General features: G+C 65.2%; 97 protein-coding genes. 43 read left to right on the forward strand and 54 right to left on the reverse strand.

Annotated elements, in window-relative coordinates:
* Positions 1 to 45: 45 nt before the first annotated feature.
* Positions 46 to 2,214: a primosomal protein N' gene (locus tag QBJ92_RS10225; RefSeq protein ID WP_277969680.1), complete on the forward strand. Its 2,169-nt coding sequence runs from the start codon at positions 46 to 48 to the stop codon at positions 2,212 to 2,214.
* Between the two features lie 91 nt (positions 2,215 to 2,305).
* Here QBJ92_RS10225 and QBJ92_RS10230 read toward each other — a convergent pair whose 3' ends face one another.
* The 3 genes from QBJ92_RS10230 to QBJ92_RS10240 form a co-directional block, all read right to left on the reverse strand.
* The gene (locus QBJ92_RS10230; protein ID WP_277969593.1) at positions 2,306 to 2,563 is read right to left on the reverse strand and encodes a hypothetical protein; all 258 of its coding nucleotides are present in this window, start codon (positions 2,561 to 2,563) and stop codon (positions 2,306 to 2,308) included.
* On the reverse strand, positions 2,560 to 3,777 hold the full coding sequence (locus QBJ92_RS10235; RefSeq protein ID WP_277969594.1) for a PepSY-associated TM helix domain-containing protein: 1,218 nt from the start codon (positions 3,775 to 3,777) through the stop codon (positions 2,560 to 2,562). The genes QBJ92_RS10230 and QBJ92_RS10235 overlap by 4 nt, the downstream gene beginning before the upstream one ends.
* 117 nt (positions 3,778 to 3,894) lie before the next feature.
* A complete protein-coding gene (locus tag QBJ92_RS10240) occupies positions 3,895 to 5,388 on the reverse strand; it encodes a DUF389 domain-containing protein (protein ID WP_277969595.1) in 1,494 nt (497 codons plus the stop codon).
* Between the two features lie 185 nt (positions 5,389 to 5,573).
* On the opposite strand from QBJ92_RS10240, the gene QBJ92_RS10245 reads away from it, so the two are divergent.
* Positions 5,574 to 7,160: a S1C family serine protease gene (locus tag QBJ92_RS10245; RefSeq protein ID WP_277969596.1), complete on the forward strand. Its 1,587-nt coding sequence runs from the start codon at positions 5,574 to 5,576 to the stop codon at positions 7,158 to 7,160.
* Here QBJ92_RS10245 and QBJ92_RS10250 read toward each other — a convergent pair.
* The 4 genes from QBJ92_RS10250 to QBJ92_RS10265 all read right to left on the reverse strand — a co-directional run bounded on the left by QBJ92_RS10250 (position 7,149) and on the right by QBJ92_RS10265 (position 11,719).
* Positions 7,149 to 8,036, reverse strand: a complete 888-nt coding sequence (locus tag QBJ92_RS10250) for a CPBP family intramembrane glutamic endopeptidase (protein ID WP_277969681.1) — start codon at positions 8,034 to 8,036, stop codon at positions 7,149 to 7,151. The two genes, QBJ92_RS10245 and QBJ92_RS10250, sit on opposite strands and share 12 nt — an antisense overlap.
* Before the next feature lie 61 nt (positions 8,037 to 8,097).
* Positions 8,098 to 9,135: a bifunctional DNA-binding transcriptional regulator/O6-methylguanine-DNA methyltransferase Ada gene (ada, locus tag QBJ92_RS10255; protein ID WP_277969597.1), complete on the reverse strand. Its 1,038-nt coding sequence runs from the start codon at positions 9,133 to 9,135 to the stop codon at positions 8,098 to 8,100.
* 59 nt (positions 9,136 to 9,194) lie between these two features.
* Positions 9,195 to 9,869 (reverse strand): dienelactone hydrolase family protein, encoded by a 675-nt coding sequence (locus QBJ92_RS10260; RefSeq protein ID WP_277969598.1) that lies wholly within the window; start codon positions 9,867 to 9,869, stop codon positions 9,195 to 9,197.
* A 68-nt stretch (positions 9,870 to 9,937) separates the two neighbouring features.
* Complete coding sequence (locus tag QBJ92_RS10265; RefSeq protein ID WP_277969599.1) at positions 9,938 to 11,719, reverse strand: methyl-accepting chemotaxis protein; 1,782 nt, start codon at positions 11,717 to 11,719, stop codon at positions 9,938 to 9,940.
* 220 nt (positions 11,720 to 11,939) lie between these two features.
* Here QBJ92_RS10265 and QBJ92_RS10270 point away from each other — a divergent pair, with 220 nt between their 5' ends.
* From QBJ92_RS10270 to QBJ92_RS10295, 6 genes are all read left to right on the forward strand, one after another.
* Positions 11,940 to 12,494 carry a F0F1 ATP synthase subunit delta gene (locus tag QBJ92_RS10270; RefSeq protein ID WP_277969600.1) on the forward strand — a complete coding sequence of 185 codons (555 nt, stop codon included), beginning with the start codon at positions 11,940 to 11,942 and terminating at the stop codon, positions 12,492 to 12,494.
* A gap of 7 nt (positions 12,495 to 12,501) precedes the next feature.
* Complete coding sequence (gene atpA / locus QBJ92_RS10275) at positions 12,502 to 14,031, forward strand: F0F1 ATP synthase subunit alpha (protein WP_277969601.1); 1,530 nt, start codon at positions 12,502 to 12,504, stop codon at positions 14,029 to 14,031.
* 145 nt (positions 14,032 to 14,176) lie between these two features.
* A complete protein-coding gene (locus QBJ92_RS10280) occupies positions 14,177 to 15,055 on the forward strand; it encodes a F0F1 ATP synthase subunit gamma (RefSeq protein ID WP_277969602.1) in 879 nt (292 codons plus the stop codon).
* A gap of 41 nt (positions 15,056 to 15,096) precedes the next feature.
* Positions 15,097 to 16,557, forward strand: a complete 1,461-nt coding sequence (atpD, locus tag QBJ92_RS10285; RefSeq protein ID WP_277969682.1) for a F0F1 ATP synthase subunit beta — start codon at positions 15,097 to 15,099, stop codon at positions 16,555 to 16,557.
* Positions 16,558 to 16,682: 125 nt separating this feature from the next.
* Positions 16,683 to 16,934 carry an ATP synthase F1 subunit epsilon gene (locus tag QBJ92_RS10290; RefSeq protein WP_277969603.1) on the forward strand — a complete coding sequence of 84 codons (252 nt, stop codon included), beginning with the start codon at positions 16,683 to 16,685 and terminating at the stop codon, positions 16,932 to 16,934.
* Positions 16,935 to 17,017: 83 nt separating this feature from the next.
* Positions 17,018 to 18,547 (forward strand): CpaF family protein, encoded by a 1,530-nt coding sequence (locus tag QBJ92_RS10295; RefSeq protein WP_277969604.1) that lies wholly within the window; start codon positions 17,018 to 17,020, stop codon positions 18,545 to 18,547.
* Positions 18,548 to 18,682: 135 nt separating this feature from the next.
* Here the strand turns inward: QBJ92_RS10295 and QBJ92_RS10300 are convergent, their stop codons facing one another.
* Positions 18,683 to 19,435: an NF038120 family PEP-CTERM protein gene (locus QBJ92_RS10300; protein ID WP_277969605.1), complete on the reverse strand. Its 753-nt coding sequence runs from the start codon at positions 19,433 to 19,435 to the stop codon at positions 18,683 to 18,685.
* 363 nt (positions 19,436 to 19,798) lie between these two features.
* On the opposite strand from QBJ92_RS10300, the gene QBJ92_RS10305 reads away from it, so the two are divergent.
* Entirely contained in the window at positions 19,799 to 20,290 is a 492-nt protein-coding gene (locus QBJ92_RS10305) for a cupin domain-containing protein (RefSeq protein WP_277969606.1), read from the forward strand.
* 33 nt (positions 20,291 to 20,323) lie between these two features.
* Here the strand turns inward: QBJ92_RS10305 and QBJ92_RS10310 are convergent, their stop codons facing one another.
* Together QBJ92_RS10310 and phaR are read right to left on the reverse strand one after the other, a co-directional pair.
* A complete protein-coding gene (locus QBJ92_RS10310; RefSeq protein WP_277969607.1) occupies positions 20,324 to 20,500 on the reverse strand; it encodes a hypothetical protein in 177 nt (58 codons plus the stop codon).
* A 12-nt stretch (positions 20,501 to 20,512) separates the two neighbouring features.
* Positions 20,513 to 21,085, reverse strand: a complete 573-nt coding sequence (gene phaR / locus QBJ92_RS10315) for a polyhydroxyalkanoate synthesis repressor PhaR (protein ID WP_277969608.1) — start codon at positions 21,083 to 21,085, stop codon at positions 20,513 to 20,515.
* 20 nt (positions 21,086 to 21,105) lie between these two features.
* Between phaR and QBJ92_RS10320 the strand changes: the two genes are divergently transcribed.
* Positions 21,106 to 22,206, forward strand: a complete 1,101-nt coding sequence (locus QBJ92_RS10320) for an alpha/beta fold hydrolase (protein ID WP_277969609.1) — start codon at positions 21,106 to 21,108, stop codon at positions 22,204 to 22,206.
* A gap of 58 nt (positions 22,207 to 22,264) precedes the next feature.
* Positions 22,265 to 23,437, forward strand: coding sequence for an acetyl-CoA C-acetyltransferase (locus QBJ92_RS10325; protein ID WP_277969610.1), 1,173 nt, complete (start codon positions 22,265 to 22,267; stop codon positions 23,435 to 23,437).
* A gap of 122 nt (positions 23,438 to 23,559) precedes the next feature.
* Here the strand turns inward: QBJ92_RS10325 and QBJ92_RS10330 are convergent, their stop codons facing one another.
* Together QBJ92_RS10330 and QBJ92_RS10335 are read right to left on the reverse strand one after the other, a co-directional pair.
* Positions 23,560 to 24,600, reverse strand: a complete 1,041-nt coding sequence (locus QBJ92_RS10330) for an alanine racemase (RefSeq protein ID WP_277969611.1) — start codon at positions 24,598 to 24,600, stop codon at positions 23,560 to 23,562.
* Positions 24,601 to 24,633: 33 nt separating this feature from the next.
* A complete protein-coding gene (locus tag QBJ92_RS10335) occupies positions 24,634 to 26,262 on the reverse strand; it encodes an MFS transporter (RefSeq protein WP_277969612.1) in 1,629 nt (542 codons plus the stop codon).
* A gap of 875 nt (positions 26,263 to 27,137) precedes the next feature.
* Here QBJ92_RS10335 and QBJ92_RS10340 point away from each other — a divergent pair.
* The 4 genes from QBJ92_RS10340 (at position 27,138) to QBJ92_RS10355 (ending at position 29,649) form a co-directional block, all read left to right on the forward strand.
* Entirely contained in the window at positions 27,138 to 27,281 is a 144-nt protein-coding gene (locus QBJ92_RS10340; RefSeq protein WP_277969613.1) for a hypothetical protein, read from the forward strand.
* A gap of 95 nt (positions 27,282 to 27,376) precedes the next feature.
* The gene (locus QBJ92_RS10345) at positions 27,377 to 27,835 is read left to right on the forward strand and encodes a hypothetical protein (RefSeq protein WP_277969614.1); all 459 of its coding nucleotides are present in this window, start codon (positions 27,377 to 27,379) and stop codon (positions 27,833 to 27,835) included.
* A 99-nt stretch (positions 27,836 to 27,934) separates the two neighbouring features.
* On the forward strand, positions 27,935 to 29,422 hold the full coding sequence (locus QBJ92_RS10350; RefSeq protein ID WP_277969615.1) for a DEAD/DEAH box helicase: 1,488 nt from the start codon (positions 27,935 to 27,937) through the stop codon (positions 29,420 to 29,422).
* An 11-nt stretch (positions 29,423 to 29,433) separates the two neighbouring features.
* The gene (locus QBJ92_RS10355) at positions 29,434 to 29,649 is read left to right on the forward strand and encodes a DUF1289 domain-containing protein (RefSeq protein WP_277969616.1); all 216 of its coding nucleotides are present in this window, start codon (positions 29,434 to 29,436) and stop codon (positions 29,647 to 29,649) included.
* Positions 29,650 to 29,662: 13 nt separating this feature from the next.
* On the opposite strand, the gene QBJ92_RS10360 is transcribed toward QBJ92_RS10355, so the two are convergent.
* From QBJ92_RS10360 to QBJ92_RS10400, 9 genes are all read right to left on the reverse strand, one after another.
* Positions 29,663 to 30,283, reverse strand: coding sequence for a glutathione S-transferase family protein (locus QBJ92_RS10360; protein WP_277969617.1), 621 nt, complete (start codon positions 30,281 to 30,283; stop codon positions 29,663 to 29,665).
* A gap of 67 nt (positions 30,284 to 30,350) precedes the next feature.
* A complete protein-coding gene (locus QBJ92_RS10365) occupies positions 30,351 to 31,223 on the reverse strand; it encodes a dienelactone hydrolase family protein (RefSeq protein WP_277969618.1) in 873 nt (290 codons plus the stop codon).
* Between the two features lie 49 nt (positions 31,224 to 31,272).
* Entirely contained in the window at positions 31,273 to 32,364 is a 1,092-nt protein-coding gene (locus QBJ92_RS10370; protein ID WP_277969619.1) for an MBL fold metallo-hydrolase, read from the reverse strand.
* 57 nt (positions 32,365 to 32,421) lie between these two features.
* A complete protein-coding gene (locus QBJ92_RS10375; RefSeq protein WP_277969620.1) occupies positions 32,422 to 32,916 on the reverse strand; it encodes an EF-hand domain-containing protein in 495 nt (164 codons plus the stop codon).
* Positions 32,917 to 32,918: 2 nt separating this feature from the next.
* Positions 32,919 to 33,953, reverse strand: coding sequence for a tRNA preQ1(34) S-adenosylmethionine ribosyltransferase-isomerase QueA (gene queA / locus QBJ92_RS10380; RefSeq protein WP_277969621.1), 1,035 nt, complete (start codon positions 33,951 to 33,953; stop codon positions 32,919 to 32,921).
* 34 nt (positions 33,954 to 33,987) lie between these two features.
* On the reverse strand, positions 33,988 to 34,746 hold the full coding sequence (locus QBJ92_RS10385; RefSeq protein WP_277969622.1) for a peptidylprolyl isomerase: 759 nt from the start codon (positions 34,744 to 34,746) through the stop codon (positions 33,988 to 33,990).
* 131 nt (positions 34,747 to 34,877) lie between these two features.
* Entirely contained in the window at positions 34,878 to 35,396 is a 519-nt protein-coding gene (coaD, locus tag QBJ92_RS10390) for a pantetheine-phosphate adenylyltransferase (RefSeq protein WP_277969683.1), read from the reverse strand.
* 2 nt (positions 35,397 to 35,398) lie between these two features.
* On the reverse strand, positions 35,399 to 36,292 hold the full coding sequence (locus QBJ92_RS10395) for a polyprenyl synthetase family protein (RefSeq protein WP_431358388.1): 894 nt from the start codon (positions 36,290 to 36,292) through the stop codon (positions 35,399 to 35,401).
* Positions 36,293 to 36,302: 10 nt separating this feature from the next.
* A complete protein-coding gene (locus QBJ92_RS10400; protein WP_277969624.1) occupies positions 36,303 to 36,542 on the reverse strand; it encodes an exodeoxyribonuclease VII small subunit in 240 nt (79 codons plus the stop codon).
* A 111-nt stretch (positions 36,543 to 36,653) separates the two neighbouring features.
* Between QBJ92_RS10400 and QBJ92_RS10405 the strand changes: the two genes are divergently transcribed.
* Positions 36,654 to 38,000 (forward strand): NAD-dependent succinate-semialdehyde dehydrogenase, encoded by a 1,347-nt coding sequence (locus QBJ92_RS10405; protein WP_277969625.1) that lies wholly within the window; start codon positions 36,654 to 36,656, stop codon positions 37,998 to 38,000.
* A gap of 117 nt (positions 38,001 to 38,117) precedes the next feature.
* Here QBJ92_RS10405 and leuB read toward each other — a convergent pair whose 3' ends face one another.
* The 5 genes from leuB to QBJ92_RS10430 all read right to left on the reverse strand — a co-directional run bounded on the left by leuB (position 38,118) and on the right by QBJ92_RS10430 (position 43,595).
* Entirely contained in the window at positions 38,118 to 39,170 is a 1,053-nt protein-coding gene (gene leuB, locus QBJ92_RS10410) for a 3-isopropylmalate dehydrogenase (RefSeq protein ID WP_277969626.1), read from the reverse strand.
* Between the two features lie 52 nt (positions 39,171 to 39,222).
* The gene (gene recO, locus QBJ92_RS10415; RefSeq protein ID WP_277969627.1) at positions 39,223 to 39,849 is read right to left on the reverse strand and encodes a DNA repair protein RecO; all 627 of its coding nucleotides are present in this window, start codon (positions 39,847 to 39,849) and stop codon (positions 39,223 to 39,225) included.
* A gap of 108 nt (positions 39,850 to 39,957) precedes the next feature.
* The gene (locus tag QBJ92_RS10420; RefSeq protein ID WP_277969628.1) at positions 39,958 to 40,914 is read right to left on the reverse strand and encodes a polysaccharide deacetylase family protein; all 957 of its coding nucleotides are present in this window, start codon (positions 40,912 to 40,914) and stop codon (positions 39,958 to 39,960) included.
* 73 nt (positions 40,915 to 40,987) lie between these two features.
* Entirely contained in the window at positions 40,988 to 42,391 is a 1,404-nt protein-coding gene (locus QBJ92_RS10425; RefSeq protein ID WP_277969629.1) for an NAD(P)H-dependent flavin oxidoreductase, read from the reverse strand.
* A gap of 67 nt (positions 42,392 to 42,458) precedes the next feature.
* Positions 42,459 to 43,595: a glycosyltransferase gene (locus QBJ92_RS10430; protein ID WP_277969630.1), complete on the reverse strand. Its 1,137-nt coding sequence runs from the start codon at positions 43,593 to 43,595 to the stop codon at positions 42,459 to 42,461.
* A gap of 291 nt (positions 43,596 to 43,886) precedes the next feature.
* On the opposite strand from QBJ92_RS10430, the gene QBJ92_RS10435 reads away from it, so the two are divergent.
* Positions 43,887 to 44,717 (forward strand): GGDEF domain-containing protein, encoded by an 831-nt coding sequence (locus QBJ92_RS10435; RefSeq protein WP_277969631.1) that lies wholly within the window; start codon positions 43,887 to 43,889, stop codon positions 44,715 to 44,717.
* 240 nt (positions 44,718 to 44,957) lie between these two features.
* Here QBJ92_RS10435 and QBJ92_RS10440 read toward each other — a convergent pair whose 3' ends face one another.
* The 4 genes from QBJ92_RS10440 to QBJ92_RS10455 form a co-directional block, all read right to left on the reverse strand.
* Entirely contained in the window at positions 44,958 to 46,094 is a 1,137-nt protein-coding gene (locus tag QBJ92_RS10440) for a hypothetical protein (protein ID WP_277969632.1), read from the reverse strand.
* Positions 46,095 to 46,274: 180 nt separating this feature from the next.
* On the reverse strand, positions 46,275 to 47,402 hold the full coding sequence (locus QBJ92_RS10445; RefSeq protein ID WP_277969633.1) for a glycosidase: 1,128 nt from the start codon (positions 47,400 to 47,402) through the stop codon (positions 46,275 to 46,277).
* Positions 47,399 to 48,157 (reverse strand): SDR family oxidoreductase, encoded by a 759-nt coding sequence (locus tag QBJ92_RS10450; protein ID WP_277969634.1) that lies wholly within the window; start codon positions 48,155 to 48,157, stop codon positions 47,399 to 47,401. Before QBJ92_RS10450 ends, QBJ92_RS10445 begins: the two co-directional genes overlap by 4 nt.
* 36 nt (positions 48,158 to 48,193) lie before the next feature.
* On the reverse strand, positions 48,194 to 49,069 hold the full coding sequence (locus QBJ92_RS10455; RefSeq protein WP_277969635.1) for an alpha/beta fold hydrolase: 876 nt from the start codon (positions 49,067 to 49,069) through the stop codon (positions 48,194 to 48,196).
* Between the two features lie 37 nt (positions 49,070 to 49,106).
* Between QBJ92_RS10455 and QBJ92_RS10460 the strand changes: the two genes are divergently transcribed.
* Both QBJ92_RS10460 and astD read left to right on the forward strand, forming a co-directional pair.
* Positions 49,107 to 50,468 (forward strand): protein adenylyltransferase SelO, encoded by a 1,362-nt coding sequence (locus QBJ92_RS10460; protein ID WP_277969636.1) that lies wholly within the window; start codon positions 49,107 to 49,109, stop codon positions 50,466 to 50,468.
* 51 nt (positions 50,469 to 50,519) lie between these two features.
* Entirely contained in the window at positions 50,520 to 51,932 is a 1,413-nt protein-coding gene (gene astD / locus QBJ92_RS10465) for a succinylglutamate-semialdehyde dehydrogenase (RefSeq protein ID WP_277969637.1), read from the forward strand.
* A gap of 44 nt (positions 51,933 to 51,976) precedes the next feature.
* On the opposite strand, the gene QBJ92_RS10470 is transcribed toward astD, so the two are convergent.
* The 6 genes from QBJ92_RS10470 to QBJ92_RS10495 form a co-directional block, all read right to left on the reverse strand.
* Positions 51,977 to 52,294, reverse strand: a complete 318-nt coding sequence (locus QBJ92_RS10470; protein WP_277969638.1) for a hypothetical protein — start codon at positions 52,292 to 52,294, stop codon at positions 51,977 to 51,979.
* Positions 52,295 to 52,399: 105 nt separating this feature from the next.
* Entirely contained in the window at positions 52,400 to 52,954 is a 555-nt protein-coding gene (locus QBJ92_RS10475) for a hypothetical protein (RefSeq protein ID WP_277969639.1), read from the reverse strand.
* Positions 52,947 to 53,441 (reverse strand): ATPase, encoded by a 495-nt coding sequence (locus tag QBJ92_RS10480; protein ID WP_277969640.1) that lies wholly within the window; start codon positions 53,439 to 53,441, stop codon positions 52,947 to 52,949. Before QBJ92_RS10480 ends, QBJ92_RS10475 begins: the two co-directional genes overlap by 8 nt.
* Positions 53,442 to 53,460: 19 nt before the next feature.
* Positions 53,461 to 53,673: a F0F1 ATP synthase subunit C gene (locus QBJ92_RS10485; RefSeq protein ID WP_010164404.1), complete on the reverse strand. Its 213-nt coding sequence runs from the start codon at positions 53,671 to 53,673 to the stop codon at positions 53,461 to 53,463.
* 61 nt (positions 53,674 to 53,734) lie between these two features.
* Positions 53,735 to 54,493 (reverse strand): F0F1 ATP synthase subunit A, encoded by a 759-nt coding sequence (locus QBJ92_RS10490; RefSeq protein WP_277969684.1) that lies wholly within the window; start codon positions 54,491 to 54,493, stop codon positions 53,735 to 53,737.
* 20 nt (positions 54,494 to 54,513) lie between these two features.
* Positions 54,514 to 54,798, reverse strand: a complete 285-nt coding sequence (locus QBJ92_RS10495) for an AtpZ/AtpI family protein (protein ID WP_277969641.1) — start codon at positions 54,796 to 54,798, stop codon at positions 54,514 to 54,516.
* 218 nt (positions 54,799 to 55,016) lie between these two features.
* On the opposite strand from QBJ92_RS10495, the gene radC reads away from it, so the two are divergent.
* From radC to arsH, 4 genes are all read left to right on the forward strand, one after another.
* A complete protein-coding gene (radC, locus tag QBJ92_RS10500; protein WP_277969642.1) occupies positions 55,017 to 55,709 on the forward strand; it encodes a RadC family protein in 693 nt (230 codons plus the stop codon).
* 44 nt (positions 55,710 to 55,753) lie between these two features.
* Positions 55,754 to 56,086, forward strand: a complete 333-nt coding sequence (locus QBJ92_RS10505; RefSeq protein WP_277969643.1) for an ArsR/SmtB family transcription factor — start codon at positions 55,754 to 55,756, stop codon at positions 56,084 to 56,086.
* A 13-nt stretch (positions 56,087 to 56,099) separates the two neighbouring features.
* Positions 56,100 to 56,540, forward strand: coding sequence for an arsenate reductase (glutaredoxin) (gene arsC / locus QBJ92_RS10510; RefSeq protein ID WP_277969644.1), 441 nt, complete (start codon positions 56,100 to 56,102; stop codon positions 56,538 to 56,540).
* A 63-nt stretch (positions 56,541 to 56,603) separates the two neighbouring features.
* Positions 56,604 to 57,341, forward strand: a complete 738-nt coding sequence (gene arsH / locus QBJ92_RS10515) for an arsenical resistance protein ArsH (protein WP_277969645.1) — start codon at positions 56,604 to 56,606, stop codon at positions 57,339 to 57,341.
* A gap of 233 nt (positions 57,342 to 57,574) precedes the next feature.
* On the opposite strand, the gene QBJ92_RS10520 is transcribed toward arsH, so the two are convergent.
* A complete protein-coding gene (locus QBJ92_RS10520; RefSeq protein ID WP_277969646.1) occupies positions 57,575 to 58,027 on the reverse strand; it encodes an EF-hand domain-containing protein in 453 nt (150 codons plus the stop codon).
* A 237-nt stretch (positions 58,028 to 58,264) separates the two neighbouring features.
* Here QBJ92_RS10520 and purB point away from each other — a divergent pair, with 237 nt between their 5' ends.
* A complete protein-coding gene (gene purB, locus QBJ92_RS10525; protein ID WP_277969647.1) occupies positions 58,265 to 59,584 on the forward strand; it encodes an adenylosuccinate lyase in 1,320 nt (439 codons plus the stop codon).
* Between the two features lie 348 nt (positions 59,585 to 59,932).
* On the opposite strand, the gene dnaJ is transcribed toward purB, so the two are convergent.
* Positions 59,933 to 61,057 (reverse strand): molecular chaperone DnaJ, encoded by a 1,125-nt coding sequence (gene dnaJ / locus QBJ92_RS10530; RefSeq protein WP_277969648.1) that lies wholly within the window; start codon positions 61,055 to 61,057, stop codon positions 59,933 to 59,935.
* 121 nt (positions 61,058 to 61,178) lie between these two features.
* A complete protein-coding gene (gene dnaK / locus QBJ92_RS10535) occupies positions 61,179 to 63,080 on the reverse strand; it encodes a molecular chaperone DnaK (RefSeq protein ID WP_277969649.1) in 1,902 nt (633 codons plus the stop codon).
* A gap of 162 nt (positions 63,081 to 63,242) precedes the next feature.
* On the opposite strand from dnaK, the gene QBJ92_RS10540 reads away from it, so the two are divergent.
* Positions 63,243 to 63,689: a copper chaperone PCu(A)C gene (locus tag QBJ92_RS10540; protein WP_277969650.1), complete on the forward strand. Its 447-nt coding sequence runs from the start codon at positions 63,243 to 63,245 to the stop codon at positions 63,687 to 63,689.
* A gap of 9 nt (positions 63,690 to 63,698) precedes the next feature.
* A complete protein-coding gene (locus QBJ92_RS10545) occupies positions 63,699 to 64,166 on the forward strand; it encodes a vgr related protein (protein ID WP_277969651.1) in 468 nt (155 codons plus the stop codon).
* Between the two features lie 74 nt (positions 64,167 to 64,240).
* Here QBJ92_RS10545 and QBJ92_RS10550 read toward each other — a convergent pair whose 3' ends face one another.
* From QBJ92_RS10550 to glmU, 3 genes are all read right to left on the reverse strand, one after another.
* Entirely contained in the window at positions 64,241 to 65,149 is a 909-nt protein-coding gene (locus QBJ92_RS10550) for an ROK family protein (RefSeq protein ID WP_277969652.1), read from the reverse strand.
* Positions 65,146 to 66,969, reverse strand: coding sequence for a glutamine--fructose-6-phosphate transaminase (isomerizing) (glmS, locus tag QBJ92_RS10555; RefSeq protein WP_277969653.1), 1,824 nt, complete (start codon positions 66,967 to 66,969; stop codon positions 65,146 to 65,148). Before glmS ends, QBJ92_RS10550 begins: the two co-directional genes overlap by 4 nt.
* Positions 66,970 to 67,040: 71 nt before the next feature.
* Entirely contained in the window at positions 67,041 to 68,390 is a 1,350-nt protein-coding gene (gene glmU / locus QBJ92_RS10560; RefSeq protein WP_277969654.1) for a bifunctional UDP-N-acetylglucosamine diphosphorylase/glucosamine-1-phosphate N-acetyltransferase GlmU, read from the reverse strand.
* 62 nt (positions 68,391 to 68,452) lie between these two features.
* Here glmU and QBJ92_RS10565 point away from each other — a divergent pair, with 62 nt between their 5' ends.
* Positions 68,453 to 69,127: an HAD family hydrolase gene (locus tag QBJ92_RS10565; RefSeq protein WP_277969655.1), complete on the forward strand. Its 675-nt coding sequence runs from the start codon at positions 68,453 to 68,455 to the stop codon at positions 69,125 to 69,127.
* Here the strand turns inward: QBJ92_RS10565 and QBJ92_RS10570 are convergent.
* Genes QBJ92_RS10570 through QBJ92_RS10585 form a run of 4 tightly spaced genes read right to left on the reverse strand, consistent with a single transcriptional unit; the run spans position 69,119 to position 71,674 of the window.
* Positions 69,119 to 70,129, reverse strand: coding sequence for a nucleotidyltransferase domain-containing protein (locus tag QBJ92_RS10570; protein ID WP_277969656.1), 1,011 nt, complete (start codon positions 70,127 to 70,129; stop codon positions 69,119 to 69,121). The genes QBJ92_RS10565 and QBJ92_RS10570 overlap by 9 nt on opposite strands.
* Entirely contained in the window at positions 70,114 to 71,010 is an 897-nt protein-coding gene (locus QBJ92_RS10575) for an HprK-related kinase A (protein ID WP_277969657.1), read from the reverse strand. The genes QBJ92_RS10570 and QBJ92_RS10575 overlap by 16 nt, the downstream gene beginning before the upstream one ends.
* Positions 70,977 to 71,273, reverse strand: a complete 297-nt coding sequence (locus QBJ92_RS10580) for an HPr-rel-A system PqqD family peptide chaperone (RefSeq protein WP_277969658.1) — start codon at positions 71,271 to 71,273, stop codon at positions 70,977 to 70,979. The genes QBJ92_RS10575 and QBJ92_RS10580 overlap by 34 nt, the downstream gene beginning before the upstream one ends.
* 8 nt (positions 71,274 to 71,281) lie before the next feature.
* On the reverse strand, positions 71,282 to 71,674 hold the full coding sequence (locus QBJ92_RS10585; RefSeq protein ID WP_277969659.1) for a hypothetical protein: 393 nt from the start codon (positions 71,672 to 71,674) through the stop codon (positions 71,282 to 71,284).
* A gap of 156 nt (positions 71,675 to 71,830) precedes the next feature.
* Between QBJ92_RS10585 and QBJ92_RS10590 the strand changes: the two genes are divergently transcribed.
* The 9 genes from QBJ92_RS10590 (at position 71,831) to QBJ92_RS10630 (ending at position 80,716) form a co-directional block, all read left to right on the forward strand.
* The gene (locus QBJ92_RS10590; protein ID WP_277969660.1) at positions 71,831 to 73,099 is read left to right on the forward strand and encodes an ATP-binding protein; all 1,269 of its coding nucleotides are present in this window, start codon (positions 71,831 to 71,833) and stop codon (positions 73,097 to 73,099) included.
* A gap of 92 nt (positions 73,100 to 73,191) precedes the next feature.
* The gene (locus QBJ92_RS10595) at positions 73,192 to 74,268 is read left to right on the forward strand and encodes a substrate-binding domain-containing protein (RefSeq protein WP_277969661.1); all 1,077 of its coding nucleotides are present in this window, start codon (positions 73,192 to 73,194) and stop codon (positions 74,266 to 74,268) included.
* Between the two features lie 32 nt (positions 74,269 to 74,300).
* Positions 74,301 to 75,677: a phosphate ABC transporter permease subunit PstC gene (gene pstC, locus QBJ92_RS10600; protein ID WP_277969662.1), complete on the forward strand. Its 1,377-nt coding sequence runs from the start codon at positions 74,301 to 74,303 to the stop codon at positions 75,675 to 75,677.
* Entirely contained in the window at positions 75,670 to 76,968 is a 1,299-nt protein-coding gene (gene pstA / locus QBJ92_RS10605) for a phosphate ABC transporter permease PstA (protein WP_277969663.1), read from the forward strand. The genes pstC and pstA overlap by 8 nt, the downstream gene beginning before the upstream one ends.
* Entirely contained in the window at positions 76,965 to 77,735 is a 771-nt protein-coding gene (pstB, locus tag QBJ92_RS10610) for a phosphate ABC transporter ATP-binding protein PstB (RefSeq protein ID WP_277969664.1), read from the forward strand. Before pstA ends, pstB begins: the two co-directional genes overlap by 4 nt.
* 11 nt (positions 77,736 to 77,746) lie before the next feature.
* On the forward strand, positions 77,747 to 78,451 hold the full coding sequence (gene phoU, locus QBJ92_RS10615) for a phosphate signaling complex protein PhoU (RefSeq protein ID WP_277969665.1): 705 nt from the start codon (positions 77,747 to 77,749) through the stop codon (positions 78,449 to 78,451).
* A gap of 13 nt (positions 78,452 to 78,464) precedes the next feature.
* Positions 78,465 to 79,157, forward strand: coding sequence for a phosphate regulon transcriptional regulator PhoB (gene phoB / locus QBJ92_RS10620; RefSeq protein WP_010187105.1), 693 nt, complete (start codon positions 78,465 to 78,467; stop codon positions 79,155 to 79,157).
* Positions 79,158 to 79,241: 84 nt separating this feature from the next.
* A complete protein-coding gene (locus QBJ92_RS10625) occupies positions 79,242 to 79,631 on the forward strand; it encodes a hypothetical protein (RefSeq protein ID WP_277969666.1) in 390 nt (129 codons plus the stop codon).
* Between the two features lie 185 nt (positions 79,632 to 79,816).
* A complete protein-coding gene (locus QBJ92_RS10630; RefSeq protein WP_277969667.1) occupies positions 79,817 to 80,716 on the forward strand; it encodes an SDR family NAD(P)-dependent oxidoreductase in 900 nt (299 codons plus the stop codon).
* A gap of 123 nt (positions 80,717 to 80,839) precedes the next feature.
* On the opposite strand, the gene QBJ92_RS10635 is transcribed toward QBJ92_RS10630, so the two are convergent.
* Positions 80,840 to 81,184, reverse strand: coding sequence for a DUF2794 domain-containing protein (locus QBJ92_RS10635; RefSeq protein ID WP_277969668.1), 345 nt, complete (start codon positions 81,182 to 81,184; stop codon positions 80,840 to 80,842).
* Positions 81,184 to 81,864 (reverse strand): serine O-acetyltransferase EpsC, encoded by a 681-nt coding sequence (gene epsC, locus QBJ92_RS10640; RefSeq protein WP_277969669.1) that lies wholly within the window; start codon positions 81,862 to 81,864, stop codon positions 81,184 to 81,186. Before epsC ends, QBJ92_RS10635 begins: the two co-directional genes overlap by 1 nt.
* Before the next feature lie 159 nt (positions 81,865 to 82,023).
* Between epsC and QBJ92_RS10645 the strand changes: the two genes are divergently transcribed.
* Entirely contained in the window at positions 82,024 to 82,803 is a 780-nt protein-coding gene (locus QBJ92_RS10645; RefSeq protein ID WP_277969670.1) for a sulfite exporter TauE/SafE family protein, read from the forward strand.
* A gap of 65 nt (positions 82,804 to 82,868) precedes the next feature.
* Here the strand turns inward: QBJ92_RS10645 and QBJ92_RS10650 are convergent, their stop codons facing one another.
* Both QBJ92_RS10650 and QBJ92_RS10655 read right to left on the reverse strand, forming a co-directional pair.
* A complete protein-coding gene (locus QBJ92_RS10650; protein ID WP_277969671.1) occupies positions 82,869 to 83,390 on the reverse strand; it encodes a carboxymuconolactone decarboxylase family protein in 522 nt (173 codons plus the stop codon).
* Between the two features lie 129 nt (positions 83,391 to 83,519).
* Positions 83,520 to 84,062 (reverse strand): peroxiredoxin, encoded by a 543-nt coding sequence (locus QBJ92_RS10655; protein ID WP_242137481.1) that lies wholly within the window; start codon positions 84,060 to 84,062, stop codon positions 83,520 to 83,522.
* A gap of 151 nt (positions 84,063 to 84,213) precedes the next feature.
* Between QBJ92_RS10655 and QBJ92_RS10660 the strand changes: the two genes are divergently transcribed.
* Together QBJ92_RS10660 and QBJ92_RS10665 are read left to right on the forward strand one after the other, a co-directional pair.
* A complete protein-coding gene (locus QBJ92_RS10660; protein WP_277969672.1) occupies positions 84,214 to 85,113 on the forward strand; it encodes a hydrogen peroxide-inducible genes activator in 900 nt (299 codons plus the stop codon).
* 76 nt (positions 85,114 to 85,189) lie between these two features.
* Complete coding sequence (locus tag QBJ92_RS10665) at positions 85,190 to 85,873, forward strand: fasciclin domain-containing protein (protein WP_277969673.1); 684 nt, start codon at positions 85,190 to 85,192, stop codon at positions 85,871 to 85,873.
* Here QBJ92_RS10665 and QBJ92_RS10670 read toward each other — a convergent pair.
* The 3 genes from QBJ92_RS10670 to pgsA are packed head-to-tail and all read right to left on the reverse strand — an operon-like array spanning position 85,870 to position 87,134.
* Positions 85,870 to 86,310 (reverse strand): molybdenum cofactor biosynthesis protein MoaE, encoded by a 441-nt coding sequence (locus tag QBJ92_RS10670; RefSeq protein WP_277969674.1) that lies wholly within the window; start codon positions 86,308 to 86,310, stop codon positions 85,870 to 85,872. The genes QBJ92_RS10665 and QBJ92_RS10670 overlap by 4 nt on opposite strands.
* The gene (gene moaD, locus QBJ92_RS10675) at positions 86,307 to 86,564 is read right to left on the reverse strand and encodes a molybdopterin converting factor subunit 1 (RefSeq protein ID WP_277969675.1); all 258 of its coding nucleotides are present in this window, start codon (positions 86,562 to 86,564) and stop codon (positions 86,307 to 86,309) included. The genes QBJ92_RS10670 and moaD overlap by 4 nt, the downstream gene beginning before the upstream one ends.
* A gap of 3 nt (positions 86,565 to 86,567) precedes the next feature.
* Complete coding sequence (gene pgsA / locus QBJ92_RS10680; RefSeq protein ID WP_277969676.1) at positions 86,568 to 87,134, reverse strand: CDP-diacylglycerol--glycerol-3-phosphate 3-phosphatidyltransferase; 567 nt, start codon at positions 87,132 to 87,134, stop codon at positions 86,568 to 86,570.
* 152 nt (positions 87,135 to 87,286) lie between these two features.
* Here pgsA and QBJ92_RS10685 point away from each other — a divergent pair, with 152 nt between their 5' ends.
* Positions 87,287 to 88,576 (forward strand): MFS transporter, encoded by a 1,290-nt coding sequence (locus QBJ92_RS10685; RefSeq protein ID WP_277969677.1) that lies wholly within the window; start codon positions 87,287 to 87,289, stop codon positions 88,574 to 88,576.
* A gap of 31 nt (positions 88,577 to 88,607) precedes the next feature.
* On the opposite strand, the gene QBJ92_RS10690 is transcribed toward QBJ92_RS10685, so the two are convergent.
* Positions 88,608 to 88,775 (reverse strand): hypothetical protein, encoded by a 168-nt coding sequence (locus QBJ92_RS10690; protein ID WP_277969678.1) that lies wholly within the window; start codon positions 88,773 to 88,775, stop codon positions 88,608 to 88,610.
* Between the two features lie 182 nt (positions 88,776 to 88,957).
* Between QBJ92_RS10690 and QBJ92_RS10695 the strand changes: the two genes are divergently transcribed.
* The 3 genes from QBJ92_RS10695 to QBJ92_RS10705 all read left to right on the forward strand — a co-directional run.
* Positions 88,958 to 90,742 carry a sensor domain-containing diguanylate cyclase gene (locus tag QBJ92_RS10695; RefSeq protein WP_277969679.1) on the forward strand — a complete coding sequence of 595 codons (1,785 nt, stop codon included), beginning with the start codon at positions 88,958 to 88,960 and terminating at the stop codon, positions 90,740 to 90,742.
* Between the two features lie 40 nt (positions 90,743 to 90,782).
* Positions 90,783 to 92,474, forward strand: coding sequence for a M28 family metallopeptidase (locus QBJ92_RS10700; protein ID WP_431358387.1), 1,692 nt, complete (start codon positions 90,783 to 90,785; stop codon positions 92,472 to 92,474).
* A 258-nt stretch (positions 92,475 to 92,732) separates the two neighbouring features.
* A partial coding sequence (locus QBJ92_RS10705) for an alpha/beta fold hydrolase (RefSeq protein ID WP_347342791.1) occupies positions 92,733 to 93,097 on the forward strand: 365 nt, incomplete at its 3' end.

Genomic DNA, 93,097 nt, shown 5'->3' on the forward strand with positions numbered 1-93,097 from the left:
CAGCTCCCCTTTGCACCCGCCCCCGCAACCCGCCATATGCCCCCTATGTCCCGCGCCCGCGTCATTCTCCTTAACGCCGCCCTCGGGCCGCTGGACTACCGCGTCCCGCACGGCATGAGCGTCGAACCCGGCTCGATCGTCGTCGCCCCGCTCGGGCCCAGACAATTGCTCGGCGTGGTGTGGGAAAGCGAGCACATGCCCTCCGACGCCGAGGTCGGCGACAATCGCCTGCGCAACCTCGTCAGCGTCCTCCCCGTCCCCCCGCTCGCCGCGCCGCTCCGGCGACTGGTCGAATGGACCGCCGATTATTACCTTGCCTCCCCCGCCTCGGTCGTGCGGATGGCGCTCGCCTCCACCTCCGCGCTGGAAGGCGCGAAGACGATCGTCGAATATCGCGCGACCGGCACGCTCCCCGATCGCCTCACCCCCCAACGCCAACAGGCGCTCGAACGGATCGGCACGACGCAAGGGTTGATCCGCGAACTCGCCGCGATCGCCGAAGTCTCCGACGCGGTGATCCGCGGGCTCGTCAAGGTCGGCGCACTCGAAGCGGTCGAGGTCGACATCGACAGCCCCTTCCCGCGACCCGACCCGGCCTTCGCCGCCCCCGCGCTTTCCGCCGACCAGCGCGCCGCCTCGGGCGTCCTCGTCGCGGACGTCGCCGCAAAGGCGTTCAAGCCGACGCTGCTCGACGGCGTCACCGGATCGGGCAAGACCGAAGTCTATTTCGAGGCGGTCGCCGAGGCGATCCGCGAAAACCGCCAGTCGCTCGTCCTGCTCCCCGAGATCGCGCTGACCGAACCGTTCCTCAAGCGCTTCGCCGCGCGCTTCGGGGTGCAGCCGGTCGCGTGGCACTCCGGCCTGCGCTCGTCGCAACGCCGCCGCGCGTGGCGCGCGATCGCGAGCGGTCAGGCGCTCGTCACGGTCGGCGCGCGCTCGGCGCTGTTTCTGCCCTACGCCAATCTCGGGCTGATCGTCGTCGACGAGGCGCACGAGACAAGCTTCAAGCAGGAGGAAGGCGTCCATTATCACGCGCGCGACGTCGCGGTGATGCGTGGCAAGTTCGAGCAGATCCCGGTCGTGCTCGCCTCCGCCACCCCCGCGATCGAGACGCGCCAGCAAGTCGCGAGCGGCCGCTATGCCGAGGTCAAGCTCCCCGGCCGCTGGGGGGCCGCCGAGATGCCGTCGATCCAGGCGCTCGACCTGATTGCAGACCCGCCCGAGCGCGGGCGCTGGATCGCGCCCAAGCTCGTCACCGCAATCGGCGAGACGCTCGCGCGGCGCGAACAGGTGCTGCTGTTCCTCAACCGGCGCGGCTACGCCCCGCTGACCTTGTGCCGGACGTGCGGGCATCGCTTCCAGTGCCCCAATTGCACCGCGTGGATGGTCGAGCATCGGCTCGTGCGTCGTCTCGCCTGCCACCATTGCGGCCATACCGAGCCGGTCCCGCGCGTCTGCCCCGAATGCCAGAACGAGGATACGCTCGCGGCAGTCGGCCCCGGGGTCGAGCGGATCGCGGACGAAGTGGCGGCGATGTTCCCCGATGCGAAGACTGCGGTCGTCACCTCGGACACCATGTGGTCCCCCGCCAAGGCCGCCGAATTCGTCGCGCGGATGGAAGCGCATGACATCGACATCGTGGTCGGCACGCAATTGGTGACCAAGGGCTATCACTTCCCCAATCTGACGCTGGTGGGGGTGATCGACGCCGATCTCGGGCTCGACGGCGGCGATCTGCGCGCGAGCGAGCGGACCTTCCAGCAGATCATGCAGGTAGCGGGCCGCGCCGGGCGCGGCGCGAAGCCGGGGCATGTCTTCATCCAGACGCACAGCCCCGATGCGAGAGTGATGCGCGCGTTGGTGTCGGGCGATGCCGAGGCGTTCTACACCGCCGAGACCGAGCATCGCCGCGAGGCGGGCGCGCCGCCGTTCGGACGGTTCGCGGGGATCGTCATCTCGAGCGAGGATCAGGGCGCGGCTTTGGAGACCGCGCGGGCGATCGGGCGTTCGGCGCCGGTGCATGAGGCGATGGAAGTCTATGGCCCCGCGCCTGCGCCATTGGCGATGCTGCGCGGGCGACATCGCTACCGGTTGCTGGTCCACGCGCGACGTGCGTTCGATGTGCAGGACATGCTGCGGGCGTGGCTCGGCGGGGTGGACTGGCCGTCGAAAGTGCGGGTCGTGGTGGACGTGGACCCGTACAGCTTCGTGTAAGCCCCCGTCAGGAACGAATTCTTGACCACGCCTACTTAGCGAAGGCCGAACCCAAGCAAAACGGCGAAGCGAGCGAGGGTGACGGGCAGGCTTACTCCGCAGGCACCTGTTTTCGCGGCATGGCCGCGAACGATGATATGACACCAGCACGCGCGACCGATCGAACGGGTCGCGGCGCACGCGAGGCGTGGCCGGTCCTCGCCATCGCCCATCCCACCGCAACCACCGGGATCGCCAGCGCGGTCCACGCCGCGGCGTCGCGCCAACCTTCACCGGTCAATGCCGTTACCAGCCCGAACACGGTTGCCAGCGCAATCAGCGTCGGCACGGCAAAGGTTGATCGGATCATCGTGAAATACCCTTCGATGCGATGGTCTGTGCGGAGACTGGCAGTCTCGGGACCGAGGTCGCCGACACGGAATGATCCTCGCGCCGCCCCATCGGATCGCGGAGACCCTTCCGACGTGCGATCCAAAGATAGACGCCGGACCCGAGCACGACGATCGTGAACAGATCCAGCACCGCCCACAACAGCTTGAGCGGCAGCCCGCCGTAATCCCCGAAATGCAATGGCCGCGACAGTGACAGCGCCTTGAAATACCACGGCATCGGCCGTGCATCGGTCAGCTGGCCGGTTTCCGCATCGACCAGCGCGGTCGTCAGCAAATTCTCGGTCAGCGGCGTCGCGCCTTGGAAGAAGACCGCGTAGTGATGCCCGCTGCTATACGATCCGCCCGGGAAGGCGATGAACTGCGGGTTCATGCCGGGGATCGCGCGGCGCGCAGTCGCCATCGCCACGTCGATCGACCCGTAGCGCGACGGCGGCAGCGCTGGCCGGCCCGCGTACCCCCGCGTCATATCCGCGAGTTCGTTCGCCTGCCACAGCGTGGTGATTGGCGTGACGAACGCGTTGATGACCCCGGTCAGCCCGACGACGGTCATCCACGCAAGCGCGACGATGCCGACAAGGTTGTGATAGTCGAGCCACTTGACCCGACGGCTCCGCGCCGTTCGCAAGGTTCCGAAATCAAGCTTTCGCATGAACGGCGCGTACAGAACGACGCCGGAAACGATGGCGACGAAGAAGATCAGCCCCATCACGCCCAGGAACAGTTCGCCCTTCAGGCCAAGGAACATGTCGATGTGGAGCTGCAGCAGGAATTCGGTAACCATCCGCCCGCCCGCCTTGCCGTCCGCGACGATCTCGCCGGTCAGCCGGTTGATTTGCTGTATCTTCATACCGCTCACCGGGACGTCAGGGCGTGCGCCGGTGGTGACCGTCATCAGCGGGCGATCGTCATAGAACGCCATGTACAAGGGGACTTCGCCCGGTCGCGCCGCGAGCGCCGTTGCTAGAATCGAATCGAGCGATCGCAGTTCCGGAGCGTCGCGCGAAGCAGGAATCCCTTTGATCTGCGATGCAGGGTCGCCGCCGATTCCGTTGATTTCGTCATGGAAAATCAGCGGTAGCCCAGTGATGCACAACATCAGAAGGAACAGCGTACAGACCAGGCTCGTCCACTTGTGCACCTGCGCCCAGACACGGACCGTTGGGGCGGTCACCTTGGGCAGCCAATGTGAGTATTGCGACGCATTCTCAGCAACTACCGCGATCGCTTGTTGCGAGCAAGTCGCAATCTACCCGTGACACGGTTTGGATCTGAGCCCCGGCCTCTCCCGTCAATCGGTACGCGCGATTACAGTGGGTTCGTCCCAACGGAGTCGCAACCGGCCACCGGGTACCCCCGTTCGTGCCGCCCCGCCCCGACTCGCAATCCCCTCCGCAACCGCGCGGCGTTGCGCGAACGTACCGCCATCGACCAGCAACGGTCGTTTCAGCCGGTCGGAAGCCCAAGCGGCGGTATCGAGCATTCCGCCATCGACGACGCCTTCCACGACCGCCACCGCGGGCAGCGGCGCATTCGCCGGGGGTGCCAACGTCACGCTCCATTTCGCCGTCGCGCGTGCCGCACGCGTTTCCAAGGCACGATAGCCCGCGAGAGGTAGTCCCGGAAGCGGTGCCGCGGTCGCGCTGAGGCGCTGGTTGACGGAGTCGATCGTCACCGCGGCCTGATCGACCCCCGCGATCAGCGCGAGATCCGCGACCGCATGCTGCTGTCGCTCGGAATCCGTGGGTCCGGTCGCTCGGCTGGCTTGCGCGATCTGTGCGGCCTCGACACTGCCCCCGTCGGGCGAAACGCGCACCTGATCGACGTGGACGTCGATCGGTCGTGCAAGCCGCTTGCGCAGATCGGCAGCGAGGATCGCATCCGCCTTCGCATCGAGCGTTGGCGTCAGGACGACGGCGCGAATCCGGATCGGATCAGTGCTGTAATCGATTTCGAGCTGGCTGAGCCGGGACGGATTGGCGAACCGTTCACTAATCGTCTCGCGCACTTGCCGTCGTGCGACCGATTCGAACGCGATCTGGCGCAAGGCGGACCCGAGCGGCAGCGACAGCAACCCGACCGCGACGATGAACAACACCAATTGCCACCCGGTGTGCTGCGGCGAAAGATGGCTGCCGAAACCATAAACGCGCGCGACCATCGCCGCGGTCAGCGCGATCGTGATCGCGTTGGTCAAGAACAGCAGAAGCGCGCCCGCAAACACCGTCCAGTTGAGCGTCGCAATCCCGAACCCGACGACCACCAGCGGCGGCATCAAGGCGATCGCGATCGCCACGCCCACGACCGTGCCCCCACGGCCGCGGATCAGCGCATAGGCGCCCGCAACCGCCGACAGCAGCGCGACGAGCAGATCGAACAGCGTCGGGCGTGTTCGCCCGGCGATTTCACTCGTGATCGTCTGGATCGGCGAAAGCGACACAAACAGGACCGATAACGCAACTGCGATGACCGATCCGGCGACCAAAGCAGTCGCGGATCGACGCATTTCGCGCGGATCGACGGTCGCGATTCCGAACCCGAGCCCGATGATCGGCATCATCAGCGGCGACAGCAGCATCGCGCCGATCAGCACCGCAACCGACGGCATCAACAGCCCGAGAAGCGAAATCGCGGCCGAAATCACGATCAGGAACGCATATCGCCCGGACCATCCGGAATCCTCGGTGATGTGGCGCAGGACCGCGTCATGATCCACGCCGCGGATGAACCAGGCATTCCACCGCTGTTGTAAACTCACGAGGTAACGTGCTGTCGCTACGGCCATTTCTGTATTCCTCCGCCGTCCAAGGAGGCTTTCGCTAGGGCAATTTTCGTCGAGATGCGACCTTCAAGCGCCCGGCCAGAGCGCTCGGCTGATGCCGTCCCTGCGTACCACACGCCCGCCCGGCGCCCCGTTTCCTCGATTTCCCCTGTCTTCCACGGCAGCTTCCTGCCAGAATCGCGAGCATCATGGCTTTCGCATCTTTCTACTGCCCAACCCCCTTCCAGCCGCGCGCCAAGGTGTTGCTCGCCGCGCTGGTGCTGATGCTAGCGACGCTGTTCGCTGGCGCCCCGGCCCGCGCCGACGATATCTCGGCCACTGCGCGCAGCGTCGTCCGCGTCGTCACCATCGCGATCGTCGATGACGAGGTCGTCGGTTTCGGCCACGGCAGCGGCTTTGCGGTCGCGCCCAACCGGATCGTCACCAACGCGCATGTTGTTGAACTCGCGGCGCGTTACCCCGGCAACGTGGTCATCGGCGTCGTGCCGTCGGAAGGAACGAAGGGCTTCGAAGGCAAGGTTATCGCGATCGATACGGTCCACGATCTCGCGCTGATCGAATTCACCGGCGCGCGTCTGCCGACGGTCGCGCTCTATACCGGCCCCGTCGATGAGGGCAGCGCCGTCACGGCATTGGGCTACCCAGGCAACGTCGATCTCGCGACCGCACGATCAGCCGCCGATTACATCCATCCCCTGGCGCCGATCCGAACCGGAGGCGTCTTCTCCGGACGGCGACAGATGGAGGGGACCGCGGTGATGCTGCACACAGCGGGCATCGCGCGCGGCAATTCCGGCGGCCCGCTGCTCGACCCGTGCGGGCGCGTGGTCGGAGTCAATTCTGCGATCACGCAAGGGGAAGAAGGCGACGCCAATTTCGGCTTCGCGATCGCGAACAGCGAATTGGCGGCCTTCCTTGCGCGTGCCAAACAGCCTTACGCCGCGGTCGGCACGCAGTGCACCAGCATCGCGGACATCGACAAGGCGGATCGCGACGCAGACGCACAAGCGCTGGGTCTCGCAGAGGTAACCAGACGCGACGCCGCGGCGCGTGCCGCTCTGGCGCAGGAAGAGGCATTTGCCGCCGCGCGGATGACTGCAGACCGCCACCGCGAGAACATCATGGCGATCGCCACGCTGCTGCTGGTGCTCGGCGCGATGGGAATTGGCGCCGGAACGCTGTTCGAAATGCAAGGCAAGCGCAGCGCCGCAATTTGGGGCTGGAGCGGTGGCAGTGCGTTGATGCTCGGCGCGATCATCGTTTTCGTGCTCCGCCCGACCGGCGAAACGCTGCTGCCCAAAGGCACCTCGGCGCCATCCCCGAGCGTTTCGATCACGCCTGTGTCGTCGACCAAGGCGCTCGGCAAGCTGGTGTGCCGGTTCGTCCCGGATCGCAGCCGCGTAATTTCCTCGCAGACCACCGATGTCCCACTCGACTGGGGCACGGCGGGATGCATGAACGGGCGCACGCAATACGCAGAGAACGGCAGCAAGTGGGACCGAATCCTGGTTCCGGATCAGGACCAGACCGTGTCGCTGATGCAATTCGACCCCGCCACCCGGCAATACGTCACGCGGCGGTATTTCCTGTCGGCGGAGCAAATGGACACGATCCGCAAGATCCGGTCGCAAGTGACGCTGAAAGCCTGCTCGCCCGATGAGGCGGGACGCGCCAACCTGGCAACGCAACAGGCCGCGATCCGGACCGCGCTACCGCCGCAACCTAATGAGAAGATCGTCTACACTTGTGCGGCCGACAGCGGGTCAGGCGGCTAAGCGCCCGCGCTTCCACACCGGCGCAACGAATCGCCCGCGTCGGTGCGCCGCGACCAGCAAGGCTACCCCGAACGCGGTGTCGATCAGCACCGCCGGCACCGACGCTTCCGCACCGAAACTGCCCCCGGTCAGCCACGCGGGCCCCTGCACCGAAGGCACGAGCAAGCCCGTCTGCTTGAAGCCCGACACCGCAATTCCGTAAAGACCGCCCTGCGCGAAGTTCCAAGCCGCATGGAGGCCGATCGCCGCCCACAGCCGCCGTGTCAGCATGTACACCGCGGCGAGCATGACGCCCGCTTCCAGCGCGATCGCGCAAGCCGCCAAAGGCGTCGCGCCGGGGTTCCCAAGGTGGAGCGCACCAAACAACGCCGCAGACAGCGCAAGCGCGATCCAGCTGCCCAGCAGCCGTTCTAGCAACCGAAAGAACAACCCGCGGAGGACGATTTCCTCGATCACCCCGGACAGGATTGCCATTGCCGCCGCCGGGTACAGCGCCGCAAATGCACCCATCCCTACGACGCGGTACCCCCCAAACGCCGCGATGACGCCGATCACCGCACTGAACAGCAGCAACCCAGCAACCAACCCGGCCCCCAGTTCGCGAGCCCAGCCGCTCCGCCCGAACTCGACCACCGGTCGCCGTTCGATCAGCCGCACGAACGCGACATAGGCGCCCGCAATCAGCGCTGCGAAGGCGGCGGCTTGCAGGATGCTGACCGGTGTCCCCTTCAACGGGGGCGACAGCTTCGCAAACATGCTCGCGACGATCTGCCCGCCGAAGACGAAGACGAACCCGATGAACAACAGCACCAGCGGAAAGTGGATGACGCGCCAGATCCGACTGTTCGGCGGCGTGTTCGGCTCGGTCGGCAACATGGTCACTGGTTCCCCCATTGAAGAGCCACGCTATCAAGCATGACCTTCCACAGGGCAACGCTCAGTCAGGTCGCTCGCGCTCTTGCAAGACGATCTTGCGGTCGACGCCGTACGCGTATCCGCCAGGCGTCCCGTCGCCGCGCTGAACGCGGTGACAAGGCACGACGATCGCGACCGGGTTAGCGCCACATGCCGTCCCCGCCGCACGGACTGCCGCCGGGTTGCCGACCATCGCGGCAAGATCCGCGTAGCTGCGCGTCTCGCCCCGCGGGATAGCCCGAAGCGCTTGCCAGATCGCTTCCTGAAACGCCGTGCCCCGCACGTCGAGCGGCAAGTCCTGATCGCGTTCGGGCGATTCTACGCTCGCGACGACTTGGGCAGCCAAGGTCGCCAGCGCGGCACCGCCTTCGACGATCTCCGCATTGGGAAACCGACTGCGGAGCGCGGCGACGTCCTCGTCGAACGAAACGCGGCACAGTCCCTTGTCGGTTGCCGCGACGAGCATCTTCCCAAGGCTGGTGTCCGCGATCGTCCAGCGGATCGTCACCCCCGCCCCGCCGCGCCGCCACGCGCTGGGGCTCATCCCCAACCGCTTCGCGCCATCCTCGTAAAAACGGCTGGGCGCGGAATAGCCGGCGTCGTAGATCGCAGCGGTGACGCTCGCCTCCTGCGTCAGTGCGATCGCGGCACGACGCGCGCGCAGGGCACGCGCATAGGCCGCGGGAGTCACCCCCGTGGCGCGCTTGAACAGGCGGTGGAAATGGTGCGGCGCATATCCGACCTGCAATGCGAGTTCATCGAGACCGAGCATGTCCTCCGCCGCCTCCAGCAAGGCCACGGCGCGCGCAATCGCAATCCGGTCGCGCCCGACTTCGTCGGGTTTGCAACGCAGGCATGCTCGATAGCCTGCCGCGCGCGCCGCGGCAGGATCGCGGTAGAAGCTGACATGTTCCCGCTTGGGATGACGCGCCGGGCAGCTCGGCTTGCAGTAGATGCCGGTGGTCCGCACCGCGCCGACGAAACGTCCGTCGCTTTGCCGATCACGCGCTTCGAACGCGGCCCAGGCGATATCAGGATCGAGAAGAAAGGTCTGCGTCATGCAGACGGCTATACGCTTCGGCGGAATGCCAGGACATCCCGCCGTTTGCGTTCAAAGCGTCAACCGCCGTTCGCGGCGAACAGATCGAGCGTGCGCTGCCTGGCGAGCTTTGCGCTCTCGGCATCATAATCATCGCGGCGATCGGAATTGAAGCCGTGTCCGGCGTCGTACAAATACACCGTCGCGTTGGGCCAATCCTTCGCGATGACCTTCTCAACGCCCGCCAAAGGGATGTGATCGTCCTTCTTGCCGAAGTGCAGGATCGTCGGAACCTTGGGCTCCTCATCCGCCGCATCCGGAATCATGCTACCGTAGTAACCGGAGACGGCCGCAACATTGCGAAGCTGTGTCGCCGCCATCCAGGCGACCGAACCGCCGTAGCAATAGCCAACGACGAACACCGGCCCCTTGTCTGCCAGCGCGTCGATGCACGTCTGCACATCGGCAAGCGTCAAATCGAACGGATGCAGTTTGCTGGCAAGCTCGACCCCACGCGCGAACCCGTCGCCCGAATATTCGGCTTCGAACCCAGGGTGCTCGCGGTCGAACACTGCGGGCGAAAGCACTTCGAAGCCATCCGCGGCATAGCCGTCGCACAGGCTGCGGATATGATCGGTGACGCCGAAAATCTCCTGGACGAGCACCAGGCCACCACGGCGGTGGCCAGTGGGTTCCGCATGATAGACGGCAATCTCGGCACCGTCGGACATCGGCATTCTGATCATGGCGGGCATATGCAACTCCTTTACAAGGCGGTGTCCATAGCGCGTCGACGACGCCACGCTAAACCTTTTCCCGCGGTTTACGCAGCGCGCACGTCGGCGATCAGTCCGTTGATCTGGCCCCGCAAGGCCTCCACCCCGCCGGCAACATCCGCCGCAGTGCGAGTCACTGCGTCGGCGCTGTGGCGCGACAGTTCGGCGCGGTCGCGCAGCGTTTGCATGTTCGCGGCGGCGTCAGCGGTGCCATCCTCGACTTCCGCAATGGCGCTTACGATCGCCTCCGTCATTCCGCGCTGCTCGTCTACGGCGCGGGCAACATTTGCGGAGGAGCGGCCGAGGTCTGCCACCAACCCGTCGACCGATTCGATCGTCGCCAGAACGGTGTCGCTCGCGACCCGTACCGCCCTTAGATTGCCATCGATCCGACCCGCCGCGAGTTGCGTCTGGCGCGCTAGGCTCTTCACCTCGTCGGCAACGACCGCGAACCCCCGCCCGGCATCCCCCGCGCGCGCCGCCTCGATCGTGGCGTTGAGCGCAAGCAGGTTTGTCTGCCCCGCCACGGCTGCGATCATGTCGAGCACGAGCGAGATCTCGCCAACCAAAGTGCCAAGGGACTCCGCATGTTCGTGTCCCTCGAGTGTCCGAGTACGCGCGGTCGCGGCGCTCGTCCGCGATTCGTTCGCTTCGCGGCTGATCTGCTCGATCGCCCCTGCCAGCGCCGAGGCCGAATGCGCGATCGACCGAGCGCTGCCCGCGCTTTGCTCGGTCAGCGCCGCGGTCGCCAGCGCCTGCTGCTGCGTGGCCCCCGCTTCGTCCGCCAATGCAGCGGCCATCTGACGCAAGGCCGGTCCTGCCGAGGCTAGCGTCTGGACCGATCCCCGCGCCTCCTGTTCGAACGCCTGAAACAACGCTTCCAGATGCGTGGTCCTCCGGGACCGAGCGGCAACGTCTCGCCGTTCCCGGTCGTTCAGAGCGTCCGCGGTGCGTCGCGCTTCCTCGCCCGACTTGCGGGCCGCGATCGACCGGTCTCGTGCGAACGCGAGCGCGCGCGCTATTGCCCCGATCTCGTCCGTCCGGTCGAGCGCAGGAATGACAACGTCGGCGCGGTCGAGCGTGATATCACGCGTCACCGCAGCAATCTCAGCGAGCGGTCGTTCGACCCGCCGCGACACCATCCGCATCCCCCACCACGAAACGGCCATCGCGCCCAAGGTGATAATCGACATGAACAGGTACACGGTGCGAAAACCCTGATCCAACGCAGTACGCTCCTGCAGCGCATCGTCCCGCAACGCCGCGATCAGTGTTGCGCTCGCCCCCGTGAGAGGATCGATCGCAGCATATAGGGCGCCGCTGAGGAAGAAATCGAGCTGATCGACACGGCCTGACCGCAACAGAAGCAGCAGTTTGTCGAGCGCAGCATCGGCATCGCCCCGAGCGCTGGCAACCTCTGCAACGGCCGCGTCGCGGCGGGGATCGCGCTTGTGTCGGGCGAAAGCGTGCCAATTGGTGTCGATCTGACTGCGAGTTTGTTTAATCAATTCGATGGCGCCGACCGCACTCATATTGCCGCTACGGACTTTGTTCGCCGTCAGCAACGCCGTGGTGTAGCCCGCCGTGACGGACTGCAATTCGCCGATGGGATACAGTCGATCCTGCACCAGGACCGAGACGCGATGGCTGGTGGCCAGCGTGGTACCAAAGAGAGTGACGGCAAACAGCACTTGCAGCGCGAGCAAAACCCCGACGACACGCCGCAGTTGCGCGCGAATGTTGCGTTCCCCCTCCCCCCATTGGATGAGCAAACGTCGCCATTGCTGGCGCAGGTGGCGGGTCAACGGCAAGGATGATGCGCTGGTCATGGCGCCGCTATTGCGCACTCAAGCGCTGACAGATCGTTAACGGAATATTACAGTTAGATGAAACTCGGAACGGCATCGTACCGTTTCGGACACATTTCAGCGCACGGCTTGCATCCCCGGCGACCCGATGCTAGCGAACCGGCAACCCATCTGGAGGCGCGTTTCGTCGCCTTCATTCCCCGTGGGGCCACCTAATGACGTCCAAGAGGATCCCAATCGCGTGGAGACATCCGGCGGTATTCAAGCAAGCTTAAGCGGACGTTATGCCACCGCATTGTTCGAGCTTGCCCGAGACACTCGTAGCATCGACGCGGTCGAGGCGAGTCTTGGTCGTGTGCGTGAAGCACTGGCCCAGTCAGACGAGTTCGCAGCGCTGGTCGCCAACCCGGTGATCTCGCGCGCGGCCGCCGCCAAGGCAGTCGCTGCGGCCGCCGAGATGATCGACGTGGACGACACGACGAACAAGTTCCTCGGCGTCCTCGCCGACAACCGTCGCCTTGCACAATTGCCCGCCATCATCCGCGCGTTTCGCGATCTGGCAGCACGCCACCGCGGCGAGACGACCGCAGAAGTCACGTCGGCGCATCCGCTTTCGGACGATCAGGTCGACGCGCTCAAGCAGCAGCTGCGCACCCGCATCGGCACCGACGTTTCGGTCGACCTGTCGGTCGACCCCGCACTTTTGGGAGGGCTGGTCGTGAAGATTGGCTCGCAGATGATCGATTCGTCGATCCGCACCCGTCTCAACACCCTCGCGCACGCGATGAAAGGCTGAAGTCGTAATGGATATCCGCGCCGCAGAAATCTCGAAGGTCATCAAGGACCAGATCGCATCGTTCGGCACCGAGGCGCAGGTCTCGGAAACCGGCCAGGTGCTCAGCGTCGGTGATGGCATCGCGCGCATCCACGGGCTCGACAACGTCCAGGCGGGCGAAATGGTCGAGTTCTCGAACGGCGTGCAGGGCATGGCGCTCAACCTCGAGGCCGACAATGTCGGCGTCGTGATCTTCGGCTCGGACAGCCAGATCAAGGAAGGCGACGTCGTCAAGCGGACCGGCACGATCGTCGACGTCCCCGTCGGCAAGGGCCTGCTCGGGCGCGTCGTCGACGGCCTCGGCAACCCGATCGACGGCAAGGGTCCGATCGTCTCGGACCAGCGCAGCCGCGTCGAAGTCAAGGCTCCGGGCATCATCCCGCGCCAGTCGGTCAGCGAGCCGGTGCAGACCGGACTCAAGGCAATCGACGCGCTCGTTCCCGTCGGCCGCGGCCAGCGCGAGCTGATCATCGGCGATCGTCAGACCGGCAAGTCGGCGGTCGCGATTGATACCTTCATCAACCAGAAGGCGGCGCATCAGGGCGACGACGAGTCGAAGAAGCTCTATTGCATCTACGTCGCTGTCGGCCAGAAGCGTTCGACCGTCGCACAGCTCGTCCGCACGCTGACCGAGCAGGGCGCGATGGATTACTCGATCGTCATCGCGGCGACCGCATCCGACCCTGCCCCGCTTCAGTTCCTCGCACCCTACACCGGTTGCGCGATGGGCGAGTATTTCCGCGACAACGGCATGCACGCGGTCATCGTCTATGACGATCTCTCCAAGCAGGCCGTTGCGTACCGTCAGATGTCGCTGCTGCTGCGCCGTCCGCCGGGCCGCGAAGCCTATCCGGGCGATGTCTTCTATCTTCACTCGCGTCTGCTCGAGCGTGCGGCGAAGATGAACGACAAGGAAGGCGGCGGCTCGCTGACCGCACTCCCGATCATCGAGACGCAGGCAGGCGACGTGTCGGCCTACATCCCGACCAACGTGATTTCGATCACCGACGGCCAGATCTTCCTCGAGACCGACCTGTTCTTCGCGGGCGTCCGTCCCGCCATCAACGTCGGCCTGTCGGTGTCGCGTGTCGGCTCCGCCGCGCAGACCAAGGCGATGAAGAAGGTGTCGGGTTCGATCAAGCTCGAGCTCGCGCAGTATCGCGAAATGGCAGCGTTCGCGCAGTTCGGTTCGGATCTCGATGCGTCGACGCAGCGCCTGCTCAACCGCGGTGCGCGTCTGACCGAGCTGCTCAAGCAGGCGCAGTTCCAGCCGATGCCGTTCGAAGAGCAGACCGTGTCGATCTTCGCGGGCACCAACGGCTTCCTCGATACGGTCCCGGTCAACGCCGTCGTCCGCTACGAGCAGGCGATGCTGTCGACGATGCGCAGCGATCACGCCGATCTCCTCAAGGACATTCGCGACAAGCGCGACCTGTCCAAGGAGACGACCGAAGCGCTGAAGACCGCGCTGGGTGCGTTTTCGAAGACGTTTGCGTAAAGGGAAGCTGACGGCGGACACCCTCCGCCGTCACCCTGAACTTGTTTCAGGGTCCACCGCGAAACGGCCCCAGGGCGCGCAAGCGGAGGAGTGGATGCTGAAACGAGTTCAGCATGACGGCAGGTTGGGAATGGTGACGAACTAAATGGCATCCTTGAAAGCCCTCAAGATCCGCATCGGCTCGGTGAAGTCGACGCAGAAGATCACCAAGGCGATGAAGATGGTCGCCGCTGCCAAGCTGCGTCGCGCGCAGGAAGCGGCCGTCGCCGGTCGCCCTTATGCCGAGCGGCTCGAGCAGGTGATGGCGAGCCTCGCGTCGAAGGTTTCGGTCAGCGAATCGAGCCCCAAACTGCTCGCGGGCACCGGCAGGGACCAGGTCCATCTGCTGATCATCGCGACCAGCGAGCGTGGCCTCGCGGGCGCGTTCAACTCGAACATCGTCCGCGCCGCGCGCCGCAAGGCCGAGGAACTCGAAGCCGCAGGCAAGACCGTGAAGTTCTACGTCGCAGGCAAGAAGGGCCGGGTTATCCGCCGCTTCTTCCCGACGCAGATCGCTGCCGATCACGAAATGAGCCACATCAAGACGGTGTCGTTCACGGATGCCCGCGCGATCGCCGATGACGTCATCGCGCGCTTCGAAGCGGGCGAGTTCGACGTGGCACACCTGTTCTACGCGAAATTCCAGTCGGCGCTGGTGCAGACCCCGGTCGGCAACCAGATCATCCCCGTCGCGATCGACACCAATGCAGCGCCCGTCTCCGATGGCGGCGCAGCGGTCGAATATGAGCCCGACGAGGAAACGATCCTCGCCGATCTGCTCCCGCGCAACGTCGCGATCCAGGTTTTCCGCGCGCTGCTCGAGAATGCGGCATCGGAGCAGGGTTCGCGCATGACCGCGATGGACAATGCGACCCGCAACGCGGGCGACATGATCAAGCGTCTCAGCATCCAGTACAACCGCGCACGTCAGGCCGCGATCACGACCGAGCTGGTCGAAATCATCTCGGGCGCCGAAGCGCTCTAAGCAGTCGATACGAGGAAAGAACCATGGCAACCGCCCCCGAAATGACCACGCCTCCCAAGGCTACCACCAACAGCGTCGGCCGCATCAGCCAGGTCATCGGCGCCGTCGTCGACGTGACGTTCGAGCAGGATCGCCTCCCCGCGATTCTCAATGCGCTCGAGACGTCGAACAACGGCAACCGCCTCGTGCTCGAAGTCGCGCAGCATCTTGGTGAGAACACCGTCCGCACGATCGCGATGGACTCGACCGAAGGTCTCACCCGCGGCCAGGAAGTCACCGACACCGGCTCGCAGATCCGCGTTCCCGTCGGCCCGCAGACGCTCGGTCGCATTCTCAACGTCATCGGCGAGCCGATCGACGAGCGCGGCCCGGTCGGCCACACCGAGACGATGCCGATCCACGCACCCGCGCCGCTCTTCGTCGACCAGTCGACCGAGAGCGCGATTCTAGTGACCGGCATCAAGGTCATCGATCTGCTCGCGCCGTACGCAAAGGGCGGCAAGATCGGCCTGTTCGGCGGCGCCGGCGTCGGCAAGACCGTGCTTATTCAGGAACTGATCAACAACATTGCCAAGGGCCATGGCGGCACCTCGGTGTTCGCGGGCGTCGGCGAGCGTACCCGTGAGGGTAACGATCTGTATCACGAGTTCCTCGACGCAGGCGTCATCGCCAAGGATGCCGACGGCAACCCGACGCCCCAAGGCTCGAAGGTCGCGCTCGTGTTCGGCCAGATGAACGAGCCGCCAGGCGCACGCGCACGCGTCGCGCTCTCGGGCCTGACGATCGCAGAGTATTTCCGCGACGTCGAAGGCCAGGACGTGCTGTTCTTCGTCGACAACATCTTCCGCTTTACCCAGGCGGGTTCGGAAGTGTCCGCACTGCTCGGTCGTATTCCGTCGGCAGTGGGCTATCAGCCGACGCTGTCGACCGACATGGGCGCGCTGCAGGAGCGCATCACGTCGACCAACAAGGGCTCGATCACCTCGGTACAGGCGATTTACGTTCCCGCAGACGATCTTACCGATCCGGCGCCTGCAACCTCGTTCGCGCATTTGGACGCGACCACCAACCTCAACCGCGCGATTTCGGAGCTGGGCATCTATCCGGCGGTCGATCCGCTCGACTCGACGTCGCGTGTGCTCACCCCGGCGATCGTCGGCCAGGAGCATTACGACACCGCCCGCCGCGTCCAGGAGACGCTGCAGCGTTACAAGTCGCTCCAGGACATCATCGCGATTCTGGGTATGGACGAGCTGTCGGAAGAAGATAAGTCGACCGTGTCGCGCGCGCGCAAGATCCAGAAGTTCCTCAGCCAGCCGTTCCACGTCGCAGAGGTCTTCACCGGCATCAGCGGCAAGTTCGTTCAGGTCGAAGACACGGTCCGCTCGTTCAAGGCGGTCGTCGACGGCGACTATGATCACCTGCCCGAGAGTGCTTTCTACATGGTCGGCGGCATCGACGAAGTCGTTGCCAAGGCCGAGAAGCTCGCCAAGGAAGCCTGATTCATCAAAGCCCCTCCCCCTCGGGGGAGGGGTTGGGGTGGGGCAGTCCAGCAGTGCTGACGCTCGGTAAGACACACCCCACCCCAACCCCTCCCCTGAAGGAGAGGGGCTAAGAGAGAAGAACGATGCTGCACTTCGAACTCGTCACGCCGGAAAAGCTGGTCCGCTCTGAAGCGGTCCATATGGTCGTCGTCCCCGGCACCGAGGGTGACTTCGGCGTGCTCGAAGGCCATGCGCCCGTGATGTCGACGATCCGTGACGGTGCCCTGTCGGTGTATCGCACGCCCGACAGCGCTCCCGAGACGATCACGATCGAAGGCGGATTCGCCGAAGTAAGTGCCCGTGGCCTGACCGTTCTGGCGGAACGCGTCGCCTGATCCAACCCCGCCTGACAGACGTAGTTAGGCAAATATCAACCGTTCGCTCTTAACCCTGATCGCATCATGGGAAAGACAACGGCATGAGCGCATTCGGACGGCGACCAGGCATCGCAGGCGCGGGTGCCCGCCCCGCATTCGGTGTTGCGCGCCCGATGCAGGGTAGCCCAGCCCCACGACAGACGGAAACGGAGCCTGGCGGTGATCAATTCCCGCCGCTCCCCATTCCCCCTTTCCCCGGCGAACTCGATCCTTTCAATACCGTCCCTCCCCTCCAGCAGGACGCGATGCAGCGGCTGGCTGACCGTCAGGCGTCGTCTGGCGAAGCGGGGAACTCCAAGGTCGAAGGCTTCGAAAGCTCGATCCACAAGATCAAGGAGCAGGTGCTGCCGCGCCTGCTGGAGCGAGTCGATCCCGAAGCCGCGGCAACGCTGAACAAGGACGAACTCGCCGAGGAATTTCGTCCGATCATCGGCGAAGTGCTCGCCGAACTGAAGCTGACGCTCAACCGCCGCGAGCAGTTCGCGCTTGAGAAGGTGCTGGTCGACGAATTGCTCGGGCTCGGGCCGCTCGAGGAATTGCTCGCCGACCCGAACATCACCGACATCATGGTCAACGGTCCCGACCAGACCTATGTCGAGCGCAAGGGCAAGCTTGAGCTCGCCCAGATCCAGTTCCGCGACGAGGAGCATCTGTTCCAGATCGCGCAGCGCATCTGCAACTCGGTCGGCCGTCGTGTCGACCAGACCACGCCACTCGCCGACGCTCGCCTGAAGGACGGCAGCCGCGTCAACGTCATCGTACCCCCGCTGTCGCTGCGGGGCACCGCGATCTCGATTCGTAAGTTCTCCGCCAAGCCGATCACGCTCGACATGATGGCGGGGTTCGGGTCGATGAGCCCCAAAATGGCGACTGCGCTGAAGATTGCGGGCGCGTGCCGGTTCAACGTGGTCATTTCGGGCGGTACAGGCTCGGGCAAGACGACGATGCTCAACGCGCTGTCCAAGCTGATCGACCCTGGCGAACGCGTGCTGACGATCGAGGACGCGGCCGAACTCCGGTTGCAACAGCCGCACTGGCTTCCACTCGAAACCCGCCCCGCCAACCTCGAAGGCCAGGGTGAGATCAGCATTCGGGATCTCGTCAAGAACGCGCTGCGTATGCGCCCCGATCGCATCATCCTCGGCGAAATCCGTGGCAGCGAGTGCTTCGACATGCTCGCGGCAATGAACACCGGCCACGACGGCTCGATGTGCACGCTCCACGCCAACTCCCCGCGCGAGGCGCTCGCGCGTATGGAAAACATGGTGATGATGTCGGACATCAAGGTGCCCAAGGAAGCGATCAGCCGCCAGATCGCGGACTCGGTCGAGATGATCATCCAGGTGAAGCGTCTGCGCGACGGCTCGCGCCGCGTGACGAACGTGACCGAGGTGATCGGCATGGAAGGCCCCGTGATCGTCACGCAGGAGCTGTTCAAGTTCGAGTATCTCGACGAATCGGCCGATGGTAAGATCATCGGCGAATATCGCTCGATGGGCTTGCGCCCCTACACGCTCGAAAAAGCGCGGACCTTCGGGTTCGACCAAGCCTATCTCGAGGCATGCCTGTAGCCACCCGATGCCGTTCCGCGCGCGGAAATCGATCAAACCCCAACACCGTCTTGCAACACGTTGATCGACGCCCGCGCGGACCTCTCAGCGGCTTACCCTGCGCTCCACAATACGATTAGTGGGTGGAACCAGGCCCTACGAGAAAGAAACCAGGGGCTTGATGCTCCGACGGCGCACTGCGAAACCGACCATGCCGAAGCCGACCAGCATCATTGCCCATGTCCCAGATTCCGGGACCGTTCCGACTGACGCATCGGCAAAGCGGAGGTTATCGAGCGCAAACTGGCCTTCGTTGGTCTGGAACGCCGAGCACGCCCCCGTAGCATCGCAGCGGAAGGCATAAGCGAAATAACTGATCGCAGCAGGCGCACTGGCACCCTGATACGTGTGGAACGCCGTCGTCCCGCCCGCACCAATGGCACCGAAATTGTAATAAGCGCTCGAAAAGCTACCGTCCGCGAAATTCGTTTGAATTCCCAACAGGCCCGGCACGTTCATCGGAGTGGCGTCGGGCGATGCCAAAAACGCCGCGTCGAAGCTCAACAGGCTGGTGTTGCTCCCGTCCACTTTGCCAAATTCGATGATACCATCGTTCAGTGCGGCAATATACTTTGTAGCGTTACCCGCTGGGCATTGGTCACTAAGGCACGTGCCAGGGTCTGCTCCGTTGATGAGCGCGCCCACCAGCGACCCGGATGTGCGGTTCAGGTCGAGGCCCCGGAAATAGTACCCGCCCTGTGTCACATAATCGCCGTCCGCGATGAGCCCTCCAAGCGGGGCGTGGGTGGTATCGACAGTCTCGAGATCAATCACGGCAGCCTGCGCATCGTCTGCGCCAATATTTACGAAAATCGCAGCTATAGCAGCTAGATATATTCCGATTTTCATAGTTCCCCCCGTACCCGCCAACACGCAACTTTTCGTCACGATACTATACGTTAACAAGGCATTGATCTCATGTCACGGATACAAGCCGATGACATGATTCCTTTCTTCCAGATCGCAACAGCCAGGCCGATTTTTCTCTGGTTACATCTTGATAGCATGCTTCCCACCCGCCCAAACGATACAGGACTAGTGCAAAGCCTTGGCACTGGTACGACGCTGCGCAGCACTCGCCATCCATGCCGCGCGGTCTTTCCGAGACTCGAGAAACCTTATCGCTGGCGCTGATCAGGCCATGTCGGCATGATCGCGATCGAAGGTGGCGCGTGCAGTGCGGGACGTCACCACGTCTGAGGGAGGATCGAGATGGCTCTCACGAGGCATGACGGTGGACGCGGCGTTATCCTTGCGGCCTTTGCGCTATGCAGCATGGCCAATGCGGCGCCCGCGGACCCGACCGGCTTCGCCTCCCCCGCCGACGTCGCGTCCCAAGTCGCGGCGATGGACCGCGACATGAAGCCAGGCCAAGGCTTCGCCTGGAAGCCTCTGTTAAAAGACGGCGACACCATTGCGGCGCTGGAAATCTGGAAGAAACCCGGGCGCCCGGCAGTCCACCCAGATCAGGCGGAATATGCGACCGTCATTGCGGGGAACGGCACGCTGATTTCAGGCGGCACGCTCGAGCAGCCGAGCGCAACCAAGCCCGATCTGACCGAGGGGTCGCGCATTGTCGGCGGCACGACGCGGGCGTTGAAGACCGGAGATGTCGTGCTCATTCCCGCAGGCGTACCGCACTGGTTCGGGATCACCGGAGAACGGCTGGTACTGCTGGGGACGAAAATTTCCGTCAAGCGCTGACCGGGCGAATAGGAATTCAACGCTTCCCCAGCATCATCCGTGCTGCGCAACGATCACGCACAATGCTGCGCCGACCAGCGCGGCCATCTGGACAGTACGCCAATCGACGAGGCCGAAGCGGTCGAGGTCCTCGCGCCGAGTGCGCCGCCAGTCAGCCACCCCCGCGAGCACCGCCACGCCAACCGCAATTGCCGCTCCGCCCCACCACATCTTCGCCGTCCGTCAGCTTCCGAGCTTCTCTACCTTGTCGTTGAGACGACCTAGCTCGGCCTTGAGCGCAGCGATCTCTTCGTCCTTGCTCAATCCGGCCGCAGGCGTCGCAGCGGCTTCCCCCGGCGTTCCTGGAACCGTACCCGGTTTGAACGCGGCGGTCGCGGCTTCGAACATCGCCATGTTCTGCTTCGCAAGTTCCGCGAATGGAGAATTCGCGAACGCACCCTCGACCGCGGACTTGAACTGCTGCTGGTTGCGGCGGAAGCTGTCCATCGATGCTTCGAGATAGCCCGGGACCATTGCCTGCATCGAGTCGCCATACATGGAGATGAGCTGTCGCAGGAACGGCACCGGAAGCATCGTCTGCCCACGCTGCTCCTCTTCCATGATGATCTGCGTCAGGATGTTGTGCGTGATGTCCTCCTCGGACTTCGCATCAATCACCTTGAAATCACGCCCCTCGCGCGTCATCGCCGCAAGGTGTTCCAATGTTATGTAAGACGACGTCTCGGTATTATAGAGGCGGCGGTTTGCATATTTCTTGATCGTCACCGGGCCGTCGCCCGGAATGGTCTTCTTCATTGAGAAGGGCTCCCCGCCTTATGGTCTCGGCGACCCTACCACCTTTTATTGCCGCGCTGCAACACGGGGAACCGGTGGAAATCCCGGTTGGGCCGCGACCACTTCCCTTATTTCTCGATATGTTACACGCCGAGACCGCATCGTCGCCGGAACGCCGCGCCGCAGCACTCGCCGGACTCCGGGCCTATCAGCAGGCGCCCAGAGGGGGGGGCCGCAAGCATGCGCCCGCCCGGTTCCGCAAGGGCACGGCGCGAGTCCGTGACTATGCGCACCGTGGTGCGACGGGGCGTCCCGTTTTGGTCGTGCCATCGCTGATCAACCCGCCGCACGTTCTCGATCTTCTTCCCGACCGTTCGCTGCTGCGGTGGCTTACAGAGCAGGGGCACCGGCCGTTCCTGCTCGACTGGGGAACCCCGCGTCCTGACAAGACGCTCGATATCGATGCGCATGTCGAACGGATCCTGCTTCCCCTGATCGCCAAATTTTCCCAACCGCCGGTGCTCGTCGGCTATTGCCTCGGCGGAACCATGGCGCTTGCTGCAGCTGCGCTGACGAAAGTGGCCGGCCTTGCGATGGTGGCGGCGCCATGGCGGTTCACAGGTCTGCGCGCGGCAGCGCGCACCGATATCGCGCAGTTGTGGAACAGCGCGCGACCTTTTTGCGAACGGATCGGGCTGGTTCCGATGGAAGTCTTGCAAAGCGGGTTCTGGCGGCTCGACCCCGCGCGGACGATTTCGAAGTACGAAGATTTCGCCCGGGTCGAGCCCGGCTCGGCGGCGTTCCACCTGTTCGTCGCGATGGAAGATTGGGCCAATGCGGGCGCGCCCCTGCCCTTCGCCGCGGGAAAACAGCTGTTCGAAGACTTCATTGCACGGGATTGCCCGGGAACGGGCGCCTGGTCCCTTTCGGGTCGGAACATTTCCCCGACCGCGCTTGATTGCCCCGCGATTGACTTCGTCTCGCGCAATGACCGCATCGTGCCCGCCGCAACCGCCGCCAACCTAGCCGATCGCCGCGATCTCGGGGCCGGCCACGTCGGCATGATTGTCGGCAGCAATGCACAAACGCAATTGTGGAAGCCATTGTCGGACTGGCTAAACGCGTTGCCGGAACCTAGATAGATCTTCTCTTTTGTCGCCCGCCGTTTCCTTAGCGACGTTTTCGAACCAGGAGCCCGCCATGCAGGACATCGTCATTACCGCCGCCAAGCGCACCCCCGTGGGCAGCTTCCTCGGCGCGTTTGCCACCATCCCGGCGCATGAGCTTGGACGCATCGCGATCGAAGCCGCGCTGGCGCAGGCGGGCGTCGCAGGCGAAGACGTATCGGAAGTGATCCTCGGGCAGGTACTGACTGCGGCGCAGGGCCAGAACCCGGCACGCCAGGCGTCGATGGCGGCGGGCATCCCGAAGGAAGTCCCGGCCTGGGGGGTCAATCAGGTTTGCGGATCCGGCCTTCGTACGGTTGCGCTGGCGGCGCAGGCGATTGCATGCGGCGACGCCACGATCGTGGTCGCCGGTGGCCAGGAATCGATGTCGATGAGTGCGCACGCCCAGTCGATTCGCGGCGGGCAGAAGATGGGCGACCTCAGCCTGATCGACACGATGGTCAAGGACGGCCTGACCGACGTCTTCAACGGCTATCACATGGGGATCACGGCGGAAAACCTCGCCGAACAATATCAGATCACTCGTGGCGCGCAGGACGAGTTCTCGGTCCGCTCGCAGAACCTCGCCGAAGCAGCGCGCGCGGCGGGCCGCTTCCGCGACGAGATCGCCCCCGTGACGATCAAGGGACGCAAGGGCGACACGATCGTGTCCGATGACGAGTACATCCGCGCTGGCGCCACGCTCGACAGCGTTTCGGGGGTCCGCCCGGCGTTTAAGAAGGACGGCACGGTCACGGCAGCGAACGCATCCGGGCTCAATGACGGCGCTGCTGCGCTGGTGCTGATGACCCGCGCCGAAGCCGAGCGCCGCGGGTCGCCGATTCTGGGGCGGATCGCGAGCTGGGCGTCGGCGGGGGTGGATCCGTCGGTGATGGGCATCGGCCCCGTTCCGGCATCGCGCCGCGCGCTGGAGAAGGCCGGCTGGACGATCGGCGATCTCGACCTGATCGAAGCGAACGAGGCGTTTGCGGCGCAGGCGCTGTCAGTCGGCAAGGAACTCGGCTGGGACGCGGAGCGTGTCAACGTCAACGGCGGCGCAATCGCGATCGGCCATCCGATCGGCGCATCGGGCGCCCGCGTACTGACGACGCTGCTGTACGAGATGGCGAAGCGGGATGCCCACAAGGGCTTGGCCACGCTTTGCATCGGCGGTGGCATGGGGATCGCCATGTGCATCGAACGGTAACGGGACAGACAGGACGGGGCCCGCGCCCCGTCCGGACGCGGGACCAGTAATACGGCTACGCCCCGGACCTTTCTCAAGGTTCCGGGGCGTTTTCGTCAGAACCGAACCGTTTTGGCGATCCGTTACATCCAAATCCGGTTGAACCGGGATCCGAGCCCGGTCAGCAACTCATATTGCGACATCCCCGATAGCGCGGACGCTTCGGGCAAGGCGAAGTCGAGCGTCACCCAGTCGCCTTCCGCTAGCGTCGCCAGCGCATCGACCGAAATCGCGGTCAAATCCATCGATACGCGCCCGAGCACCGGCAGGACCGCATCCCCCGAACGCGCCCGCCCCGCGTTGGTGAAACCGCGCCAATATCCGTCGGCGTACCCGATATTGAGGATCGCAACCTCGACCGGCGCCGTGGCGGTGTAACGCGCGTTATAGCCGATCGAATCCCCCGCAGCGAGCACGCGGCGTTGCAGGATCTGCGCCTGCGGCGTCACGACTTGCTGCAACACCGGCGCCAGTTCCCCGCGCGGTACGCCGCCATACAACGCCAGGCCGGGACGCGTCAGGTCGTACGCATAGTCCGGCCCCAACGCGATACCCGCCGAATTGGCCAGACTCATGCGCCGTGCCTGGGTGACCCCGCGCAGCGCATCCATCCGGCTGCGTTGCTGCGCATTGGCTGCGCAATCTTCATCCGCACAGGCCAGGTGGCTCATCAGCGTGTCGATCGTGAGACCTTGCAATAGCCCATCCGCTACGTCCTGCGGCGAGACGCCCAACCGGTTCATCCCGGTATCGACCATGACGTCGCACGCTCCGCCGCCCGCAGCACGCCATCGCTGGACCTGTTCGATCGTATTGAGGACCGGCCTGGCAAACCCCTGCCCTCCAAGCGCCATGTCCTCGGCACGCACGCCGTGCAGCACGCTCAACCCGATCGACGCCTCCCCGACCAGATTGACGATTGCGGCGGCTTCGTTCCAGCTCGCCACGAAGAAGTCCCGTGCGCCAGCCTGAATCAACCGCTCGACGACGCCGCGCGCGCCCAAACCATAGCCGTCTGCCTTGACCGCCGCGCCACACGCCGCGCTGCCACTCAGACGATCAAGCGCCTGCCAGTTGGCGACGAGAGCAGCGGTATCGAGCGAGAGACGGAGCGGCGCATTCATGCGACCGCGGGTAGCGGCCCGAATGGCGTTCGGCTAGCCTGCGTTCGACCGGGCGGGGCGTACGTCCTCCAGCCAGAGCGTTGTGACGACCAACGCCATCGCCACCACCGCGAACGTGTACCACAAGCCGGCGTAGGGATTGCCGGTTCGGGCGACGATGAACTGGCTGATAAACGGCAGGAAACCTCCGAAATAGCCGGTCCCGACATGATACGGGATCGACATCGAGCTGTACCGGATCCGCGGCGGGAACATTTCCGCCAGCAGCGCCGCGACCGGCCCGTAGGTGATTCCCGACAGCGCGCTGAGCACGAGAATCGCGGCGAGGATCAGCGCGATGCTTCCCGGTCCGGGCACGACCGGATCGAGATTATATCCAGCCGCGACCAGCGCCGCGTCGAGCCCTGCACTGCTCCGGTCGGTCACCGGGGTACCGCCGATGATGACGAGCGTCATCGGGGTATGCGCCTTCTGGTACGGCACTCCCTTGCGGGACAACGTATCCAGCAATTGCCCGCAGGCATCCGCCTGCTTCGCGGCGAACGGATTATAGGCGCAGGACGGACCCGAGACGACCACTGGAGCGTGCCGGGCGGCCTCGGCAAGCCGTGGATTGGCTGCGCTGCCGATGACCCAGAACACTGGGAACAGTAGCGCAAGCGTAAGGAAATAGCCGATGATAATCGGGTTCTTGCGGCCATACCGATCCGACAAACGCCCGAATAGAACGAAGAAACCCAACCCGCCCAGCGCGCCTGCCCCGACGATCAACTGCGCGGTGGTTTCGTCCACGCGCATCGGCCCTTCCAGAAAAGACAGGACGGTAAACATCGCGGTATACCAGATCACCGTGAGCCCCGCCGCGATCCCAAACAACGCAACTGCCAATCTCTTCAGGTTCCCCGGGAACGTGAAGCTCTCGACGAACGGATTGCGGGCGGTGGTGCCCGCTGCTTTCATTTGCTGGAACACCGGGCTTTCGGCCAGCTTCAGCCGCATGAACAGCGACACGGCCAGCAACACCAAGGAAAAGACGAAGGGGATGCGCCAGCCCCATGCGGTCCAGGCTGCCGATCCCAACAGACCGCGGGTGACCAGCACGACCACGAGGCTGAGAATGAAACCGCCTGCAACGCTCGCCTGAATGAAACTGGTATAATATCCGCTCTTGCCGGGAGGCGAATGCTCCGCGACATAAATCGCGGCACCGCCATATTCACCGCCAAGCGCGAGCCCCTGCAGGATACGCAAGCTGAGGACGATAAAAGGCGCCGCGAGCCCGATCACCGCTGCCGATGGCACCAGCCCGACTGCCGCTGTGGCGAGGCCCATCATCGAGATCGTGACGAGGAACGTATATTTCCGTCCGAGGCGATCGCCGAGAAATCCGAACAGAATTGCTCCGAGCGGTCGGAAGCCGAAACCCACCGCGAACCCGGCCCAGGCATAGAGCGTCTGCAGCAGTTCGCTTTGCGCGGGGAAGAACGTCCGCCCGATCACCCCGGAAGCCGCGAGCGTCCCGTAGATGAAGAAGTCATACCACTCAAAGATCGTACCGAGCGACGAGGCGGTAATGATCAATTGGATATCGCGGCGGCTCGGCTGCGGTACCGCGTCGGGCGGAACGTCCGCCGTCCTGCCGCGCACCAAATTTGTCGCCATCGTCCACCCCGCATTGTCACCGTTTCCGGCATGGGCGCGACGATAAGCCGTTTTCGAGTTGCGGCAAGCATCCGCGGACGGCCGCGAATCACGCCGTCGGCATGCCCTTGTACGACAGTGAGCCAGAACGGCGCAGCTACGAGCTGCATTTCGCCCCTTAGTCCCACGCCAAGGGAGAATTTATTTTCATGCTTCCGTGCCGCGGTTGCGAAGGAGAAAATAGGGTACGAAGCCGCGTCGAACGGCTGGCCTTCAGATCAGTAATAGACGCACTGCGAACCGGGCCCAACTTTACCCCTTCCGAAATCGCCCCGAGCGTTCGGGTCGCAGCGAGGGAATGCCGCCGCGATGCATCCTGCAAACGGTTGCGCAAAACGTACTACCCCACGAGAACGACCGTGCGCCGAAAGGCTTGCGCCGGTTCGCGGCCGAGCGCGACAGCCCTCTATCGGTGAAACAGGGTTTCACCTCTAAAAAGCACGGAAAAAGGGGAGTATCGCATGCGCCGTGCAGGAGCCGCGTCGGAATTTCGGGCGTTCCGAATGACCGCACGCCCGCAGATCACCGAGTAGCAGCTTTCGCCGGAGGGACAGCGCCGGATTACCTTCGCAAGCGACTTGAAGGGTCAAGTGTTCGTTCGCACCTCACCAACGCGGCATAAATCGCGGTGGTTGTGCGACACTGTCGCTGCTTCTGCGGGAACCGTCCTCATTCCTTACGCCAGCCCATACCGCTGCGATCTATGTTGCGACGCAGCAACGATCCTGGTCCGTCGCGCGGCAATGACCGTGAACCAACGCTTGCATCGCCCGTTAACCTTATTCACCAGTGCGGGGTGGACCCCAAGTAGAGGGCTTCGCGTAGGAGCGATTATGATGCGTATCGAGTGGACGGATCACGGGCGGTTGACGACAAGTTCCGGCGGACGACCACTGTCGGCGACCACTGGCTTCATCATCGCAAGCTTGATTTCGCTGCTGATGTGGGCAGTAATCGTGGGAGTCGCGATCGTCCTTTGATCGCCGTCCAGAGCGATCTTGCAAGGGTGCGATCCATTGTGAATGACGATCAGTTCAGCAACGGTTCAAACCCATAGGGTAACCCAACGTTACCCATGGCCAACGTCGTCCTACCTTTCATCCTCATGCTTGCCCTTGCGCCGTCGGCGCCGGCGGACCCTTTTGCGTTCGATGGCGTCGAGATCGCACAGCTGTCGATCCGGCAGAGGATCATCATAAGAATCCCACGGGTGCTTGGCGGGCATCCCATGCCGGAAGCGATGCCAAACCGGTCCTTGCGATGGAATGAGAAGCGCGGCCCCCGCTGTGTCTCCGCTGATCTGCTAGAAGGCGCCGTGATCACAGGGGCCGACAGCGTCGACCTTATTGTGGCGGATGGCAGCCGTTTGCGGGCAGAACTCGACGATCATTGTCCCGCGCTGGATTTCTATTCGGGCCTGTATCTGAAGCAGACCAGCGACGGGCTGGTTTGCGCTGACCGCGACTCCATTCGCGCTCGATCGGGCAGCATCTGCAAAATCGATCGATTCAAGCGTCTCGAAGCGAGACGCTAGCGCGAAAGTTGCCGTTTATCTTGACAATTGCCGCCCAATCCGCAAGCGCTTGACACCGTTTACGGGCGCTTTCGCCCGGACGATCATTCCGGACACCGCATGACATTTGCCGATCTCGGCCTCTCCGACGAACTCCAGCGCGCCGTCAATGAGTCCGGCTATACGGAGCCGACTCCGATCCAGGCGAGCGCGATCCCGTCGATCCTGATGGGGAAAGACCTCGTGGCCGTTGCGCAGACCGGGACCGGCAAGACTGCCGCTTTCGTCCTGCCGATGATCGACATCCTCGGCGAAGGTCGTAGCCGTGCGCGGATGCCGCGAACGCTCATTCTCGAACCGACACGCGAGCTCGCCGCGCAGGTCGCGGAAAATTTCGAGAAGTACGGAAAGTATCACAAGCTATCGATGGCGTTGCTGATTGGCGGCGTATCGATGGGCGATCAGACTGCTGCGCTCGAAAAGGGCGTCGATGTCCTGATTGCGACGCCGGGACGGTTGATGGACCTGTTCGGGCGCGGCAAGATCCTGCTGACGGGCTGTTCGATGCTGGTGATCGACGAGGCGGACCGGATGCTCGACATGGGGTTCATTCCCGACATCGAGGAAATCTGCACCAAGCTGCCCAAGACGCGGCAGACGTTGCTCTTCTCGGCGACGATGCCGCCGCCGATCAAGAAGCTGGCGGACAAGTTTCTCGCCAACCCAAAGACGATCGAGGTTGCCCGCCCCGCGACGGCCAACGTCAACATCAAGCAGTGGCTGGTCAACGTCACCGCAGCAAAGAAGCGCGACGTGCTGATGAAGCTGCTTCGCTCCGAAGAGGTCAAGACCGGGATCATCTTCTCGAACCGGAAGACGACCGTACGCGAGCTCAACAAAGCGCTTCAGCGCGCCGGCTTCGCGTCGAGCGAGATTCACGGCGACATGGAACAGTCGCAACGGATTGCCGAGCTTGACCGGTTCAAGAAGGGTGAGGTCAACATGTTGGTCGCATCCGACGTCGCCGCACGCGGGATCGACATCAAGGGCGTCAGCCACGTCTTTAATTTCGACGCGCCGTGGCATCCGGACGACTACGTCCACCGGATCGGGCGCACCGGACGCGCAGGCGCTACCGGTGTCGCCTTCACCTTCGCCACGCCGGACGATGCCGAAAACATCCAGAACATCGAGAAGCTGACGGGCCTCAAGATCGAACGCTACGCGCCGACCGAGGCGGCCGCTGTTCCGGAAGAAGCGCCCGTTGCCGACGACAGCGCGGCACCCGCGCCGAAGAAGCGCCGCAGCCGTTCCAAGGCCAAGTCCGAGACGACTCCGGCAACCGCCAGCACGCAGGACGCCGTGGACGAAGCCACACCGGTCGTGGACGCCGCTCCGCCAGTACCGGTCGAGGATCCTGAAGCCGAGCGTGCGCCCGTGCCCGAACGCGCCCGACGCGAACGCGAGCCGCGTCGTGGTCGTTCGCAGGATCGCGCAGTACCGGTTGCGCAGCCGATTCAGCCGACTGAGCCAGACGAGCCTTCGTTTGCCGACAGCGACTGGAACGGCCCGGTTCCGAACTTCCTGCTCGCACGGTTGACCTACTGATCGGACGGAACGTGGCGGCGGCGCTCCTTACTACCGAGCCGCCAATCGCGAGCCCATGCATATCGTCGTGTCGGATCGATCCGGCCGATGCCGTTTGCACGGGGTGCGGACGGACGCTGGACGAGATCGCGGCTTGGTCCGCCGCGACCCCCGAGTGGCGCGCCGATGTAATGAAAGCGCTCCCCGACCGCCGCGCCGCTTATCGCGAGCGCAATCCAGCGGCTTAGCCTCGGCGTCCGCTCACCCCGCCGCGGCCGACGCCGCGATGAGCGCATCGTCGATCTCCGCCGCCCGACCATATGCGGCACGGCTGGTGACCCGGCCGGCGTAATCCTCGAACACGGCGTTCTTGGGGATCGATCCGAACTGCATTCCCCAAAGAATTTGCGAACCGGCATATACGTCGACGGCGCTGAACGATTGTCCGGCAAAATACGGGTTCACCGTCAGCGCCTTGGTCAAGGTCTCGATCGTCAGGTCGAACGTTCCGTATCCGGCCATGCGCTGCTGCTTTGTGTCAGGCGTCACACCCAACGCCTTGTTGGTGACCGCCTGTTCGACCGGCCCTGCCGCAAAGAACAGCCACCGGTAATAATCCGCACGATCGGCAAGCGATGGTGCCAGCCCGGCTTCGGGGAAAGCGTCTGCCAGATATGCACAGATTGCGGCACATTCGGTCACGATATGCCCATCGTGAACGATTGCCGGGACCTTCCCCATCGGGTTGATCCCGAGATACGGTTCCTCTTTCATCGTCGAAGCATAGTCGAGCACGACCGCCTCATACGGCGCGCCGACTTCCTCGAGCATCCATCGCGCCATTCGCCCGCGCGACATCGGATTGGTGTAGAATTTCAGCATCGTCGTTGCGCCCCCGGCTCAACCTGGAACAGGAGTAGAACGTATCTGCCGACCAGGTCAATTCCCCTCAGAGCGTCCGACCAAACAGCGCAAGCATCCGCTCCCACGCCCGGTCCGCCTGCTTCGCATCATAGATCCGGCTGTCAGGCGGGCACCAACCATGCTTCGTCCCGGTGTACACCTCGATTTCCGCCGGAAGCTTGGCGGCAACGAAGGCCGCCTTGAGCGTATCCTTGTCGGTCGGCGCCCGCTGATCGTCATTCTCCGCGATCGCGATGAGGTACGCCGCTTTCATTTGCGGGATCAGCTTGTCCGGTGCGTCGGCGTCGGTGCCGACCAGCCCACCACCGTGGAAGGTCGCCCCCGCCTTGATTCGGCCCGGCACGGCTGCCGCCGTCCGCATCACCATTGGCCCGCCCATGCAATACCCGGTCGATGCCATCCCGCGCTTGCGGTCGACCTCCGGCTGCGCGTCGAGGAAGGTGGTGAACGCCACCGCGTCCTTCACCGTTCCAGCCGGGCTCAGCGCCTTGGTAAACGGCATGATCTTCGCCCGAACCTCGGGCTGGTCGAAGGATTCTCCAGGTGCCAGGAACGGCGATTTGGTCGACCGGTAGAACTGATTGACGACGAGGACGGCATAACCCGATTGCGCCAGTCGATCCGCCATCTGCCGGAAGGCGGGGCGCAGCCCCATGATGTCGGGCCAGATCAGGACGGCCGGATGCTTCCCCGTCGCTGGCGCAACGAAATAGGCGTCCGCGGTGCCGTCCGGGGTCTTTACCGCGACGTCACGCCCCTTGATCGCTGCGGCATTGGCCGGTGCCGGAAGCAGCATCGCCAGGCCGGCCGCACCGCTCATCGCGCCAAACTGGCGGCGCGAAATCGACCCTGTGCCGACGAACGCGTCGTTATCGGCTGCGGTATGCTCGTCGCACATGGCACTCTCCTGCTGATTCGCCTCTGGGCGTTTGACGCAGGCTAGCCGGTCAGAGCGCGCGATACCACCAGACGCCGTCGATGGTTTCGCGCACCGCACGCCCTTCGACTTCGAGCCGTCGCAGATGCGCGAGCGCTTCCCCGGTCGCCATGCCGAGCATGTCCGGGCCAATCGCGCGGCGGAACAGGCGGCCGAAGCAATCCACGGACCGCCGCGGTTCGGCGAGAAAGACCGCAAGTTCGTCCAGCCGCTCGCGATGCTCGCGATCCATCGCATCGAGGCGGCGATGAAGCCCGGTGAACGGGTCGCCATGCCCCGGCAGGACAAGCACGTCGTCGGGCACCTGCTTCAACCGGGCGATCGACGCGAACCATTCGCCCAGCGGGTCCGCTTCCGGCTCGGTCACGCCGAGCGATATGTTCGGGCTGATCCGCGGCAACACCTGATCCCCCGCGATCAGCACCGCGCCGACTGGATCATACAGGCACGCATGTTCCGGACTGTGCCCGGAGCCGACGATGACCTGCCATGCCACATCCCCGATCGTCAGCGTGTCGCCGTGCACGATCCTGCTGTACCCGAGCGGTAACGGCGTGACGATCTTCCTGAAGCCCGCCCAGCCGCGTGCCTCGGCATGCGCGATCTGCGCATCGTCCCACCCTGCCCCACGCCAGAACGCGATCATCTCGGACGGCACCGCATCGCGCGCATCCGCGACCAGCATGCGCGCGGTCAGCCATTCGCCGCGCGTCATCACCAACGGTGCTGCATGCCGATCACACATCCAACCGGCCAGACCGATGTGATCGGGATGGAAATGCGTCCCGATCATGCGCGTCACCCGAACACCGGCCAACGGGCCGCGCCACAGCGTCTTCCAAGTATCGCGGGCGGAGTCCGTGTTCATGCCCGTGTCGATCAGCGCAACGCCGTCGCCACGGGCGTCGGTATCGTCAAGCAACCAGCAATTGACGTGCCGCAACGGTCCCGGGATGTGCAACCGGACCCACTGGATCCCCGGCCGGACGGACATGGTCTCCCCCGGTGCGGGCTCCTGCCCGCCGAACGGATAGATCAATCCCTTGTGCGTGGTGGGTGCGAAATCCTGCGTCGGCAGGCGGACAGCGGGCGCGATAGACATCAGTTGCAAATAGCAACGCGGCGCGCGCCAAGTCACGCGCTATGTGACACCGCGCCCTCAGCGACGCTTACGCTTGCCGCTATCGACCGGGAGGAGCCCGCTGCGGATCGACAGCACTTCGGCGCGCGTCACCACGCCGTCCCGGTCGCGGTCGTAGCGGTCGAACAGTCGCGTGAACTCCGCCTGCAGTTCATCCGGCGTGATGCGATTGTCCTGATTGGCATCGACCCCGAACGGGCTCGGCAGCGCGTTGCGATCGCCGAGCCACAGCAGCGCCCAATCGGCGTACCCGATATAGCCGAGCGACCCGCTGTTGCCGGTGTCGATCCGCGCGAAACTGCGGGTCACGCATGCGGTCAGCTCGGCGCGCGTGGTGCGCCCGTCCGCATCCTGGTCGCACGCGGCGATGAACACCGCCGCGGGCTCCGCAACGATCGTCGCGGTCGGCTGCGAGGGCGCGGGCGGGGTCGCAACCACGGCCGGCGGCGTCTGCGCCGACGCGTTGCCAGCAACTGAAACCAACGCGAGCACTCCGGCCAGAACAGCGCGCATCTTTACCCTCTCGATGGAAGCAACAGGCTCGCATCGCCATAGCTGTAGAAACGATAGCCGTCGCGGATCGCATGGTCGTACGCCTGCTGCATCCGGTCGGTGCCCATCAGCGCGGACACGAGCATGAACAGCGTCGAGCGCGGCAAATGGAAGTTGGTCATCAGGCCATCGATCCCACGGAACCGATACCCCGGGGTGATGAAGATCGCGGTATCCCCCTCGAACGGGCGAATGACGCCCGCTTCGTCGGTCGCGCTTTCAATCAGACGCAGGCTGGTCGTGCCCACCGCGATCACGCGCCCGCCCCGCTGACGCACGGCGTTCAACAGGTCCGCGGTCGCCGCATCGATCCTACCCCATTCCGCATGCATCTTGTGCTCGGTGGTGTCGTCCGCCTTGACCGGCAAGAATGTCCCCGCGCCGACGTGGAGCGTCAGCGTGGCATACTCCACCCCGGCATCGGCGAGCCGTGCCAGTAGCTCGGGCGTGAAGTGCAGGGCCGCAGTCGGCGCTGCCACCGCGCCCTTTTCCGCTGCGAACATTGTCTGGTAATCGTCCGCGTCCTGCGCATCCGCCGGGCGGCGTGCCGCGATGTACGGCGGCAGTGGCATCCGGCCTGCGCGTTCGAGCAGCAGTTCGACGGGTTCGTCGCCTTCGAACTCGAGCGCGAAACTGCCGTCCTCGCCCCGGTCGCATGCGCGCGCGATCACGCCTGCACCGAAGTCGATCGCGTCATCCTGCTTCAGCCGCCGCGCATTGCGGACGAAAGCGCGCCACCGTCGCGGCCCCTCGCGCTTGTGGAGCGTCGCGCCGATCTTCGAATCGCCGCGTCGCCCTTCCAGTTGCGCCGGGATAACCCGCGTATCGTTGAACACGAGCAAATCGCCCGCGCGCAATTCGCCGGGCAGATCACCGACCGACCGGTCGCGCGTCACGCCTGCGTCGAGCACCAGCATCCGGGCAGAATCGCGCGGCGCAGCCGGACGGAGCGCGATGCGCTCCGGCGGCAACGCGAAATCGAACAGATCGACTTTCATGACGGACCTCTCCCGTGCCGAAACGGCCGGTGGATTACGCCGCCTTCTTGCGCGGTACGGCAGTCGTCGCTAGCTTTGCCTTCGGCGCCAGCTTGATGACGCCGGCCGGCGCCGGGAGCGCGACGGGCGCCGGCGGCGCAGGAACGTACGCCGGCGGGTTGTCCGTACCTAGATACGCATGCAGGATCCGCGACGGTGCCGTCGGCGGCTCGCCACGCGCGATCGTGTCGACATATTCCATGCCGGAGATGACACGACCGAACACGGTGTATTTCTTGTCGAGCTTCATTGTGGGATTGAAGACGATGAAGAACTGGCTGTTCGCGCTGTTCTCGGCCTTGGTGACCGCTTCGACGGTCGCGCCTTCCGGAGCGCCCTCACGCGCCGCCGACACCGCGCCGCGCACGTGCGGCAGCCAGTTGAATTCCGCAGGAACGTTCGGCAACGTCGAGCCGCCGGTGCCATCACCCTTGGGATCACCGGTCTGCGCCATGAATCCTTCGATCACGCGGTGGAATAGCAGGCCGTCATAGAAATGCTGGCTTGTCAGCAGCTTGACGCGCTCAACCATTTTGGGCGCAGCATCCGGGCGCAACCAGATCACCACGCGGCCACCGGTCGAAAGATCGAGATACCAGAGGTTGGCCGGGTCGGTGACGGACGGAACCGGAGGCCGGTTGTCGGTGACGACCTTGGCGTCCTTGACCTCGATCTTCTCCTTCTTCTTGTCGGCAAAAGCAGGGCCGGAAACCAGCGCCAGAATGAAAGCAAGAAGGGTGGCTACGAAACGCATCAGGTCCCCGCGAAAATCTCGGTGAATGGTCGCTTAGACCAACTCGTCGCTTGCGCCAACGTGAACGTCACCGCCAGCGTGTTTGCGGCAGATGCCGTGCGAAAGCGACCAGAATAGGGCCGTGGCTGAAATCAGGGCCGCTGCCGATGCGCCTCGCCCTTGCGGCCGATGCGATCGACTCGCTCAGCGACCTCCGCGGCGACCGTGGCGGTCACGAACCGATCGATCGGGCCGCCGTACAGCGCGATTTCCTTGACCAGTCGGCTCGCGATCGGCTGCAGCGAGACGTCCGCCATCAGGAAGACGGTCTCGACCCGCGGATTGATCTGCTGGTTCATCCCCGCCATCTGATATTCATATTCGAAATCGGCGACTGCGCGCAGACCGCGAACGATGATCTTCGCGCCTTCCCGCTCGGCGAAGTCCATCAGCAGCGAATCGAAGCTGACGACATGGATTTCGCCCGCGACGCCCTCGACCTCACGCTGGACCATCGCCATCCGCTCCTCGATCGTGAACATCGGGGACTTGGACGGGTTGGTCGTCACGCCGATCACCAGCCGGTCGACCAGCTTGGCGCCGCGCCGGATGATGTCCATGTGCCCCAGCGTGACCGGATCGAAGGTGCCGGGATAGACCCCCGTGCGGATCGTCACCGATCTCTTTCGAGCGTGAACCGGGCGATCTCGCGGAGCAGGTCTGCTTCAGGACCGTAATGCTTGAGATGATCGATCGCCTGATCGACCAGCATCCGCGCCTGTTCGCGCGCGCGCGGCAGACCGAGCAGCGACAGGAAGGTCTCCTTGCCCGCGCCGGCATCCTTGTGGAGCTTCTTGCCGACCGCCGCTTCGTCCCCCTCGACGTCGAGGATGTCGTCGGCGATTTGGAACGCGAGGCCAAGGTCTCGGGCGTAGCCACGCAGGCCGGTGCGCCCTTCCGGCGGCAGCTTGCCGAGGATCGCGCCAGCCTCGACCGAACAGGCGATCAGCGCGCCGGTCTTCATCGCCTGCAACCGTGTCACGGTCGGCAGGTCGAAGGTGGTCTTCTCCGCTTCCAGGTCCATCGCCTGTCCGCCCGCCATTCCGGCGGGCCCAGCGGCACGCGCCAGATCGAGCACCAGTTCGCTCCGTACGAACGGATCGGCATGGGTTGCGGGGTCGGACAGGATCTCGAACGCCAGCGCATGCAGGCAATCGCCCGCCAGGATCGCGGTCGCTTCGTCGAACGCCTTGTGCACGGTCGGCTTGCCGCGCCGCATGTCGTCATTGTCCATCGCGGGCAGATCGTCGTGGATCAGCGAATAGACGTGGACGCATTCGATCGCCATCCCGGCGCGCCCGACGCAATCGCGGTCGACCGCGAACAACCGCGCGGTCGCCATCACCAGCAACGGGCGAAGCCGCTTGCCGCCGCCGATCGCGGCGTGGCGCATCGCGCGGTACAGCGGCGCACGTGCGTCGTCAGGCACGGCGATCAGCGAATCGAGCCGACGGTCGATATCCACGCCGACCTCGGTCAGCGCCTCGGCGAGCGACAATGGCGCCATGTTCACGGGGTCAAGCTGCCGCAAAGGGCTGCGTGCCGATGGCCCGCCCCTCGCTGTCGGTGCGGATCGCCTCGATCCGCGCCTGTGCCGCGTTCAGACGATCGTCGCAGCGTCGGCGCAACTTGTCGCCACGCTCGTACAGCGCGATCGCCTGATCCAGCGGCGCGTCCCCACTTTCCAGTCTCGACACGATCCCCTCCAGTTCCTTCAGCGCCGCTTCGAACGTCAGCTCTTCGATCGGTATATCCATTTCCAACCTATGCGGCAGGCAAGCGACGGGGGTCAAGGATACCTCGGCAAGACTTTGCGTTTGTCCCTGCATATTCCCGCATCCACTGTAAAATTCCGGAGCCTTCCCGCCATGTTCACCAGCATCAACCCCGCAACCGGCGCACCTGGCGAGAGCTTTGCCGAGCTGACCAGGGACGAGATCGAAAGCAAGGTCGCCCGCGCGCACGCTACTTACCGCGAATGGCGGCTGACCCCGCTCGCCGAGCGGGCCGCGCTGCTGGAGCGGATTGCGGAGCAATTCGATGCCAACAGCCACCGACTGGCGGAGATCGCGACGCGCGAAATGGGCAAGACGCTCAAATCGGCGATCGCCGAAGTCGAAAAATGCGCCGCCGCGTTCCGCCATTACGCGCAGCAGGGCCCCGCGATGCTCGAACCCCGCGCCTTCGCCGGGGCGACCGCGACGTGGCACCCGATGGGGCCGGTTCTGGCGGTGATGCCGTGGAATTTCCCGTACTGGCAGGTCGTCCGCTTCATGGCGCCGACGATTCTGGCGGGCAACGTCGGACTGCTCAAACATGCCTCGAACGTCCAGGGCTGCGGCGCCGCGCTGGAGGAAATGGTGATCGCGGCGGGCGGTCCAGCCGGGCTGTTCCAGAACCTCGCGATCAAGTCGGACAAGGTCGCCGCGCTGATCGCGGACGACCGGATCGTCGCGGTGACGCTGACCGGCAGTGAGGGCGCAGGCATGAAAGTCGCCGAAGCCGCCGGTCGCGCGCTCAAGAAGGTTGTGCTCGAGCTTGGCGGGTCGGACCCGTTCATCGTGATGCCGTCCGCCGATCTTGACGAAGCGGTCAAGCAAGCCGTCACCGCGCGGGTCCAGAACACCGGACAATCCTGCATCTGCGCAAAGCGCATGATCGTGCATTCGGAGATTTACGACGCGTTCCTTGAAAAGTTCTCGGCCGCGATGAAGGCGGTCGTGGCAGGCGACCCATTCGACGCGGACAGCACGATGGGGCCGCTATCGAGCGAGGAACAGCGCGAGACAGTTCTCGGGCAACTCAAGCTGTTCGAACAGGCGGGGGCAAAGCTGCTGTTCGGCGGGGAGGCGCTGCCCGGCAAGGGCGCCTTCATGTCGGCGGGAATCATCGTCGACGTCCCACTGGATCATGCCGTTGCCGAGGAAGAACTGTTCGGGCCGATCGCGATGCTGTTCCGCGCGGACGACATCGATTCGGCGATTGCGCTCGCCAATGCGGTGCCGTTCGGGCTCGGGTCGTCGGTCTGGACCAACGATGCCGACGAACGCGCGCGGTTCGAGCGCGACATCGAAGCCGGGATGATCGCGGTGAACGCGATGCTGTCGTCGTCGCCAGAAGCGCCGTTCGGCGGGATCAAGCGCTCGGGTCATGGCCGGGAACTCGGGCCGTACGGGCTGCACGAGTTCATGAATTTGAAGACCGTATTCGGCTAACGTCCTTAGCCCCTCCCCTTCAGGGGAGGGGTTGGGGTGGGGAAGTCCAGCAGAACGAACCTCTCTGCCAGGCACCGCCCCACCCCCAACCCCTCCCCTGAAGGGGAGGGGCTTAAATCACTTCAGCGCCGCGAGCACTGCATCGCCCATCTGCGCCGTGGTCAGCTTGCCCCCCAGATCGACTGTCCGCGCCCCATCGGCAATCGCGGCGCGAACCGCCTGCTCGACCCGAACCGCGGAAGCCTCGTCCGACAGCGAGTGCCGCAGCAACAACGCCGCCGACAGGATCGCCGCGCAGGGATTGGCCTTGCCCTGCCCCGCAATATCGGGTGCAGACCCGTGGATCGGCTCGTACAACCCGCAACTGCCCTGCCAATCGTTGAGCGACGCGGACGGCAGCATCCCGATCGACCCGACGCACATGCTCGCCTGGTCGGACAGGATGTCGCCGAACAGGTTGCTGGTCACGATCACGTCGAACGCGCCCGGGTTGCGGACCAGCTGCATCGCGGCGTTGTCGACATACATGTGGCTCAGCTTGACCTCGGCATAGTCGCGCGCGATCTCGTTTACGATCTCGCGCCACAGCTGCGACGTCTCGAGCACGTTCGCCTTGTCGACCGAGGTCAGCATGCGGTTGCGCCGTGCCGCCATCTCGAACCCGACCCGCACGATCCGCGCGATCTCGACCTCGTCATACCGCATCATGTCATGCGCCTCGCGCAGGCCGGTATGCGAGAAGCCACGGCTCTTTTCACCGAAATAGACGTCGCCGGTCAGCTCGCGGACGATGACCATGTCGATCGCGCGCGCGATTTCGGGGCGGAGCGCGGACGCGTCCTCCAGGCCCGGCATCATCGTCGCGGGGCGCAGGTTGGCGAACAGGCCGAGTTCCTTGCGCAAGCCCAGGATCGCCTGCTCCGGACGCACCGAGCGTTCGAGCCCGTCCATGTCGGGGTCGCCGACCGCGCCGAACAGGATCGCATCGGCGCGGTGCGCCAGCGCGAGCGTCTCGGGCGGGAGCGGATGACTGGTCTTGCGATAGGCCGCACCGCCGACAAGGCCAGGCTCGAACGTAAGGTCGAGCCCGAGCGCCTCGAGCACGCGGCGAGCCTCGTGCGTCACTTCGGGGCCAATGCCGTCTCCAGCGAGGATTGCGATCAGTGCCATGGTCCGTACCGCTCCGTGATTTGAAGGCGCGGCCATGCCGACCCTTGGCGCATCACGCAACCGCCCTTTTGAGCCGATCTGTCAAACGAGCCCGCGATTCGAGAGTTACGGCCCGCCGATCGACCAGAATTTGCGCCCCGAGTGCCTCCCCCAGTACGGAAAGGGCCGCGAACACGGCGTGCCAGTCGTCAGCGGCAGGGTCCGTCAGCGCGGCGGGCAAGGCCTCCGCGTCGAGCCCATAGCCAAGTTCCGCCAGCAGCAATTGCTCGTACCGCGCGATCGACAAGATCCAGCGCCGCGCGGCGGGTGCCAGCGCGATCGCCTCGATCACGGCATCCAGCGCCAGGTACAACCGCGGGTACGGCAGCGCCTCGGGAAGTGCCGCCGCCGTCAATGCCGTTACCCAATCGAGCGCGAGCGCCGGTAACGGTTCGGCGTACAGCGGCGCGCGGCTGGTGACGAGTTCGACCGTCAGGCTCGCGAGTTGATCGTCGGTCCGCGCGCGCCATTCACCCGCGACCCGGTTGGCGGGTTGCAGGATCGGCCGAATTCGGCTCGATCGCCCCCCGCGCACATAGCCCGCCTGCAGACCGTCGTCGGGGGTGAGCGCCCGCACAATCGCGCCATGCTCACCGTGATGGCGGACGCCGAGGATCAGGGCTTGGGTGCGCAAATGCATAAGCGCGTGTAGCGCGCCCGTGGCGGTGTGGGAACGATAAGGGGTGGGATACTGCGTGGCCGTAGTCGTCTCGGTAGTTCTCCCGGTCTACGCCGGGGTCGCGCAACCCTATGCCGCGCGTTCCGCTACCAGGTTCGACCACAATTGCTCCGCCTGGCGCCAGCGCGTCCGCAGCGGATCGGGTGACAAGGGCGTATCGGCGTGGCCGGTTCGCAGCGCCGGGAGACCCGCAAAATGCTGCGTCGGCATCGCGTCCGCCCTCGCCGCGAGCAGCGCACACAACGCCTCGAACCGGCGGACATGGACGGCATTGGGGCGCGTGCCCGTCCGGTTGGCGAGTTCGAACCCGTGCGTCACGATCGTCACCGCGGCATGCTCCTGCGCAACCGCATGATCGAGCGCGGCGCGCATCTCGCCAAGCGACAGCGCGCACACCTGAAAATTGCGCAAGTGCCCCGGACGTTCCTCGATCAACGTGACCGGCACCTCGACGATTCCCAATCGCTCGACCGGTGCGATCTGGCGAACCGGCAGGTCGATCTGGCTCGGCCACGGATGTTCGCTGCCGTTGTGGCTGCTGTCATAGGCGATTCCGTTGCGCACCAGCGCGCGCAGCGTATCGTCGTTCGCGCTGTACGACCCCGCCCGAAACGCGACCGGGCGCGGCGCACCCGCAGCCACCAGCAGGTCAATTCCCCCTGCGATCAGGTCGCTCTGGTCGTCGCGCGAGTATTCCACCATTTGGAACCGGCTGTAGCTCGCGCCGCCATCGTCCGCCGCGGCGCCCGACCAATTGGGGTGCAAGTGCAATTGCACCTCCTGCCCCGCCTGCAGGATCGCTTCGACCACACGACGGATCGGGTCGAGGCCAAAGACCAGCGCCGGCATCGGATCGACGAAGAAACACGCCTTCAACCCGGTCCGCGCCAAGGTGGCCAGCATGTGCGCGATACCGACTCCGGCGGGCTCGAACGAGCGGGCGAACAGCTCATCGACGGAAAGACGCGCAGCATGATGCCGCCACATCAGCTCGGTATCGACGGTCAGGAACACGGGTACACTCACCTCCCGGCCCTAGCGCGCGGGAGGTGAAAAAATCGCCAACCAATCAGTTACGAAATGTTGCTGGAGCGGACGATCAGTCGCCCGTCAGGATCCGGTCGAACAGTTGCTTCACGGTCGGCACGAACCCGTTGGAATAGAACGGATCGCGCTTGAACTGATACGCGCCGTGTCCTGCGAACATCAAATTCTGCTCGACATCCCCGCCGTGTGCGATGTCCTGCAGCGTCTTCTGGATGCAGAAGCTGCGCGGATCGGCAAGGCGTCCGGTCGAGTTGGTCTCGGTATCCGACCACGACGAGAACGAGCACTGGCTGAGGCAGCCCATGCAATCCGCCTGATCCTTGCGGATCACGCCCTTGTCCTCCGGGGTCACGAACACCAGCGTGTTGTCCGGCGTCTTGAGCGCATCCGTATAGCCCGCACCGAACCACTCGCGCGCGCGGAGCAGGTCGTTGCGCGTCACCCAGAAATTCTTGCCCTTGACGCCGACGTCGAGCTGGAACGTGTGATCGCCCGCGCTTTGCGTCGAGAAGGCGATCTGGCGCTCGGAACGCGCCTGCAAATGCCGCAGGAACGGGTTGAGCACCGCGCTCGAATAGAAACCGGTCGGGGAGAAGCGATGCAGCAGCACCTCGCCTTCCTGAATGTTGGTAAGCCGTGCCTTCCAATCCTCCGGGATCGGGCTTTCCTGCGTCAGCAGCGGTCGCGTGCCGAACTGGAACGCGATCGAGCCGAGCTCGGGATTGTCGATCCAGTCGGACCAGTCGCGCAGATACCAGACGCCGCCCGCCATCACGATCGGGACGTCATCCGAAATCCCGCCTTCGCGCATCGTGTCGCGCAGCGCCTTGACGCGCGGATAGGGATCCTGCGGGACCAGCGGGTCTTCTGCGTTGGACAGGCCGTTATGCCCGCCCGCAAGCCACGGATCCTCATAGACGACCGCCGACAGATAGTCCGCCGCCTTGGAATAGGCGCGCTTCCACAGCGCGCGGAAGGCACGGCCCGAGCTGACGATCGGCAAATAGCTGACCTCGTAAGACGAGGCGATTTCACTAAGCTTGTAGGGCATCCCCGCGCCGCAGGTAACACCCGCGACGAGCCCGCGCGTGCGCTCCAGCACGCCGTTCAGGATGCGTTGCGCACCGCCCATTTCCCACAGGACGTTGATGTTGATCGCACCCTGGCCGCCCGCGATGTCATACGCGCGCTGCACCTGCTGGACCGCGCCCTCGATCGCGAATTCGATCAGTTCCTCGTGGCGTTCGCGCCGGGTCAGCTTGGTGTAGACCTGCGGAATGATCTTGCCGTCGGGATCGTAGCTGTCGGCGTTGACCGCCGAGACCGTCCCGATCCCCCCCGCCGCGGCCCAGGCGCCCGCGCTTGCATGGTTGGTCGCGGCGACGCCCTTCCCGCCCTCGACGAGCGGCCAGACCTCGCGGCCTCCATAAACGATGGGCTTCAAACCTTTGAACAAGTGACCGGCTCCCGGATTAACATACGTGCGATATAGGCGTTGGATGCCACGCGCGGCAAACCGTGAATTACCCCAAGCGGCCTGGCTGGCCGAGGACGGTGGAATACAATGCGCGATAGCGCGCAATCATCGTCGCCTCGTCGAATTCCGCGACCGCCTTCGCGCGGTTCTTCTGCCCCAGATAGCCCCGCTGCTCAGGCGTGGCATCACATAAGGTCTGCAATGAATCGCGCAAAGCCACTTCGTGCGTCCGCCGATCGATAAAACTATGATTGTCGGGGGATACCATCGCGAGGATGTCGCCGACCGGCGTCGCGACGATCGGCAGGCCCGCCGCCATTCCCTCGATCACCGCGATCGGGAATTGCTCGCTCTTCGACGACAGCGCCATGATGTCGAACAGGCCGATAAAGCGATGCGGCTCGGGCAGGAAGCCGGGCAGGACGAGCTGGTTCTCCATTCCCATCCGCTCGGCCGTGTCGAGGATCGTCTGGCGCTCGGGCCCCTCGCCGACGATCACCAAGCGCACGCGCCCCGACAGACCGCCGACCGCGCGCACCAGCATCGGCAGGTCCTTGACCTCCCTCAAGCCGGCGAGCGTGCCAATGACAACTTCACCGGGCTTGCGCTTGAAACCAGGGATCGCCTTCGGATCGGGCTTCTTGGCGTAAAGCGCAGTGTCGATCCCGTTGGCGATCCGGTGGACCCGGTCGCGCGGCTGCTTCCACGTCTTGAGCGCGATCGCCTCGAGCGTTTGCGACGGCACCACCAGTGCCTCGGCCTTGGTCAGCGCAAACCGGCGATACAGATTGCGTTGCGGTTTCAGCCCGTCGGCTTCGTCGGCGTTGAAGCCGTCCTCGTGATGCACCACCGGAGGCATCCCCTTGGACGACACGCGCTTCGCCATCACCCCGTCGATCGCGCCCCAATTATACGTCAGCACCAAGTCGAACCGCCGCATATACGCCGCGATCGCCTCGTAGCGCTGGACCGACGGGCCACCCGTCAACGGCGGCGGGTTCTGCGCGATCTCGTAATCGATGCCCGGCGCAATCGCCGTCTGCGCGCCATACTGTCCGTCCATGCTCGACACGATCGTGTGCCGCGCATGCGCGCCGAACGCGTTCATCAGCCGCACCGCACGCGCCTCCTTCCCGCCGAGCGAGAAGGTAGAATGCAGATGGAGGATGTTCACGGGTCGCATCGCCCGCGTGCTTACCGACTCCGCGGCGCAAAACCAGCCCCGTCGTGTCGCGGGCTAAACTGTACGCAATGGCCGAGGTAGCGGCGCACCGAAGCTGCGTCGATGCAGTCCCTCACCGCGATGCGACCTACCGAAGCCTCGGTAACACAATATTAACCTTCTGCTCGTTACGGACCCTTAATGAATAGGCCATCGTCTCTTCAAGCAATGCCGACCCCACCGCGCTGGCATGACCGGCTGGACGCGCTCATTGCTTGGACGACCCGACTCTCCCGGGCGCAGGCGCGGACCATGACCGTCGCAGCGGTCGTCATCGCCGGACTCGCCGATTACGCGAGCGGGACCTCGCTGTGGTTCGGCCCGATCTATCTGCTGATCCTCTGCTTGCCCGCCTGGACGCTGGGGTGGCGTGAGGCCACGCTGACCAGCGCCGCATGTGTGGCGGTATCGCTCGCCGCAAACGGGCTCGAGGCGTATCCGCTCGGTCACACGGCGATCGCATGGAACATGGCCATGCGGATTCTGGCGGTGGCGATGATCATCATCCTGATGGCCGGCACACGCCGCTCATACGATCGCGAATGGCATCGCGCGCGCAGCGACCCTTTGACGGGTCTCGTCAACGAGCAGGCTTTCTACGACAACGCCGGTGCGGTTGCGCGGCATCGAGCCTGGGGCATCCTCGCCTATGTCGATCTCGACGGCTTCAAGCAGATCAACGACCGGCACGGCCATGCCGCGGGGGACGAAGCTTTGCAGGCCTTCGCAAACGGAGTTCGTGCATTGATTCGACCGGGCGACGTGTTCGCCCGGATCGGGGGCGACGAGTTTCTTCTGTTTCTGCCAGTCGACAGCGAAGCCGAAGGCTACCGGCGCGCCCAAACCTTGCATTTGCAGATGAACTGCATGCCAACCCCGTACGCGCTGGGCTGCAGCATCGGCGCGCTGGTGTTGAACTTGCGCGAAACCAGGGTCGACAAAGCGCTTGTCGGCGTTGCCGACCGACTGATGTATCAGGCCAAGAACGAGGGCGGCACGGTCTGGATCCGTACGCCCGGCGTCCCGGAAAGCAGCCGTCTGAGCGGCCCCGGCGACGACCAGCAATCATCGCATGCTGCGTAGGATTATCGCGGTCTCAACACCTGCGGAGTCCCCCCGTCAGGGGAGGTTCGCTTGTCCCCTCCCCTGCTGCAGATCGAAGGCCGCCACCGCTGGGGGGGGCACGCGTTACAGGCTGTATCGCGGCGCGGCCGCAACGGCTGTGAACGGGGAGCATTGGTGTCCGTTTTACCGGTCCTCGATCGATGCAAGACGTGTGGATGATGCACTTACGGCCACCGACGGCACGTCTTACAGGCCTCGTTATGACCGTTTCGCGGACGCGGCCATATCGGGCTGCGTCAAGTCGAGCACTTCCAATCTCGGAGCGCCGCTTCGCCGTCTGATCAGGCTTCCCAACGGAACATCGTAGGTACCGCGCAAAGTAAACCGTTCGACACGATAGACCCCGCGATCAGCGCTGCTGGTCGAGAAGCCGGTATAGCGTCGTTCGGAAACCTGTTTGAGAAGCGATCCCGCCCATCCCGTCGGGGGCGAGCCGCGCAGGATCTCGGGCTCGTTCGTCTTGCCGTCAGGCGCGATCCAGAATCCGATATCGACCCATTCGATCGGATCGACGTCGGTTGAGCGCGCGGGAAAGGGATTGAACGTGTCGAATTTGGCTGCCGCCTTCTGCGCCGCAGCTATTTCGGTGAGTTTATAGGGAGGAGCCCAGATCAGCGCAGGCCCGCTCGCCCCCTCGTGACCGATCGTGCGAACCATCTTATCGATTTGCGCATTGTCTTTCCGCCCCGCCGCCAGGCGCAACCGCACGACCTGCAATGCCGTACGCAGCTTTGGATCATTTGCGATCGGACGCGCTTCGGCTTCGGCCATAAGTCGGGCTGCACCGGCAGTGTCGCCTCGCGCGTTGGCCAGTCCGACGCGACGTAGCGTCGCCTGCATCGCGAGCGATGCGTTTCCTTCGGCCAAGGCGTGGCGCTCTACCGTTTTATACGAAGACTCGGCATTATCCGCATCGTGCTTCCCCAGCCACATATCGCCGATCGCAAACATGGCATCGACGACGGCAGGGTCATCACCGGGCAGATTATCGCGAAGCGTCCGGACCCGCTGGCCGACCGCCCGCTTGAACGCATCCATATCCCCGTCGTGCAAGGACACGGTGGCATAGGCTTCGTAGAGGGCTGAAACCGGTTTGGGATCGGTCGCGGCGTGGCGTTTGTTACGAGATATGGCCGCCTCGAGCGTACGCCGCGCCTTGATGTACGCGCCGTCTCGGAACTGTCGCTCGGCGAAGGCAATCGACACTTGCGCATCCCGCAACGGAGTACAGGTCTGCTTGACGCACGCCGCGTAGGCTTCCGAAAGCCGCGTGCCAGAAACGACGATATCAGGAGCGGCACTTTGTAGCGACAACATGAGGAATAAAGCGATCATCAATCACCTTCCACGCTCAGTCAGAACTCGTTCCGCTGCACACCTGACATTACATCAGTTCATCTACTTCATAACCTATGACGTTTGCATCATCAATGTCCGGCTTTGTAGTAGAGCGGATCGGTCTGGAGCACACCCGCTTCGGCGAACGCGACTCTCCTCTTTTGGTGGACGACGAACCTACGCGAACAGCGCCTTCGGCAAATGCGAGATCCGGCACGCCAGATCCGCCTCGCCGCTCGCGACCACGTAATGATCCCCCGCGTCGGCGATGCCCGTCGTGAACACGACGTTGTCGATATACATCTGGTCACGCAGCGGGTCGGTCAGCGCAGGGTTGGCTTCGATCAGCGCGTCGTGGCTGGTGCGAAGGACCCGGCTCGGGTCTTCGCGGTCGAGCAGCGACCAATAGGTGCGATACACCCCGACCACGCCCATCGGCTCGACCCCGTGCCACAAGCTGAGCCAGCCGCCGCCATCGGGCCCGTCGACCAGGATCGGCGGGGTGCCGCCGCCCATCCGCGCGGTCGCCATGGTCGCCGCATGCGGGCGGATGCCGGGGCGCTCGTGCGGCTTCCAGTGAAGCGCGTCGGGCGAGGTCGACAGGTTGATCGAAGGCCCCGCGCGCCACTCGCTCCCCGGCGGGTAGGCGAAATACAGGTCGCCCAAGGGCCGCGTCTGCGCCCAGTATTTGCCGCCGACCAGCCCTTCGAAGATCAGCATGTCCTTGTTCTGGTGATCGAGCACGATCCCCTCGAGCGTCCAGTCGAGCGCATTGTCCGAGCTGTAGAGTGTCGTCGAATGCCGCTCCGGGCTGACCGAACAGGTCGTCATCAGATATCGGTCGCCGACCTTGCTGATCCGTGCATCCTCGACGCCGTAGCATTGGTAGGACGCGCGCGGCGCGATCGCCTTGTCGTAATGCACCGCCACCACCGCGGTCCCGTCGGTATTGAGCTCGACCGGCAACAGCCACGACAGCGACGTCAGCGCCATCACCTTCCACCCGCCGCCACGCATCATGAACTTGCGCGGGTCGGCGGTGTCGACGAACTCGATCGGCCATGCGTCGAGGCAGAAGCCGCCGTCATGCCAGCGGATCGCGTGGATCTGCTGGTCCTTGATCGGGGTCCGCAACGCCTCGGCGATCCGCACCATCAGCAGCAGGTTGCCGTTGGGCAACCGCGTCATGCCCGGATTGAACGCGCCCAGCACATAGGTTTCCGCATCGATCTGGCCCGCGAGCGGGGATTTGCTCAGATCGACATCGGCAGGGGTGAAAATCAGCGCGTCATGGGTGAAGGTCATTCCGAATCCTGATTCCGCGGCGAAATTGTCAGCTGCTGGATAACCGTTCGGCGCGGCTGCGTCAGGATGTAATGCACCCCGACCGCGATATCCTCCGCGCGGAGCGACGTTTCGTCGCGGATCTTCTCGCGCTGTTGTTCGGGCGGGGTGTCCGGTTCCTGCATCGTCGATCCGGTCAGTCCCGGCTCGACCAGCGAGACGCGAATGCCTTTAGGCCCCATCTCGCGACGGAATGCCTCTGCGAAGCCCTGAATGCCGTATTTGATCCCGGCATAGACGGTCGAATTGGGGCCGAGCACATGCGCGCTCATCGACCCGATCAGCACGATGTCGCCTTCGTCACCAATCGCGGGAATCGAGCCGTGCGCGGTCATCAGATAGCCGGTAAAATTGGTCGCGATGGCATAGCGCACCGCCTCCTCCGACATGTCGCTCAAGCCTTCCGCGGCGATCGCGGCGTTGATCACCGAAACGTCGACACCGCCGAGATGCGCCTTGCCCGCCTCGACGAACGCCTTGGGGCTGGCCTCTTCCGACAGATCGAGCGTGATCCCGTCGCCCTCGCCGACTTCGCGGATCCGCGCGAGCGCATCGGCAAGATGCTCCTCGCTCCGACCGCAGATAAAGACGCGCGCGCCTTCGCTCGCGAGCAGCACCGCGATCGCGCGGCCGATCCCGGTGGTGCCGCCGGTGATGATCACCCGCTTGCCCTTCAGGCTTGGCATCTTGGTGTGCGCGTCGGACAGGTCGGTCATGCAGGGGCTCCCGGGTTCACTCCCTTCCGAGACGCCTCAGCCAGCAGCGGGTTCCGGTACGATCCGCGCCAGCAACCGATCGATCGCGGCAATTGCTTCGGGTTCATCGAGCGTCGGGGCATGGCCGATCGCCGGGATCGTCACCAGTTCGCCCTGCTCCAGCACGCCCGCCATCCGGTCCGCGACGCTTGCCGCGAACACGTCCGAGGTTGCCCCGCGCAGGACCAGCGTCGGCACCGCCCTGAGCCCGTCGAGCGCGCGCCACATATCCGGCCCGGCCTCGTTGCCGGGGACGCGGAACGGCTCGGCGATCTTCATGTCGTAATCGAGCACGATCCGCCCCGCGCTGTTGAGCCGATAAAGCCGCTTCGCCATCGCGAGCCAGTCCTCGAGCTGGAAAGCCGGATAGACCGACTCATTCGCCTCCGCGACCGCGCGCGCGGCGTGGAGCCAGGTCGGCCAGGTGTTCGACTTGCCGACATAACCGCGAATCCGCGACAGTCCCTCGGGCATGATCTCCGGGCCGACGTCGTTGAGCACCACGCCCGCCAGCGATGCGCGCGCGGTCCCGGCGAGCAGCATCGTCACGATCCCGCCCAGCGACGTGCCGATCGCGACATAACGCTCCACCCCCAGTTCCGCGAGCAGCCCCTCGATATCCTGGACGTAGGTCAGGGGCACGTAGCTCATCGGATCCTTGGCGTAGCCGCTGTCGCCGCGTCCGCGCAGATCGACCGTGATGACTCGCCAGGCCGGCGACAAACGCCGCGCGAGCGCGTCATAATCGCGCGCATTCCGCGTCAATCCGGGCAGACATAGCAGCGGAGGGCGCGTATTCGGCCCGGGATAGTCACGATAATGCAGTCTTACGCCGTCGTTTGACCACCAATATCGGTTTTCATAGGGTGGCATGGTTGCGTCCTGCGGTTGGAGCCCTCCATATTCACGTATGGACACCCCCCCGCAACCCTATCGCCCCGAAACCACGATCCTGGATCTCGGCGACGCTTTCTACGACCCTGTGGTCGCGGCACATTTCCCGGAAACCCACCTGCGCTTCCGCAACGATTCGGCGGCGGCGGAAGTCGGGCTGGAAAGTCTGGGCGGCGCGGAGTGGATCGAGCATTTCGGGCGCTTCGTCCCGCTGCCGAGCAGCCTCGAGAAGCCGCTCGCGCTGCGCTATCACGGCCATCAGTTTCGCAACTATAACCCCGAAATCGGCGACGGGCGCGGGTTCCTATTCGCGCAGCTGCGCGACCGCGACGGCCGGCTGATGGACCTTGCCACCAAGGGGTCGGGCACGACGCCGTGGAGCCGCTTCGGCGACGGGCGCCTGACGCTGAAAGGCGGGATGCGCGAAGTGCTCGCGACCGAAATGCTTGAAGCGCTGGGCGTTCCCACCTCGCGCAGCTTCTCGCTTATCGAAACCGGCGAGGAACTCGAGCGCAACGACGAACCCTCCCCGACGCGGTCCGCGGTGCTGGTGCGGTTGAGCCATAGCCATGTCCGCATCGGCACGTTCCAGCGCCTCGCCTATCTGCGCGATGCGGACAACATGACCCGGCTGGTCGGCTACGTGCTCCGCAACCTGTACGGCGAGGAACCGGGCGACGATGCCCCGGCGCGTCTGCTCGACCTCGTCGTCGGCCGCACCGCCACGCTCGCGGCCAGCTACATGGCGGCGGGGTTCGTCCACGGCGTGCTCAACACCGACAACATCAACGTCACGGGCGAGAGCTTCGATTACGGACCGTGGCGCTGGGCACCGACATGGAACCCGGCCTTTACCGCCGCTTATTTCGATCACGCAGGACTCTATGCGTTCGGTCGGCAGCCCGAGGCGATCCACTGGAATGTCATGCAGCTCGCGGTCGCCTTGCGCGCGGTCAGCGAAGCGCAGCCGTTGATCGACATCCTCGAGACGTTCCCGGAGCGTTATCAGCGCGCAGTGTCGGATGCGATCCTCTGGCGGCTCGGCGTCGTGCCGCAGGAGCCGACACGCGACCGTGCACTGGTCCAAACGCTCGAACAGGCACTAACGCGAAGCGAGACCGGGATCGACCGGTTCTTCTTCGATGCGTTCGGGGGCACCGCGCCGGAGGGCGAGGCATTCGACGACCTTCGCGCCGCGCTTGTCGGCTATGCGCCGCGCAAGCCCCGTTCAGGCGCCTATTGGTCCGGGGCGCCGTGTTCGATGCTGATCGATGAAGTCGAGGCGATCTGGTCCGCGATCGCCGAGCGCGACGACTGGGGCCCCTTTCACGCCAAGATCGACGCCATCCGCCAAATGGGCGAGGCCCTTGCGGGGTGAAGGTGCGTCAGGAAAGTGGATTAACCCTGAATTCTGGGGCAAGACTCACCAATGTCGAGTGATCTGCTTTCCTACGAACCCGCCACCGGTGCCCTGCTGTGGCAAAGCCCGATCGGGGATACTGACGTCGAAGTCGCGGCGGCGCGCGCGAGCTGGGCTAGCTGGGCGGCCCAGCCGCTCACCAACCGGATCGAAACGCTGCGCCGTTTCGCCAACGTGGTCCGCGCGCGGGCGGACGCCTTTGCCGACCTGATCGCGCGCGAGACCGGCAAACCCTTGTGGGAAGCCCGGACCGAGGTCGAGACGGTCATCGCCAAGGTCGACATTTCGGTCACCGCTTACGCCGACCGGACGCCGCAGCGTCGGCTCGATACACAGATGGCGGGGCGGATGGCGCTGCGCCACAAGCCGCATGGCGTGTTGGCGGTCCTCGGACCCTATAATTTCCCCGCGCATCTGCCCAACGGCCACATCGTCCCTGCGCTTCTCGCTGGCAATGCCGTGGTGTTCAAACCCTCCGAAAAGACGCCCGCAACCGGCGCGTTCCTGGTCGACTGCTACCGCGCGGGTGGCGTCCCGGAAGGATGCATCCGGCTGCTCGTCGGCGGCGCTGACGAGGGCAAGGCGCTGGCTGCGCACGACGGGATCGACGGGCTGTTGTTCACCGGCTCCGCGCCGACCGGAATCGCACTTAACCGCGCCTTTGCCACGCGCCCGGAAAAGATCCTCGCGCTCGAAATGGGCGGCAACAACCCGATCATCGTGTGGGATTCACCCGATCTTCAGGCGGCGGCCGTCATCATCGTCCAGTCCGCGTTTACCAGCGCAGGTCAGCGCTGCACCGCCGCACGCCGGTTGATCGTCGACCAGAAACTGTACGACCCGCTGATGGACGAAGTCACCAAGCTGGTCGGCCGGGTCATCGTCGATGAACCCCATGCGAACCCGGCACCGTTCATGGGGCCGGTCATCGACAATCACGCTGCCGATATGCTCAGCGAGAGTTTCCTCGAACTGATGATGCGCGGCGGGCGGGCGATCCGTCACCTCGAACGCCCGGTCCCCGACCGGCCGTTCCTGCGCCCTGCGCTCATCGACACGACCGAGCTTAGCGAACGCCCCGACATCGAACTGTTCGGACCGATCCTGCAGGTGATTCGCGCGACGAGCTTCGAGGATGCGATCGTCGAGGCGAACAACACGCGGTACGGCCTATCCGCGTCGCTGCTGAGCCAGAACCCCAAGCTGTACGACCAGTTCTGGGCGAATGCGCGCGCGGGGATCGTCAATTGGAACAAGCCGACCAACGGCGCCTCGTCGGGCGCGCCGTTCGGCGGAATCGGCTGGTCGGGCAACCATCGTCCAAGCGCCTATTACGCCGCCGACTATTGCGCCTATCCGGTCGTTTCGAACGAAGCCGACCAGGCACGGGCCAGCATCGGCGGGGGCCTGCGCGACGACTGATCGAATTCCCGGCTCTTTGAAGGCCGGGAATCCAGGACACGACTTTACTTCAGGACGGCCAGGTCCGCCTTGACCTTGACCAGGGCCTCGTCGGTCAGCGCGCCGCCCGACAGCGGCTGCACCTGCGACAGCGACATGCTCTTGAACTGATCGTACATCGGGTGCGCGGTGATGTTGTTCAGGTCCGCGTCGAGCACCTTCTTCGCGGCAGGATCCGCCGCGATCGTCTCGATCGGCGTATCGAGCGTGAATTTCGCGACGGGCGTAGCGGCGGCTGCAACTGGCGCAGCGGACGGCGCCGACTGTGCTGCCAAAGGGGCGGCGGACGCCAGGACGACCGCAGCAAGAACGATGGATTTCATGACGGAGCCTCGTTGAGTGACGACGGCGCGAATCGCCGTGGCTCGCCACCCTAGCTCCGACTTATGACAAGGGAAATGAAACGCGCCGGGCCAGCCGGCGCGCGATCAGTTGAGGCGACCCAGGCCAGCGATCGTGCGGTCGACCAGCGCCTTGTCGGCGTCTGCGCCGTGGCGTTCGGCAATGACCGTCGATGCAACCCGTGCGGCGGCATCGGCTGCCTGCGCACGGACTTCAGCGATGGCGCCACGCTGCGCGGCGGAAATCTGGTCCTGCGCCATCGTCTGACGACGCGCGACCAGTTCGGTAAGGTCAGCTTCGGCCTTGGCAACCATTGCGGCAGCTTCTGCCTCGGCATGCTTAACGATCGCAGCGGCATCGCCAGCGCTTGCCGCGTCGCGAGCCTGGGCTGCGACTAGCAAGGCTTCCGCTTCGGCCCGCAACCGCGAAGCCTCGTCGAGTTGCGAACGAATCTTCTCGATCTGGCCGTCCAGCATCCGGGCAACCAGGCCCGGTACGTTCTTCCAGAGCAACAGCCCGATCACGACCAGCATCGACAGCGCGACCCAACCGGCTGCGTTGATGCCGAGCGCGGTCGGCTCGTGATGGAGTTCGGCGACGCCCGTCGTTGCTACCGTATGTACGGTCGAACCCTCAGCCATGCGCCAATTCCGTCTTCACACGCGCTTCGATCGTCGAACGGTCCACCGCCACGCCCGAAAGCTTGGCAATGATCGCTTCGACCGCATCGGTCGTTGCAGTTTCAATCTCGGCGAAGGCCTGCGTCTTGGACGCTGCGACCTGCGCGGTTGCGGCGGCAAGCTGTGCCTGCATCGCCGCATCGCTTGCCTTGAGCTTGGCTTCGGTATTCGCGGTAGCGCGATCCTTGGCCTCGCCCAGCGCCAGGGCAGCCTTCGACCGGGCGTTTTCAAGCCCGGTCTGATAAGCTGCCTCGACGGCATGCGCTTGCGCGCGCGCAGCCTCTGCCGCGGCGATGTCGCCGTCGATCCGGCCGTTACGATCGTCGATCGTCGCCTCGATCTTGGGGACCATCGCCTTGCCGATCCCGAAATAGATCAGCGCGAATACGATCGCCAGCCAGAAGAGCTGGGAGGCGTAGATCTCACCGATCTGGGATAGCTGCGGCATGGGCTGTGCTCGCTCCGGCTTACTTGACGACGAACAGGATGAGGATCGCGACGACGAACGCGATCAGGCCGAGCAGCTCCGATGCTGCGAAGCCGATGAACAGGCGACCCTGCTGGCCGTCTGCTGCGCCCGGGTTACGGAGTGCGCCCTCGAGGAACGAACCGAACACGTTGCCGACGCCGAGTGCCGCGAGACCGACACCGATCGCTGCCAGGCCGGCACCGATGTACATTGCACCAAGATCAGTCATGATAAAGCTCCTTAGAATACAGTCAGATGGGTGTTGAAAACGATTAGTGCAGATGCACCGCGTCGTGCAGGTACAGCGACGTGAGCAGTGCAAAGACATATGCCTGGATCGCGCAGACCAGCAGCTCGAGCGCGCTGACGCCGACGATCATGATGAAGCTGAGCACGCTGACGATCGGGCCGAGCGCGCCGCCTGCATTGATGCCCTGGACGACAAAGCTGCCGAACACTTCAAGCAGGATGTGCCCGGCGGTCATCGCGACGAACAGTCGCAGCGCAAGGCTGAACGGGCGGACCATGAACGACACGAACTCGACCGGGATGATGACGGGCATCAGCCAGCCGGGCGCACCGTGCGGCACGAACAGCGAGAAGAACTTGAGGCCGTGCTTGGCGAAGCCGACGACCAGCACGATCGCGAACGACAGGAACGCCAGGATCGCAGTGACCGTGATGTGGCTCGTCACCGCGAAGGTGTGGAGCCCGGGCAGGATCGCGAGCGGCATGACGCCGATCAGGTTGGCGAACAGGATGAAGAAGAACAGCGAGAAGATATATGGGGCGAACTTCTTGCCGCCCGAACCGATGTTCACGCTGACCATCGAATCGATGAAGCTCACCGCGTTCTCGGCCATCACCTGCCAGCGCCCAGGCACGAGCTGGCGCTTGAGACCACCTGCCATGAACACCGCGAGCAGCACGAACACGACGACCATGAACAGCGCCGAGTTGGTGAAGGAGACGTCGTAACCGAACAGGTCGATATGGCGGCCCAGGACGGGCTCCACCATGAACTGTTCCATCGGATCGATTTTGCCGGCGCTCACTCCGCGCGCTCCTTCGAAATCTTCATGATGTTCATGAACGCCCCAATCACGGCCAATGCCAGCACGATGAGCAATGCCCACGGGCTGGTCCCGAACCACGAATCGATCGCCCAGCCAAGAATACCACCGCCGAGCAACGCTCCAAGCAACAACGCGAGAACGCGCGTGCCCTGACCGTAGCCCTTTGCCTGCGGCACCACGCCCTGGCCACGCGCCTGCGATGCCGCACGTGCCGAGGCAATGCGGGCTTCGAGGTCGTCGGTCGGGCGGTTATCGGCCAAAGGGGCGCCTATCCTGATAAGAAAACGCCGCCGTGCCTCATGGCACCGCGACGATATGTGCGGGAAACAGGGGCAACCCCCGTGTGACGGATCGTTTAAGAAGCAGACCGGGGGGTGTCAACCATTGGTCGCGCTCCGGCCCTTACACCTTCCGGCCTGTGCCACCAAGTCCAGCCGCGCGTTGCTTCGTCGCAAGCGTAACGATACGTCTGGCTGCGATGCGCGCGCCAGCCCCTCCCCTCCCCGACCAGTCCGGTCACCGTGCGCGCTTGCGGGAGCGGCTGTTCCGGCAGGGGGAAGAAGCACTGCTCGATCATGAATTGGTCGAATATTTGCTCGCGCTCGCGATCCCCCGCCGCGACACCAAGCCGCTCGCCAAGGCGCTGATTGCCGAGTTCGGCGGCATCGGCGCTTTGTTCAGCGCCGAACCCGAAGCATTGATGCGAGTCTCCGGTATGGGCGACACATCCGCCGCCGCGATCAAGATCGTCCAGGCGGCGGCCTTGCGTCTGTTGCGGGTCGAGGCAAGCACCCGGCCGGTTCTCGCGAGCTGGCAGGCGCTGCTGGACTATCTTCACGCCGATATGGCGCACCGGACCAACGAGCGCGTCCGCGTGCTCCACCTCAACGCGCGCAACATGCTGCTGCGCGACGAAGTGATGAGCGACGGATCGATCGACGAAGCCGCATTATATGTGCGCGAAGTGATCCGCCGGGCAATCGATCTCGGATCCGCCGCGATCATCCTCGTGCACAATCACCCGAGCGGCGATCCCGCCCCCAGCCGCGCCGACATCGACATCACGCGCCGTGTCGCCGAAGCCGGAAAACGGTTGGGAATCGCGTTGCACGATCACGTCATCATCGCGCGATCGGGGCATTCGAGCCTGCGGGCAATGGGGCTGCTGTAGCGAAGAGGGGTTGCGCTGGCGGACCCATCGTCTAATCTGGATATATGAAATCCACTTTAGCCATCGCCGCGTTGGGTGCGCTTGCCCAAGGAACCCGGCTGGACACATTCCGCTTGCTGACGCGACACGTACCTGAGGGCTTGCCGGCCGGCGAAATCGCGCGACAACTCGACGTTCCCCAGAATACGATGTCCGCGCATCTGGCGATCCTGACGCGCGCCGGACTCGTGCAATTCGAACGGCGCGGCCGAATCATCCTCTACCGCGCAGACCTCGATGCGATTCGCGGCCTGATGGTGTTTCTGGTGCAGGACTGCTGCGCGGGCAACGCCGACCTGTGCACGCCGCTGATCGCAGATCTCGCTCCGACGTGTTGAGAAAGGGCCCCGTATGGCCACGCCGGACGCCACCGCTGTCACCATCTATCACAATCCGAAATGCGGTACGTCCCGCAACACGCTCGGTCTGATCCGCAACGCCGGGATCGAACCGACGGTCATCGAATATCTCAAGACGCCTCCTACCCGTTCAACGCTCATCGATTTGATCGAACGGGCCGGGATCAGCCCCCGCGCCTTGCTCCGCACGAAAGAGGCGCCATACGCCGAGCTCGGCCTGGCAAATGAAACGGTGTCCGACGATGTGATCGTCGACGCGATGATGGCACACCCTATTCTCATCAACCGACCGTTGGTCGTCTCTCCGCTGGGCGTGAAACTGTGCCGACCATCCGAAGAAGTGCTCGATCTGCTTCCGACGCCGCAACAAGGCGCCTTTGCGAAAGAGGACGGCGAAGCCGTTATCGATTCGGCCGGTCAACGCATCGGCTGACATCTGGCTCCGGGCGCGCCGCCGACACGGTGAGCGTCCCCTTATTATGAAAGACCACCGTCGATGCCTCTTCGCCCCCTGCCCGACCCCGACGATTTGCCAGCGCTCGACAGGCGCTATGCCCATGCGCGCCCCGCATTGGGCCTAGGCGCAGGCGACCCACCGCCGCGGATCCTGTTGCTGTACGGATCGCTGCGGGAGCGCTCCTTCTCGCGGCTTTGCGTCGAGGAAGCCGCCCGGCTCCTGCAATTCTTCGGGTGCGAGACGCGGATCTTCGATCCGTCGACGTTGCCGTTGCCCGATCAGGTCCCCGGTGACGATCATCCCGCGGTGCACGAATTGCGGCAGCTGTCTTTATGGTCCGAGGGCCAGGTGTGGTGCAGCCCGGAACGGCATGGCCAGATCACCGGGATCATGAAGCTCCAGATCGATCATCTGCCGCTGGCGATGGGCGGAATGCGCCCGACGCAGGGCCGCACGCTGGCGGTGATGCAAGTCTCGGCCGGTTCGCAATCCTTCAACAGCGTCAATGCGTTGCGCGTACTCGGCCGGTGGATGCGGATGGTGACGATCCCCAACCAGTCGAGCGTCGCCAAGGCCTTCGCCGAATTCGACGACGCGGGCCGCATGAAGCCGTCGAGCTATTACGACCGGATCGTCGACGTAATGGAGGAACTCGTCCGCTTCACCGTGCTGTTGCGTCCGCACGATGCGCAAATGGTCGATCGCTATTCGGAACGGAAGGAAGCCGGGCGCGTGATCGACCCGGCGACCGATCTTGCGAGCATCGCCGGGCGCTGAGCGTGCGACGCGTTGGCTGCGACGCAAGCTTCGGCAGCCTCGCAGACTGGTGGCCCCCTCCGTTCGCCCTGAGCGCAGTCGAAGGGCCTGCTCGAAACGGGCAAACCCCAGCGCGAAGCAGTGCTTCGACTTCGCTCAGCACGAACGGGGTGAGAGGAAAGAGTGAAGCGCGGGCACATAGTAATGCCCCCCATCGCGCGCTGCAAACACGCGATGAGGGGGCGACCTACCGATCAGCCGGCGGCGGACAGGAAGCTGGTCAACTCGCCCTTCGACACCTTCTTGTTCTTGTCGGAATCGGCCTGGGCAAAGGCGGTCGCGACCCAGGTCTTGGTCGCGGGCGCGGTCGCCTTGGTCGACGGGTCGCTCGCCGTCTTGAGTGCGACCATCCAGGCGCTGAACTCGGTGGCGCTCAGCGAGCCGTCGCCGTTCTTGTCGTAGTTCGGAAATTCGGTGCCGACGACATCGGCGATCTGCGCGCCGCTCGCGGGTTGCGCTTCAGCTGCCTGCGCGGGTGCCGATTCGGACGCGGTCGGCGCCTGCCCTGCAGGTACGGCCTGCGTCAGACGTGTATTCGTCGTATCCGGCTGCGCGTCGGTAGGAACAGTGGTCGATGGCTGCGTGACCTGTGCAAGTACGGGTGCAGACACCAGGACAGCACTGGCAATAATGATCGACTTCAGCATTACGCGTCTCCTTGACTCGGATCGAACGGGTCCCTCACCCCTCGATACCCCTGCCCTCTTATGCTGCACGATACGGCATGTTGCTATGGCTAGAGCCCCTTACGGCCGGATTTGAAGCCTCGCTCTGTCCCTGCTAACGCCCTGCTCATCCAGTTGCGTGCCGAATCCGCGATGGGCCGATCCGGCCCCTTGTCCGGTACATGACCCTGCTCGCCCCGTATTGACGAAGGATTGCCGATGGTCCCCCGCTATTCCCGCCCCGCGATGACCGCGATCTGGACGCCCGAAGCCCGCTTCCGCATCTGGTTCGAGATAGAAGCGCATGCGACTGAGGCGCTCGCCGATCTCGGCGTCATACCCCGCAAGGCGGCGGACGCGCTGTGGGCATGGTGGGCGACCAAGCCCGAGATCGACGTCGCCGCGATCGACGCGATCGAAGCGGTCACCAAGCACGACGTCATCGCCTTCCTCACTTGGGTCGCCGAGCAAGTCGGCGACGAAGCACGCTTCATGCATCAGGGGATGACCTCGTCCGACGTCCTCGACACTTGTCTTGCGGTACAGCTGGCGCAGGCGGCCGACTTGCTGATCGCGGATATCGACGCGCTGCTGGCGGCGCTGTCGGTCCGCGCGCATGAGCATAAGATGACGCCGACGATCGGGCGCAGCCACGGCATCCATGCCGAACCCGTGACGTTCGGCCTCAAACTGGCGCAGGCCTATGCCGAATTCGCGCGCAACCGCGAGCGTCTGGTCGCGGCGCGCGCCGATATCGCGACCTGTGCGATTTCGGGCGCGGTCGGCACCTTCGCCAACATCGATCCGCGGGTCGAGGAACATGTCGCCGCCAAGCTCGGGCTGACGGTCGAGCCGGTGTCGACCCAGGTCATCCCACGCGATCGCCATGCGATGTTCTTCGCGACGCTTGGCGTGATCGCCTCGTCGATCGAACGGCTCGCGACCGAAGTGCGCCATTTGCAGCGCACCGAAGTGCTGGAAGCGGAAGAGTATTTCTCGCCGGGCCAGAAGGGTTCGTCGGCGATGCCGCACAAGCGCAACCCGGTGCTGACCGAGAACCTCACCGGCCTCGCGCGGATGGTGCGCGGCTATGTCACGCCGGCATTGGAGAACGTGGCGCTGTGGCATGAGCGCGACATCAGCCATTCGTCGGTCGAGCGTTATATCGGCCCCGATGCGACGATCACACTCGACTTTGCGCTCGGCCGGATGACCGGGGTGATCGAGAAGCTGCTCGTCTACCCGGCGCGGATGGAGAAGAATCTCAACAAGATGGGCGGTCTCGTCCATTCGCAGCGCGTGCTGCTCGCGCTGACGCAGGCAGGGGTGAGCCGCGAGGATTCGTATCGTCTCGTCCAGCGCAACGCGATGAAGGTGTGGGAATCGGATGGCGAACTGTCGCTGCTCGAACTGCTCAAGGCCGATCCGGAAGTGACCGCGGCGCTGTCGGTCGCGGAGATCGAGGACAAGTTCGATCTCGGCTATCACCTGAAGCACGTCGACACGATCTTCGCCCGCGTGTTCGGAGCCAAGGGTTAACGGTTTGTCGACAAAAATGCACTGCTCAACGTGCAAATGCTGCAACTGCGAATGCGCGTAATAATGTTGCTCAGATAAGCAACAATCTCCAAATGCCTCCGTGCCGGGATGAACCGGCACGGAGACCTTACAATGCGCATTCTACAGAACCTGGCCAGCGGCCTTATTGCCGTGGCCGGTGTCGCGCTGGTGGCCGAAGTCCTGATCTTCTAACCACCCGACCGCTCGACCGCCCCTTGCGACAAGGGGCGGGAGAAGCGCTTTAAGGTTTCAGATTTCTCGCCGGCAAAGCGGGTAGAGGTGGCGCCATATCACGCCACCCCACGCTCCCCGGATCGTCGCCCCAACCTACACCCAGGCGCTTTTCACCTTCTTGAAGAACCCGCTAGTCTGCGGGCACTCCTTGCCCGTTTCCGTCGCACGGAACTCCTCGAGCAACTCGCGCTGACGTGCAGTCAAGCTGGTCGGCGTCTCGACCTCGACGCGGATCACCAGATCGCCACGCCCACGCCCCTGCAGCACGGGCATGCCCGCGCCCCTCTGCCGCAACTCGCGTCCACTCTGAGTCCCGGCCGGGATCTTGATCGCATGGCGCACGCCATCCGGCCCCGGAATCGTGACCTCACCCCCAAGCGCCGCCGTCGTAAAGCTGATCGGCGTGCGCGCGAAAAGCGTCGTCCCCTCGCGCTCGAACAGCGGATGCCGCGCGACGTGCAGGAAAATATACAGATCGCCCGCCGGCGCACCGCGCAGGCCCGCCTCGCCCTCGCCGGTCAGGCGCACGCGCGTGCCCTCATCGACGCCCGCCGGAATATTGACGGTGCGTGTCTTGGTCTGGTCGATCCGACCCTCGCCGTGGCACGCGCCGCACGGATCCGCGATCATCTGCCCCGCGCCGTGGCACGTCGGGCAGGTCCGCTCGACGACGAAGAAACCCTGCTGCGCGCGGACCTTGCCGTGGCCGTGGCAGGTCGTGCAGGTCTTGGCCGAGGTGCCGCGCGTCGCGCCGCTGCCGTCGCACACGTCACACGCTGCCGACACATCGATCGTGATGTCGGTCGCCTTGCCATGGAACGCCTCTTCCAGCGTGATTTCCATGTCGTAGCGCAAGTCGGCGCCACGTCGCGGTCCGCGCGTGGCGCCGCCACCGCGCTGACCACCCATGAACTCGCCGAAGATATTCTCGAAGATATCGGAGAACCCGCCGAAGTCCTGCGCGCCACCACCGCCACCGCCGCCGCCCTGGCGGAACGCGTCATGTCCAAAGCGGTCATAGGCCGCGCGCTTCTGCGGATCTTTCAGGCAGTCGTACGCCTCGCTGATCGCCTTGAAGCGGGCCTCGGACTCGTTGCAACCGGGGTTGCGATCCGGGTGATACTTCATCGCCAGCTTGCGATAGGACGTCTTGATCGTCCCGTCGTCGGCGGTGCGCTCGCATTCGAGCAGTTCGTAGAAATCGACTTCGGTGCTCATGTCAGGCCCTCAAACCGGGAGCGGACAGGCGTCCGACAAGAAGCGGCCTCGCGCCGTTCCGCCGAACGCCGTGCCGTCTCGCACGGTGCCCCCGCCCGATCACGGGCGGGGGCGTTCGTACTTACGCCTTGGTGTCGTCGACTTCGGAGAATTCCGCGTCGACCACGTCGTCCTTCGGTGCCGCGGCACCGTCGGCGGCGGGCGAAGCGTCGGCCTGCGCCTGCTTCTCGTAGATCGCCTGCCCAAGCTTCATCGCAACCTGACCGAGGGCTTCGGCCTTGGCCTTCATCGCTTCGGGATCGCCGCCTTCGACCGCGGTCTTGGCTTCGGCGATCGCCGCTTCGATCTCGCCCTTGAGCGCGGCGTCGACCTTGTCGGCATTGTCGGCAAGCTGGCGCTCGGTCGTGTGGATCAGGCTCTCGGCGTTGTTCTTCGCCTCGGCCGATGCACGGCGCTTCTTGTCGTCCTCGGCAAACTGCTCGGCGTCGCGAACCATCTGCTCGATGTCGCGATCCGACAGGCCACCCGATGCCTGGATGCGGATCTGCTGCTCCTTGCCGGTGCCCTTGTCCTTCGCCGACACGTTGACGAGGCCGTTGGCATCGATGTCAAACGTGACCTCGATCTGCGGCACGCCGCGCGGTGCGGGCGGGATGCCGACCAGGTCGAACTGGCCGAGGATCTTGTTGTCCGCCGCCATTTCGCGCTCGCCCTGGAAGACGCGGATGGTGACCGCACCCTGATTGTCGTCCGCGGTCGAATAGGTCTGCGACTTCTTGGTCGGGATCGTCGTGTTGCGATCGATCATCCGGGTGAACACGCCACCCAGCGTCTCGATGCCGAGCGACAGCGGCGTCACGTCGAGCAGCAGCACGTCCTTGACGTCGCCCTGCAGCACGCCCGCCTGGATCGCCGCACCCATCGCAACGACCTCATCCGGGTTGACGCCCGAATGCGGCTCCTTGCCGAAGAAGTCCTTCACGACCTGACGGACCTTGGGCATGCGCGTCATGCCGCCGACGAGGACGACTTCGCTGATCTCGCTCGCCTGGACGCCAGCGTCCTTCATCGCCTTCTTGCACGGCTCGAGCGTGCGCTGGATGAGATCCTCCACCAGACGCTCGAGATCGGCGCGCGAGATCGCCTTGACGAGATGCTTCGGACCCGTGGCATCGGCCGTGATGAACGGCAAATTGACCTCGGTCGTCGCAGCCGACGACAGCTCGATCTTCGCCTTCTCGGCCGCTTCCTTCAGACGCTGGAGCGCCAGCTTGTCCTTGGTAAGGTCGATGCCCTCGGCCTTCTTGAAGTCTTCCGACAGGAAGTTGAGCAGCTTGTTGTCGAAATCTTCGCCGCCGAGGAAGGTATCGCCGTTGGTCGCCTTCACTTCGAACACACCGTCGCCGATCTCAAGGATCGAGATGTCGAACGTACCGCCGCCGAGGTCATAGACCGCGATCGTCTTGTTGGTGTCCTTGTCGAGACCGTAGGCAAGCGCTGCCGCCGTCGGCTCGTTGATGATGCGGAGCACTTCGAGACCAGCGATCTGCCCGGCGTCCTTGGTTGCCTGGCGCTGCGCGTCGTTGAAGTAGGCCGGCACGGTTATGACCGCCTGCGTGACCGTCTCGCCGAGATAGGCTTCCGCGGTTTCCTTCATCTTCTGGAGCGTGAACGCCGAGATCTGCGAAGGCGAATATTCCTTGCCGCCCGCGCCGACCCACGCGTCGCCGTTGTTGCCGCGCACGATGTGGTACGGGACCAGCTCGGTGTCCTTCTTGGTGATCGGGTCGTCGAAACGGCGGCCGATCAGGCGCTTCACCGCGAAGATCGTGTTCTCCGGGTTGGTCACGGCCTGGCGCTTGGCCGGCTGGCCGACGAGGCGCTCGCCGTCCTTGGCGAACGCGACGATCGACGGCGTAGTGCGCGCGCCTTCTGCGTTTTCGATAACCTTGGGCTTGCCGCCTTCCATCACGGATACGCAGCTGTTGGTCGTGCCGAGATCGATTCCGATTACTTTTGCCATTGGTCCTCTTGGGCCCCCGTCAGTCAAAAAATGGACGTTCAGCCATGCCCTCGAAATGAGCGGCACAGCCCGTTACTCCAGCGATATAGGGGGGCTTTCGCTTGTCGCAAGATTTCCGCACGCCTAGAGACGCAGTTCGGTTCCCAATGCGGGAGATTAGATTTGAACTGGCGGATTTTTACGGTTTTCCCGTTGGCTGGGCTGGCGGCATGCCACGAACCGCCGACTCTGTCGGTCGATCACGGCTATGTCCGCCTGGGCACGATGCCGAGCCGACCCTCGGCCGGGTACTTCACGATCCATGGCGGGCCGACCGAAACGACGCTGATCGCGGTCAACAGCCCGGTCGCGGTAAAGAGCGAACTGCACGAATCGATGACCGCGGGCGGCATGGCGACGATGAAGCCACTCGGCGACCTGAAGATCCCTGCGCTGTCGACGACTGAATTCAAACCCGGCGGCAAGCACCTGATGCTGTTCGACATGAACCCCGGGATCAAGCCGGGCCGACCGATCACGCTGACGTTCACCTTCTCGGACGGTCGCCGGATCGACTCGCTCGTACCCACGATCGCGCCGGGTGCTCCCGCGCCAACGTTCAAGGACTGACACGGCATCATGGCGCGCGCACCGAAGCGGACGCTGACCGACGGCGAGGTTACGCTGGCGCAAAGCGTCTTCGGCGACGCGATCGATTACGCCAAGGTGCGCCTGACCCAGCGGAAATGGGCGTTTTTCCAGCCACGCGAGACGGTGATGGCGCCGACCGGATGCATCTGTTTCCATCCCAAGGGCTCACTGTATCACGACGATTTCTCCTGCGAAAATCTCGACGCGCAGGGCCTGCTGATCCACGAGCTGACGCATATCTGGCAGACGCAGCGCGGCATATTCCTTCCGCTCGTCCGCCATCCGTTCTGCCGCTACGATTATGCGATCAGACCCGGATTGCCGCTCAAACGATACGGGATCGAGCAACAGGCCGAGATCGTCCGGCATACCTTCGTCCTGCGCCGGGGCGGATTCATCAGAGGCGCCTTGCCGCTGGAGACGTACGAAAGCATCCTGCCGTTCCGACCCGTATAAGACGGTCGTGCCCTATCGCCGTCGCGGCTACCCGAGCCCGCGCCCGACCCAGTGCCGCCGCCGAGCAAACCGCGCTAAAGAATTTTAAAGGTTGAACCTTTGCTAAGCGCACGAACCCCGAGCTCGATCGCGCCGAGCGGCCCCGCCATGCCGCCGAGTTCCGCGGGAACGACGAAGGCGTCGATCGGCAGGAGGCCGCGCGCGTTGCCGTAGCCCGCAAGGCTATCGACCAGCCGCTCGCGGATCAGCGCGAACAGGTGCGGCACGCCGACCATCACCCCCCCGCCCATCACGATCCGCCGCGGGATCCCGGTCAGCACGAGGGTATGGCAAAGCTGCGCCAGCGCGTGCGCGACGCCGTCCCATGTCGGATCGCCGATCGCGATGTCCTGCGCAGGCGTGCCGGTGCGCGCGCGGATTGCGGTGCCCGACGCGAGACCCTCGAGACAGTCGCCGTGGAACGGGCAGGATCCGCCCCAGCTATCCCCCGCAAGCCGGACCGGACGGATATGCCCGAGTTCCGAATGGGTCAGCCCCGCCACCGGATTCCCACCGAGCACCAGCCCGATACCCAGCCCGGTTCCAACCGTGACATACGCATGATCGGCCACCGTCCTGGACGCACCCCAGCGCCCTTCGCCGAGCGCCGCGCCGGCAACATCGCTGTCGAACCCCGTCGGCACGCCTGCGACGCGCGCAAGGCGTTGCCCCACGTCGGTGTCCGACCAGTTCGGCTTCGGCGTCGCGGTGATGAAACCGTGTTTCGGGTCGGCCGGATCGAGCGAGACAGGCCCGAAGCTCGCGATCCCCAACGCTTCGAACCCCGACCAGCGCGCGAGCACCGCCTCGACCGCGCCGAGCGTCTCCTCCGGAGTCGTCGTCGGAATCGTCACCGTGTCGCGAACATCGTCCGGCCCGCTTGCAAGCACGCAGATAACCTTGGTCCCGCCGAGTTCGATCCCGGCCACGAGGGGCGTGCTCATTCGACCGTCACCGACTTGGCGAGATTGCGTGGTTGATCCACATCCGTCCCCTTGATGACCGCGACGTGATAGGCGAGCAACTGCACCGGCACCGCATAGACCAGCGGCGCGATCAGCGGGTGAACCTTGGGCATGGTGATCGTCGCAAGGCAACCATCGCCCGCGGCCTGGATGCCATCGTAATCCGAGATCAGCACGACCTTGCCACCGCGCGCCTGCACTTCCTGCATGTTGCTGACGGTCTTGTCGAACAGCGGGCCGGACGGCGCGATGACGATGACCGGGACGTTCTCGTCGATCAGCGCGATCGGGCCGTGCTTCATCTCGCCCGCGGCATAACCTTCCGCGTGGATGTAGCTGATTTCCTTGAGCTTTAACGCACCTTCCAGCGCGAGCGGATAATCCGTCCCGCGCCCCAGATACAGCACGTCGCGCGCGACCGCGACATGGTGCGCCATCGCCTCGATCGCCTCGTCATACGCCAGCGCGCCGTTGAGCGCGGCCGGGGCTTCGGCGAGATGCTTGACGATCATCCGCTCCTCGGCCGGCGAAAGCTTGTCCTTGGCACGGGCGAGATTGGCGGCGAGCGCAGCAAGCACCGCAAGCTGGCACGTGAACGCCTTGGTCGATGCGACGCCGATTTCGGGACCGGCGTGGGTCGGGAGCAGCAGGTCGGCTTCGCGCGCCATCGAGCTCGTCGGCACGTTGACGACGACCGCGATCGTCTGCCCTTCGGCCTTCGCATGGCGAAGCGCGGCGAGCGTATCCGCGGTTTCGCCCGACTGGCTGATGAACAGGGCGAGACCGCCCTCCTCCATCACCGGCGCGCGGTAGCGGAATTCGGACGCGACATCGAGGTCGACCGGCACGCGCGCGAACTGCTCGAACCAGTATTTGGCGACCATGCCCGCATAGAAGCTGGTCCCGCACGCGACGATCGTGACGCGCTTGATCGTCGACAGGTCGAACTCGGGGATCGGGAGCGTAACACGCTCTTCCATCCGCTGGAGATACGAGCGCAGCGTCTGCGCGACGACGATCGGCTGCTCGTAAATCTCCTTGAGCATGTAATGCTTGTGGTTGCCCTTGGAGACGAGATCGCCGGTCACCCCCGAGATCGTGATCGCGCGTTCGACCGGCGTGTTGTCGCGGTCATAGACCTGCGCACCGTCGCGCGTCAGCACGACCCAGTCGCCCTCGTCGAGATACGCGATCCGCTGCGTCAGCGGCGCGAGCGCGAGCGCGTCCGAGCCAAGGTACATCTCGCCCTCGCCGTGCCCGACGACCAGCGGCGAGCCGAGCCGCGCGCCGATCAGCAGATCGGGATGCTGGCGGAACAGGATCGCGAGCGCGAACGCGCCATGCAGTCGCGGCAAAATCTCGCGCACCGCCTCGATCGGACCGAGCCCGGCCTCGACCTTTTCGCTGATCAGATGCGCGACGACTTCGGTGTCGGTCTCGCTCGTAAACGTCCGGCCGCGCGCTATCAGCTCATCGCGGAGCGGCTTGAAGTTCTCGATGATGCCGTTGTGGACCACCGCGACTTCGCCGGTGGCGTGCGGGTGCGCATTGTTGGTGGTCGGCCCGCCGTGCGTCGCCCAGCGGGTGTGCGCGATCCCGGTCTTGCCGGGCAGCGGATGCGCCGCCAGCTCGTTCGCCAGGTTGATCAGCTTGCCCGAAGCGCGGCGCCGTTCGATCGCCCCGTCGAAGTCGGTCGCGATGCCGGCCGAGTCATACCCGCGATATTCGAGCCGCTTGAGCCCGTCGAGCAGCCGATCGGCCACGTCTTGCGTGCTCAGGATACCAACGATGCCACACATGCGCTTGTCTCGAGACTAGAGGATATGAAGGATGCGAAAAATAGATGCGTGAACTAGAGAGGCCGTGGGCGTCACTTGCCAGCCTTCTTGGCCCGCATCGCCGTCCGGAACCGCGTTGCCCAGCCAACCCGCGACTCCTGCTTCGCGCGCGCGACGGCCAGAGCCTCGGGCGCAACGTCGGCGGTGATGACCGAGCCCGCACCGACGATCGCGCCGTCCCCGATCGAAACCGGGGCGACCAGCGCGCTGTTCGACCCGATGAACGCACCCGCGCCAATCACGGTACGGCTTTTGAAGAAGCCGTCGTAATTGCAGGTGATCGTCCCCGCGCCAATGTTCGCGCCGGGCCCGATGTCGGCATCGCCGAGATAGGTCAGGTGGTTCGCCTTGGCACCCCTGCCGAGCGTCGCCTGCTTCATTTCGACGAAATTGCCGACGTGCGCATCCTCGCCGACGACCGCACCGGGGCGGAGCCGCGCATACGGACCAATCGCGGCACCGGTACCGATCGTCGCGCCCTCGATATGGCTGAACCCGCGGAGCTTCACCCCGTCGCCGACCGTGACCCCCGGGCCAAAGAAGACGTGCGGTTCGATCACGACATCCCGCCCGATCTGCGTGTCATGCGCGAACCAGACGGTTTCGGGGGCGATCAGTGTCGCGCCATCCGCCATCGCGCGCGTGCGCCGCTGCACCTGCCAGTCCGCCTCGACCGCGGCGAGCTCGGCGCGGCTGTTGACCCCGGCCACTTCGCCCGCGCTCGTTTCGATCACCGCGGACTTTCGCCCGTCGCTTGCCGCCAGCATGACGATGTCGGGCAGATAATATTCCCCCGCCGCATTGTCGTTCCCGACGCGCGCGAGCAACGCGAACAGATCGACGCTGCGCACCGCCATCAACCCCGAATTGCACAGGTCGACCGCGCGTTCGGCGTCGGTAGCGTCCTTATACTCGACCATCTTCTCGATCACGCCACCGTGCGCGACGATGCGGCCATACGCCCCGGCGTTCTCGGGCCGGAACCCCAGGACGACGGTGGCCGGCGCGTCGGCTTCGTTCAGGCGGTCGAGCATCGCGCGCATCGTCGCGGTCGAAACCAGCGGAACGTCCCCGTACAGGATCAGGACATCGCCCGCGAACCCGGCCAGCGCGTGTTCGGCCTGCGCCACCGCGTGGCCCGTGCCCAGCTGCTCCGCCTGAAGCGCGGTCGCGATGCCGAGCGGCGCGACCGCCGCCTCGACCTGTTCGCGTCCCGCCCCGGTGACGACGACGGTATGCGTCGGGTTCAATGCCGAAACGCTGTCGATCAGGTGCAACAGCATCGCTCGCCCGGCGATCGGATGGAGCACCTTGTGCAGGTCGCTTTTCATGCGGGTACCCTTGCCAGCGGCAAGGACGATAGCGGCAACAGAACGGTCCATGGGGCAAAGTCCTGCCACGACAATCTTGCCAATACCATAGCAAGCCTGCCACGCAGTACGGCATGACGACAAAATCCTTCGAGATCGTGGGCTTCGACCTGGATGGCACGCTGGTCGACAGCAGCGGCGACCTGACCGCCGCAGTCAACGACACCCTGGCGGCGGCAGGGCGCGCACCGCTGACCGTCGCGCAGGTCAAGACGATGGTCGGCGGCGGCGCGAAACACATGCTCAAACAGGGGCTGGAGGCGACCGGCGGGATCGACGAAGACGCGTTCCGCCCGCTCTACAAACGAATGCTGGCCTATTACGGCGATCATTTGTCGGTGCACACCCGCCCATTCCCCGGCGCCATCACGGCGCTCGATGCGCTGGCGGAGCGCGGCGTGCGCGTGGCCGTCTGCACCAACAAGTTCGAATCCTTCGCGACCCGATTGCTCACCGATCTGGGACTGATCGATCGATTCGCCTGTATCGTCGGCGGCGATACGCTCGGTCCGGGCCTGTCCAAGCCTGATCGCGCGCCGATCGACGAGATGATCCGCCGCGCCGGCGGGGGTCGCACCGTCTTCGTCGGGGATTCGATCTACGACATCATGGCGGCGCGCAATGCCGGCATCCCGGGAATCGCGGTGAGCTTCGGGTTCCTGCTCGAACCCGTCACGCAGATGGGCGCGGATGCGGTGATCGATTCGTTCGACGAGCTGATCCCGACGCTCGACCGCCTGTCAGCCTGACGAAGGCCCCGCCCCGCCCCCGCGCCACTTGGTCCACAAATGCCGCGCGAGCAGCCCGGGGGGCATCCGCAGCCAGTGCGACCGGATATAGAACGCCATCCGCGTGACCGGTCGGGTCGCGCGGCCCCATTCATCCCGCGCGGTCAGCCGGAACAGGTAGATCCGATCGACCACGCCGACCGAACCCTCTTTGCCGTACAGCGCCGTCGCCAGCCGCACGGCGCGCGCGACTTCCCGCTCCAGCCCGTGATGGCGTGCCCGCTCTTCCAGCCCGTCGGTCCCGCATTCCTCGATCAGGCAGTGGACGTCCCACAGGTTGCGCATCCCCCCGGCAAGATCCCCATCAGCAAGCAGATGCGCGGCGGCGTGAACCAGCATGTCGAGCGGCGACAGCGCGAACATGCCGGGCGCGATCTCGACCGCGTCGCCCAGCAGCGCGACAGGATCAGGCGTGATCCGCGCGGTCGGCGGCAGGATCGTGTGGTGCACGTCGATCATCCGGTCGCGATCGCGGTGGATCAGCGGGGGGAGCTCGTGCATCCACGTGCGATAATAAGCATCGTCATACGGGTCGGGTTTGACCCACTCCCACCCGGCATCCAGCAGAGCCGCCTCGACCCGCGCGAGCGCGTCCTTCGGCACGAGGATGTCGAGGTCTCCGATCGAACGCCCCAGCCCAGCGCGCAACCCGGCGACCGCAAACGCCGTGCCTTTCAACAGGATCAGCCGTTCGCCGACATGCGACAGCACCCGCCGGGCGACTTCGGCTTCCCACGTCGCGGCAATCTGGCCCTGCGCCGCGGACGTGCGTGCGTCGTCCAGGATCCGCGCGACCTGCGCCGGGACGGCGAGCCCCTGCAACCGCGCGGCCAGCGTGCCGATCATCTGTTCCGCGCGCGCGATGGCGATCAGCCCCGTCCATCCGGCAGCCTCCAGATCGGCGGCGCGCGCCGGGGTCCGCATCACCGACGCGAGCAACCAGCCGTCTACAGCGCGGCCCATGCGGCCTCCACCTGGTCGATCGCGGTGTTGGTATCGGGATAATCGATCGCGAATGCCGGCAGCGTGGTGACCATCCTGGTCAGCGTATCGAAGCCCCGCTCACCCAGCGCGACGTAATTGGTCGACGCCTGCGTCAGCCGCACGAACACTTCGCTCGGCAGGACGGCGCGGGTCGCGCGGGCGTAGCCGAAGCTGGGGAACAGAATCGCGGCGGGCCGCGCGGGGCAGTCCATCTTCGCGACCGCCGTCGTGTCGGGAATCAGATGCCGGATCGTCCCCTTGGGCGTATGCGCGAGCAGCGGCCCCAGCCGCCGTTCGGGAACTTCGGCGGCGATCGTCGCGACGCCTGCGTTCTTCAGGCTGACCGCGCGGGGAAACGCGTGGACGAGGCCGGTGCGGGGGTCGATCAACGCGAATTCGTCGGCCATCAGGCGCCATCCGCGCAGCGACAACAACGCGGCGAGCGTCGACTTGCCCGCGCCGGACGCCCCGGTGAGGATCATCGCCTGCCCTTCGCGCTCGACCACCGCCGCGTGCAGCAGCAGGTAATGCCGCTGGCCCAGCGCCATTTGCAGGTTCATCCCCATCTCCGCGGCGAGCAACCCCTGCGCCAGTGGCAGCGGCGCGGCTTCGGGCAGGACATAGTCCCCGCCGATCATCACCGCCGGCCGGACGAACCGCCGCCACGGCCGGGCCGCGAACAGCCGCACCGAAAAGTCGGCGATCCCGCCATGCGGCGCGGGATACGCCGCATAGACGCGTTCCAGCGCGGCGATCGGCGCGCGCCAATCCGAGCCGATGCGAAACCCGACCGGCCCGACCCGCACCGAAAAGACATGCCGCACGCTCAAAGCCCCGGTTCGCAGGACACCAGCCCGCATGCGACCAGCTCGTCGAGCCGCGCCTCCAGCGCCGCCGCATCGGCATCCTCGAGCGTATAGAGCGCGCCCAACCGCGCCATCAGCGACGGCAACGTCTGTCCGGCTTCGCCCAGCGCGGCGAGGATTTCGGGCGCGGGTGCGGCGAGCAGGTGCGTGATCCCCGACGCCCGATGATAGACTGCGGAGAAACTATCGAGATGGACGATGCTCAGCGTCTCGGGACGCGCCATGCGGTACGTCAGCCGCGGATCGTCCCCATCCATGCGGTCCCTCAGCCGCGCGGCATTTGCAACGACGCAAAGCAGGTAAAGCCGCTCGTCCCCGATTGCAGCCGCCGGATGTAGTTGACGTAGGCCCGGCTCTGGCTCGAATTCGTCCCGGGCAACTGCCCACCGGCAAGCGCGGTGCGCACGTCCTCGCCCTTGAACGGTCGTCCGGGCGGGGCAAACGCGCCCTGCGTGCCGGCGGGAACGGTGCTGCCGTCGGCGGCGATATAGCTGCCGGCGCGCCCCGCATCCGGTACCGGGATTTCACAGGTCGAGATGGACGCGGTCGTCGCGGCAAGCGCCGGACGGATCGATACGACCGCAGCGGCCGAAACCGCGCCGAGCATCAGCGCGCGGCGACGCGGTGCCATAGGAGCATCGGGCAGATCATCGTTCATCGTCGTCAGCCCTTCCACATCCGGGATTCGCTGGCAAGCGCGGGGCGCCCCCCGGATCGCGCTTGGCGTCTCTTCCCGGCACACCGCAGTCTCGCCAGGCGAACGCGTGCACCGTGGTTGCTTCCGCCCGCTGCGAACACTCGCTAAGGCACGCGGATGCTGCATGGTTTCGGGTCTCGCACAGTTACCGCCATCGGGCTCGTCATCGTTGCGGCGATTGCGGTGTTCCTCCTGGAATGGAATCTGCAGGCCGCGATCATCTCGCTCGTCGGCGGGATCGCGGCGGCGCTGGTCGCGACCGGGACGGGCGACCAGCCGATCGAACTCCCCCGCGAACCCGAGGTCGCGCCCGCCCGCCCCACGCCCGACCTACAGGAAGTGATCGAATCGGTGCTGGGACCGGTGTTGATCATTGCCGACGGGCTCGTCTCCCACGCCAATGCCGCTGCGCTCGGGCTGCTCGGCCATCACATCGTCGGGGAGGATGTCCGCGTCGCGATCCGGCACCCCGGTGCCGCCGAACGGCTCGCAGGCCCCCTCGCCACCACGCCGCAGGAACCGGTCAACCTCGTCGGGCTTGGCGCGCGCGACCAGCATTGGGAAATGCACGTCAGCGGCACCACGAACGGACAGCGGATCGTCCATCTGATCGATCGGACCGGAAGCCATGCTGCGGAGCGGATGCGCGTCGATTTCGTCGCCAACGCCAGCCACGAACTGCGCACCCCGCTCGCGTCGATCCTCGGCTATATCGAGACGCTCGGCGACGACAAGGCGGGCGAGGACGCGCAGGTGCGCGGGCGGTTCCTGAAGATCATGTTCGACGAAGCGCGACGGATGCAGCGGTTGATCGAGGATCTCATCTCGCTCAGCCGGATCGAGTCCGAAAAATATCGCTTGCCGGATCGCGCGGTCGATCTGGCCGAACTGATTGGCGAAGTCCGCTCCGAACTGCTCGACGCACAGGACAAGCGCAGCCGGGACATCGTCGCCGATCTCGACCTTGGCGTCGCGCCCGTCGCCGGGGACCGCGCGCAACTCAGCCAAATCCTCCACAATCTGATCGGCAATGCGATGAAATACGGTCGCACCGGCACCCCGGTGACGATCAAGCTGTGGAGCGACCCGCTCGGAATGGTGCGGATCAGCGTGGTCGACGAAGGCGACGGCATCGCGCCCGAACATCTCCCACGGCTCACCGAGCGCTTCTACCGGGTCGATCCCGGCCGCAGCCGCGCCGCCGGCGGCACCGGGCTGGGGCTCGCGATCGTCAAGCACATCGTCGAACGCCACCGCGGCCGGTTCGACGTCGCCAGCACCGTCGGGGTCGGCACGACCGTCACCCTGATGCTGCCGCCCCACCAGAAAACCACCGCCGCCATCGCCGCAGCGACGCATTCCGACGCCCCTGTCATCAAACGGTAACGCGAACGTCACAGAGGCAGCCTGAGACGATGGTAGTCGGCTCCAGGCGTCTTTTCTTTCGCCTAGCGATTCGACGGCCACAGGGGATCACGATGAACCGGAAACAGGCGAATGTCTCGAACGTCGCGAGCCTCTTGGGGGCGGTCGCAGCGATCGGTATGCTGGCGGGCTGTCAGGACCAGGCCAATGGCGGCGGCGCCGGGTCGCGCGATCATATCACCGTGGTCGGGTCGTCCACGGTATTCCCGTTCACCACCATGGTCGCCGAGCGCCTCGTCAACAACCGGCCCGGCACCAAGGCTCCGGCGATCGAATCGACCGGGACCGGCGGCGGGATGAAACTGTTCTGCGCCGGAGTCGGCGCCGCGCATCCCGACATCGAGGACGCCTCGCGCCGGATGAAGGCGAGCGAGTACCGGACGTGCGTCGCCAACGGCGTCACCAAGATCATCGAAGTGCAGATCGGCCTGGACGGAATCGCCTTCGCCGAAGCGAAGAATGGCCCGAAACTGCAACTGACCGCGGTCGACCTGTACAAGGCGCTCGCCGCGCAGCCGAACGGCCAGCCCAACACCGCCAAGACTTGGAAAGACGTCAACCCGGCGCTCCCCGCGATCCAGATCCAGGTCTATGGCCCGCCCTCCACCAGCGGCACGCGCGATGCCTTCGCCGAACTGATCCTCGCGCGCGGTTGCGAGGCGATCCGTCCGCAAATGGCGGCGCTCAAGGAAAAGGACGCCCCCGCCTTCGCCAAGGCGTGCACCGCGATCCGCGAGGACGGCGCCTATGTCGACGCGGGCGAGAACGACAATCTGATCGTCCAGAAACTCCAGTCCAACCCGAATGCGATCGGCATCTTCGGCTATTCGTACCTGGAGCAGAACAACGACAAGCTCACCGGCGTGCCGCTCAACGGCGTCGCACCGACCTATGAGACGATCGCGCGCGGCGCCTATCCCGGATCGCGCCCGCTGTACCTGTACGTCAAGGCGGCGCATCTCAGCGCGATCAAGGGCCTGCGCGAGTTCCTCGACCTGTACGCCGCCTCGTGGGAACCCGGCGGTCCGCTGGCCGCCAAGGGGCTGATCGCAGCACCCGAAGACGTGCGCAAACGCAACGCGCAAGTCGTCAAGACCGGCGCGCTCGTCGATCCGTCGCAGCTGCTGTAATCCCTCCTCCAGCCCGAAATCGAGCCTGAAGCGTGTCCTTACTCGCCTTATTCCTGGTCGTTGCCGGACTCGGCCTGATCGGCTGGCTGACCGCGCGGATGCGCGCGGTCGCGTTCCGCCGCGGCAGCACTGCGCGGTTCAGTTCGCTGCCGTCGCACTTCGGCGGCTATGTCGCCTTGTGGACGGTGCTGCCCGCGGCGCTGTTCCTCGCGGTCTGGGCGGCGACGTCCCCTGCCTTGGTCACCAACAGCGTGCTCAAGGACCCGATCGCCGCGCAATTGCCGCCTCCCGGGTTCGACCGTGCGGCGATCCTGTCGGAAGCGCGCAGCCTTGCCGCGGGCACCAGTTTCGGCGCGTTCAACCCGCTCGCCGAGAAACTCGCGCCGGCCTATGCGGTGGCACAGACGCAGATCGACTGGATCGGCACCGCGGTTGCGCTGCTGCTCGTCTTTGCCACCGGCGGCTTCGCCTATACCCGCGTCCGCCCCGATTTCCGGGCACGGACGAAGGTCGAGTTCGTCGTGATGGGCGGGCTGCTCGCCGCCTCGCTGATCGCGATCCTGACCACGCTCGGGATCGTCGCGTCGCTGCTGTTCGAATCGTGGCGCTTCTTCGAGATCGTCCCGATCACGGACTTCCTGTTCGGCACGCACTGGAGCCCGCAAGTGATCGATCCCGCCGATCCCGGAGCGACGCTCGGCGCGGTGCCGTTGTTCTGGGGCACCTTCCTGATCGGCGCGGTGATCGCGATGATCGTGGCGATCCCGTTCGGTCTGATGAGCGCGGTCTATCTCACGCAATATGCGAGCGGCGCGGCGCGCCGCTGGATGAAGCCGATCCTCGAGATCCTCGCGGGCGTGCCGACCGTCGTCTACGGCTACTTCGCCGCGCTGACAATCGCCCCTGCGGTCCGCGATTTCGCGGTGTCGATCGGCGTCACTTGGGCCAGTTCGGAAAGCGCGCTCGCCGCCGGCCTGGTGATGGGGGTGATGATCATCCCGTTCGTATCCTCGATGGCGGACGATTCGCTGGCGGCAGTCCCCGCCTCGATGCGCGACGGCAGCCTCGCGATGGGGGCGACTTCGTCCGAGACGATCCGCCGCGTCCTGCTTCCCGCGGCCCTGCCCGGGGTGGTCGGCGGCGTGCTGCTCGCGGTGTCGCGCGCGATCGGCGAGACGATGATCGTGGTGATGGCCGCCTCCGGTGTCGCCACGCTGACGCTCAACCCGTTCGCCAGCGCGACCACGGTGACCAAGCAGATCGTCGACTTGCTCACCGGCGAAGCCGAGTTCGACAGCCCCAAGACGCTCGCCGCCTTCGCGCTGGGCCTCACGCTGTTCGTCATCACCCTGCTGCTCAACATCGTCGCCCTCACGGTCGTCAAACGGTATCGCGAAGCTTATGAGTGAAACCCTCGTCGCCCAGCTCCCGGTCGGCCCAGCCGAACCCGCCGAGCGCGCCCCGACCGACTGGCGGACGCAATCGATGCAGCGCCGCATCCGGCAACGCTATGCCGCGGAACGGCGCTTCCGGCTGCTCGGCATGGCCGCGGTCGTCCTGTCGGCGGGCTTCCTCGCCGTGCTGCTCGTGACGATGGTCTATAACGGCGCGAGCGGTTTCCTGCGGACGGAGATCGCGCTGCCGGTCGATTTCGCGAACGCCGGACTGACCGTCGATCCCGCGCGGCTCAAGGGCCCAGGTGCGGATCTCGCGCTTGCCGGGGCGGGCGTCGAGAACGCCACCAAGACCGCCGCGATCGCCGCGTTCGGCCCGCAAGGCAGCGATCTGCTGTCGGACGGCGCCTGGCTGTCGGTGCGCGCGGCGATCAAGCGCGATCCGGCAATTATGCGCGGACGCTCGATCGTCTGGGTGCCCGCCTCCGACGCGATCGACATCGCCGCCAAGCGCACCGGCTCCCCCGAAAACGAGGCGATCGTCGCGCACTTCAAACAGCGCAATGCCATCGCGACGGGGTTCAACTGGCCGTTCCTGACCGCGTCGGATTCGAACGATTCGACGCGCGCCGGGATCTGGGGCGCGTTCAAGGGGTCGCTGTTCACGATGATCGTGACGTTGCTCATCGCCTTCCCGATCGGCGTGCTCTCCGCGCTCTATCTCGAGGAATATGCCCCGCGGAACCGCTGGACCGATCTCATCGAGGTCTCGATCAACAACCTCGCGGCGGTGCCGTCGATCATCTTCGGTCTGCTCGGGCTCGCGGTGTTTCTCGGCACATTCGGCCTGCCCCGCTCCGCGCCGATCGTCGGCGGGCTGACGCTCGCGCTGATGACGATGCCGGTGATCGTCATCGCCGGGCGTAACGCGATCAAGGGCGTGCCGCCATCGATCCGCGACGCGGCGCTCGGCATCGGGGCGAGCCCGATCCAGGTCGTGTTCCACCACGTCCTGCCGCTCGCGCTGCCCGGCATCCTGACCGGCACGATCATCGGCATGGCCCGCGCGCTGGGGGAGACCGCGCCGCTGCTGATGATCGGGATGCGCGCGTTCATTTCTGCGCCGCCAGCCGGGCTGTCCGATCCGTCGACCGTGCTGCCGGTGCAGATCTTCCTCTGGTCGGATCAGATCGACCGCGGCTTCGTCGAAAAGACCAGCGCGGCGATCATCGTCCTGCTGGTGTTCCTGCTCGCGATGAACGGCATCGCGATCTACCTCCGCAACAAATTCGAGACTCGCTGGTGACCATATCCAACCAACACAAGATCTGCGCCAAACGGGTCAGCGTCTATTATGGGGCGAAGAAGGCGATCGACGACGTGTCGCTCAATTTCGACCAGCGCTACGTCACCGCGCTGATCGGGCCGTCGGGCTGCGGCAAATCGACTTTCCTGCGGACGCTCAACCGGATGAACGACACCGTGCCGAGCGCCCGGATCGAAGGGGACATCACGCTCGACGGCGAGGACATCTATGATCCGTCGATGGACGTGGTCCAGCTGCGCGCCCGCGTCGGCATGGTGTTCCAGAAGCCCAACCCCTTCCCCAAGTCGATCTTCGAGAACGTCGCGTACGGCCCGCGCATCCACGGCCTCGCCGCGAACAAGACGCAGCTCGCCGAGATCGTCGAGCGCTCGCTGCGGCGCGCCGGCCTGTGGGACGAGGTCAAGGACCGGCTGAGCGACAGCGGCACCGCGCTGTCGGGCGGGCAGCAGCAGCGCCTGTGCATCGCGCGCGCGATCGCGGTCGACCCCGAAGTGATCCTGATGGACGAGCCCTGCTCCGCGCTCGACCCGATCGCGACCGCCAAGATCGAGGAACTGATCCACGAACTCAACGGCCGCTATGCAATCGTGATCGTTACGCACAACATGCAACAGGCCGCGCGTGTGTCGCAGCGGACCGCGTTCTTCCACCTCGGCACGCTCGTCGAATATGGCGCGACGTCGGACATCTTCACCAATCCTCGGCAAGAGCGGACCAAGGATTACATCACCGGCCGCTACGGCTGAGGCGAGACACCATGCCAAGCAACGAACACACGATAAAAGCCTTCGATGCCGAGATCGGCCAGCTGCGCGGCTTGATCGCGCAGATGGGCGGGCTCGCCGAACAGGCGATCGGCGCCGCGATGGAGGCGTTGCGGCTCCACGATCTGGAAGGTGCGCGCCGCATCATCGACGGGGACAAGCGGATCGACGCGCTCGAGATCGAGGTCGAGCAACTCGCGGTCCGCATCATCGCGCTGCGCGCACCGCTCGCGGACGATCTGCGTGAAGTCGTCGCCGCGCTGAAGATCGCGGGCGTGGTCGAACGGATCGGCGATTATGCCAAGAACATCGCCAAGCGCGTCCCCACGATCGAAAGCCACGGCGAGATCGAGCCGCTGTCGGTCCTGCCGGCGATGTCGGTGCTGGCAGTCCAGATGGTCCACGACGCGCTCGATGCGTTCGCTGCGCGCGATGCCGCCGCCGCGGTCGAGGTCTGCGCGCGCGACCGGCAGGTCGACGATTTCTACAACAGCCTGTTCCGCGTGCTCGTCACGCACATGATGGAAAACCCCAAGACGATCGGTCAGGTCGCGCAATTGCTGTTCATTGCCAAGAACCTCGAACGCGTCGGAGACCATGCCACCAACGTCGCGGAAATGGTGTATTTCGCGGCAACCGGCACGCACATGGCCGAACGCGACCGTGGGCCAATGTCCTATTCAACGCCTACCGCTTGAAGGAATGAACGCCATGGCGCGTGCAAAAATGTTGCTGGTTGAAGACGATGCGGCGCTCGCCGAACTGCTGATATGGCATTTCAAGCGCGAGGACTTCGAGATCGCGCAAACGCCGGACGGCGAGGAAGCGCTGCTGCTCGCCAAGGAGAATACACCCGACATCGTCCTGCTCGACTGGATGGTCGAGGGGCTTTCCGGGATCGAGGTCTGCCGCCGTCTGCGCCGCATGCCCGAGACCGCCAACGTGCCGATCATCATGCTCACCGCACGCGGCGAGGAGGAGGACCGGGTCCGCGGGCTCGAGACCGGGGCGGACGATTATGTCACCAAGCCGTTTTCCCCGCGTGAACTGGTCGCGCGCGTCGGCGCGGTGCTGCGGCGGGTGCGTCCCGCGCTCGCGGGCGAACAGCTCACCTATTCCGACATCGAGATGGACACGGTCGGCCACAAGGTCCGCCGCTCGGGCGAAGTCATTCCGCTCGGGCCGACCGAGTTCCGCCTGCTCAAGCACTTCCTCGAGCATCCCGGCTGGGTCTTCTCGCGCGAACGCCTGCTCGACGCAGTGTGGGGGCATGACAGCGACATCGAAAGCCGCACCGTCGACGTCCACATCCGGCGGCTGCGCAAGGCGATCAATCGCGGCGATCGGCCCGATATCATCCGCACCGTGCGCTCGGCGGGCTATGCGCTCGATTCGGGAGCGTAAAGATTTTTGGGAGCCATGGGCCAACATGCGCGTTTGTCCCGGCGTGCAGTAAGCGATGCTGCCCTTGATCACAGGAGTTTCTTCATGAAGTTCACCATGTTTGCAGTTCTTGCTGCCGCGGTCGCAATGCCCGCCCTGGCGCAGACGACCCCGACGACCGCCGACACGTCGATGCAGCAGCCCGCCCCCGCGCAGCCCGCTGGCGCGCCCGGCATGCAGCAGGCCCCCGCCGATCCGGCGATGGCCCCCGCAGCACCGGCAGCCCCCGCAGCCGACCCCGCGATGGCACCAGCCGGTGGCCCGGCAATGGCACCGCCAGCAGGTCAGCCGCCGATGGCAGCCCCGGCAGCAGCAGCGCCGATGGCATCAACCACTGAATATCCGGCCTGCTCGCGCACCGTGAAGGACCAGTGCATCGACAAGCGCAACACCGGCGGCGCGCGCAAGGCGTCGATGCGCCGCAGCCGCAAATAATCGTGACGGCGGCGCGTTTCGCGCCGCCGCTTCGAACGACTAGGCCGACGTAGGGGAAAGTCCCTGCGTCGGCTTTTTCATGCCCCGGATTCGGCCGATTCTAGGGCATCGGCGTAAGATTCCCGCGCTTGCGCGGCTTGCGGATTGGCCTAGGACGCGCTCCAAACACGGTAGAGGAGTCCAGCATGACCATCCGTTTCGACGACAAGGTTGCCATCGTCACCGGCGCAGGCGGCGGCCTGGGCCGGGCTTATGCGCTCGAACTCGCACGCCGCGGCGCGAAGGTCGTGGTCAACGATCTCGGCGGCGCGCGCGACGGCACCGGCCACAGCGATGCCGCGCTCAAGGTCGTCGAGGAAATCGAGGCGGCGGGTGGCACCGCGATGTCGGACGGCGGCAGCGTCACCGAATATGACCAGATGGTCGCGATGGTCGCCAAGGCCAAGGAAGCCTGGGGCGGCGTCCATATCGTCATCAACAATGCCGGTGTGCTGCGCGACAAGAGCTTCGCCAAGATGGAGCCCGCCGACTTCGCGTTCGTCGTCGACGTCCACCTCACTGGCTCGGCCAACGTCACCAAGGCGGTGTGGGAGACGATGCGCGCGCAGAATTACGGACGTCTGCTGATGACCGCGTCGTCGACCGGGCTGTTCGGCAATTTCGGTCAGGCGAATTACGGCGCGGCGAAGCTCGGGCTCGCAGGGCTCACCAAGACGCTCGCGATCGAGGGCGCGAAGAACAACATCAAGGTCAACACGATCGCCCCGACCGCGGGGACGCGGATGACCGAGGACCTGTTCCCGGCCGAGGCATTCGCCGCCTTTGCGCCCGAGAAGGTCGCCCCCGCCGCGCTGTATCTCGTGTCGGAAGACGCGCCGACCAATATGATCATCGGCGCGGGCGCGGGGGTGTTCCAGGCGTCCTATGTCACGCTGACGCAGGGCAAGCTGCTCACCGGCGACGATCTGTCGCCCGAAGGCATCGCGGCGCATTGGGCGGAGATCACCGACCGTACCGGCGAACTGACCCCGCAGAGCGGTGCGGAACAGGCGATGAGCATTTTGAAGAAGCTGCAGGGCGGCTGATCCGCCTTGGGGTCGAAGCTTGCGTCCGGTGCAGGCTTCGACCTCGCTCAGCCCGAACGGCGGTAGGGAAAACACCCTCCGTTCGCCCTGAGCGCAGTCGAAGGGCCCGCGCAACCCCCGCGTCTAGTCCTCGACCACCTTCATCAACCGCCGCTCGACCGGCGCGAGCACCGGCCCGAGTTCATGCCCGCGCTTGAGCACGACACCCTGTTCGTTGATCAGCGCCCACATCCCCTGGCGGTTGCGCAAGGCGGGGCGTTTCTCGATCCGCACTTCCGGACGCTCGGCGGAGCGGCGGAACGCCGCGAACACCGCGACCTCCTGCCCCATGTCCATCGCATAATCGCGCCAGATCCCCGCGGTCACCATCCGCCCATACAGGTCGAGGATACGGTTGAGCTCAAGCCGGTCGAACCCGATCTGCTGCGGCGTCCCGCGCTGCACCGGGAAAGGTGTAACGGTCCCCATCAGGCGCGGTCGCGCACGTCCTGCTGGTCGGCAAGCAACGCATCCAGCCGCTTGCGCATCGTCTCCAACTCGCAGCGGAGCAATTCAACCTTCTGGGTCTGCGGGTCGAACGCATCGGTGCACGGCGTGCCGTAAGCGAGGAACTGCGCGGTCTGCTTGCCACCGTCGACCATCGTCGCGCGCGCCGGAATGCCAACCATCGTCGCGCCTTGCGGCACGTCGCGCGTGACCACCGCATTCGCGCCGACGCGCGCGCCGACGCCAACCGTGATCGGCCCGAGCACCTGCGCCCCCGAGCCGATGATGACGTTGTCGGACAAGGTCGGATGCCGCTTGCCGGGCACGCCATTGTCGGGGTTGGTCCCGCCCAGCGTGACGCACTGGTAGATCGTGACATTGTCACCGATCTCGGCGGTCTCGCCAATCACCACGAAGCCGTGGTCGATGAAGAAATGCCGCCCGATCTTCGCCCCCGGATGAATATCGATCGCGGTGAGGAAGCGGCTCATATGGTTCACCGCGCGCGCGGGAAAGAACAGCCCGGCGCGAAACAGACGATGCGCGACGCGATGATAGGCCAGCGCCCACACCCCCGGATACGTCAGGATCTCCCACCGCGAGCGCGGTGACGGGTCTCTCGCCTTGACCGAATCGAGATAGGCGATCAGCCGTCCCACCATCTGCATAATCCCTGTAATCCGTTCGGCTATTTAGGCCTTCGTGCGGGCGAATTAAAGGTCCGCGCAACCACGATCGACGGTGGCAATACCCGACCAAAGCTATAGGACATTGCCGATACTGCCAAACCGACGCGTCCAAGGACCTGAGAGTACACGCTTATGCCCGATTTCGCCCAGATGGATTTCGCCACGGTCTTCTGGACGATGCTGCCGTTCATCGCGGTCGGCTTCGGCGCGCAGATGGTCGATGGCGCGCTCGGCATGGCGTTCGGGGTCCTTACCAACACCGCCCTGGTCGTGTTCCTCGGGCTGCCGCCGCGTCTCGCATCCGCGACGGTTCATGCGGTCGAGACCTTCACCACCGCGGCGTCCGGGGTCAGCCACATCCTCCACCGCAACGTCGACTGGAAGCTGTTCCTGCGGCTGGTGATCCCGGGAATGATCGGCGGCGTGCTAGGCGCCTATGTGCTGAGTTCGATCGATGCCGAAATCGCCAAGCCGTTCGTCATGGCGTATCTCGCGTCGATCGGGCTGTACCTGTTGTACCGCGCCTGGCGCGGCCATGTCGAACCGCGCGAACCTAGGATCGTCGAGCCGCTCGGGCTTGTCGGTGGATTCCTCGATGCAGCCGGCGGTGGCGGTTGGGGGCCGGTGGTGACGTCGAACCTGCTCGTCCAGGGCGCGCAACCGCGCAAGACGATCGGGACGGTCAACACCTCGGAATTTTTCCTCACCGCGACGATCTCGGCGACATTCATCGCGACGATCGGGTTTTCAGCGTTCACCGTCCAGGCGATCGGCATCCTGATCGGCGGCGTGGCTGCGGCTCCGTTCGGCGCGGTCATCGCGAAACGCGTCCCCGCCCGCCCGCTGATGGGGCTGATCGGCGGATTGCTGACCGCGACCAGCGCCTATTCGGTGTGGGCGGCGCTGACGTAAGGGACAGCCCTCCCCGATTTCGTCATTCCCGCGCCGGCGGGAATGACGAATGAGGGAGCGGTCGATCAGTTGATCGCGGCGTGGACCGTTGCGACCGCCTTCATCACCGCGCCGATCCGGACCGACGTCTGGATCGCCTCGGCGGTGGCGCCGGCCTTCTTCAGGATCTGCTCGTGCGAATCGATGCACATGCCGCACCCATTCATCGCGCTGACCGCGAGGCTGAACAGCTCGAAATCGACCTTGTCGATCCCCGGTTGCCCGATCACGTTCATCCGCAGCTTGGCGGGCATGTTCTGATATTCGGCATTTCCGGCAAGGTGCGTGAAGCGATAATAGACGTTGTTCATCGCCATCACCGCCGCCGCGGCGCGTGCCGCATTGGCCGCTTCCGGGGTCAGCTTGGACGCGACTTCCGCCTCGGCCGCATCGACCAACGGCTTGTAGCCGGTGGCGTGCGCACAGGCGAGGAACAGGCCGAACTTCTGCTGGTCGGGCAAATGCGCTTCATTCAGGAGCGAACCGACGTTGAGGCGAATGTCCTTGGCGAAATCCGGGAGCGTCCCGGCGAAATCCTTGAGCGACATGGGTTTTGCTTTCTAGCTCCCCTCCCGCTTGCGGGAGGGGTTGGGGGAGGGCCTGACATAGAAAGGGAGGGCGCGTCGGTTGACACGCCCTCCCCTGACCCCTCCCGCAAAGCGGGAGGGGGACTTTGCTTACGCTGCGAGCTGGAGGACGTCGTCGCCCTTGTTCCAGTTGCACGGGCAGAGCTCGTCGGTCTGCAGCGCGTCGAGCACGCGGAGCGTCTCGGCGGGGTTGCGGCCGACGTTCAGGCCGTTGACCTGGACTGCCTGGATGACGTTGTCCGGATCGATGATGAACGTCGCGCGGAACGCGACATGCTCGTTCTTGTCGAGAATGCCGAGCTGCGAGGCGAGCACGCCGCCGTTATCCGCCAGCCACGGGAAGTCCGCCGCCGCCAGATCCGGGTCCGACTTGCGCCATGCCAGGTGAACGTGCGCGGTGTCGGTCGATGCGCCAATGAGAACCGCGTCGCGATCCTCGAAGTCGCCCTTCAGGCCGGCGTAGCCGACGATCTCGGTCGGGCAGACGAAGGTGAAATCCTTCGGCCAGTAGAACAGCACCTTCCACTTGCCCGGGAACGCGTCCTGGCTGAGCGTCTCGCCCGCCGGAAGCGCGCTGGTGCCCTGCTGGACGGGAACGGTGAAGTCGGGGAGCTTGTCGCCGATGGTCAACATGATGGTGGCCTCCTGGTTGAATTTGGGCCTCTCATCGACATCCTCAATAAGCACCGCTTTTGCCACGGCGTCTCGTTGTGATCTCCATATAGGGTCTAGTCTTATCGATCCAAGTGCTTATTTATCGAAAAGTGATCGATTGGAGCGATAAGTGGCAACCTACCTACCGACGTTGAAACAGTTGCAATATCTCGTGGCGCTACAGGACCACGGCCATTTCGGGCGTGCCGCCGAATCGTGTTTCGTCACCCAATCGACACTCTCGGCGGGGCTGCGCGAGCTCGAAACGCTGATCGGCGTGACCTTGGTCGAGCGCACCCGTCGAGTCGTCCGCTTCACCCCGCTCGGCGAGCGAATTGCGGAGAAAGCGCGGCGCGTGCTGCGCGAGGCGGACGAACTCGGCGACATGGCGCGTGCGGCGGGCCGGCCGCTGTCGGGCGAGATGCGGATGAGCGTCATCCCGACGATCGCGCCGTTCATGCTGCCACGCATCCTGCCGCGGCTGCGACGCGACTATCCCGACCTCAAGCTGTTCCTGCGCGAAGAACCGAGCGGCGCCGCGTGCGAGGGCCTGCATCACGGTCGCGCCGATTGCGTCTTGCTCGCCCTGCCGTTCGCGTGCGGCGAAGTGGATTCGGAAGTCCTGTTCGAGGACCGGCTGTTCGTGGCGGGCGCGCCCGACGAAATGGGCGATGCCACGCTCGCCATGCCCGCGGGTGAAATCGACGAGACCCGGATGCTGCTGCTCGAGGACGGCCATTGCCTCAAGGACCACGCGCTGTCGGCGTGCGCGCGTCCGGAATTGCGCGCGGAAGCGACGATGCTGGGGACCTCGCTCCACACCATCGTCCAGATGATCGACAACGGATTGGGGCTGACGATGCTCCCCGAAATGGCGCTCAAGGCCGGCATCCTCGACCACACCGGCCTGGTCGCACGACCGCTCGACGCGAGCAGCCCATCGCGCAAGATCGCGCTCGTCTGGCGGCGCGGTTCGCCGCGCGAGAAGGACTTCCAGCTGCTCGCCACCGCCCTCGCCGAGGCGGCCTGACGAAACCATTTCGTTGCTCAACCGTATTTATGCCGCGCAGCCCGAACGGGTCGCGACAATTTTACCGGAGAGCCTCATGACCCTCAAGACCACTTTGTACGCCACTGCGATGGCCAGCGTCCTTTCGATCGGCGTAGCCGCAACCGCGCAGACCGCAACGCCCCCAGGCGCCCCGACCGCAGCCGCGCCCGCAATGCAGGCGGCTCCCGCACAGGGTACGCCGATGCAGGCTGCACCGGCTGCCGGCACCCCCGCTGCGCCCGCCGCCACGACCAACCCGACGGTCGGCGGCGCCGCAATGGATGCCGCCAAGACGGTCGTCGACAACGCAGCCGCCGCGCCGAACCTCAGCACGCTGGTAAGCGCCGTCAAGGCAGCGGGTCTTGCAACCACGCTGGCGGGCCCAGGTCCGTTCACCGTGTTCGCCCCGACCAACGATGCATTCACGCGCCTCGCGCCGGGCACCGTCGACACGCTGATGAAGCCCGCCAACAAGGCGACGCTGGTCAAGGTCCTGACGTATCACGTCGTTCCGGGCACGATCACGCTCGCGGACTTGCAGCAGAAGGCGACCGCAGGCGGCGGCAAGGTCGTGCTGACCACCGTCGAGGGTGAGCCGCTGACGGTCGAGATCGCAAATGGTGCAGTCCAGCTGACCGACGTCAACGGCAACAAGAGCTATGTCGAGACGCCCGACGTCCGCCAGTCGAACGGCGTCGTCCATGTCGTCAACGGCGTGGTCCTGCCGAAGCTGAACTAAGCCTTCCACCGCGCGGCGGCGACATCGTCGCTGTCGCGCGGTTCTACCCAGCTGGTCTCGCCGCCGCGCGTTTCCTTCTTCCAGAAGGGCGCCTCGGTCTTCAGGCGATCGATCAGGAACGCGCAGGCCTCTAACGCCGCACCACGGTGCCTCGCCGCCGTTCCCACGAACACCACGATCTCCCCCGGGTGCATGTCCCCCACCCGGTGCGTAATGCGCGCGCCGATCAGGTCCCAGCGGGCGATCGCCGTATCCGCAAGCGCGCGCAAGGCCGCCTCGGTCGCGCCGGGGTAATGTTCGAGCGACAAGATCGCCACGCCGTCGTCGCTGCGGACCAGACCGACGAACGTCGCAATGCCCCCCGCCCCGCTTGCCGAGATCGCGGCGAACTCGGTCCCCGCGTCGATCGTCGCTTCGCTGACCGTGACCGTCATCATCCGCCCGTCACGGGAGGGAAGATCGCGACTTCCCGCGGCGACCCCAGCGGCGCGTCGAGCGCGACGAACACCTGGTCCACCGCGGCGCGCAGCCGGTTCCGGTCGACGAACGCGGCGGCATGATCCGTGCTGCCCGCCGCCAGCCAGTCAATCAGCGCGGCGACCGTCGTCACCTCGGACGGGGGCGAGACGGTTTCGCTCGCCTTGCCGATCCGTTCGCGCACCCACGCAAAATACAACATCTCGATCGTCACAAGTCAGTCCATATGCTTCAGGCCGACGCGCAGGTAATCCCAGCCCGTCACCAGCGTGAGCGCCGCAGCGCCCCATAACGTGATCAGCCCGACCTGATCGACCCACGGATAGGCGGTGAGCGCCCCCCCGAGGATGAGCGCCCCGAGCGACACGAGTTGCAGCGTCGTCTTCCACTTGGCGAGTTTCGAGACGGGCACGGAGACCTGCAACTGCGCCAGGAATTCGCGCAGGCCCGACACCGCAATCTCGCGCAGCAGGATCACCAGCGCCGCGATCTGGTGGATTCCGGGGATGATCGCGGGCTCCGGCCCGCGCGTCCCGACCAGCAGCAGGATGACCGCCGCCACCATGATCTTGTCCGCGATCGGATCGAGAAACACGCCCAGCTTCGAGACGGTGCCCTGCGTCCGCGCGAGATAGCCGTCGAAATAGTCGGTAATCCCCATCAGGCAGTACAGCACGAAACCGGCCGCATAGCCGTCCAACCAGTCCGGCCACCACAGGAACCACGCGAGCAAGGGGATCGCGACGATACGCGACAGGGTGAGGAGGTTGGGAAGAGTCAACACACCCCTGCTCTACCCTTGCCACGCGCCGGACGAAACCCCGTGCGGGTAAATCGTGTCGGCCAAAGGGTTTGGAGATTGGCGGGTTGCCGCTTGGCGGGCGGGTGGGCTATGGACACGGCTTATTTCCGCCACATCGAGGCCACGATCCCATCATGCACAACGCGCTCGGCTTGCTGAAGGAGCGCCGTTTTCTCCCGTTGTTCGTCACCCAGTTCCTCGGCGCGCTCAACGACAATCTGTTCAAGACGGTGATGGTGCAGTTCGCGATCTACAAGATCTTCGCGGACCCCAAGCTGGAACAGAATTTTACGGCATTGGCGACAGCCCTCGGTATCCTTCCGTTCTTCCTGTTCTCCGCGCTTGCCGGACAGCTGGCGGATACGAACGACAAGGCCAAGATCATCCGCATCGTGAAGACGGCGGAGATCCTGATCATGATCATTGGCGCCGGTGGGCTGATGCTCGCCTGGACCGGCTATTCGACCGTCGGGCTGGTGCTGATGCTGTTCGCCACGCTGTGCCTCGGGGTCCATTCGGCGTTCTTCGGCCCGATCAAATACGCCATCCTGCCGCAACATCTGCACGAGGATGAAGTCCTCGGCGGGACGGGTCTGGTCGAGTCGGCGACCTATATCGCGATCCTGCTCGGCACGATTCTCGGCGGGTTCATGGCGGTGCAGCATGCCGCGATTGCGGTGCTGACGGTTGCGATCGTGGGCTGGCTGGTGTCGTTCAAGGTCCCCCCGGCGGCGCGCGAGGGCAAGGAACTGGTCGTCAATTTCAACCCGTTCACGTCGTCGTGGCGGCTGATTTCGGGGACGATGCACATCCGTCGCCTGTTCCTCGCGATCTGCGCGATCAGCTTCTTCTGGACCATGGGGTCGATCCTGATCATCGTGTTCCTGCCGCTCGCCAAGAACGTGCTGACCGCGAACAACCACGTCTTCACTATGATGACCGCGTTGTTCTCGATCGGCGTCGCGATCGGATCGGTGCTGATCAACTCGCTGTTGAAGGGGCATACCTCCGCCAAATACGCGCCCGCGTCAGTCCTTGCGATGGGCGGGTTCGTCGTGGTGTTCTCGCTGCTGGTGCGCGGCTGGCCGGAGGCGCCGATCGGCACGCTCTACGATCTGGCGAGCTTCATCGCGATCCCGCGCGCGATCGTGCTCGTGCTGGTGCTGATGGGGATCGCGATCACCGGCGGGATGTTCGTGGTGCCGCTCTACGCCTTCCTGACGACGACCGTGTCGAAGGACGAGACCGCGCGCACGGTGGCGGCGAACAACGTCGTCAACGCGGGCGCAATGACGATCGGGGCCTTGGGCGTGCAGGGCCTGACCCTGGCGGGCGTGACGCCGGACAACATGCTGCTGGTGGTCGCCGCCATGTGCCCGGTCTCGGCGTGGATCGCCTGGAAACTCCACGTCGCCTGCGACTGATGGGTCGACGGCGCCGGGCGGCCGGCGTCGGTTAGAATATGAACGTATAGAAGCAGATGAAGAACGCGGAGAAGCTCATCACGAAGAGCTTCACGTCCTCCTCGTCGCGCGCGCGCGTACGGGCGATACGGCTGGCCTTCACCGCCTGGCGGAAGGGGTGGCGAGCGCCGGGCGAAGCGAGCGATAACGTGCGTTGCATGCCGCATGGTAACGCTTTGTTTACGATACTCGCCAGCAAGCGTTGCGGTTAACGCCTGTCCCGATCCGGGACGCCGCTTCCCCGCGATGCGTCGGCGCGGCGCCACTCCCCCAAAACTTTGCAATCGGTGCAGCTTGTTAACACCGCGTTGACCAGATTGCGTGTTAACCAGCATCATGAGTATGTCGCGTAACCGTTCCGAGCATTTGGTGGCGTTCTGGCTGGGCGTCGTATTCCTGGTCGTCGCCGCGGCGTCCGTCAGTTTCGCCCGCTTCGATGGCGGCGTGGCCTATGTCTGGGGTGCCGCGGGGTTGTTGCTGGCGCGGCTGGTGACCTTGCCGGTGCGTCGCTGGCATCTGCCATTGCTGTGGTGCGGGCTCGCCTGTGTTCTCGAAGTCTGCCTGTTCGGGCTTGGCTGGCGCGCGGTCCCCGCGCTCGTGCCGGTCCTGCTGCTCGAACCCGTCCTTGCCGCGCTGCTGCTGCGCGCGGTGCTTGGCAAGGGACTTCATATCGCGACGGTGGAGGGCATGGCGTGGTTCATCGCCATCGCCGGGGTCATCGCGCCGCTGGTATCGGGCGTGTTCGCGGCAGAGGTCGTCGTGGTCTTTTCGAAAGCGCCCTATTGGTCGAACCTGCTCCACTGGTTCGTCGCGCACGCGCTGGGCGCGGTGCTGATCACGCCGGCGGCGGTGGCCGTGGGCAATCCCGCCGGGATGGCGCGGATCCGCGACTGGAAACGCCGCGACTTGCTCGCGAACATCGCGCTGCTCGTCGTCGTCGCGGCGACCGCGGCGTACGTCTTCTATCAGAAGACCGCGCCGATCCTGTTCCTGCCGCTGCTCCCGATGGTCCTCGCAACGGTCCGCGGCGGCCGCATGGCGGCAATCACGAGCGTCTTCATCGTCGGCGTCATCGGCGCGGTCCTGACCGCGCACGGGCGTGGTCCGATCAACCTGATGAGTGGATCGACCGGCGAGAAGACGTTGCTGTTGCAGGGCTTCATCGCGTGCGCCGTGCTGCTCGTGCTGCCGGTCGCGTCGTTGCTGACGCAACGCCGGATCATCGCCGACCGCTGGCGCGAAAGTGAGGCGCGCTACCACACGATCGCCGACAGTCTCGGCGATGCGATCATCGACATTTCCGCCGACGGGACGATCCGCTACGCCTCCTCCGCGATCGCCGCGATGACCGACCTCCCCTCCGACGCGGTGGTCGGCAGCAACGCGCGGGATTTCGTTTGCAAGGATGACATGGCGGCGGTGGCCAAGGCGTATCATCAAGCGCTGGAGACGCCAGGCCGTGCGGTCATCGTGCAATATCGCGGTGCCCGCGATGATGACGACGGGCGGCGGTGGTTCGAGGCATCGATCCGCGCCGTCACCGCGCAGGGCGAATCGCTCGGCATCGTCGGGTCGATCCGCGACATATCGGACCGCAAGAGCCTGGAACTGTCGCTCACGCGCGAAGCCAGGCTCGACCCGTTGACCGGCCTGGCGAACCGCCGCGCCTTCCTCGAACAGCTCGAGCAGCGCTGTGGTTCGATCACTTCCGGCCTGCCCAACCCGTGGACCGGCAGTCTTGCGATCCTCGATCTCGATTATTTCAAGCGGATCAACGATCGCTACGGCCATCCCGCCGGCGACGCGGTGCTTCAGGCGGTCGCGACCGAGGCGATGCGCTTCTGCCGCAGCCATGATCTGGTCGCGCGGATCGGGGGCGAGGAATTCTGCGTCATCTTCGGCGGCGCCACCATGGCCGATGCCGAAACCGCGGCGGACCGGCTGCGGCAGGCGATCCGCGCGCTGCGCATCCCGGTCGACGGCGGCCAGACGATCACCGTCACCGCGAGCATCGGCCTCGCCGAGATCGTTCCCGGCACCGCCGCAGCCGAGATCCTGAAACGCGCCGATACCGCGCTGTACGAAGCCAAGCGCCAGGGCCGCGACCGGTTGCGGATCGCCGCCTGACCGGGTTGGCGGCGGGGGAAAGCTCGCCTAAGCATCGGAAATGACCAGCCCCGCTCCCCGTATTCGCCCGCTCCCCTTCGGCCGTCGCATCGCGCTGCTCGCGGTCTCCGCGGCCATGCCGCTCGCCCCCGCCGTCGCGCAAATGAAGACCGACCCCGCGCGGATCGAACAAAGCGTGCGCACGCTCGCGTCCGATACGTTCGAGGGCCGCGCCCCGGGCACCCGTGGCGAGGATCGGACGCTCGGCTATCTGATCGCACGCTTCCAGGCGCTCGGGCTCGAACCCGCCGGAACCGATGGCGGCTGGGTCCAGAAGGTCCCGCTGATCCACACCCGGCTCGGCACGCCGCGGACGATGCAGTTCGATACGGCGAAGGGTGCGCTCCCCGCCGAACAATCGAAGGACGTCTACGTCTCGACCATCCGCCCCGACGATGCCGCGAAAATCGCCGCCGCGCCGCTCGTCTTCGTCGGCTACGGCGTGACCGCGCCCGAGCGGAAGTGGGACGACTTCAAGGGCACCGACCTGAAGGGCAAGGTCGCCGTCTTCCTCGTCAACGATCCCGATTTCTCCGCCGCCAAGGGCGAGCCGGTCGCGGGCACGTTCGGTGGCCGGACGATGACCTATTACGGTCGCTGGACCTACAAGTTCGAGGAAGCCGCCCGCCAGGGCGCGATCGGCGCGCTGATCGTCCACGATACGCCCGGCGCGGGGTACGGCTGGAACGTCGTGGTCAGCAGCGGCGGCGAGAATTACGACATCGTGCGCGATCCCTCCAAACTGACCAGCCTCGCGCTGCAAGGCTGGATCGCGGGCGACACCGCCGCGCGCGTCTTCGCGGCGGGCGGGCTCGATCTCGCAAAGATGCGCGTCGAGGCACGCAAGGCGAGCTTCCGTCCGGTGCCGCTGAAGGGCGTCACCTTCACCGCTGACGTGCCGGTCAGCCACGAGCAGGTCGACAGCTACAACATCCTCGCGCGCATCCCCGGCACCGAGCGGCCCGACGAGGCGGTGATGTTCGGCGCGCACTGGGACGCGTATGGCGCGGGCAAGCCCGATGCGCAGGGGCGGATCTACCGCGCGGGCGCGAATGACGATGCGCTTGGAATCGCCGGCCTGTTCGAGATCGCGCGCAACATGAAGGCCGCGCCGCCGCCCAAGCGCAGCGTCGTCTTCGCCGCCTGGACCGCGGAGGAGCGCGGGCTGCTCGGATCCGAATATTACGCGACGCATCCCACGATCCCGATGGCGAAGACCGTCGCCAACCTGACGATCGACATCCTGCAAACCGCAGGCGCCGCGAACGACGTCGTGCTGGTCGGCGCGGGCCAGAACACCCTCGAGGACGACATGGCGCGCGTCGCGAAGACGCAGGGGCGCCGCGTGACGCCCGAGGGGCTCCCCGAACGCGGGTTGTTCTACCGCGCGGATCACTTCTCCTTCGCCAAGCAGGGCGTTCCGACGCTGCTGCTGATGGGGATCGCGGGCGCGTCCGACATCAAGCAGGGCGGAGTCGCGGCCGGACAGGCGTGGATCGATGCCTATACCGGCAAATGCTATCACCAGGCGTGCGATGCGTGGAGCGACGACTGGAAGCTGAACGGTGCGGTGCAGGACATCGACCTGATCGGCACGATCGGTACGCAGCTCGCCAATGCGACCGTCTGGCCGACGTGGAAGGCCGGCTCCGAGTTCAAGGCAATCCGCGACAAGACCCGCCCGACGCGCTGACCGGCGCGTCCGGGTTTTCACCCCGCACCCCAAAAGCTGCCGTCATGCTGAACGTGTTTCAGCATCCACCGCGCAGCGGGCTCAGTCCGGATTTGTGGAGGGCTGGATCCTGAAACAAGTTCAGGATGACGGGCGGTTGGGCAGAACGCTCGCGAAACGGCGTCTCATCGTCCCGCGCGCATCGCACCCGGAACGCCCCGCCCTCTGCAAGCATTAGGGACCCGACGTCGCTTTTCCAGCGAACCGAAGGATCCTGATATGCGCGCCCTCCCCGCCTTGCTGCTGCTCGCCGCCCCATGGACCAGCGCGGCCACGGCACGCGACGTCCCGGTTGCCCCGACAACTGCGACGCCCCCACTCGGCGCGAACCTCGAAAAGTTCGCCTATCCCTTCCCGCTCCACTGGTTCGACGGCCAATCTCAAGGCGCACCGGTCCGCATGGCATATCTCGACGTGCCCCCGACGAGCCAACCGAACGGACGAACCGTCGTGCTGCTCCACGGCAAGAACTTCTGCGCGGCGACATGGCAGGACACGATCGGCGCGCTATCCAAGGCCGGCTACCGCGTGATCGCGCCCGACCAGATCGGCTTCTGCAAATCGTCCAAGCCGGCGGGCTATCA

It is taken from the genome of Sphingomonas echinoides (genome assembly GCF_029623395.1).
Classification (GTDB): Bacteria; Pseudomonadota; Alphaproteobacteria; order Sphingomonadales; family Sphingomonadaceae; genus Sphingomonas; species Sphingomonas echinoides_A.

What these genes read in the sequence shown, in the direction of transcription:
- QBJ92_RS10320 (WP_277969609.1), top strand. Translation starts at nt 21,106, where the DNA reads ATGGTCTCGGCGACCCTACCACCTTTTATTGCCGCGCTGCAACACGGG.
- QBJ92_RS10340 (WP_277969613.1), top strand. Translation starts at nt 27,138, where the DNA reads ATGCGTATCGAGTGGACGGATCACGGGCGGTTGACGACAAGTTCCGGC.
- QBJ92_RS10670 (WP_277969674.1), bottom strand. Translation starts at nt 86,310, where the DNA reads ATGATGACGGTCACGGTCAGCGAAGCGACGATCGACGCGGGGACCGAG.
- QBJ92_RS10360 (WP_277969617.1), bottom strand. Translation starts at nt 30,283, where the DNA reads ATGCTGAAATTCTACACCAATCCGATGTCGCGCGGGCGAATGGCGCGA.
- QBJ92_RS10580 (WP_277969658.1), bottom strand. Translation starts at nt 71,273, where the DNA reads ATGGATGGGGACGATCCGCGGCTGACGTACCGCATGGCGCGTCCCGAG.
- QBJ92_RS10230 (WP_277969593.1), bottom strand. Translation starts at nt 2,563, where the DNA reads ATGATCCGATCAACCTTTGCCGTGCCGACGCTGATTGCGCTGGCAACC.
- QBJ92_RS10450 (WP_277969634.1), bottom strand. Translation starts at nt 48,157, where the DNA reads ATGACCGACCTGTCCGACGCGCACACCAAGATGCCAAGCCTGAAGGGC.
- atpA (WP_277969601.1), top strand. Translation starts at nt 12,502, where the DNA reads ATGGATATCCGCGCCGCAGAAATCTCGAAGGTCATCAAGGACCAGATC.
- QBJ92_RS10370 (WP_277969619.1), bottom strand. Translation starts at nt 32,364, where the DNA reads ATGTCTATCGCGCCCGCTGTCCGCCTGCCGACGCAGGATTTCGCACCC.
- QBJ92_RS10685 (WP_277969677.1), top strand. Translation starts at nt 87,287, where the DNA reads ATGCACAACGCGCTCGGCTTGCTGAAGGAGCGCCGTTTTCTCCCGTTG.
- QBJ92_RS10290 (WP_277969603.1), top strand. Translation starts at nt 16,683, where the DNA reads ATGCTGCACTTCGAACTCGTCACGCCGGAAAAGCTGGTCCGCTCTGAA.
- radC (WP_277969642.1), top strand. Translation starts at nt 55,017, where the DNA reads ATGCGCGCGCCAGCCCCTCCCCTCCCCGACCAGTCCGGTCACCGTGCG.
- QBJ92_RS10700 (WP_431358387.1), top strand. Translation starts at nt 90,783, where the DNA reads ATGACCAGCCCCGCTCCCCGTATTCGCCCGCTCCCCTTCGGCCGTCGC.
- leuB (WP_277969626.1), bottom strand. Translation starts at nt 39,170, where the DNA reads ATGGCACTGATCGCAATCCTCGCTGGAGACGGCATTGGCCCCGAAGTG.
- QBJ92_RS10335 (WP_277969612.1), bottom strand. Translation starts at nt 26,262, where the DNA reads ATGGCGACAAATTTGGTGCGCGGCAGGACGGCGGACGTTCCGCCCGAC.
- QBJ92_RS10550 (WP_277969652.1), bottom strand. Translation starts at nt 65,149, where the DNA reads ATGAGCACGCCCCTCGTGGCCGGGATCGAACTCGGCGGGACCAAGGTT.
- QBJ92_RS10305 (WP_277969606.1), top strand. Translation starts at nt 19,799, where the DNA reads ATGGCTCTCACGAGGCATGACGGTGGACGCGGCGTTATCCTTGCGGCC.
- QBJ92_RS10460 (WP_277969636.1), top strand. Translation starts at nt 49,107, where the DNA reads ATGGACACCCCCCCGCAACCCTATCGCCCCGAAACCACGATCCTGGAT.
- QBJ92_RS10590 (WP_277969660.1), top strand. Translation starts at nt 71,831, where the DNA reads ATGCTGCATGGTTTCGGGTCTCGCACAGTTACCGCCATCGGGCTCGTC.
- queA (WP_277969621.1), bottom strand. Translation starts at nt 33,953, where the DNA reads ATGAAAGTCGATCTGTTCGATTTCGCGTTGCCGCCGGAGCGCATCGCG.
- QBJ92_RS10310 (WP_277969607.1), bottom strand. Translation starts at nt 20,500, where the DNA reads ATGTGGTGGGGCGGAGCGGCAATTGCGGTTGGCGTGGCGGTGCTCGCG.
- QBJ92_RS10595 (WP_277969661.1), top strand. Translation starts at nt 73,192, where the DNA reads ATGAACCGGAAACAGGCGAATGTCTCGAACGTCGCGAGCCTCTTGGGG.
- purB (WP_277969647.1), top strand. Translation starts at nt 58,265, where the DNA reads ATGGTCCCCCGCTATTCCCGCCCCGCGATGACCGCGATCTGGACGCCC.
- QBJ92_RS10545 (WP_277969651.1), top strand. Translation starts at nt 63,699, where the DNA reads ATGGCGCGCGCACCGAAGCGGACGCTGACCGACGGCGAGGTTACGCTG.
- QBJ92_RS10280 (WP_277969602.1), top strand. Translation starts at nt 14,177, where the DNA reads ATGGCATCCTTGAAAGCCCTCAAGATCCGCATCGGCTCGGTGAAGTCG.
- QBJ92_RS10345 (WP_277969614.1), top strand. Translation starts at nt 27,377, where the DNA reads ATGGCCAACGTCGTCCTACCTTTCATCCTCATGCTTGCCCTTGCGCCG.
- QBJ92_RS10295 (WP_277969604.1), top strand. Translation starts at nt 17,018, where the DNA reads ATGAGCGCATTCGGACGGCGACCAGGCATCGCAGGCGCGGGTGCCCGC.
- QBJ92_RS10445 (WP_277969633.1), bottom strand. Translation starts at nt 47,402, where the DNA reads ATGACCTTCACCCATGACGCGCTGATTTTCACCCCTGCCGATGTCGAT.
- QBJ92_RS10690 (WP_277969678.1), bottom strand. Translation starts at nt 88,775, where the DNA reads ATGCAACGCACGTTATCGCTCGCTTCGCCCGGCGCTCGCCACCCCTTC.
- dnaK (WP_277969649.1), bottom strand. Translation starts at nt 63,080, where the DNA reads ATGGCAAAAGTAATCGGAATCGATCTCGGCACGACCAACAGCTGCGTA.
- arsC (WP_277969644.1), top strand. Translation starts at nt 56,100, where the DNA reads ATGGCCACGCCGGACGCCACCGCTGTCACCATCTATCACAATCCGAAA.
- QBJ92_RS10245 (WP_277969596.1), top strand. Translation starts at nt 5,574, where the DNA reads ATGGCTTTCGCATCTTTCTACTGCCCAACCCCCTTCCAGCCGCGCGCC.
- ada (WP_277969597.1), bottom strand. Translation starts at nt 9,135, where the DNA reads ATGACGCAGACCTTTCTTCTCGATCCTGATATCGCCTGGGCCGCGTTC.
- QBJ92_RS10475 (WP_277969639.1), bottom strand. Translation starts at nt 52,954, where the DNA reads ATGGCTGAGGGTTCGACCGTACATACGGTAGCAACGACGGGCGTCGCC.
- QBJ92_RS10375 (WP_277969620.1), bottom strand. Translation starts at nt 32,916, where the DNA reads ATGCGCGCTGTTCTGGCCGGAGTGCTCGCGTTGGTTTCAGTTGCTGGC.
- glmU (WP_277969654.1), bottom strand. Translation starts at nt 68,390, where the DNA reads ATGGACCGTTCTGTTGCCGCTATCGTCCTTGCCGCTGGCAAGGGTACC.
- QBJ92_RS10485 (WP_010164404.1), bottom strand. Translation starts at nt 53,673, where the DNA reads ATGTACATCGGTGCCGGCCTGGCAGCGATCGGTGTCGGTCTCGCGGCA.
- QBJ92_RS10470 (WP_277969638.1), bottom strand. Translation starts at nt 52,294, where the DNA reads ATGAAATCCATCGTTCTTGCTGCGGTCGTCCTGGCGTCCGCCGCCCCT.
- QBJ92_RS10565 (WP_277969655.1), top strand. Translation starts at nt 68,453, where the DNA reads ATGACGACAAAATCCTTCGAGATCGTGGGCTTCGACCTGGATGGCACG.
- QBJ92_RS10645 (WP_277969670.1), top strand. Translation starts at nt 82,024, where the DNA reads ATGCCCGATTTCGCCCAGATGGATTTCGCCACGGTCTTCTGGACGATG.
- QBJ92_RS10655 (WP_242137481.1), bottom strand. Translation starts at nt 84,062, where the DNA reads ATGTTGACCATCGGCGACAAGCTCCCCGACTTCACCGTTCCCGTCCAG.
- QBJ92_RS10365 (WP_277969618.1), bottom strand. Translation starts at nt 31,223, where the DNA reads ATGTGCGACGAGCATACCGCAGCCGATAACGACGCGTTCGTCGGCACA.
- QBJ92_RS10650 (WP_277969671.1), bottom strand. Translation starts at nt 83,390, where the DNA reads ATGTCGCTCAAGGATTTCGCCGGGACGCTCCCGGATTTCGCCAAGGAC.
- glmS (WP_277969653.1), bottom strand. Translation starts at nt 66,969, where the DNA reads ATGTGTGGCATCGTTGGTATCCTGAGCACGCAAGACGTGGCCGATCGG.
- QBJ92_RS10385 (WP_277969622.1), bottom strand. Translation starts at nt 34,746, where the DNA reads ATGCGTTTCGTAGCCACCCTTCTTGCTTTCATTCTGGCGCTGGTTTCC.
- QBJ92_RS10250 (WP_277969681.1), bottom strand. Translation starts at nt 8,036, where the DNA reads ATGTTGCCGACCGAGCCGAACACGCCGCCGAACAGTCGGATCTGGCGC.
- QBJ92_RS10400 (WP_277969624.1), bottom strand. Translation starts at nt 36,542, where the DNA reads ATGGATATACCGATCGAAGAGCTGACGTTCGAAGCGGCGCTGAAGGAA.
- QBJ92_RS10435 (WP_277969631.1), top strand. Translation starts at nt 43,887, where the DNA reads ATGACCGTCGCAGCGGTCGTCATCGCCGGACTCGCCGATTACGCGAGC.
- QBJ92_RS10440 (WP_277969632.1), bottom strand. Translation starts at nt 46,094, where the DNA reads ATGATCGCTTTATTCCTCATGTTGTCGCTACAAAGTGCCGCTCCTGAT.
- QBJ92_RS10430 (WP_277969630.1), bottom strand. Translation starts at nt 43,595, where the DNA reads ATGCGACCCGTGAACATCCTCCATCTGCATTCTACCTTCTCGCTCGGC.
- QBJ92_RS10570 (WP_277969656.1), bottom strand. Translation starts at nt 70,129, where the DNA reads ATGGGCCGCGCTGTAGACGGCTGGTTGCTCGCGTCGGTGATGCGGACC.
- recO (WP_277969627.1), bottom strand. Translation starts at nt 39,849, where the DNA reads ATGCATTTGCGCACCCAAGCCCTGATCCTCGGCGTCCGCCATCACGGT.
- dnaJ (WP_277969648.1), bottom strand. Translation starts at nt 61,057, where the DNA reads ATGAGCACCGAAGTCGATTTCTACGAACTGCTCGAATGCGAGCGCACC.
- QBJ92_RS10455 (WP_277969635.1), bottom strand. Translation starts at nt 49,069, where the DNA reads ATGCCACCCTATGAAAACCGATATTGGTGGTCAAACGACGGCGTAAGA.
- atpD (WP_277969682.1), top strand. Translation starts at nt 15,097, where the DNA reads ATGACCACGCCTCCCAAGGCTACCACCAACAGCGTCGGCCGCATCAGC.
- phoB (WP_010187105.1), top strand. Translation starts at nt 78,465, where the DNA reads ATGGCGCGTGCAAAAATGTTGCTGGTTGAAGACGATGCGGCGCTCGCC.
- QBJ92_RS10405 (WP_277969625.1), top strand. Translation starts at nt 36,654, where the DNA reads ATGTTCACCAGCATCAACCCCGCAACCGGCGCACCTGGCGAGAGCTTT.
- QBJ92_RS10585 (WP_277969659.1), bottom strand. Translation starts at nt 71,674, where the DNA reads ATGAACGATGATCTGCCCGATGCTCCTATGGCACCGCGTCGCCGCGCG.
- QBJ92_RS10695 (WP_277969679.1), top strand. Translation starts at nt 88,958, where the DNA reads ATGTCGCGTAACCGTTCCGAGCATTTGGTGGCGTTCTGGCTGGGCGTC.
- QBJ92_RS10330 (WP_277969611.1), bottom strand. Translation starts at nt 24,600, where the DNA reads ATGAATGCGCCGCTCCGTCTCTCGCTCGATACCGCTGCTCTCGTCGCC.
- QBJ92_RS10505 (WP_277969643.1), top strand. Translation starts at nt 55,754, where the DNA reads ATGAAATCCACTTTAGCCATCGCCGCGTTGGGTGCGCTTGCCCAAGGA.
- QBJ92_RS10520 (WP_277969646.1), bottom strand. Translation starts at nt 58,027, where the DNA reads ATGCTGAAGTCGATCATTATTGCCAGTGCTGTCCTGGTGTCTGCACCC.
- epsC (WP_277969669.1), bottom strand. Translation starts at nt 81,864, where the DNA reads ATGGTGGGACGGCTGATCGCCTATCTCGATTCGGTCAAGGCGAGAGAC.
- QBJ92_RS10260 (WP_277969598.1), bottom strand. Translation starts at nt 9,869, where the DNA reads ATGCCCGCCATGATCAGAATGCCGATGTCCGACGGTGCCGAGATTGCC.
- arsH (WP_277969645.1), top strand. Translation starts at nt 56,604, where the DNA reads ATGCCTCTTCGCCCCCTGCCCGACCCCGACGATTTGCCAGCGCTCGAC.
- QBJ92_RS10395 (WP_431358388.1), bottom strand. Translation starts at nt 36,292, where the DNA reads ATGGCGCCATTGTCGCTCGCCGAGGCGCTGACCGAGGTCGGCGTGGAT.
- QBJ92_RS10325 (WP_277969610.1), top strand. Translation starts at nt 22,265, where the DNA reads ATGCAGGACATCGTCATTACCGCCGCCAAGCGCACCCCCGTGGGCAGC.
- QBJ92_RS10240 (WP_277969595.1), bottom strand. Translation starts at nt 5,388, where the DNA reads ATGGCCGTAGCGACAGCACGTTACCTCGTGAGTTTACAACAGCGGTGG.
- QBJ92_RS10635 (WP_277969668.1), bottom strand. Translation starts at nt 81,184, where the DNA reads ATGGGGACCGTTACACCTTTCCCGGTGCAGCGCGGGACGCCGCAGCAG.
- QBJ92_RS10630 (WP_277969667.1), top strand. Translation starts at nt 79,817, where the DNA reads ATGACCATCCGTTTCGACGACAAGGTTGCCATCGTCACCGGCGCAGGC.
- phaR (WP_277969608.1), bottom strand. Translation starts at nt 21,085, where the DNA reads ATGAAGAAGACCATTCCGGGCGACGGCCCGGTGACGATCAAGAAATAT.
- QBJ92_RS10665 (WP_277969673.1), top strand. Translation starts at nt 85,190, where the DNA reads ATGACCCTCAAGACCACTTTGTACGCCACTGCGATGGCCAGCGTCCTT.
- phoU (WP_277969665.1), top strand. Translation starts at nt 77,747, where the DNA reads ATGCCAAGCAACGAACACACGATAAAAGCCTTCGATGCCGAGATCGGC.
- QBJ92_RS10300 (WP_277969605.1), bottom strand. Translation starts at nt 19,435, where the DNA reads ATGAAAATCGGAATATATCTAGCTGCTATAGCTGCGATTTTCGTAAAT.
- QBJ92_RS10350 (WP_277969615.1), top strand. Translation starts at nt 27,935, where the DNA reads ATGACATTTGCCGATCTCGGCCTCTCCGACGAACTCCAGCGCGCCGTC.
- QBJ92_RS10490 (WP_277969684.1), bottom strand. Translation starts at nt 54,493, where the DNA reads ATGGAACAGTTCATGGTGGAGCCCGTCCTGGGCCGCCATATCGACCTG.
- QBJ92_RS10480 (WP_277969640.1), bottom strand. Translation starts at nt 53,441, where the DNA reads ATGCCGCAGCTATCCCAGATCGGTGAGATCTACGCCTCCCAGCTCTTC.
- QBJ92_RS10225 (WP_277969680.1), top strand. Translation starts at nt 46, where the DNA reads ATGTCCCGCGCCCGCGTCATTCTCCTTAACGCCGCCCTCGGGCCGCTG.
- QBJ92_RS10575 (WP_277969657.1), bottom strand. Translation starts at nt 71,010, where the DNA reads ATGCGGGCTGGTGTCCTGCGAACCGGGGCTTTGAGCGTGCGGCATGTC.
- pstA (WP_277969663.1), top strand. Translation starts at nt 75,670, where the DNA reads ATGAGTGAAACCCTCGTCGCCCAGCTCCCGGTCGGCCCAGCCGAACCC.
- QBJ92_RS10625 (WP_277969666.1), top strand. Translation starts at nt 79,242, where the DNA reads ATGAAGTTCACCATGTTTGCAGTTCTTGCTGCCGCGGTCGCAATGCCC.
- QBJ92_RS10265 (WP_277969599.1), bottom strand. Translation starts at nt 11,719, where the DNA reads ATGACCAGCGCATCATCCTTGCCGTTGACCCGCCACCTGCGCCAGCAA.
- astD (WP_277969637.1), top strand. Translation starts at nt 50,520, where the DNA reads ATGTCGAGTGATCTGCTTTCCTACGAACCCGCCACCGGTGCCCTGCTG.